Below are 112,667 nucleotides of genomic sequence, written 5' to 3'. Positions count from 1 at the left end.
CTCCTGGGACGAACTGGACGACGGCCACGTGCCGCACGCCCACCCCGACTGGACCGCGGCCCACGGCGTCGCCGCCCTCGCGCCCTTCGCCGCCCTGCGCGCCCGCGTCCAGGCACTGCTCGCCGAACCCGAACTGCCGCGGATCACGCCGTACTACACGCTGCGCACCGCCCCCGGTTACCTCCCCGGTGTCCTCGCCCGCCACGGCCTCGACCCCAAGGGCGAACCCGTCGGCGGCCTCGCCCCGCGCGACCCCGGCCCCGTCCGCCGCGCGGTCCGCGACTTCGTCCGCAACTCCGCCCGCACCGCCTACCGCCAGGGCGTCCAGCGCGTCGCCCCCACCATCCGCCGCTGGGGCCAGCTGTGACGGCCCGCACGCGATTCCCGGCCGAGCGCGCGGTTCCCCGCGCCCCTGGAGCGGCCGTCCTCCGCATACGCGGCGAAAGCACAGAGCCCCTCGCGGGAGCGGGGCGCCGGGGCCGCCGGGCCCGAAAGACGACAGGAGTCACCCGATGAGCGACCGATCCACCACCCCGGCCGGAAGCGTCCTTGCCGTCATCCCCGCGCGCGGGGGGTCCAAGGGGGTGCCCGGCAAGAACCTGGCGCCGGTGGGCGGGGTGCCGCTGGTGGCGCGGGCGGTGGCGGCCTGCGTCGAGGCCGGGCGGGTGACCGCGGTCGTCGTCTCCACCGACGACCCCTCCATCGCCGAGGTCGCGCGCGCCGCGGGCGCCGAAGTCGTCCTGCGCCCGGCGGCGATCGCGGGCGACACCGCGACCAGCGAGGCCGCGGTGCTGCACGCGATGGACGCCCACGAGGCGATGAGCGGCGCGGCCACCGACGTCGTCCTGCTCGTCCAGTGCACCAGCCCGTTCATCACCGCGGAGGAGGTCGACGGCGTCGCCGCCGCGGTGCTGGACGGCGGCGCGGACACCGCCCACACCGTCGCCCCCTTCCACGGCTTCATATGGCGCGAGGCCGGGGACGCGGCGGCGGCCGACACGTCGCACGAGCCGGCGAACGGGACCGCGGAAGCCCCATCGGGCAGGACGGCCGACGTCACCGCGCCCGCCTCCGCCGTCACCGCACCTGCCGTCACCGCGCCCGCCTCCGCCGTCACCGCGCCCGCCGCCGGGGGCGCCGTCGGCGTCAACCACGACAAGTCCACCCGGCCGCGCCGCCAGGACCGGCCGCAGGACCTGCTGGAGACCGGCACCGCGTACGCGATGCGCGCCGACGGCTTCCGCGCCGCGAACCACCGCTTCTTCGGCAGGACCGCGCTGGTGCGCACCGACCCGGCCCGCGTGCTGGAGATCGACGAACCCGCCGACCTCGAACGGGCCCGTGCCCTCGCCCCGCTGCTCGACCCGCGCACGACGACCCCCGGCTGGGGCGACGTCGACGCGGTCGTCCTCGACTTCGACGGCACCCAGACCGACGACCGGGTGCTGATCGACGCCGACGGGCACGAGTCGGTCACCGTGCACCGCGGTGACGGCCTCGGCGTCGCGGCCCTGCGCCGCGCCGGAATGCCTGTCCTCATCCTGTCCACCGAGACCAACCCGGTCGTCGCCGCACGGGCCCGCAAGCTCAAGGTCCCCGTGCTGCACGGCATCGACCGCAAGGACCTCGCCCTCAAGCAGTGGTGCGAGGAGAACGGCATCGCGCCCGAGCGGGTGCTCTACGCGGGCAACGACGTCAACGACCTGCCGTGCTTCGGCCTGGTCGGCTGGCCCGTCGCCGTCGCCGGTGCCCACGACGTGGTGCGCGCCTCGGCCCGCGCCATCACCACCGCCCAGGGCGGTCACGGCGCGATCAGAGAGATCGCCGCCTGGCTGCTGGGCCCCACTCTCGCCCGCTGACAAGCAGCCGCCGGCGACCGCCGACCCCGGCCGCGCCGGCGGCACACATCCATCCCCCCGACAGTCCCAACCCGTAAGGAACACCCTCGTGACCACATCCATCCCCGCAAACCTCCGCCGCGTCGGCTCCCGCCACATCGGCAACGGACAGCCCGTCTACGTCACCGGCGAGATCGGCATCAACCACAACGGCGACCTGGAGAACGCGTTCGCACTGATCGACGCGGCCGTCGCCGCGGGCTGCGACGCGGTCAAGTTCCAGAAGCGCACCCCGGAGATCTGCACCCCGCGCGACCAGTGGGAGATCGAGCGCGACACCCCCTGGGGCCGTATGACGTACATCGACTACCGGCACCGCGTCGAGTTCGACGAGGCCGGCTACCGGTCGATCGACGAGTACTGCCGCAAGCGCGGCATCGACTGGTTCGCCTCCCCGTGGGACGTCGAGTCCGTCGCCTTCCTGGAGAAGTTCGACGTGCCCGCCCACAAGGTGGCCTCCGCCTGCCTGACCGACGACGACCTGCTGCGCGCCCTGCGCGGCACCGGCCGCACCGTGATCCTGTCCACCGGCATGTCCACGCCGAAGCAGATCCGGCACGCGGTCGAGGTGCTCGGCAGCGACAACATCGTGCTGTGCCACGCCACGTCGACGTACCCGGCCAAGCACGAAGAGCTGAACCTGCGCATGATCAACACCCTCCAGTCCGAGTACCCGAACGTGCCCGTCGGCTACTCCGGCCACGAGGTCGGCCTCCAGACCACGCTCGCCGCGGTCGCGCTCGGCGCCGTCTTCGTCGAGCGGCACATCACCCTCGACCGCGCCATGTGGGGCTCCGACCAGGCCGCCTCGGTCGAGTCGACCGGCCTGGAGCGCCTGGTGCGCGACATCCGGATCATCGAGACCTCCCTCGGTGACGGCGTCAAGAAGGTCTACGAGGGCGAGCTCGGCCCGATGAAGAAGCTGCGCCGCGTCGCGGGCGTCGTCGCCGAGTCCGAGGCCGCGGGCGTCGAGGCACCCGCCGCCGTCTGACCCCGGAAGGGCGGCGGGGATCACTGACCAGGACCGGCGGGACCGCGGGACCTTCGGGTCTCCCGGTCCCGCGCACAACCGCAGAGGAAAAGGGGAACGGCCATGACCGGTAAGCCCGCAGTCGCGGCCGGGCAGGTGCCCGCACCGGGTATCGGCGCCGTCGCGCTCGTCGAGTCACCCGTCCAGCTCCTCAACGTCCTGGAGTGGGCGCACATCCATCCGCCCACCGTCCCCGCCGCCCGCACCACCGGTGAACCGGCCGTACCCGCCGAACCGGAACCGGTCGCGCGACCGCTCACCGTCGTCGTCCTGTCCCCGGTCGACCCCACCAGCCGCGGCCAACTGCGCCGCATGGCCGAACTCGCCCGCGACGAGGGCGCGGTGGTCCGCTGGTTCGAGGCCCGCGGCAGCCGCGGCGGCCTCCTGCGTACGGCGGTCTCGCTCGCGCCGCTGCTCTTCCGGGTCGAGCACCTCGTGATCGGCGACCCGTTCTCACGCCTCGTCCAGGTGCTGCTCCCGCTGTGCCGCGCCCGTGAGCTGACCGTCGTGGACGACGGCACCGCGACCATGGAGTTCACCGAAATCCTCTCCAGAGGCGGCCGGTTGGTGCGCTGGCACCGCTCGGGGCGGCGCCGTTCGCCCGTCGACGCGGCCTTCGGGATCTTCTCCTCCGCGGCCCGCCGCCGCCTGACGCCCGGCAAGCGGCGCCATGTCGAACTCTTCAGCGCGATGCCCGCGACGCCGCCTCCGGGGATGGCGCTGCGCACCAACCGCTTCGCCTGGACCCGCAGCCGCTTCGGGCCGCCGCGCACGCTGGCGGGCACCGACCTGATCGGCACCTCCCTCGTCGAGACCGGCGTCGTCGACCCCGAGCGGTACCTCGCCGTCGTCCGCTCGCTCGCCGAACGGCACGGCGCCAAGCGGTACTTCGCCCACCGCCGCGAGGCCGTCGACAAGCTCCACCGGCTCGCCGCCGAGACCGGCCTGGAGATCGTCCGGCCCGACCTCCCGCTCGAACTCGTCGCCCGCCGCGGCCCGATCGGCCGGACCGTCCTGTCCTTCCCCTCCACGGTCGTGCACACGCTGCCGCTCGCGCTCGGCGGTACGGGAGTCCGTATCGTCGTCATCGACATCGACCAGGAGTGGCTGACGGCCGCCGCCTCGCCGCGCGCCCACACCTTCCTGACCGGCATCAACCACTCGGCCCGTGACCTGCACGGCCTGAACGGGGCCGAGTCCCCGAGCCCGGCCTGAGTCCCGGGTCCCGCCTGAGCCCCAGGGCCCCGGGTCGGGCTCAAGTCCCGGGTCCCGCCTGAGGCCCAGGGCCCCGGGTCCGGCTCAAGTCCCGCCGCCTCAGGGGACCTTGGTGACTTTGGTGACGGTGGTGTCGTCGGCGTCGAGCCGCCGCCCGTCCGCGGCGTGGACCTCCAGCGTGCGCAGGGGACGTCCCTGGCGGAGGTCGGTCAGCTCCGAGTGCGGCTCGTCGGGGGCGAAGAGATTGCGCTCGCCCCACTGCCGCAGCGCGACGACGACGGGGAACAGATCCTTGCCTTTCGGCGTCAGTACGTACTCGCGGTAGGCGCTGCCGTCCGAGGCGGGGACGGTGTCGAGCACCCCGGCGGCGACCAGCGAGCGCAGGCGCGCGGTGAGGATGTTCTTTGCGACGCCGAGACCGCGCTGGAACTCCCCGAAGCGGCGGCTGCCGTCGAAGGCGTCCCGCACGATCAGCAGGGACCACCAGTCCCCGATGGTGTCGACCGAGCGCGCGACGGGGCAGTCGCTGTCGTCGAAGCGGGTCCGCTCCACCATGTCGCCCTCCCTCTGTGACGTGTTCCATCCTGGTTGCATCATGCTACCGGATCGGCCTATGGTCCACCTGGTAGCAAGATGAAACCAGCGAGGGAGGGCGTGGCGTGGGAAGAGCGTGCGAGGTCGTGGGCGAGGCCGTTCCTGTCGATACGGCGCGGAGCGCGGGGCCCGGCGCGGCGAAACCCGGATTCACGCTGACCCGAGGCATCACCCTGCTCTTCGCGGTCGCCTGCGGCACCTCCGTGGCCAACGTCTACTTCGCGCAGCCCCTCCTGGTCACCCTGGGCCGCGACTTCTCGATCGGTACGGCGACGGTCGGCGCGATCGTGACGCTGACCCAGGTCGGTTACGGCCTCGGCCTCTTCTTCCTCGTACCGCTCGGCGACCTGCTCGACGGCAGACGCCTCGTCGTGGCACAACTCCTGCTCCTGGCAGGGGCGTTGACGGCGGTCGGCACCGCGGGCGACGCGGCGCTCCTGCTCGTGGGGCTCGCCGCCGTGGGACTGCTCGCGGTCGTCACCCAGACGCTCGTCGCCTTCGCCGCGTCGCTGGCTCCGCCCGGCGAACGCGGGCGCGTCGTCGGCCTGGTGACCAGCGGCGTGGTCACCGGCATCCTGCTCGCCCGTACCGCCTCCGGCGTCCTGGCCGACCTCGCGGGCTGGCGCTCGGTCTACCTCACCTCCGCCGTCCTGACCTGCGTGCTCGCCCTGGCCCTGCACCGCCTGCTGCCGTCCCGTCCCGGCGCTCCGCGAACGTCCGGGGGATACGGGCGGCTGCTGCGCTCCACCGTCACGCTGTTCGCGCGGGAACGCCTGCTCCGGATACGAGCCCTGCTCGCGCTCCTGGTCTTCGCCGCCTTCAGCGTCCTGTGGAGCAGCGTCGCGCTGCCGCTCAGCGAACCCCCGCTCTCCTTGTCCCACACCGCGATCGGCGCCTTCGGCCTGGCCGGGGCCGCCGGCGCCCTGGCAGCCACCGCGGCCGGCCGCCTCAACGACCGCGGCCTGTCCCAGCGCACCACCGGCATCGCCCTGACCCTGCTCACCGCCTCCTGGCTGCCCCTCGCCTTCACCCGCCAGTCCCTCTGGGCCCTCGCCGTCGGCGTCATCGTCCTCGACCTCGCCGTACAGGCCGTCCACGTCACCAACCAGACCCTCGTCCACGCCTTCCGCCCCGAAGCCGGCAGCCGCCTCATCGGCGGCTACATGGTCTTCTACTCCCTCGGCAGCGCCTCCGGCGCCTTCGCCGCCACCACCCTCTACGCCGCCGCGGGCTGGCCCGCCGTCTGCGCCCTCGGCGCCGCCCTGAGCCTGGCCGCTCTCCTCCTCTGGGCGGCCACAACTCCGCGCCGCCGCGAACCGCGCTGACGCTGTGGGGCGAGCCGATCTTTTTGGGGCGCTGGGGGCACCTCCCAGCGGTATCTGGGGGAGGAACTGCGCGGGCGGCCGAGACGTGGCTGCACGTCACCACCGGCCCCAGCGGGGCGATTCGGCTGTTGTCGGACCACCGGCCGGCGGGGCCAACGGGGCGGCGGTTCAGCCTCGTTCGCCTCACGTCAAGGCTGACGTAACCAAATGATCACCCCCGTGAGGTTGGCTTCGGGAATGACGGAGGGTTTAAGGGCCCCGGCCCACGTAGCGATCCTCGCCGGAGGCGACCCCGGTGGATTGGACGGCGACTCGCGTGCCCTGAGGGTGGCGGACGCGGCGCGGGCGGCGGGCTATCGGGTCACGCTGATCGGCAGGGCACCGGCGACGGTGACGCCGAAGGGCGTGGACGTACGGAAGGTCGCCGTGCGCGGCGTACTCGGCGCGCACCGGGTGCGGCGGCCGAGACCCGGGCTGCGCTGGCCGCTGGCGTACCGGAGCGCGGCGGCGTACGACCACCGCACGGCACTGGTGACGGCCGAGCGCGCGGTGCTCGTCACCCGCACCGCGGAACTGGACGTCGTGCACCGGGCGTTGCCGCTGCTGGCGGCGGCCCGCACGGGCCACGCGCTGGCGTGGCTGCGGCACGGACTGCGGGCCGGATGGACACGGCTGCGCGCGGCGCAGTACCTGGCGGCGGTCCGCCGCCGCAAAAGCCCGACGGCCCGGCTGGACAACTTCGTCACCGAGACGCTGCGGCTGCTGCTCGGCCGCCGCGCGTGGCGCCGCCTCGACCCCGGCCTGCTGGACGAGGAGGTCGCGTACGGCCCGGTGCTGGACGCCGTCCGCCCGCATCTGATCCACGCGCTCGGCCACCGGGCGCTCGGCGTCGCCACCCGCGCGGCGCTGCGGGCCGAAGGGGCGGGGCACCGTATCGAGGTCGTGTGGGACGCGCCGCCGCGCACCCCGGCCGCCTCCCGCCGCGCGGCCGTGGCGGGCGAGGCGTACGAACGGACCTTCGCGCCCGAGGCCGACGGCGTCGTCACCGTCGGCGAGGGCCTGGCAAGGGAGTTGCGCGCACGGCACCGGCTGGCGGCCACGCCCGCCGTGGTCCGCAACGCCCCGCCGCTGGCCGCCGCCTCCGTCGCCGCGCACCCCGCGGGCATCAGGGCGCGCTGCCATCTGGCGCCCGACATCCCGCTGTTGGTGCACACAGGACCCGTCACCCCGGACCGCGGCCCGGCCACCGTCGTGGAGGCGCTGCCCAAGCTGTACGACCTGCACGCCGCCTTCGTCGTGCCCGACCCCGGCCACCCGCACCTGCGCGAGCTGCGCGAGCGCGCCGCCCAACTCGGGGTCCACGGACGGCTGCACGTCCTCCCGTACGTCCCCGTCGCCGAGATCCCGCGCTTCCTCGCGTCCGCCGACATCGGCGTCCTGCCCGTCCATCAACTCCCGCACCACCAAACGGTGCTGGCCACCCGCTACTTCGAATACGCCCACGCCCGGCTGCCCGTGGTCGTCAGCGACGTCCGCGCCATGGCCGCCGCCACCCTCGAACTCGGCAACGGCGAGGTCTTCCGCGCCCGCGACACCGCCGACTTCGTCCGCGCGGTCGGCGCCGTCCTCACCAACCCGCGCCGCTACCGCAAGGCATACGACCGCACCGACATCCTCCGCCAATGGTCCTGGCAGACCGAGTCCGCCCCCCTCCTCGACCTCTACACCCGCCTCCTGGGCCCCCGCCCCTCCGACACCTGAGCCCCCTGAGCCCCCTGAGCCCCCGCCCGGTCCGCCAGCAACAGCGCGAGCGGCCCCGCGGGCAACAGAAACCGACCGTCCCCGGCGGCGCGCAAAGCCTCTCCCATGGACCACCACCCGAGCGCGAAGTCCGCTTCGCTTTCCGCGAGTTCCTGCGGACCACAACTCAGGCCGCGCGCTTCGTAGAGATACACGCGGGCGGGCGTGGCGACGGTGAGCGCGAACGACCCCAGCGATCGCCACACCGCCTACCAGACCGTGGCTGGCGACCGGAAAGCCGGAGTGGAGATCGCCGCGTTCCTGCCGAACCCTCACACCCGACGCCCCGGCCGGGGTGCGAGCCCTGCTCCACGAGCGGTTGGCGTGGGCCTGCGCCGTCGCGGGACTCGCCACGGAAGCGGAGAAGGCGCTCAGCCACGCCGAGGAAGCACTGGCCGACGTCGGCGCCGCGCCCCAACCCGACTGGGTGGCATGGGTCGACAGCAACGAACTCCAGATCATGTCCGGCCGCTGCTGGAGCGAACTGCGCCGTCCGCTGCGCGCCGTGCCCGTGCTGGAGGCAGCACTGGCCGGGTACGACGACAGCCACGCCCGCGACAAAGCGCTCTACCTGTCGTGGCTGGCCGCCTCCTACCTGACCGCCGGAGAGATCGAACAGGCCGCCAAGGTCACCGGCCGGGCGCTCGACCTCGCCAACGGGGTCGCATCCGTCCGTCCGAAGCAGCGCCTCGCACCGTTTGTGGAGCGGCTCGCGCGGCACCGTGATGTCGCCGCGGTGGCGGACGTGCTGGAGAAGGCAGCGGTCTGAGGGTTACGAAGCCGCTTCGGGCGTGGTGTTCGTCTCGATCCACCGGAAGGACGCCTCCGAACCGGCGACGACCGGCACCGCCGACACCTCGGGGTTGTCCCACGGATGGTGCCGCAACAGATGATCTTCGAGGGCCTGGTACCGCTCCGCCCGGGTGGTCAGCAGCAACCGCCACTCCTCCCCGGTACCGAACTTCCCCAGGTGCCAGAACACCGATGTCACCGGCCCGACGACCTGCGCCCCCGCGGCCAGCCGCTCACGCACCGCGGACGCGGCCAACTCCACCGCCTGGTCACGAGTTTCCGTAGCAGTGCTCACCTGAAGGAAGTCGCCCATGTCGCGAGAGTATCCGCCGCGTTGGGCGCGCAGCCGGGCGCGGTGGGCGGCGGAGGTGCGGGGCACGGGGGCGTGGGGCGCGGAACACTCGGGCGGCACACGTTGCCGTAACACGAGGGTCGTAAGGTAAGGGGTCTCACCCGTGAGGCGGGGGTCGTCGGAGACGGTCGCGTTGCCTCGCGTGGGACGGCTCGTTGAGCCAGTATGGGTGTAAGAGACCTAAAAAGTTTTCTTACCCCCGAGGGTGACTGGGTATGCGCCGATCGGGCGACTTCTTCTCCTCCCGCAGGACAAAAACTTTCCCGATCACGTAAGAGGAGCCGGTGATGGGCCCTACGCTGACTGAGGTGAACGATTCACCTACACCGCCGTCCGACGGGCTGACCGCGGCTGTGCTGTCCGGTCTCGCCGAGACCGTCGTGGACGACGCACTGCGCGCCGAGCTGATCGCCTTCCGCCGTGACCTGCACAGGAACCCCGAACTGGGGCGGCAGGAGTTCCGGACGACCGAGCAGATCAGGGCCCGGCTGGAGCGCGCGGGGCTGAGCCCGCGGGTGCTGCCCGGCGGGACCGGACTGGTGTGCGACATCGGCGACACGGACGACAGCGGCAGCGGCAGCGGCGAAGACACCGGCGCGGCACGCCCCCAGCGCCCCCGCCTCGCCCTGCGCGCCGACCTGGACGCGCTGCCGGTGCCCGACACCAAGACCGTGGAGTACCGATCGACGGTCGAGGGCCGGGCGCACGCGTGCGGCCACGACGTGCACACCACGATCGTGCTCGGCGCCGGCCTGGTCCTCGCGGAGCTGGACAAGCGGGGCGCGCTCCCGCGCCCGGTGCGGCTGGTGTTCCAGGCGGCCGAGGAGATCATGCCCGGCGGCGCGCTGGACGCGATCAAGGCGAACGTGCTCGACGGCGTCGACCGTATCCTCGCGGTGCACTGCGACCCCAAGGTGGAGGTCGGCAGGATCGGGCTGCGCCAGGGGCCGATCACCTCGGCCGCCGACCGGCTGACCCTGACGCTGGAGGGCCCCGGCGGACACAGCGCCCGCCCGCATCTGACCACCGACCTGGTGATGGCCACCGCGAAGCTCGCCGCCGAACTGCCCGCCGTACTGGCCAGGCGCGTGGACCCCAGGTCCGGGCTGAGCATCGTGTGGGGCCGCATCCAGGCCGGGCACGCGGCCAACGTCATCCCGCAGTACGCGGAGCTGGAGGGCACCGTCCGCTGCCTGGACCTGACGGCCTGGCACGACGCACCCGACCTGGTGCACGAGGTGATCGACCAGATCACGGCGATGTACCGGGCGAAGTGCGAGATCACCTACCAGCGCGGTGTGCCGCCGGTGGTCAACGAAGCGGTCTCGGTGGAGCTGCTGCGGGACGCGATGACCGCGCGCTACGGCCTGCACGCGGTCGAGGACACCGAGCAGAGCCTGGGCGGCGAGGACTTCTCCTGGTATCTGGAGCGGGTGCCGGGCGCGCTGGCCCGGCTCGGCGTGCGGCCGGTCGGCGACACCGCCAAGCGCGATCTGCACCAGGGCGATTTCGACGTGGACGAGGGGGCGATCGCGGTCGGCGTGGAGCTTTTCACGGCGGCTGTCCTGCTGTCCTGACACCGGGTGAACCCCCCGCTACCGGTCCGTCACCTGGCTGAAATGCGTCGATCCGATAACGGGCCGTCATTCGGTCTTTACCTGACATCTACGCGCGTTAAGCTCCCGCTTAGCCAGCGCCGGACGGGGCGCTTCAGACTGAAGGGGACCCTCTTGCGCCGGGTATCCAAGATCATCGTCGCGGGTATGGTGTCCGCGACTCTGGGGCTCACTGCCACCGCGTGCGGCAGCAGCAGCTCCTCGGACAGCGGCAAGGACAAGGGCGTCGGTCTCGCCTTCGACGTCGGCGGCCGTGGCGACCACTCCTTCAACGACTCCGCGGCCCGCGGCATGGACAAGGCCGTCAAGGAGTTCAAGATCGGGTCGAAGGACCAGACCGCCAGCAACGGCGAGACGGAGTCCGACCGCGAGCAGCGCCTCGACCTCCTCGCGGGCGGCGGCTACAACCCCGTCGTGGCGGTCGGCTTCACCTACGGCGACTCGGTCACGAAGATCGCCAAGAAGTACCCCAAGGTGACCTTCGGCATCGTCGACTCGGTCGTGGACCTGCCCAACGTCGACTCCATGGTCTTCGCCACCGAGCAGAGCTCGTACCTCGCCGGTGTGGCCGCGGCCCTGAAGACCAAGACCAACAAGGTCGGCTTCATCGGCGGTGTGCACAACACCCTGATCGGCACCTTCGACGCGGGCTTCGCCCAGGGCGTCAAGGACACCAAGCCGTCGGTCCAGCTCACCCGCCAGTACCTGTACGAGACCGACACCAAGGGCTTCAACGACCCGACGTCGGCGCAGGGCAAGGCGCAGGGCATGCTCGACAGCGGCGTGGACGTGATCTACACCGCCGCCGGTCTGTCCGGTGACGGCGCGATCCAGGCGGTGGCGGGCAAGGCCGGCGCCTGGGCGATCGGCGTGGACTCCGACCAGTACGAGGACCCGGCCCTGGCCAAGTACAAGGACCACATCCTGACCTCGGCGGTCAAGAACGTCGACGTGGCCACGTACGACCTGATCAAGTCGGTGCACGAGGGCAAGGCCAAGACCGGCACCAACACGTACGACCTGGCCAACGACGGTGTGTCGCTGGCGACGTCCGGCGGTTTCATCGCCGACATCCAGTCGCAGCTCGACACGGCCAAGCAGAAGATCGTCTCGGGCGCGATCAAGGTGAGCTCGAAGCCGTGACGTAAGCCGGGGACCCGGCCACGGGTCCCCGCTGGACCGGCGGTACGACAACCGGTTCGCGAGGCTCGGCGGGGGGATGCTGCGGCGCCCCCCGCCGAGCCTCGATCACTGTGCGGAACCATGTGGGAACACCCGGAAATCCCAGGAACCGTCCTGTCGGAATCCCGTGGTCCCCAGCCTGTGGAATGAACACAACTACGCGCGTAGAGTGCCATTTCCGCGATACGTTCACGCGATACCTTCACCCCACCCGCCCTGCCGCTCCGAGCCTTTCCCCCCAGGAGAGTGCGTCATCAACGCGTCCACGAGTCCACCCGCCGCCCCGGCCCCCGGCCGGTCCGCCGCGCCGCCCGCCGTCGAACTGCGCGGCATCACCAAGCGGTTCCCCGGCGTCGTCGCCAACCACGACATCGACATCACTGTGCGCAGCGGCACCGTGCACGCCCTCGTGGGCGAGAACGGCGCCGGCAAGTCCACCCTGATGAAGATCCTCTACGGCATGCAGAAGCCCGACGAGGGCACCATCGCCATCGACGGCGAGGTGGTGACGCTCGGCGACCCCGGCGACGCCATCGCCCGCGGGATCGGCATGGTGCACCAGCACTTCATGCTCGCCGACAACCTCACCGTGCTGGAGAACACCGTCCTCGGCAGCGAGGGCCTGCACGGCATCGGCGGCAAGGCCCGCGCCCGGATCAAGGAGCTGTCCGACGCCTACGGCCTCGGCGTACGCCCCGACGTCCTGGTCGAGGACCTGGGCGTCGCCGACCGGCAGCGGGTGGAGATCCTCAAGGTCCTCTACCGCGGCGCCCGCACGCTGATCCTGGACGAGCCGACCGCAGTCCTGGTGCCGCAGGAGGTCGACGCGCTCTTCGAGAACCTGCGCGGACTGAAGGCCGAGGGCCTGACCGTCATCTTCATCTCGCACAAGCTCGGCGAGGTGCTGTCGGTCGCCGACGTCATCACCGTCATCCGGCGCGGCACCACCGTCGGCGAGGCGGACCCGGGGACCACCACGGCCAAGCAGCTCGCCGAGCTGATGGTCGGCAGCGAACTGCCCTCGCCCGAGACCCGCGAGTCGACCGTCACCACCGAGCCGATGCTCACCGTGGACGGGCTGCGGCTGGGCACCGTCGACCTCGACGGCATCGAGCGCAAGGTGCTCGACGACATCTCCTTCACCATCCACAAGGGCGAGATCCTCGGTATCGCGGGCGTCGAGGGCAACGGCCAGGCCGAACTGGTCGAGGCCATCATGGGCATGCGGGAGCTGGACTCCGGCGGCCTCGTGCTCGACGGCAGCGACATCGCCCACGTGCCGACCCGCAAGCGGCGCGAGGACGGCATCGGCTACATCCCCGAGGACCGGCACCGGCACGGCCTGCTGCTGGAAGCGCCGCTGTGGGAGAACCGCATCCTCGGCCATGTCACCGAGCGCCCCAACAGCCGCGGCTTCCTGATCGACTCCGGCGCCGCCCGCCGCGACACCGAGCGGATCGTCAAGGAGTACGACGTCCGTACCCCCGGCATCGAGGTCACCGCGGCCTCGCTGTCCGGCGGCAACCAGCAGAAGCTGATCGTCGGCCGCGAGATGAGCCACCTGCCCAAGCTGCTGATCGCCGCGCACCCCACCCGGGGCGTGGACGTCGGCGCGCAGGCGCAGATCTGGGACCAGATCCGTGAGGCCCGCCGCGAGGGTCTGGCGGTGCTGCTGATCTCCGCCGACCTCGACGAGCTGATCGGCCTGTCCGACACTCTGCGCGTCATGTACCGGGGACGGCTCGTCGCCGACGCCGACCCCGCCACCATCACCCCGGAAGAGCTGGGATCCGCGATGACCGGTGCCGCCAGCGGCCATCTCGAACACGGGGCCGGGACCGACACCTCGGCCGTCTCAGAGGACCGGCCCAAGAAGCTCGGGGGAGAGGACCGATGAAGAAGTTCGACAAGGACCGGCTGGCCCTGGGCGTCGCCGCCCCCGTGCTCGCCGTCGTCGGCGCGCTGGTGGTCACCGCCCTGGTGCTGCTGGCCACCGGCAAGGAGCCGTTCCACGCGTTCGACGTGATGGTGAACTACGGCAGCAAGACCGACAGCCAGGTCTACATCCTCAACAAGGCGACCACGTACTACCTCGCGGGTCTCGCGGTGGCGGTCGGCTTCCGGATGAACCTGTTCAACATCGGTGTGGACGGCCAGTACCGGCTCGCGGCCTTCTTCGCCGCCGCCGCGGGCGGCGCGATGTCGATCCCCGGCATCATCCAGATCCCGGTCATCATCCTCACCGCCATGGTCGTCGGCGCGCTGTGGGCGGCCATCGCGGGTGTCCTCAAGGTGACCCGGGGGGTCAGCGAGGTCATCTCCACGATCATGCTGAACTCCCTCGCGGGCATCGTGATCGGCTACTTCCTGCGCGACGGACGGCTCGGCGTCACCGACAAAGCGGCGAACATGATCTCCACCAAGCCGCTGCCGTCCTCCAGCCACCTGTTCAACTTCACCACCTCCACCGACCCGGTCTTCGGCTTCATCGTCTTCGCGGTGCTGGCCGGTGTCATCTACTGGTTCGTGCTCTCGCGCACCCGCTTCGGCTTCGACCTGCGCGCGGTCGGCCGCTCGGAGTCCGCCGCCGAGGCCAGCGGCGTCAGCGTCAAGAAGATGGTCGTCACCAGCATGCTGATCTCCGGCGCGATGGCCGGACTCGTCGGCATGCCGACCCTGCTCAACCAGTCGTACGAGTACGGCACGGACTTCCCGACCGGTATCGGCTTCACCGGTATCGCGGTCGCCCTGCTCGGCCGCAACAACCCGATCGGCATCGGCATCGGCGCCCTGCTCTGGGCCTTCCTGGAGCGGGCCTCCAACGGCCTGGAGTTCGAGGGGTACGACAAGGAGATCGTCGGCGTCATCCAGGGCGTCATCGTCCTGGCCGTCGTCATCGCCTACGAACTGGTCCGCCGCTACGGCATCACCCGCCAGCAGCGCCAGGTGGGCGCGGAACTCGCCGCGGCGTCCGGTCCGGGCAACGGAACAGGCCCCGGCGCCGGCAACGGTTCAGGCACCGGCAACGGCACCGGCAACGGCAATGGCCCCGACTCCGGCCCCGACGACAAGCAGGAGGTGACGGCGTGACTGCCACCGCTACCCAGACCCCGCCGCCGGCCGCGCCGCGCGTGACCAACGGCGGCAAGGCGCCCCGGCTCAAGCTCACCTTCCCGGTGATCCTGCTGATGATCGCCGCCGCGCTGATCGTCGTCTCCCTGGTCCGGATCATCACCGGCGCCAACGACATCACCTCCGACGGCCAGATCGCCGGAGCGCTCGCCGGCGCCGTACCGATCGGCCTGGCAGGACTCGCCGGCCTGTGGTCCGAGCGGGCCGGTGTGGTCAACATCGGCCTCGAGGGCATGATGATCCTCGGCGCCTTCTTCGGCGCGGCGGTGGGCTGGCAGACCGACCCGTGGCTCGCCGTCCTGGCCGGTGTGCTCGGCGGCGCGGCGGGCGGCCTCGTGCACGCGATCGTCACCGTCACCTTCGGCGTCGACCACATCATCGCCGGTGTCGCCATGAACATCCTCGCCACCGGCGTCACCGCGTACCTCGCCAAGCGCTGGTTCACCGTCGGCGAGGCGGCCTCCAAGGGCGGCAGCCCCAAGCAGTCCCCGCCGATGGACTCCATCAAGTCCTTCACCGTGCCCGGACTCTCGCACTGGCTGGCCACCGTCGAGAACCACCACTGGTTCCTGATCTCCGACGTGGCGGGCATCCTCGGCGGCCTGGTCACGCACATCTCGTCGCTGACCATCCTCACGCTGGTGCTCTTCGTCGCCACCTTCTTCGTGCTGTGGCGCACCGCCTTCGGCCTGCGGCTGCGGTCCTGCGGCGAGAACCCGGTCGCCGCCGAATCCCTCGGCGTCAACGTGTACTTCTACAAGTACATGGCCGTCATCGTCTCCGGCGGCCTCGCCGGACTCGGCGGCGTCTTCCTCGCCATCGGCACGCACTTCTACCTCGCGGGCCAGACCGGCGGACGCGGCTACATCGGTCTCGCCGCCATGATCTTCGGCAACTGGCGCCCCGGCGGACTCGCCATGGGCGCGGGCCTGTTCGGGTACGCCGACAGCCTCCAGCTCCGCAACGGCAGCTCCTCCGTGCACGCCCTGCTGCTCCTGCTCGCGCTGCTGCTGCTGGCCATGGCCGCCTGGAAGTTCTTCCGCAAGTCCTACGTGCCCGCCGCCGTCGCCTTGGGCTTCGCCGTCCTGCTCGCCGTCTGGTACGCGCTGACCGACTCCGTCCCCGACGAGGTCGTCCAGGCCACGCCGTACGTCGCCACGCTGCTCGTCATGGGCCTGTCCGCACAGCGGCTGCGCATGCCGAAGGCGGACGGGGTCCCGTACCGGAAGGGGGAGGGCGGATGACGCCTCCCGTCACCGACCCGGCCGCCGTCGACTGGGACCGCCTGCGGTCCGCCGCCCGGGAGATCATGGAGAAGGCGTACGCGCCCTACTCCGGTTTCCCGGTCGGCGCCGCGGCGCTGGCCGTCGCCGACGACGGCACGGTCCGTACGGTCGTCGGCTGCAACGTCGAGAACGCCGCGTACGGGGTCGCGCTGTGCGCCGAGTGCGGGCTGGTCTCGGCGCTGCACGCCTCGGGCGGCGGCAGACTGACCGCCTTCACCTGCTCCGACCTGCGCGGCAACCTGTTGATGCCGTGCGGGCGGTGCCGCCAACTGCTGTGGGAGAACGGCGGGCCCGGCCTGCTGGTCGACACCGCGGGCGGCATCCGGCCGATGAGTGAGATCCTGCCGGACGCGTTCGGCCCGGAAGACCTGAACCGCTGACGCGGTTGAACCGCTACACCGCTAGGACTATTCGTGGACGTCATTTCCGTCATCCGTACCAAGCGGGACCGCCAGAGGCTGAGCGACGACCAGATCGACTGGGTCATCGACGCCTACACGCGCGGTGCCGTCGCCGACGAGCAGATGTCGGCGCTCGCCATGGCCATCCTGCTCAACGGCATGGACCGCGCCGAGATCGCCCGCTGGACCGCCGCGATGATCGACTCCGGTGAGCGGATGGACTTCTCGGCGCTCACCCGCCCCACCGCGGACAAGCACTCCACCGGCGGCGTCGGCGACAAGATCACGCTGCCGCTGGCCCCGCTGGTCGCCGCGTGCGGCGCCGCTGTCCCGCAGCTCTCCGGGCGCGGCCTCGGCCACACCGGGGGCACCCTCGACAAGCTCGAATCCATCCCCGGCTGGCGCGCCTCGATCTCCAACGAGGAGATGCTGGCCGTCCTGGACGACGTCGGCGCCGTCATCTGCGCCGCCGGGGACGGGCTCGCGCCCGCCGACAAGAAGCTGTACGCGCTGCGCGACGTGACCGGGACGGTCGAGGCCATCCCGCTGATCGCCTCCTCGATCATGTCCAAGAAGATCGCCGAGGGCACCGGGTCGCTCGTGCTCGACGTCAAGGTCGGCTCCGGCGCCTTCATGAAGTCCCTTGAGGACGCACGGGAGTTGGCGTCCACCATGGTCGGGCTCGGCACCGACCACGGCGTCCGCACGGTCGCCCTGCTCACCGACATGTCCGTACCCCTCGGGCTCACCGCGGGTAACGCGCTCGAAGTCCGCGAATCCGTCGAGGTGCTGGCCGGTGGCGGCCCCGCCGATGTCGTCGAGCTGACCCTGGCGCTCGCCCGCGAGATGCTGGCCGCCGCCGGGCTTCCCGACGCCGACCCCGCCAAGGCGCTCGCCGACGGCTCCGCCATGGACGTCTGGCGCCGCATGATCCGCGCCCAGGGCGGTGACCCTTCCGCTCCGCTCCCGGTGGCCCGCGAAACCCTCGTCGTCCCCGCGCCCGCCTCCGGCGTCCTCACCTCCCTCGACGCCTACGCCGTCGGTGTCGCCGCCTGGCGGCTCGGCGCCGGCCGCGCCCGCAAGGAGGACTCCGTCCAGGCGGGGGCCGGGGTCGAGCTGCACGCCAAACCGGGCGACTCCGTCGTAGCGGGCCAGCCCCTCCTGACCCTCCACACCGACACGCCGGAAAAGTTTCCGTACGCGGAGGAAGCCCTCGACGGCTCCTTCTCCGTTGCCCCGGAGGGTGCCGCCTTCTCCCCCCGCCCGATCATCCTCGACCGCATCGTCTAGGCCCCCGCGCCGGGCCCGCTGCCTTTGCGCAGGGCCTGGCCTTTAGGGGCGCGGGGAGGCACGGTGCCCGTGCGCAGGGCCTGGTTTTTAGGGGCGCGGGGAACTGCGCGCTCAGCCACGATGCTCCCGCAGGTCACCACCCGCCCCGGCGGGGCAGTTCGGTTGTCTCCGGACCACCGGCCGGTGGGGGCGGGCCGCGCAGTTCCTCCCCCAGCTACCGCTGGGAGGTGCCCCCAGCGCATTACAGGATCGGCCCACCGCCCTGGGTGGAAGGGGCGTCGGGGCCGCGCCCCGTAGAAGATCGGCTCACCGCCCCGGAGGGGCTCCCCGGGGATGTGTCAGGATCGGCGGATGGTGGGGATGAGGACGTGGGCGGTGGCGGCGGCGGCCGCAACGGTGTTGGCGGTGGGCGGGTGCGGGACGGACGCGGGGTCCGAGGCGGCCGTGGGGCTGCCGACGGACGCGGCACCCCCCGCGCCGGCGCCGGTGGTGACGGAACCGCCGTGTCCGGAGGGCGGCCTGGCCGTCACCGGTGAGGAACCGGACGCCGCGATGGGCCTGCGGGCGATGGCCGTCTACGTGACGAACTGCGGGAAGTCGCCGCGCACCGTGGAGGGTTACCCGCGGACGTATGTTCTGGACAAGGCGCGCGAGCGCCTGAAGGTGACGGTCCATCAGGGCTTGTCGATCACGACCGGCATCGACGACCCGGCCCCGACACGTATCGAACTGCGGCCGGGACAGCGGGCGTTGACAGTGCTGGTGTGGCGCAACACGGTGACGGACAGCACGGTGGCGGCGAGCACGGGCGAATACCTGGAGATCACGCCGGTCAAGGACGCCCCGCCCCAACGCGTGACGATGATGGTCGACTTGGGCACCACCGGAAAGCTGGACGTCACGGCGTGGCGGCGCCCGGCCGCCTGAGCGCGAGGCCCGCGACGAGCCCGACGGCGCCGACGGTCGCCAGCGCGAGCGACACCGTCGCGCCCCACCCCCCGGCGTGGAACGCGCCGGCGCCGAGCGTGCCGCCGAGGCTGTTGCCGATGTAGTACGCGGTCAGGTAGAGCGCGGACGCCTGCGCGCGGCCCGTGAGGGCCGTCCGGCTGACCGCGCCGGAGGCGGCCGAGTGGCCGGTGAAGAAACCGGCCGTGACCAGGACGAGCCCGAGCAGGATCAGGGCCAGGGACCCGGACAGGGTGAGCAGCAGCCCGGCGGCGCACAGTACGGCGGCGACGGTGAAGGCGCCGCGCAGGCCCGTACGGGCGAGGAGCGCGCCGGACGCGGCGGAGGCGGCCGTACCGACGAGGTAGACGAGGAAGATCGCGCCGACGGCGGTCTGGGAGAGGCCGAAGGGCGCGGCGGTCAGCCGGTAGCCGAGGACGGTGTAGACGGCGCCGAAGACCGCCATGAAGAGCAGGCCGATCGCGTAGAGGCCGCGCAGCAGCGGGTCGCCGAGGTGCCCGGTGACCGTGCGCCACAGCGCGGCCGGACGCACGGGTCCCGGCGTGAAGTGCCGGGCGGGCGGCACGAGCAGCCGGAAGGCGACCGCGCAGGCCAGCGCCGACAGGCCGACGGCGAAGAGCGCGGCGCGCCAGCCGAACGCCTCGGAGAGGACCCCGCCGACGACGCGCGAGCTCATGCCGCCGATGGAGTTGCCCGCCACGTACAGGCCGATCGCGGAGGGGACGGCGGCCGGGTGGACTTCCTCGGCGAGATACGCCATCGCGGTCGCGGGCAGCCCGGCGAGCGCCACGCCCTGCACGGCGCGCAGCGCGACGAGGACGGCCGGGTTGGGCGCGAAGGGCACGGCGAGGGCGAGCAGCGAGGCGGCGAAGACGGAGGCCGTCATCACCGGCGTACGGCCGTACTTCTCGCTGAAGGCGCTGACCGGCAGGAGCGCGACGGCCAGCGCGGCCGTCGTCGCCGAGACGGTGAGGCTGGCCCGCGCGGGGCTCAGCGACAGGCCGGAGGACAGGGCGGGCAGCAGCGCCTGCGTGGAGTAGAGCAGGGCGAAGGTGGCCAGTCCCGCGGCGAACAGCGCGAGGTTGGCGCGGCGGTAGCCGGGGGAGCCGGGGCGGAGCCGGTCATCGGCCGTGGTGGCGGCCTGCGTTCGGGCTCGGGCGTTCGCGCGGGTCGCGGCGACCGCCCCGGTGTCGGCGGGTGACATGTCACGACCGTAGGGGCGTCCACATTTATGCGTCCAATGCACAGATCGTGCATGATTGATGCACTGGTGCATGAGCGCAGGTGGAGGGGGCATATACGGTGGCCGACACAGCCGGTTCGGGGCCGGGCCCGGAGTCCTGGGGCGCGCTGCTGGCACCGCGCCTCGCGCAGTTCGCGGCCGTGGCGCGGCACGAGCATGTGACGCGCGCCGCCCAGGAGTTGGGCATGCCGCAGTCGACGCTCAGCCGCGCGCTGGCCCGTCTCGAAGCCGATCTCGGTGTCGCCCTCTTCGCCCGCCACGGCCGCGCCGTCCGCCTCACCCGCGCCGGGGTCACCTTCCGCGCCGCCGCCGAGCGGGCGCTCGCCGAGGTGGAACGGTCCGCCGAGTCCGTACGCCTCGACGCCGATCCCGACAGCGGGCGGGTCGCCTTCGGGTTCCTCCACACGCTCGGGCCCGAGACCGTCCCCTCCCTCCTGCGCGCCTTCCGCGCCGAGTATCCGCGCGTCCGCTTCCAGCTCGTGCAGACGTACGGCGAGGCCATGCTGGAACGCCTGCGGCTGGGCGAACTCGACCTCTGCCTGACGTCCCCGCCGCCGGACGAGGCGGGTCTCGTCGTCCGCAAACTCGACGAGCAGCGGCTGCGGCTCGTCGTCCCCGCCGGGCACCGGCTCGCCGGCCGTAAGCGCGTGCGGCTCGCCGAGGCCGCCGCCGAGGCGTTCGTCACGCTCGAACCGGGCTACGGGCTGCGGCGCATCACCGACGCCTTGTGCGCCGAGGCCGGGTTCACGCCGAGGGTCGCCTTCGAGGGCGAGGAGGCCGAGACGCTTCGGGGGCTGGTCGCCGCCGGGCTCGGCGTCGCCGTCCTTCCCCCGCCGGCCGTGCCCCGGCCCGGCGTCGTCGAACTCGACCTCACCGGGCGACGTGCCGTCCGCGAGATCGGTCTCGCCTGGCTCGACGGCGCCCCGGCCCCGCCCCCGGTCGCCGCTTTCCGTGCTTTCCTGCTCGCCCAGACGGGCACCCTTCTGCCGGCCTGAGCCGGTCTCCTGCGGAGGGCGAAGCCCGTCGTCTTTGGGGCGCGGCCCCTGTACGGTTCCTTGGCGTGGGACGCCAGCCCATGTTTTTAGGGGCGCGGGGAACTGCGCGCTCAGCCACGACGGCGGCGCGGGTAAAAAACCGCCCCAGTGGGGCAGACGCTGTGTGTTTCGCGACCACCGGCCGGTGGTGGGCTGGCCGCGCAGTTCCCCGCGCCCCTGCGGGGCACGTACCTCCGCCAGGCGCGGGAACAGGGGCCTCGCCCCTGACGGGGCCGTAAGGGGTCGGGTCAGACGCGGAGGGACTTGCCGAAGCCGGAGGCCAGGGGCATGCGGAGGCCGAGGGGCGGCGGAGCCGCGAGGGCGTCGGCGATGGGCCGGGCGTGGGGCCGGTCGAGAAGCGAGCCGAGGACGAAATCGGAGGTGAGGGCGAAGACCTCGCTGCGGTGCTGGTGGAGGCCGTGGCCGTCGGAGTGCACCTCGAAGCGGCAGGTGTCGCGGTTGACCTTCTTGAGGCGTTCGGCGAAGCCGTAGGAGATGTCGGGCGCGGTGGACTCGTCCTCGGTGCCGTGGACGAGCAGCACGCGCCGCCCGATGAGCTGCTTGACCGGCTCGGGCTCGGCACCGCGCGGCAGCCACGGAGAGAGCGCGACGACGGAGGTCACGGCGGGGTGACCGGCGGCGTGGAGGGCGGCCCGCGCGCCCATGTCCATGCCGACGAGGCAGACGGGCACGTCACCGTAGCGCCGTACGGCCTCGCCGACCGCCCACTCGGCGTCCTCCGCCGGATGCGCGTGCCCGCCGTTCCAGCCGCGGAAGCGGTAGTGCACGACGTGCGCGGCCACCCCGTCGGCGGCCCCCTCGCGGACGAGATGGCGGGCCAGCGGCCACATGACGGCCGCCGCCACCGGGGAGCGGCGCCGGGTGCTCAGCGCGTCACCGCCGGGCAGGGCGAGCACGACGGCGCGCACCGTGGCGCCGGTATCGTGTTCGCGCTGCCTCGGCGCGGGCACCAGCCCGGACGGCACCGGGCGGCCCAGTCGTGCGCCACGCGCCGGTAATGCTTGGGAAGCCATGGCGCAACGATGGCAGACGCAGGGGTGTGCACTGTATGGCCGGGCGGAAAATTGTTGGGCGCAGCGCGATATCTACGCGCGTAGGGGCTATCGTTTGAGCATGCAGAACCCCAAACCGAGCACTCCCACCCCGGAACAGATCCGCCGCGCCCCCAAGGCGCTGCTCCACGACCACCTCGACGGCGGCCTGCGCCCCGGCACGATCGTGGACATCGCGCGCGCGACCGGTTACGACGCGCTGCCCGAGACCGATCCGGACAAGCTCGGCGCGTGGTTCCGCGAGGCCGCCGACTCCGGTTCGCTGGAGCGGTATCTGGAGACGTTCGCGCACACCTGCGCCGTGATGCAGACGCGGGACGCGCTGGTGCGGGTCGCCGCCGAGTGCGCGCAGGACCTGGCGGCCGACGGCGTGGTCTACGCCGAGATCCGGTACGCGCCCGAGCAGCACCTGGAGCGCGGCCTGACCCTCGAAGAGGTCGTCGAGGCGGTCAACGAGGGCTTCAGGGAAGGCGAGCGCCGGGCGCGCGAGGACGGCCACCGCATTCGCGTCGGCGCGCTGCTGACCGCGATGCGGCACGCCGCCCGCTCCCAGGAGATCGCCGAACTGGCCAACCGCTACCGGGACCTGGGCGTCGTCGGCTTCGACATCGCGGGCGCCGAGGCCGGTTACCCGCCCACCCGGCACCTGGACGCCTTCGAGTACCTGAAGCGCGAGAACAACCACTTCACGATCCACGCGGGCGAGGCGTTCGGCCTGCCGTCCATCTGGCAGGCGCTCCAGTGGTGCGGCGCCGACCGGCTCGGGCACGGCGTGCGGATCATCGACGACATCTCCTCCGACGGGCGCGGCGACCAGGTCAAGCTCGGCCGCCTGGCGTCGTACGTGCGCGACAAGCGCGTGCCGCTGGAGATGTGCCCCACCTCCAACCTCCAGACCGGCGCGGCCAGCTCGTACGCCGAGCACCCGATCGGTCTGCTGCGGCGGCTGCACTTCCGGGTCACCGTCAACACCGACAACCGGCTGATGTCCGGCACCAGCATGAGTCAGGAGTTCGAGCACCTCGTGGAGGCGTTCGACTACACCCTCGATGACATGCAGTGGTTTACCGTCAATGCGATGAAATCAGCGTTCATCCCTTTCGATGAACGTCTGGCCATGATCAATGAGGTGATCAAGCCGGGGTACGCGGAGCTGAAGGCCGAGTGGCTGTTCCGGCAGTCGGCCGCCGCACCGACCCTGGCCAGCGATTCCGTGCCCGACGAGGGCTGACGGAACACCTTCACGGCGCGGCCGGCCCGAGGGGTGACGGCCGCGCCACGCCGTTTGCACGGCCGGTCAACATCTGACTACGTTCCGAAGTCATGCAGACCCGTACCCAGAAGACCCTCGCCACCACCGTGCTCGGCCTCGCCTTCGCCGCCGCCGCGGCGGGCACCGCCTCCGCTGCCTCCCTCCCGGCCCTGCCGATCACCGACCAGGCCGGTTCGCTGCTCGGCCACGCCGGTTCGCCCACCGTGCTCGACGGGACTCCGGTCGGCACCGCCGCCAAGCTCCTGCCCGGCGCCGCCGACAGCGCCAACGGCGCGCAGCAGGCGCTGACCAACGGCACCTCCGCGCTCCCCGGCAACCCGGGCAAGCTGCTGCCCTCCGGCAACCAGGTCAGCCCGGCGAACGGCCTCCTCGGCGGCCTCCCGGTCGGCGGCCTCACCGGCAAGTAGGCCGCGGACACGTAGGCACGTCTCCACGTCGGCACGGAGCAAGCAGGCAGGCACCGGCCGGAGTACGTACCGCCTCGGCGCGTACCGCCTCCGCGCGTACCGCCTCGGTACGTCGGCCGACCGGTCAGACCCCCACGGGCCGCGCCCCCGCCGAGCGATCCTCGGCAGGGGGCGCGGCCCGCTTGCGTGCCTCGCGCCTGCGCAGCGCGCGCCGCGCGGGCGGCACCACCAGGAGGTGCGCCAGCGCCACGCCCGCCGTGTTGAGCAGCAGCGCGTCCACGTCGAAGAGCTGGCCCGGCACCATCGTCTGAAGGAATTCCAGGGTCAGCGACACCATCAGCGAGGCGAAGACCGTCCGCGCGAAGGACGCGAAGCCCGAGGTGCGGACCCGGCCGCCCGCCATCGGCAGCAGCACGCCCAGCGGCGCGAGCAGACCCAGGCCCTCGGCGATCCGCCGGGCCGCCTCGCCCGCGCTCATCGCCAGGTCGGCGCGGATCGTGCCGAACGGCCGCAGATTCGGCGCGGGCACCCACGCCACGTAATGCGGACGCAGCAGCAGCCAGGCGACGAAAGCGAGGTACGCGGCGGTGAGCAGCAGCCCGGCCGCGCGCACCCTGAAACTGGAGCCTTCGTGCCGCACGCCCTCCAAGACGCGGCTTCACCCCACCGCGGTTCCCGCGCTGTCCGCGGCGTCCGGGCGGGTCCGCAGGTCGGGCGTGCAGGCGTAGCGGCGCGGCTTGCTGTCGGGGTCGTCGCCGCCGAGCACCACACCGCCGTCGCCGGTGACCGACGGGTCGTCGACGAGCGTGCAGACGATCTGCGCGAGCGCGAACGACGGCAGCTCGTCCACCGGCTGGTTCAGCCGCAGCGCGTTCTCGGGATCGCCCTTGAACGGCCCCAGGATTTCCAGGCTGGCCGGCACCTCGGTGGAGAAACCGGCCTGCGCCTCGGCCGACAGCGGGCTGCGCTGCAACTGCGCGACCAGCTCCCTGACCTGCGTCAGCCGGTCGATCCTGCCCGGCCGCAGCGTCACGTTCCGCTTGACCGGCGTGGTCTGCATGCTGCACACCAGATACACCTGGCGTACGACGGTGTCCGTCTCCGGCGCCTTGCCGTCGCGCGGCACCGCGCACGACACCCGCGACGGCGCGGGCCCCGCGTCCACCGGGACCGTGGTCGACCGGATGCCGCAGCCGCCGATCAGCGGCAGCGCGGCGAGCAGGACGACGGCCAGCACCTTGCGTGGCGCATGTCTCATCCGGCCGAGGCTCATCGGGCGGCGTCTCATCGAGCGGTGGTTCATCAGGCCGTATCTCGTCGGGCCGTATCTCGTCGGGCGGTGTCTCGTCGGGCCGTGTCTCATCGCGCGTCACCGCCGGGCCCCTGCGACGTGCCCGTGGCGCCCGAGCCGTTCGCGCCCCCGTCGCCGTCCGCGTCGTCCTCGTCCTCGTCGGTGCGCGGCCTGACCGGCAGCCGCAGCGTGAAGACCGCGCCGCCGTCGGGGGAGTTGGCCGCCGTGATGTCGCCGCCGTGGATGTGCGCGTTCTCCATCGCGATCGACAGGCCGAGACCGCTGCCCTCGGAGCGGGCGCGCGAGGCGTCGGCCTTGTAGAAGCGGTCGAAGACATGCGGGAGGACGTCCTCGGGGATGCCGGGGCCGTGGTCGGAGACCGCGATGACGACGTCGCCGTCCGCGCCCCCCTCCCTGCGCAGGCTGACCCGGACCGGGGAACCGCCGTGCTTGAGCGCGTTCCCGATCAGATTCGCCATGATCACATCCAGCCGTCGCGGGTCCAGGGTGGCCAGCAGGCCGCGCGGCGCGTCCAGTTCGACCGAGTCGACCCACGCCCTGGCGTCCATGCAGGCCATCACCATGTCCGCGACGTCGACCTCGTCGACCCGCAGCTTCGCGGTGCCCGCGTCGAAGCGGGTGACCTCCATCAACGTCTCCACCAACTCGTTCAGCCGCCGCGTCTCGCTGACCACCAGCCGTACCGCCGGGGCGATCATCGGGTCCAGCGCCTCCGCCTCGTCCTCCAGCACATCGGTGACCGCCGTGATGGCCGTCAGCGGGGTGCGCAACTCGTGCGACATGTCGGCCACGAAGCGGCGGCTGGCCGCCTCCCGCGCGCTCAACTCCTCGACGCGGCTCTCCAGCGCCTCGGCCGCGCTGTTGAACGTCCGTGACATCTCGGCGAGTTCGTCGGTGCCCGACACCTTCAGCCGGGTGTCCAGGTGGCCTTCGCCGAGCCGCTGCGCCGCCTCACCGAGCCGCCGCACCGGACGCAGGACGGTCGAGCCCGCAGCCTGGGCGAGCAGCGCGGCGCCCACCAGAGCGAGCAGGGTCGCGATCCCCAGCGACCAGGCGAGGGAGTTGAGGTCCTTGCGCTCCGCGTCCAGCGACTTGAGCATGTAGCCGGTCGCGCCGTCGTCGTTGATCCGCGCGCCCGCCACCAGATACGGGCGGCCCTGCAACGAGATCCGCATCCACCGCAGGTGGTAGCGGTTGTGGTCCTTGGCATCCGGGGTGTTGACCGCCCGCTGCAACTGCGCGGGCACGTCGTCCAGCGTGAACACGTCCCGGTTGGAGGGCGCGGCGCACGGCGCGTTGTCCCGCGTCGTGTCGATCAGCACCACCTGGTACGTGTCGGGTCCGCCGATCCGGCCCGCCGCCGTGTTCAGCGACTCGCAGGTCGGCGAGACCGGCAGCGAGGCCGCGTTGCGCTGCAAGGAGTCACGGAAGTCGTTCAGCGCGCTGTTCTGCGCGCGGGTCAGCACCGCGTCGCGGTTGAGCCAGTACGCGATGCCGGAGACGGAGACGGCGGCCGTGAGCGCGACGGCCGCGAAGACCGCGACCAGGCGCAGCCGCAGACTCGTCCAACGCACCATGCCGGGCGACCAGTTCCAGCCCCGGTCGCGTTCCTGGCCGGTGGCGGAGCCGGTGCCGGTGCCGGTGCCGGAGCCGGTGCCGTCGGAACCGCCGTCGTCCGAAGGGCCGTTGTCGGTCGGGCCGCTCTCGGAGGGGTTGTCGTGCCGATCCTGCCGGTCGTGCCGATCCTGCCCGCCGTGCCCGCCGTGCCCGTCGCCGAACCGCGATGTCACTGGGGCGTGTCCAGGCGGTAGCCCACGCCTCTGACCGTACGGATCAGGGTCGGTGACGACGGCACGTCCTCGATCTTGGCGCGCAGCCGCTGCACACACGCGTCGACGAGACGCGAGTCACCGAGGTAGTCGTGCTCCCACACCAGACGCAGCAACTGCTGCCGGGACAGCGCCTGTCCCGGCCTGCGGCTCAGTTCGAGCAGCAGGCGCAGCTCGGTCGGTGTGAGCTGAAGGTCCTCGCCGTCCTTCGTCACCGTCATGGCACTGCGGTCGATGACGATCGCACCGAAGGCCGCGGAGTCGGTGCTGTCCCGCTCGCCGCGCCGCAGCACCGCCCGGATGCGGGCGTCGAGCACCCGCGGCTGCACCGGCTTGATCACGTAGTCGTCGGCCCCGGACTCCAGCCCCACCACCACGTCGATGTCGTCGCTGCGCGCGGTGAGAAGGATGATCGGGAGCTGGTCGGTACGGCGGATGCGCCGGCACACCTCGAACCCGTCGATCCCCGGCAGCATCACGTCCAGCACGATCAGGTCGGGGCGCTGCTCCTTGAGCAGCTTCAGGCCGTCCTCGCCCGTCGCAGCGGCCACCACGCGGTGACCCTGACGGGACAGGCCGAGTTCGAGGCCCGTGCGGATGGCGTCGTCATCCTCGATAAGCAACAGGAAAGGCACGCCGGTCATTGTTGCCTAACGACGGCGTCCGCATGAAGTGCGGGGACCTTCCGCCCTGACATGACCCTGTCCGCGTGACCTGCTCGTGACCTGCTGACCGGCGGTGCCGCACCCGGGCCGACCGGCCGGTCACGCGGCGCGCGGCCTCTGTGACGGGCCTGTGACACTCGGCGGACAGCGTCATGAAACTGGCCCGGCAGTCTGTTGTCACATCGGAAGAGCGCACGCCGTACCGGATGCGACGCCGAAGACCACGCATCAGGTTCCAACGACGGGGGCGGGACATGAACACACTGCACATCACCACCGACACCGCGGTTCATGCGACGCACACGCACTCGGCGCACTCCACGGGGACCTGCGCCGTCCGCACCACGGAGAAGTCCGGCGCCGCGAACGGACGGGGGTACGTCCGCGGCGCCGTACGCGGCACCTCGTACCCGACGAGCGCCCGGCACCGCCCGCCGTTCATGGCGGCGGTCGACAGCGGCGCCGAGCACCAGGCGAAGCCCGTACCGTCCGCGACCACCGCCGACCAGCCGTCCGGCACCTTCGACGGCGCCGCCGCCCGCACCCCGGCGCGGGCCGAGGCCGAAGCGGCCTTCACCGCCTACGTCCAGGAGCGCCGCGCGTCGCTCTACGCGACCGCGTACCACCTCACCGGGGACCGCTTCGCGGCCGAGGACCTGCTCCAGAGCGCCCTGTTCTCCACCTACCGGGCCTGGGACCGGATCAGCGACAAGGCGGCCGTCGGCGGCTACCTGCGGCGCACCATGACCAATCTGCACATCAGCGCCTGGCGGCGGCGCAAGCTCAGCGAGTACCCGACGGAGGAGCTGCCCGAGACGGTCGGCGACACCGACGAGATGGGCGGCACCGAACTGCGCGCCGTCCTGTGGCAGGCGCTCGCCCGGCTGCCCGAGCAGCAGCGCACCATGCTCGTGCTCCGCTACTACGAGGGCCGCACCGACCCCGAGATCGCCGACATCCTCGGGATCAGCGTCGGCACCGTCAAGAGCAGCATCTGGCGCTCCCTGCGCCGCATGCGCGACGACGAGGCCCTGAGCTTCGGCCGCGACGAGGAGGACGCCTTCGGCGAACTGGTCGCCTGAGGGCCGTCCGAGGCCCAGCTCAAGGCCAAGGATTTCCACACGCCGGTACGGGGGCCGGTCGGGGGGACACGGGGGAGCAGGGGGGAAACGGGGGGGGTACGGGGGAGCAGGGTCGGACGGCCAGGGGAATGCCGTCCGGCCCTGTCGTACGTCCGCTGCCGTACAGCTCTACAGCTTTGCGGCTTTATAGCTCTACGGCGTCACGCCTCGGCCGGGACGCGGGGCAGCGGGGGCGCGGGGGTGACGGCCGCGGCGATACGTTCCAGCGCCTCGTCACGGCCGCAGGGGTGGCAGCCGAGAGCGGTCTGACGGGCCACGATCGCGCGTTCCGCGCGCATGAGGTTCCAGCCCCTGCGGACCAGGAACGGCACCGACTTCCGCGCCTCGCGCAGATCCCGTACGAAACGCCGGCGCGCGGTCGTCGTCGGGCGTCCGCGCAGGCACAGCGCGTCCGCGAGCAGCCCCAGCTCCCGGCAGCGCCCGGCGATCTCGGCGGCGAAGATGCCTTCGGCGACGAAGACGGGCGCTCCGTCGAGGTCGAGGCGGGTACGGCCGGTGACCGAACTCGTCGCGATGTCGTAGACCGGGGTGTCGGCGGCGCCGTCCGCGCAGAGCGCGGCCACGGCCGCGAGCGCCGCGTCCGCGTTCCACGAACCCGGGGCGTCCCAGTCGGTGCCCGCGCCGCTGGGCAGGGCGGGCAGCGTCGGGTCGTCGCACGCCTTGTAGAAGTCGTCGAGGGCCAGCACCGGCAGTCCGGCACGGGTGGCGAGGGACGATTTGCCGGACCCCGAGGGGCCGGTCAGCAGGATCACACGGGAGCGAAGCGACACCGGGGATGAACTCACGGAGAACAATTGTCCCGTATCCCCGGCCGGGGGACGACCCGCCGTAGGACAACTACCCTGCGCGGTCATTGCGTTACGCTGCGCCAGGAAGACCCCCGTCGACAGGAACCGGTCCATGCCTTCGCTCCGTACCGCCCTCGCCCTGACCCTCACCGCCGCCGCCGTCGTCGTACCGGCCGGTGTCGCCGCCGCCGATCCCCTCGCGGCGGCCCAGAGCGCCACCGACGCCCTCCCGACGTCCGACGTCACCTCCGCGCTCCCCACCCAGTACGTCACCGGCGCACTCGGCGCGGGCGTCGCCCCCGTCCGCGACCTCACGATCGATCCGTTGAGCAACACCGGTGTCGACCCGCTCGACAACGCCGTCGGCTCCCAGGTCGCCGATTTCCACCCCGTCTCCACCTCCGCCGTGACCGCTCCGATCACCAACGGGGGCTCCCTCGGCACGCTTCCCCTGGTGGGACCTGTCACGGGACTCCTCCCGCACTGAGCGGTTCCTTTGCCGGGGACGGCAGGCCGATTTTTCAGGGGCGCGGGGAACTGCGCGGCCCGCCCCCACCGGCCCGGTGGTCCGGAGACCACCGATCTGCCCCTCTGGGGCGGGTGGTGACGTGCACGCACGTCGTGGCTTGTCGCGCAGTTCCTCGCGCCCCTACGGGGGAGCCGTCAGGCGCCGATGGGGTGCCAGACGGTTTTGGTCTCGAGCCACGCGGTGAGGCGGGAGAGGCCGGGGTCCGTACCCCAGTCCTCCGGCGCCGGACGGCGCACCCGCTTCAGGTTGTCGGCCGCGCTCCGCTCCAACTCGGCGGCGAGGTCCGCGTCGGCGCCGGTGAGGTCGAGGCCGTTGACGTCCTGGTGGGCGGCGAGGGGCGCGGCGATCTCGGAGGTGCGGCCGGAGAGGATGTTGACGACGCCGCCCGGCACGTCGGAGGTGGCGAGGACTTCGCCGAGGGAGAGCGCGGGCAGTGGCGAGCGCTCGGAGGCGACGACCACGGCGGTGTTGCCGGTGGCGATCACCGGGGCGAGGACCGAGACGAGGCCGAGGAAGGACGAGTCCTGGGGAGCCAGGACGGCGACCACACCGGTCGGCTCGGGCGTCGAGAGGTTGAAGTAAGGACCGGCCACCTGGTTGGCGCCCCCTACCACCTGGGCGATCTTGTCGGTCCAGCCCGCGTACCAGACCCAGCGGTCGACGGCGGCGTCGACGGCGGCCCCGGCCTTCGTCTTGGAGAGCCCCTCGGCCTCCGCGACCTCGCGGACGAACTGCTCGCGCCGCCCCTCCAGCATCTCCGCGACGCGGTACAGCACCTGCCCGCGGTTGTACGCGGTCGCGCCGGACCAGCCGGACACGGCCTTGCGGGCGGCGACCACCGCGTCCCGCGCGTCCTTGCGGGACGCCTGCGGCGCGTTGGCCAGCCAGGCGCCGCCCTTGGAGTCCGTCACCTCGTACACCCGACCGCTCTCACTGCGGGGGAACTTGCCCCCGACGTACAGCTTGTAGGTCTTGAACACGCTCAGCCGAGCGTCGCGGACGTCAGACATCGAGGTACCCCTCCAGGCCGTGCCGACCGCCCTCGCGGCCGTAACCGGACTCCTTGTAGCCGCCGAAGGGGGAGGCCGGATCGAACTTGTTGAACGTGTTCGCCCACACCACACCGGCCCGGAGCTTGTTCGCCATCGACAGGATGCGCGAGCCCTTCTCGGTCCAGATGCCCGCGGACAGGCCGTACGGGGTGTTGTTGGCCTTCTCGACCGCCTCGGCCGGGGTGCGGAAGGTCAGCACCGACAGGACCGGGCCGAAGATCTCCTCGCGGGCGATGCGGTGCGCCTGGGTGACGCCGGTGAACAGCGTCGGGGCGAACCAGTAACCGGCGTCGGGCAGTTCGCACGCCGGGGCCCAGCGCTCGGCGCCCTCCTCCTCGCCGGCCTGCGCCAGCGCGGTGATCCGGGCCAACTGCTCGGCCGAGTTGATCGCGCCGATGTCGGTGTTCTTGTCCAGCGGGTCGCCGACCCGCAGCGTCGCCATCCGCCGCTTGAGCGCGTCGAGCACCTCGTCCTGCACCGACTCCTGGACCAGCAGCCGGGAGCCCGCGCAGCAGACATGGCCCTGGTTGAAGAAGATGCCGTTGACGATGCCCTCGACGGCCTGGTCGACCGGGGCGTCGTCGAAGACGATGTTCGCCGCCTTGCCGCCCAACTCCAGCGTGACCTTCTTGTCCGTGCCCGCGACCGTACGGGCGATGGCCTTGCCGACCCCGGTGGAGCCGGTGAAGGCGACCTTGTCCACGCCCTCGTGCGCGACCAGGGCCGCGCCCGCGTCCCCGTACCCCGTCAGGATGTTGACGACACCGCGCGGGAGGCCCGCCTGGCGGCAGACGTCGGCGAAGAACAGCGCGGACAGCGGGGTGGTCTCGGCGGGCTTGAGCACCACCGTGTTGCCCGCGGCCAGCGCCGGGGCGATCTTCCAGGCCAGCATCAGCAGCGGGAAGTTCCACGGGATGACCTGGCCGGCCACGCCGAGCGGGCGCGGGTCGGGGCCGTAGCCCGCGTACGCCAGCTTGTCGGCCCAGCCCGCGTAGTAGAAGAAGTGCGCGGCGACCAGCGGGAGGTCGACGTCGCGGGTCTCGCGGATCGGCTTGCCGTTGTCCAGCGACTCCAGCACCGCCAGTTCGCGGGAGCGCTCCTGGATGATGCGGGCGATCCTGAAGAGGTACTTGCCGCGCTCGGCGCCCGGCAGCGCGGACCACTTCTCGAACGCCTTGCGGGCCGCCTTCACCGCGCGGTCCACGTCCGCCTCGCCCGCGCGCGCGACCTCGGCGAGGACTTCCTCGCTGGACGGCGAGACGGACTTGAAGACGGCGCCGTCGGCGGCGGCGGTGAACTCGCCGTCGATGAACAGGCCGTAGGAAGGCGCGATGTCGACGACGGACCGCGACTCGGGCGCGGGCGCGTACGCGAATTTCTGGCCGGGTCGCTGGCCGGGATTCCGGCCGGGCCGCACGCCGGGCTGGCCGGTGCTCTGGTCGGTGCTCTGGTCGGTCATGGTTTTCAGTCCACCGTCACGTAATCGGGACCGGAGTACCGGCCGGTGCTGAGCTTTTGACGCTGCATCAGCAGATCGTTGAGCAGGCTGGAGGCGCCGAAGCGGAACCAGTCGGGGGACAGCCAGTCGTCGCCGAGCGTCTCGTTGACCATCACCAGGTACTTCACGGCGTCCTTGGAGGTCCTGATGCCGCCCGCGGGCTTCACTCCGACCTGTACGCCGACGGCCGCGCGGAAGTCGCGGACCGCTTCCAGCATGAGCAGGGTGTTCGCGGGGGTCGCGTTGACCGCGACCTTGCCCGTCGAGGTCTTGATGAAGTCCGCGCCCGCCAGCATCGCCAGCCAGGAGCAGCGGCGGATGTTGTCGTACGTCGCCAGCTCGCCGTTCTCGAAGATCACCTTCAGGTGGGCGGCGCTCTCGCCGTCGGGGCGGGCGCACGCCTCCTTGACGGCGCGGATCTCCTCGAACACGTCCATGTAGCGGCCGGACAGGAACGCGCCGCGGTCGATCACCATGTCGATCTCGTCCGCGCCGGCCGCGACCGCGTCGGCGGTGTCGGCCAGTTTCACGTCGCGCGCGACCCGGCCGGCCGGGAAGGCCGTCGCCACCGAGGCGACGTGCACGCCGGAGTCGCCCAGGGCCTCTTTGGCCGTCGCCACCATGTCGGGGTACACGCAGATCGCCGCGACCTTCGGGGTCGTGCGGTCGGTCGGGTCAGGACGCACGCCCTTCGCGCACAGCGCCCGGACCTTGCCGTGCGTGTCCGCGCCCTCCAGCGTCGTCAGGTCGATCATCGAGATCGCCAGGTCGATGGCGTACGCCTTCGCCGTCGTCTTGATCGACCGTGTGCCGAGCGACGCCGCCCGCCCTTCCAGGCCCACCGCGTCCACCCCCGGCAGTCCGTGCAGGAAGCGGCGCAGGGCGCTGTCCGAAGCGGTCACATCCGACATCGTCGCCGTACGGCGCGCGGCATCGGGATCATAGGCGGGGACTACCGGCGTAGGCGGCGGCGAAGACATGGTCACCACCTCAGCATATCTACGCGCGTAGCAACCCGCCACCCCCCTCCGGGCGAGGGTTCCCCCACCCTCGACGGCCCCCGATCTTTCCCGGGGCTCCCCTCTGAACGCTTCTCCGCCTTGGGCGGCGGGCCGATCTTTTGGGGGGCGCGGGGAACTGCGCGGCCAGCCATGGCGCTCCGCGCAGGTCGCCACCGGTCCCGGCGGGGCACCCCGGTTGTTCCCGGGCCACCGGCCAGTGGTGGGTTGCTCGCGCAGTTCCCCGCGCCCCTGACGGGGCGGGGCCCCTTTCGCATGGGGGGCGGGCCGATCGTTTGAGGGGCGCGGGGAACTGCGCGGTCAGCCATGGCGCTCCCGCAGGTCGCCACCGGGCCCGGCGGGGCAGCCCGGTTGTTTTCCGGTCACCGGCCGGTGGTGGGTTGCTCGCGCGGTTCCCCGCGCGAGCGGCGGGAAGTGCGGGTTTGGGGGAAAGATGCGGGAACGCAACAGGGCTGGGGGCGAGGGCGGCGGCTCGGTGGGGCAGAATCGGGGATTATGACGAGCCACCACAACCGCCCGGCCGCGCAGGCCACCACGCCCGACCCGGCAGGCGGGACACCGCAGTACCCCGACCGGGTCTACCGCTCGGTGGCCGGACTGTGCGCCGGTGTGCTGCTGCTGGTGCTCGCGCTGTGGCTGGGCGGCGACGCCGTGGTGCACGGCAAGGGACACGCGCCGTGGCTGGCGCTGGCCTCACTGCTGCTGGCGATCCCGCTGATCGTGGCGTTCACCTTGCGGCCCGCCGTCTACGCGGGCGAGCAGCGGCTCAAGGTCCGCAACCCGTTCAGGACGATCTCGGTGGCGTGGGCCGGCGTCGAGTCGCTGCGCGCGTCGTTCTCGAACGAGCTGTTCGCGGGCGGCAAGAAGTACCAGATCTGGGCGATCCCGGTTTCGCTGCGCGCGCGCAAGCGCGCGACCAAGCAGCAGATGCGCGCCAAGGCGGCGGGCGACGACCCCTTCGGCGCGCCCCCGCGCCGCAAGCCGCGCCCCGGCCTCCCGGTCGACGACGACGGCGCCTACCGTTCGCCCTCCGACCAGGCCATCCACGAGCTGCGCGAGCTCAAGGAGCGGCACGGCGCCGACGACGGCTCCGAGCCCCCGAAGCCCGAGATCCGCTGGGCCTACGAGGTCGTCGCCCCGGCCGTCGCCGGCTTCGTCGTCCTCGTCGTCCTCCTCGCCATCGGCGGCTGACTGACCTTTCCCCCTGAGGCCCCCTGAGCCCTGCGGAGGCCCCCCGAGGCCCCCGCGCCGCCCGGCGCGCCCTGCGAACGTCACCCCTAGCGACCGTCCGTGAACAAGGGGCAACTTCGCGGTGAAGGATGCCGTGGGCAACCTGTGAGACAACCCTCAATTATCTGAGGCCACATACATTGCCCGTGCCGCACGATCTACCGCGCGTGCGGCCTTCCTCGACGTGGGGCGACAAAGAGGTCATCAGGGGTGGGGTTGCGGCAGATGGCAGGAGAGATCGGTGGGGCCAGTGTGGTGGGGACACGGTGTCAGATCGACATCGACGAGAACGGGTGGCACTCGTGGCGACTGACGGCGAACAACGGCCGGGTGATCGCTCTCGGGGCGAACGCGTATCCGGACGACGCCGCGTGCAGGGCGTCCTTCGAGGGGCTGTGCGAGAGCGCGGAGGGACTGGCGGGCGGAGTACAGCACGCCGCCGAGTCCAATGGATGGATCTGGCGGTTACGGGACAGTGAGGGTCGTGTGCAGGCCGTGTCGGCGCGGGCGTACGAGCGGCACTCGACGTGCCAGGCCGCGTACGACCGGTTCCGTCTGACACTGCTCGGGCTCGGCGCCGCCGAATCCGTGCCCTGGGACGACGCGAGCTGACCGAAGAACCTCAACGGCCACGTTCCGTGCCGCGCCGACGCGCGGCGGGACGTGGCCGCCGTGTTTCCCCGCCCGCCCGGCCGGCCCCCGCGCCCCGCGCCCCGCGTCCGCCCCGCGCCCCGACCCGACCCGACCCGCCCGCCGCCCCCCGGCCCGTACGGCTGTACGGCCCACGTGATTCCGTACGGAAACCGAAGTTGCCCCTACGGGTGCTGTCGTTCACATCGGCTTGCGAATGCGGCCATCGCGGACCATGAGCGTCAATGCGTGACGATGCGAACACTGGCGAGAACCGGCGAGCCGGACCAGGGTGACGGGCCCGGAGCCGACAGCGCCCGGCGGCTGCACGCCGACTCGGGGCTGCCCGACCGGGTGTTCAGGGCAGTGGCGCGCGGCGGCGGCAGCCTGGTGCTCGTCGTGATGCTGCTGGTCGGCGGATTCCTGCTGTACCGGGCGTGGCAGGCGCTGCGCAAGGTGGGCGTTCCGGCGTTCCTGACCACCGCCGAATGGGACCCGGACGCCGGGCACTTCGGCATCGCGGCGGTCATCATCGGCACGGTGCTGATCGCGGCGGTCGCGATCGTCATCGCGGTGCCGATGGCGATCGGCACGGCGCTGTACATCTCGGAGTACGCCCCCGCCAGGCTGCGCCGCACGCTGGTCAGCACCGTGGACCTGATGGCCGCCGTGCCGTCGGTGGTCTACGGCCTGTGGGGGCTGTTCTTCCTCCAGGGCAAGGTGATCGGCCTGGCCCGCTGGCTGTCGACGTACTTCGGCTGGATCCCGCTCTTCCACGTGGACGGCGCCGACCCGCACGACCCGCTCGCCACCGCGACCGTCTACACCGCGTCCACCTTCGTCGCCGGAATCGTCGTGGCCATGATGGTCACCCCGATCATCTGCTCGATCATCCGCGAGGTGTTCTCGCAGGCCCCGGTGGGGGAGCGGGAGGGCGCGTACGCGCTGGGCGCGACCCGCTGGGGCATGATCCGCTCGGTCGTCCTGCCGTACGGCATGGGCGGCATGATCGGCGGCACCATGCTCGGCCTGGGCCGCGCGCTCGGCGAGACCATCGGCGTCTACCTGGTCATCTCGCCGATCTTCGTCATCCAGCCGCACATCCTCCAGAGCGGCACCAGCTCCGTCTCGTCGCTGATCGCGCTGCGGTACGGCGAGGCCAGCCCGCTGGGCATGTCCGCGCTGATGGCCGCGGGTCTGGCCCTCTTCCTCATGACGCTGGTGGTCAACTTCGCCGCTTCGTCGATCGTCGCCCGCAGCCGGTCCGGCGCCACCGCCGAGTAGCCGCCCAGTAGCCGACAGCCGAGCCGCCCAGTAGCCGAGCCGCCGAGCCGCCGCCCCACCGTCAGCCCGCATCCGTCAGCCGCACGCACGCCGTAGGCCGAGCGATCGGCGGAACCAGGAGACCCCCTCGTATGACCACGGACGCACCGGACTCCGTCACCACGGCGCCGGAATCCGCCGGGACCGCCACTACCGGGACCGCCACTACCGGGACCGCCACTACCGGAGCCGGGACGGGTACGGCCGGGCCGGACACCGTAGAGCTGGACGCCGTCGATCCCACGACGCCCGCCACCGCTCCGGCGCACCCGGCCCCGGCGCACCCGGCCAGGAAGGCCCCCGGCACCGGCACCGTCATCCCCGGCCCGCCCCCCGCGGCAGCGGAACGCCGGCGCTCCACCTCCACCGTCCGCCAGACCGACCTGCTCGGACTGCTCGGCTCGGCAGCCGCCTCCCTCTCCCTCACCTGGCTGTTCTTCGCCAGGATCGCCCCCTTCAGCGGGGCCCTCGGCTTCGTCGTCTTCTGGTACGCGCTGTTCATCGCGTTGTACGCGCTGCTGGTCTCCTTCGACGAGGACGGCCCGGTGGTGCGCGACAAGATCGCCTCCGCCGTGGTCCACAGCATCGCGGTGCTGCTGCTGGTCGCCCTGCTGTTCGTCGTCGTCTACACGCTGTGGTCCGGCCGCAGGGCGATACCGCACCTGAACTTCTTCACCCGGGACATGTCCGTCACCGGGCCGCTCGACCCGCTGAGCGCGGGCGGCATCAAGCACGCCGTGGTCGGCACGCTGATCGAGATCGGCATCGCCCTGGTCCTCACCGTCCCGGCGGGACTGCTGTGCGCGGTGTTCCTCAACGAGGTGCCCGGACGCTACGCGCGTTTCGTCCGTACGGTCGTCGAGGCGATGACCGCGCTGCCGTCGATCGTGGCCGGTCTGTTCATCTACGCCACCGTGATCCTCGCGCTGAACGTCCCCAAGTCGGGCTTCGCGGCGTCGCTGGCCATCTCCGTGATGATGCTGCCGATCATCATCCGCGCCTCCGACGTGGTGATCCGGCTGGTGCCCGGCACCCTGCGCGAGGCGTCGTACGCGCTGGGGTCGCCGCGCTGGCGGACCGTATGGCATGTGGTGCTGCCCACCGCCCGGTCGGGGCTGACCACCGCCGTCATCCTCGGCACCGCCCGCGGCATCGGCGAGACCTCTCCCGTCCTGCTGACGGCGGGCTTCGGCGCGAGCACCAACTACGACCCCTCGCAGAACCCGATGGTGTCGCTGCCGCTCGCGACCTTCGAGTTCGTGAAGTCCCCCCAACCCACCATGATCGCGCGCGGGTTCGGCGCGGCGTCGGTGCTGCTGGTGCTCGTCCTGGTGCTCTTCGCGCTCGCCCGGGTCCTCGGCGGGCGCGACGCGGGCCAGTTGAGCAGGCGCGGCACCCACCGCAGGGTCGTCGCCTCCCGCCGGGACACGCGCCGCTTCACCGAGCGCGCCGCGGCGCGCGACGGCTACTCGTCGGCGTCGGCCGCCCCGGCCTTCCGCACGACAACAATCCAACCTGCACAGGGAGTTGACGGATCGTGAAGAGGATCGGCTGGACGGGCCTCAGGGCGGCGAGGGCGGCGAGGGCGGCAGCGGGGGCGATGGCCGCGCTGCTGATCTCGCTGCTGTTCCTCGGCCAGGCACCGCCGGCCAAGGCCGACTCGTACGCGAGGATCAGCGGCGCCGGCTCGACCTGGAGCCAGAACGCCGTCGACCAGTGGCGGGCGAGCGTCAAGAAGTACGGCATGACCGTCGACTACACGGGCAGCGGCTCGTCCGACGGCCGCCAGCAGTTCACCAACGGCACCGTCGACTTCGCCGTGTCCGAAATCCCTTACGGCATGACCGAGTTCGGGGTGCGCGAACCTCCGCCCAAGCGCGGCTACGCGTACATGCCGATCGTCGCGGGCGGCACGGCCTTCATGTACAACCTGAAGATCGGCGGCAAGCGGGTCACCAATCTGCGTCTGAGCGGCGGCACGGTCGCCAAGATCTTCACCGGCCGGATCACCAACTGGTCCGACCGGCAGATCGCCGCCGACAACCCCGGCCTCACCCTCCCGGCCCGCAAGATCATCCCGGTGGTGCGCTCCGACGGCTCGGGCACCACCGCCCAGTTCACGCTGTGGATGTCCAAGCAGCAGGGCGCGGTGTGGAACGACTACTGCAAGCGCGCCAACAAGCCCACCCCGTGCGGCCTGACGTCGTACTACCCGGTGATCCCCGGCTCCGGCTTCATCGCCCAGTCCGGCTCGCTCGGCGTGTCCGGCTACACCCGGCAGAACTACGCCGAGGGCGCCATCACCTACGTCGAGTACTCCTACGCGGTCACCACCGGCTTCCCGGTCGCCAAGGTGCTCAACGCCAAGGGCTACTACACCGAGCCCACCGCCTCCAACGTCGCCGTGGCGCTGACCCAGGCGCAGATCAACCAGGACGAGAACTCCTCGCAGTATCTGACGCAGATCCTCGACAAGGTCTACGCGTACCAGGACGCGCGGACGTATCCGCTGTCCAGCTACAGCTACATGATCCTGCCGACCTCGCTGGACTCGCCGCTGACCGAGGACAAGGGCAGAACGCTCGGCGCGTTCGGCTACTACTTCCTGTGCCAAGGCCAGTCGCAGGCACAGCCGTTGGGCTTCTCGCCGCTGCCGAAGAACCTCGTGCAGGCCGGATTCGACCAGCTCAAACGCGTCCCCGGTGTGCAGGCCCAGACCATCAATCTGGCGGGCTGCCACAATCCGACCTTCTCCAGCGACGGCACCAACACCCTGGCCAAGAACGCGCCGTTCCCCAAGGCGTGCGACCGGCAGGGCACGCAGCAGTGCTCCGACGGCACGGGCGGCGCGTCCAGGCAGCCCACCTCGGTCAAGCCGCAGGCCAACGCCGCCTCCGGCGGCGGCTCCAACGGCGGCAACTCCGGTGGGAGCAAGGGCGGTTCCGGCGGTACGGGCGGCGGCTCGTCCGGCACCACGGCGGGCGCGAGCGGCGGTACGGGCACCACGTCCGGCGGCACCACGGCCGGTACGAGCGGCGCCGCCACCGGCGGTACGACCGCCACGGGCGGCACCGGCCAGAGCGTCGACCCCGACACCGGACTGCCCGCGGGCGATTCCGGCGGCACCGGCGGCAACCAGGACATCGTCGCCTCCAGCGTCGGCGTCGGCAACGAGACCTTCTGGGGCATGCGGACCTGGCTCATGGGGCTCTCCGCCCTGGCGCTGCTGCTGGTCGTCCTCGCCCCGCCCACCCTCGCCAGGCGGCTGACCAGGAACGGGAGGCGTGATGGCCGCGCGTAACCACCCCGGAGCCGCCCGAGGCCGCGTCCTGTCGGTCCGCCTCGGCGCGCTCCTCACCTCGGTGCTCGCCGCCGTCGGCCTGACCCTGCTGCCGCCGTCGGCGGGCGGCGGACAGGCCCACGCGGACACCGGCACGGACACCGGCTCCGCCGTCACCAAGCCCGGCACCAAGGGTCCCTACGACGACTTCTCGCACCTGAGGGTGACGGTCGAGCAGACGAGGAATCTGCGGACGCAGGGACTGAAGGTCTCATGGGCGGGCGGGGTGAAGAGCTCGCCCAACAACGCGGGCAACTACCTCCAGCTCATGCAGTGCTGGGGTGACGCGGCGACCGGCCCGACCCCGGAGCAGTGCGAGTACGGGAACCCGCCGCCGAACACGGGCGTGCTCAACGTCGGGCGGAGCGTGGGCAATCTGGACCCGCTGGAGCCGGCGCAGCACACCGTGCCCTTCACCACGGTGAAGGGCGCCAGCTCGACCGACGTCAACCAGTTCTTCACGCAGTACGCGACCAATGAGCAGGACCTCGCCACGACCGGCGTCGACGGCAGCGGCCAGACGATCTTCCAGGCGGAGGACGCGGACACCTCGCCGATCCTGGGGTGCGGCACGGTGGCGAGGACCGGTCAGGCGCCCGAGCCGTGCTGGCTCGTGGTCGTGCCCCGCGGCACCCACGAACCCGACGGCTCCGAAGCGCCGCCGCCCAACGGACTGATCAGCTCCCCGCTGTCCGCGGGGAACTGGGCCCAACGCATCGTGTTCCGCCTCGACTTCGCCCCGACCGACTCGCCCTGCCCGATCGGCCAGGACGAACAGCCCACCATCGGCTCCGAGATGATCTTCGAGGCGATGAGCTCCTGGGCGCCGACCCTGTGCACCTCGCAGAAGGTCACCTACGGATACGTTCCGCAGCTCGAGGACTTCTCCCGTACGCAGGTCACCAGCCCCGGTACGGGCTCGGCCGGACTCGCCTTCATCGAGAACCCGGTGCTGCCCCAGCCGGACGTGGCACCGGTCGTCCACGCGCCGGTCGCGGTCTCCGGACTCGTCATCGGCTACAGCGTCCAGGTGGCCGGGTCGTCCCAACAGGTGCCCCGGATACGGCTGAACGCGCGGCTCGTGGCGAAGATGCTCACCGAGTCCTACCAGTGCGACCTGCCGGGCAACGACTTCCCGCGCGGCAGACTTCCGGCGAAGAACCCGTTCGGTATCGAGCGCGATCCCGAATTCGCGCGGCTCAACGCCGGTGTGCCCTACCCCGTGGGCAGTTCCTGCGGATTCGGTATCGGGGTCCCGCAGGGCGCGAGCGATTCGGCGGGGCAGCTGTGGAAATGGCTGCTCTCCGACCCCGACGCGCGCAGCTTCCTTTCCGGAAAACCCGACCCGTGGGGCACGGTCATCAATCCGTATTTCCTGGAACTGGCACCGGTCAGCACCCCGCCGTCCGGCTTCGACAAGCCGGACCCGACGGTGTGGGCGCCCGACAGCCGCTTCCCCGACATCCGGCTGACGGCCGTCGGCGTGAACCCGTACGGCAGCGGTCTGAGCGACGACGCCAGGACGGTCCGCAAGGCCAACAACGGCGGCATCACCGGCTTCAACCCCACGTCCACGCCCCCGGCGCTGACGAAGGCCGAGACGCAGCCCGCGGGTTCGAACTTCATCATGGGCCTGACGGACGCGGCCAGCGCCGCCCGCTACCGGCTCGGCACCGCCGAACTCCTCAACGCCGACGGCCAGTTCGTCGCCCCGACGGTCGACTCGATGACCAGGGCGGTGAACGGGATGAAGGCGGGCAAGGCCCCGGGCGTCCTGGACGCGGACCCCTCCGCGAAGACACCGGGCGCCTACCCGCTCACCACCGTCACCTACGCCGCCGCCTCCACCTCGCTGGACGCCGCCGACCGCAAGACCTACGCCGCGCTGATCCGGTACGCGGCGGGCTCCGGCCAGCGACAGGGCATCGGCTTCGGCCTGTTGCCGCTCGGCTACGCACCCCTGACCGCCACCCTGCGCGAACAGGCCCTCACGGCCGCGTCCGCCCTGATCGCCGGTGTGCCCCCGGCCACGGGACCGGGTGACACGTCCTCCAACGGCGGTTCCGGCTCCGGCCCCGGCGGTACGGGAACGACCGGCGGCGGTACGGGCGGCGACGCCGGCCACGGAGCGACCGGCGGGGGACCGGGTCCGGGCGGCGCACCGCCCGCGTCCCCGTCGTCGTCGGCCCCCGCCGCCGGCACGACCAAGGGCTCCACCGGCGGACCCGCCGCCTCGCCCCCCGTCAGCAACGTCGCCCAGACCGGCGGCACCACCCCCCAGGCGATTCTCGGCGCCGTCCGCTGGGTGCTGCTGATCGTCCTCATCGCGGGCATCGCGGGCTCCCTGGCCGGACCCCTGCTGATGCGCGCGGGCGTCGTCCGCGGCAGGAAACCGGTGTGACGGGTACTTGGGCGCCCCTTGGAAGGAAAATAAAAGAGAATTTGGAATACCCGTTGTTCACTTTTGCGGGGCGGTAATTTTGGTTGCCACTTCTTGAGGAGATCGGCAGGATCATTCATGGCCGGACCGACAGGTCAGGTCTTCTGGGGGGAATTATCAATTCTCCTTGCGTGTCACACGTCTGGAAATTCCATCCGCATCGACTCGGAGGAAATACAGTGAACGTGAAATTCGCCAAGCGGGCGGCGATCGTGGTCGGTACCGCGACCCTCGGTGTCACCATCGTGGCCGGTACGGCTCAGGCCGACCCGGCGGCCGGTGTCCACCGCACGCTCGTCGCGGTCGGCTCCGACACCACGCAGGACGTGCTCAACGGCCTCGGCAACAAGATCGCCGACCCGAACCCGACCGGTTCCTCGGACGGCAACCTGATCGCGTCCTACGACGCCACCGGTTCCTCCACGATCTCGACGCGGGACACCACCTGTGCGTCGGTCACCCGCCCCGACGGCTCGGGCGCCGGTGTCAACGCGCTGCGCGCCGACATCGCGGCCGGCAGCCACTGCATCGACTTCGCCCGGTCCTCCTCCACCCCCAACGCCACGGGCCAGTTCACCTTCATCCCGTTCGCCGTGGACGCGGTGACGGCGGCGACGGCGACCACCACCAACCTGCCCGCCAACTTCACGTACCTGGCCGGTGGTTCCTCCCTGACGAACGCCCAGAAGGCCACCTCCGACCTGACCCGGGTCTACAACTGCCTGGACACGGCGGGCAACCCGCTGCCGGCCGGCACGTACCCGACCATCGGCGGCGTCACCGTCCACCCGCTGGTGCCGCAGGCCGGTTCCGGCACCCGCAAGTTCTGGGCCTCGACGCTGGGCTTCAACGCCACCACCCTGCCGTCCTGCGTCAAGGACACCGCCGCGAATGGCGCCGCCGTCCAGGAGCACAACGGCAGCGCCCTCCAGGGCCCGAACGACCTCATGCCGTTCTCGATCGCGCAGCACATCGCGCAGGGCCGCTCCCTGCCGGGCGTGACCGACCGTCGCAACGGCGCGGTGCTCAAGACCGTCAACTCCACCGCGCCGCTGAACGCGAGCGGGAACCTCAACACCGCGTTCCCGGTCACGCGTGAGGTCTACAACGTCATCCCGGACAGCCGGGTGACCGGCGAGACGCTCATCAAGAACACCTTCGTCGGCAGCGCCTCCAAGGTGTGCACCGCCAAGTACGACTCCACCACCACGGTGATCAACAAGTACGGCTTCGGCACCGACACCAACTGCGGCAACGCGACCACCCTGGTCAGCCGCGACCTCGTCTGACCCGTCGTCTGACCCGTCACAGCGGCGGACCACCGTCCGCCGGGCCGGGCGTCCCTCGGGGGCGCCCGGCCGCTCCCGGCACCGCGACGCGGTGCCACGTACACACCGGACTCCTTCAGGGGGAGAGAAGACAATGACGAGACGAAGACTGCGCGGCGTTCTGGTCGGCGCGCTCGCACTGGCCATGGGCACGGGCGCGCTGCTCGCGGGGGCGGCCACCGCAGACGCCACCACCGGTACCCCGACGGCGACTTCGGGTACGGTCACCCTCACCGCCCGCGGCACCGGCATCGACGACGACTCGCCGTTCGCGCGGGTGTCGGTCGACAAGGCGTGCCCGGCGAACTACCAGGACGCCCTCACGGTGTCGCTCGTGGTGCCGGACGGCCGGGAGTCGCTCCTGGCCTCCCACCTGACCGGCGGCGCCCCGTACACCAAGGCCCCGGTCACGGCGCAGGTCCCGGAGGCGTCGGGCAACGGCACCATCGTCCGGTCGATCGCCACCGCCTTCGACGTCGCCAGTGTCCCGGTGGCGGACGGCACCTACCCGATCCACGTGACCTGCGCGAACGCCGACCGGGCGAACTTCCCCGAGCACCCGACGTTCACCGGCTTCATCGACGTGACCGGTGACACCTGGCAGGTCTCCAGTCACGCCGCCCCGGTCGCCACCAGCGTCAGGCTCAGCGCCGACCCGGCCCACCACGTCCAGGTCGGCAAGCCCTTCACGCTCACCGCGAAGGTCGCGGGCGGCGTGCCCGGAGCCGTCCAGTTCGAGGCGGACAACGGCGTCACCGTGTACGACACCCCGGTGCCGGTCGTGAACGGCGTGGCCACCTTCCAGCCGCCGGCCAACACCGCGCCGAACGTCCGCAGTTACATCGCGGTCTTCATCCCCGCCGACCAACTCGCCTACGCGCAGGACTACTCGGTCCTCAGCTACTCGTTCGTCAACGCGCCGTCCGTCACGGTGACCGACGCGGACGGCAACGCCCTCGGGGACAGCCCGGAGTTGACCCCCGGACAGCACATCAAGGTCTCCGCGCAGGGCTTCCTGCCGCAGAGCCAGGAGCAGGTGCTGCCGTTCGTGTCCAACGCCCTCGCGCTCTTCGCCCCGGTGGCGACCGACGCGCGGGGCTCGGTCACCGGCTACGACCTGACGGTGCCGAAGCTGATCGCCCGCGGCTCCCACACCCTGACCCTCACCGGTCTGTGCAGCTTCGTCCAGGTCTCCTTCACCTTCACCACGAAGTGACCGCGAAACAGCGCTGACCAGCACAGACGTACCACCGGCCGGGCATCGTCCAGATGCCCGGCTGCCGCCGTGACACGGCGGAAACGGCACCGCCACCGCACGACCCGCACGTGATCACCGCACGACCCGCACGACTCGTACGACCGACGCATATCCCCGAGGGGACGAGGAGACATGAAACGAAGAATGCACGCGGCGCTGCTGAGCGTGCTCGCACTGGTCCTGGGCACCGGGGCCCTGGTCCTCACCACCGCGGGGACCGCGAACGCGGATCTGGCCGGGAACGTGACGCTGTCGCCCGCCGCCGGCACCGTCGACGACTCCCCGGCCTTCACGTCGGTCTCGGTCGACCAGGCATGCCCCGCGAACTACCAGGACGCCGTGAGCGTGTACATCGTCCTCGACGGCGCGGAGTCGCTCCTGGCGACCCACTTGACCAACGGCGCCCCGTTCTCGACCGCCCCCATCACCGCGCGGCTCCCGGCCTCGGGGGGCAACGGCACGATCCTCCGGTCGATCAGCTCCGCGTTCGACGCGTCAAGCGTGGAACTCGCCGACGGCACGTATCCGATCGACGTGGTCTGCAAGTCCGCCGACCCGTCCGCCGGGGACCTGCCGACCTTCACCACGTTCATCGAGATCACCGGCTCCGACTGGGCGGTGAAGACGGTCACCCCGCCGACGTCGACCTCCGTCGTTCTCACCGTCGACCCGGCGGGCCGGGCCGTGGCGGACAAGAAGATCACCCTCAAGGCCACCGTCACGCCGGACACCGCCGAAGGCACCGTGACCTTCAAGCAGGGCGCCGTGCCCGTCACCGGCGGGAACATGATTCCGCTGGTCAACGGCGTGGCGACGGCGAGCATTCCAGGGATCGGCAACCCCGGCGTCATCACGCTCTCGGCGCAGTTCACGCCCAGCGACCCGCTCAAGTTCGCCGCCGGCCAGAACGGGGTGTCGTATCCCGTGGTGGCCGAGCCCGACCTGACCGTGCTCGACGACTCCGGGACCGAACTGCACGACACCCCGGCGCTCACCAAGGGCCAGAAGATCAAGGTCACCGCGGAGGGGTTCCTGCCGGGCCCCACGGGCGGGAACGGCGAGAAGATCACCTTCGCGCTGGACGGGTCCCCGGCCGCCGACGACGCGACCGCCGACAACAGCGGCAAGATCGCCAACTACGCGGTGACCCTGCCCGCCGACCTCGCCGACGGCAGCCACTCCCTGGTGCTGACCGGCGCGACCAGCGGCATCAAGCAGACGTTCGCGTTCACGGCGGGCGCGGGCACCTCGCCGACCGACGATCCGACCGGCACGCCGACCGACGAGCCCACGGACACCCCGACCGACACCCCCACGGACACGCCCACCGACACCGGCGGCGCGGACGGCGGAGGCACGTCGACCGACGGCGGCGCGGCCAACGGCGGTCTGTCCAGCGGCGGTTCGTCGGGGACGTCGGGCGGCTCCGGCGGCAGCAACGGCCCGCTGGCGGCCACCGGAGCCACCGGTGTCGTCCCGCTGAGCGTGCTGGCGTTCCTGATGGTGACCGGTGGCGGCTATGCCGCCTACCGGGTGCGCAGGGACGGCAAGTTGCTCACCTTCGGTCCCACGCCGCGCGACTGACCGTACGCGGTACGCGGTACGCGGTACGCCGGGCGGCGGGCGGTTCCGACCGTCCGCCGCCCGGCGACCGGCCGTACTGCCGCCGTACGACCGGCCGTTACGACCGACCGCTACGACCGACCGCTACGACCGGTCCGTACGACCGCTGTCGGGGCCGCGTACGAGACCGCGGCGCCGACCCCCCGTCCGAGCACGTCAGCGAAACGCACGCACGCGAAGGAGCGCCACCCGTGGCCGTACTGTCACCGTCCCGCGAGGCCGCCGGGCCGCCGCCGGAACCGGCCGAGCCGCAGAAAGGTCGGGCGGCCGAACAGCCGCCCGCCGCCTGGTTCGTCATCCCGGGCGCGGCACTGACCCTGCTGGCCGCGCTGCTGCTCGGATTCGTCGTCAATCTCACGCTGCTCGGCCACGTCGAGCACGCCCGCGCCCAGCAGACCGGTTACGCCGACCTGCGCGCCCAACTCGCCAAGGGCACGGCCCCGGTGGGCCGCCTGGACGACAAGGGCGAGCCCGTGCCGCTGGGTTCGCCGGTCGCGGTGCTGCACATCAAGGCGATCGGCCTCAAGGAGGTCGTCTTCCAGGGCACGACGTCCGGTGTGCTCAGGTCGGGTCCTGGGCACCGCAGGGACACCCCGCTGCCGGGCCAGCCGGGCACCAGCATCGTGATGGGCCGTCAGTGGGGCTACGGCAGCCCGTTCAACCACATCGACGAGCTGAAGGCCGGGGACCCGATCACCGTCACGACGGGCCAGGGCCAGCAGCGGTACCAGGTGACCGGAGTGCGGCACGCGGGCGACCCGGCGCCCGCGCTGCCCGGCACCGGACAGGGCCGGCTGATCCTGATGACCGCGACCGGCGGCCTCTACACCCCGCACGGTGTGCTGCGGGTGGACGCGGAACTGGTCAGCGACGTCCAGCCGGGCCCGGCGGCGGGCGGCGGCATCTCGGCGGCCGAGCAGCCGCTGGCCGGTGACCCGGCCGCCTGGCTGCCGATCCTGCTGTGGACGCAGGGGCTGCTGCTCGTCGCGGTCGCCGTCACCTGGACCTACCGGCGCTGGGGGCGCTGGCAGACGTGGATCTGCGCGGTCCCGGTGCTCGCCGCCGTCGTGGTCGCCCTGTCCGGTGAGGCCACCCGCCTGCTGCCCAACCTGCTGTGAGACCGGCGTACTTGGGACCGGTGTGCTGGACCGGCGTGCTGGAGGCCGGACCTCCCGGGACCGGACCGCCTGGTACCGGACCGCCTGGGACCTGACCGCTTGAGCCGCTTTCGGACCGAGCCCGCCACGAACCGCCCCGACGCATACCCGACGCATATGAGGAACACGATGTCAGCGACTGACGAGACCGTCGTACTGCCGCCCGTCCCCGGCGACCCGCCGACCGGCGGCGACCCCCGCTCCGACCCCCGCTCCGACCCCCGTTCCGCCTCCCGTTCCGCGACCCTCGACGCCCGTGAGGTGTCGGCCTGGTTCGGCGACCACAAGGTGCTCGACCGGGTGTCGCTCACCATGCCCGCGCAGCGCGTCACCGCACTGATCGGCCCCTCCGGCTGCGGCAAGTCCACCTTCCTGCGCATCCTCAACCGCATGCACGAACTGATCGGCACCGCCTCGCTCGCCGGGCAGGTCCTGCTCGACGGCGAGGACATCTACGACCGGGGCCGCCGGATCACCCACGCCCGCCGCGAGATCGGCATGGTCTTCCAGAAGCCGAACCCGTTCCCCGCGATGTCGATCTACGACAACGTGCTGGCCGGACTGAAGATGAACGGCGTCAAGGCCGGGCGCGGCGAGCGCGACGACCTGGTCGAGGAGTGCCTGACCAAGGCCGGGCTGTGGAAGGAAGTACGCGACCGGCTGCGGCAGCCCGGCGGCGCGCTCTCCGGCGGCCAGCAGCAACGCCTGTGCATCGCACGGTCGTTGGCGGTACGGCCGCGCGTGCTGCTGATGGACGAGCCGTGCTCCGCGCTCGACCCGACCTCCACGCGGCGCATCGAGCAGACCATCGGCGAGCTGTCCGACGACGTGACCATCGTCATCGTCACCCACAACATGCAGCAGGCCGCCCGTGTCTCGGACTCCTGCGCCTTCTTCCTCGCCGAACAGGGCACGCCCGGCGTGATCGTGGAGCACGGCCCGACCGACGACATGTTCAACCGCCCGCAGGACCCACGCACGTCGGACTACGTCAACGGCCGGTTCGGCTGAGCGGCGGCGCCCCGTGCGACCTCCGCGCAGCCCACGGTGCCGCCCGTACGCACCCGCGCTGCTGACCGCGTCCGTGGCCACCGCGCTGGCCGCGGCCCTGACCTCGTGCGCCCACCCGGCGGCGCACACCCCACCGGCCGCCGCGGACCGTACGCGCGTCCCCGTACAGCGGCCGTCCGCCCCCGCCGTGCCCACCGCGCCCACCGCGCCCACCGCGCCCGCCGTGCCCAGCGCGCCTACCGTGCCCGACCCGTCCGCCGCGTCACCGGCCGGGGACGCCAACCGGCCGCATCCGTACGCCGATCCGGCCGCGAGCACCCCACCGGCCTTCCCGCCGCCGACCGGGAAGGCCGAGGCCGCGAAGGGCACGAAGGGAGCCGGGGCATCCGCCGCCCCCTCCCGGACGAGCGCGCCGCCGCCCGCCACGACGGCGGGTCGGCCGGGGCCGAACCCGTCCCGCGGCGCACCCGCCGCGCCGAAGAAGGCCGCCGCCGAGCGTCAATACCCGCCCGGCACCACGGTGTTGCGGATCGGCGACTGGTCACGGCCCGTCGTGCGCGGCGACCAGGCCACCATCGACGCGTGCGGGGCGGCCGTGCTGTTCTCGGGACCCGATCCGGCGCTCTCCGACGGCTACAAGATGCGGACCTCCGTCATCGTCGGCCACGACTACTGCGGCTACGACAAGCTCGCCCCGCTGCCGGTCGGCACCCGCGTCACCCTGGACACCCCGAAGGGCACGCTGTCCTTCCACGTCTACGCCACCTACGTCAACCCCGGCAGGGGCGGCCCCGACAACGGCCTCTACTGGGGCGACCTCACCCTCCAGACCTGCGTGGGCCCGGACACCGGCTTCAGCTATCTGACCCGCGACTGAACGGGCCCGACTCGCACGCGATGTGACGCGCCGTCAAATACCCGCCGCCGACGCCACATCCGCCTTCAGCGCGGCCATCACCTCGTCGGCCGTCCGCCGCGCCGCGCCCAGATCGGCGGCCGAGGCGACCGGCACCACGACCTCCAGGTAGCACTTCAGCTTCGGCTCGGTCCCGCTCGGCCGGACGACCACCCGCGCCGACTCGACGGTCCCGGCGCCCGCCAGGCGGTAGCGCAGCCCGTCCGTCGGCGGCAACTGCTCGCTGCCCGCGGCCAGATCGTCGGCCGACGTCACCGCGAGGCCCGCGAGCGCGGCCGGCGGCCGATCGCGCAGCCGGGCCATCGCGTCCGCGATCAGCGAGAGGTCGGCGACCCGCGCCGAGAGCTGGTCGGTGGCGTGCAGACCGTGGTCGAGCGCGATGTCGTCCAGCAGGTCGGTGAGCGTGCGCGAGTGCTGCTTGAGGGTCGCGGCCAGTTCGGCGATCAGCAGCGCCGCCGTGATGCCGTCCTTGTCGCGTACGCCCTCCGGGTCGACGCAGTAGCCCAGCGCCTCCTCGTACCCGTACCGCAGGCCCTCGACGCGGGCGATCCACTTGAAGCCGGTCAGCGTGTCCCGGTACGCCAGGCCCGCGCCCGCCGCGATCCTCGACAGCAGCGACGACGAGACGATGCTCGCCGCGAACGTGTCGCGCCCGGCCACCGCCGCGCCCGTACGCACCAGGTGCACCGCGAGCAGCGCGCCCAACTCGTCGCCGCGCAGCGTCCGCCAGCCCGCGGGGGAGTCGCGGTCGGGTACGGCGACGGCGCAGCGGTCGGCGTCCGGGTCGTTGGCGATCACGACGTCGGGGCCGACGGACTGGGCGCACTTGAACGCCAGGTCCATCGCCCCCGGCTCCTCCGGGTTCGGGAAGGCCACGGTGGGGAAGTCCGGGTCGGGCTCGGCCTGTTCGGACACGGGCGTCGGCGCGGGGAAACCGGCGCGGGAGAAGGCCGCCATCAGCGTCCGCAGGCCCACCCCGTGCATCGGCGTGTAGACCACCGACACATCGCGCGCGCCGCCCTCGGCGACCACGCCCGCCGCGCGGGCCAGATACGCCTCCACCACGTCGGGGCCGAGCACCCGCCAACCGCCCGCCGCCAGCGGCACATCGGCCAGCGCGCCCACCGCGGCGATCCGTTCGGCGATCTCCGCGTCGGCCGGGGGCACGATCTGCGAGCCGTCGCCCAGATAGACCTTGTAGCCGTTGTCCTGCGGCGGATTGTGGCTCGCGGTCACCATCACCCCGGCCGCGGCGCCCAAGTGCCTGATGGCGTAGGCCAGTACGGGCGTCGGCAGCGGCGAGGGCAGCAGCGCGGCGCGCAGCCCGGCGCCGACCATCACGGCCACGGTGTCGCGCGCGAAGTCGTACGACTTGTGCCGGGCGTCGTAGCCGACCACGACCAGGGCGTCCTCGGCGCGCTCCCCGAGATACGCGGCCAGGCCCGCGGCGGCCCTGATCACCACCGCGCGGTTCATCCGCATCGGCCCGGCGCCCAGCTCGCCGCGCAGGCCCGCGGTGCCGAACTGGAGCGTGCCGCTGAAACGGTCCGCCAGATCCGCGAGCGCCTGCGCGCCGCCCGGGTCGTCCGGGCCCGCCTGCGCGGCCTCCAGGACGCCCGCCAGCTCCGCGCGGGTGTCCGGGTCCGGGTCCTCCGCCAGCCACTGGCGCGCGCGCTCCACCAGCTCACGCCCGCCGTTTCCGCCCGCCATGCCGCTCTCCGTTCCACGTGGGTCGGGCCGCCAGGGCCCGCCCCTCCAGCCGATGCCGCCGCGCGGGGCGGCAGGGCCGGTTTCCACCGGCAGGGTCAGTTTTACGTACTACCCCGCCCGTCCACCCGGCTTTACGCGCCCGCGGGCTCCACGTGCCTACAGACGTCCGAGGACGCGCCCGAGCAGCGAACCCATCCGGGTCGCGGACTCGCGGCCCGCCTCCAGCACTTCCTCGTGGTTGAGCGGCGCGCCCGTCATGCCCGCGGCCAGGTTCGTGACCAGCGAGATGCCCAGCACCTCGGCGCCGGCCTCGCGGGCCGCGATGGCCTCCAGCGTGGTCGACATCCCGACCAGGTCGCCGCCGATCGCCCGCACCATCCCGATCTCGGCCGGGGTCTCGTAGTGCGGCCCGGGAAGCTGGACGTAGACGCCCTCCTCCAGGGTCGGGTCGATCTCGCGGCACAGCGTCCGCAGCCGCGGCGAGTACAGGTCGGTGAGGTCGACGAAATTCGCGCCCACTATCGGCGAGGTCGCCGTCATGTTGATGTGGTCGCTGATCAGCACCGGCTGGCCCGGCAGGTAACCGGGGCGCAGGCCGCCGCAGCCGTTGGTGAGCACCACCGTCTTGCAGCCGGCCGCCACCGCCGTGCGCACTCCGTGCACGACGCTGGAGACGCCCCGGCCCTCGTACAGGTGCGTACGGCCCAGGAAGATCAGGGCGCGCACTCCGCCGATCCGCACGGAGCGGAGTTTGCCCGAGTGGCCCTCCACCGCCGGGGCCGGGAAGCCCGGCAGGTCGGTGATCGACAGCTCATAGTCCGCCACGCCCAGCTCGTCGGCCGCGGGCACCCAGCCCGAGCCCATCACCAGGGCGACGTCGTGGGTCTCGGCGCCGGTCAGCTCGCGCAGGCGGGCGGCGGCGGCGTCGGCCGCGGCGTAGGGGTCGGCATTCACAGAAGCGTTCACGCGCATGAGGGTAACCTGTCTCGGCCTACGCGCGTAGACGGTGCCCTGGGCTTACGAAGTGCGGCTCCCCCGGCAGGGCCCCGTTTTTGCCCGCCCGCCCACCCGTGCGGGTGCTTTTTCGTCTGCGGGTGCCGCTTGTGCCTGGTCGGTGCCGGGCCGGGGCACCTCCTCGAAATCCGTATCACCTGGCCTTCGCGAATCCGGCACCCGGCCGTCAACGTATTTCTGCGGGGGCACCCCGCCCCGTCCCCTCCCGGTACGTCGGCGTCCGCCTGTCCGGTGGGGGTTACCGGGAGGGGGGTGGATGGGGGCTCGGCCCCTGCGCCCCCCGACCCGCCCGCGGCGGCGGGAGGGGGATGGATGGGCTCGGGCACGTCGGCGTCTGACGGTCGGCTGTGGTGGTGGAGGGGGTGCGGTGCGGGTCCTGCGCCGCCGTCGACCCGCCGGGGTGGGCGCGAGGGCTCCAGTACGCCGGCGTGTGCCTGTGCGCTGTGGCTGAGGGAGGTGTCAAAGACCGGTGGGGGCGCCCGGCTGTTCCTCCACCGTGGGAAATCGGCGGAGACTGCCTGTCTCTGACACCTGTCCGCCTGCGGACCGTGTGAGGGGCCGTGCAGCCCCTTGGGTGGAGGACGCTCGGGGTGCCCTCACGGTCTTTGACACCCACCCCGGCCACCCCCACCGGACCGTCGGACGCCGACGTACCGGGAGGGGACGGGCCGGGGTGCCCCCGCAGAAATGCGGTGACAGGGAGGGTGCCGGATGAGCAAAGAGCAGGTAGCCGCATTTCGAGGAGGTGCCCCGGACCGGCACCGACCAGGCACAAGCGGCACCCGCAGACGAAGAATGCACCCGCACGGGTGGGCGGGCGGGAAAAAAAGACACGGGCGGGAAAGGCCCAGGCGCTAGCAGGGCCTCTTGCGGAGGGACATGACGTAGTCATGCGGGGCCCCGGCAGACTCGGCGGCGTCAGCCAACTCACCGAGGTAGCGGGCAGAGGGCAGCCCGCCCTCGTAATCGTTGAGCACGTAGAGCCACGAGGCGACCTCCCCGTCGAGCGTGTGAACGCGGACGGTGGCGCGCCGGTAGAGACCGAGCGGCACACCCTCCCAGCGATCGAGCGACTCCTCGTCGACGGGCGCGATGTCGTACAGCCCGACGAAGACCTGGCTGTCCTCGTCCTCCACGAGCGTGGCGAGCGCCCCCTCCCACCCCATCTGCTCGCCGCCGAAGGTGAGCCGCCAGCCGTCGAGCCAGCCGGTGCCGCGCAGGGGGGAGTGCGGGGCGCGGCGGGTCATCAGCCGCGCGTCGAGGTTGCTGGCGTAGGCGGCGTAGAGCGACATGACCACGAGAGTACGGGAGCACGCGCGGCGGACGGCCGCACGCCGTTTCGGGGTGTCCGCACGGCGGGCGGCGGCACCCGGATCGGACAAGCGTGCCCCCTGGCGGAGAACACTTGGCGCGTGCGGGACAATGGGGTACGTGACAAGGATCGTGATCATCGGAGGCGGACCCGGCGGCTACGAAGCTGCCCTGGTGGCGGCGCAGCTCGGCGCGGAGGTGACCGTCGTGGACTGCGACGGCCTGGGCGGGGCGTCGGTGCTGACCGACTGCGTACCGTCCAAGACCCTCATCGCCACCGCCGAGGTGATGACGACGTTCGATTCGTCGTACGAGGAACTCGGCATCATCGTCGCCGACGACACCCCGCCGCTGGAGCGCGCGGCGCGCGTCGTCGGGGTGGATCTGGGCAAGGTCAACCGACGCGTGAAGCGCCTGGCGCTCGCGCAGTCGCACGACATCACCGCGTCCGTGACGCGGGCCGGCGCCCGGGTGATGCGCGGGCGGGGGCGGCTCGACGGCTGTCAGACCGCCGCCGACGGCAGCCGCTGCGTGGTGGTCGAGGCCGCGGACGGCACGACCGAGCGGCTGACCGCAGACGCGGTGCTCGTGGCGACCGGCGCGCGCCCGCGCGAGCTGGAGGACGCGCTCCCGGACGGCGAGCGCATCCTCAACTGGACGCAGGTCTACGACCTGGACGAGCTGCCCGAGGAACTGATCGTGGTCGGCTCCGGCGTGACCGGCGCGGAGTTCGCGGGCGCGTACCAGGCGCTCGGCTCCACGGTGACGCTCGTGTCGTCCCGCGACCGGGTGCTGCCCGGCGAGGACCCGGACGCCGCCGCCGTACTGGAGGACGTCTTCCGGCGCCGCGGCATGAACGTGATGGCCCGCTCCCGCGCCCAGTCCGTCAAGCGGATCGGCGACCGGGTCGAGGTCGCGCTGGCCGACGGCCGGGTGATCACGGGCACGCACTGCCTGATGGCGGTCGGCGCGATCCCGAACACCTCGGGCATGGGGCTGGAGGAGTCGGGTGTGAAGCTGACCGACTCCGGTCACATCTGGACCGACAAGGTGTCGCGGACGAGCGCGCCCGGCGTGTACGCGGCCGGTGACGTGACCGGGATCTTCGCGCTCGCGTCGGTCGCGGCCATGCAGGGCCGGATCGCGATGTACCACTTCCTCGGCGACGCGGTGGCCCCGCTCAACCTCAAGACGGTCTCCTCGAACGTCTTCACCGACCCGGAGATCGCCACCGTCGGCTACACGCAGGCCGACGTGGACAACAAGCGGATCGTGGCCAATGTCGTCAAGCTGCCGCTGCTGCGCAATCCTCGGGCCAAGATGCAGGGCATCAGGGACGGCTTCGTGAAGCTGTTCTGCCGTCCCGGCACGGGCATCGTGGTCGGGGGAGTGGTGGTCGCGCCCAAGGCCAGCGAGCTGATCCACCCCATCTCGATCGCCGTCGACAACAATCTGACGGTCGAGCAGATCGCCAGCGCCTTCACCGTGTACCCGTCGCTGTCCGGCTCGGTGGCCGAGGTGGCACGGCAGTTGCACACCCGCAAGGCGGCCGAGGCGGATCTGGGCTGACGGCCCCTCGCGTCATCCGGAAAGGCGTCGTTTGCGAACGCACGGTCGGCGTATAGCACTCGCCGGTCTCTTTTGTGCACGACTTCCGTCATCTGGTGCAAAGTGCTGAAAGCCGACGGACGTTGGCGTTACTGTCGGTTCCGTGTTCGCTGCAGAACGTCGCCAATTGATCCTCGAAATGGTGCGGGCGAACGGGGCGGTCTCGCTCCGTGAACTCGCCCGTGTCGTCCAGACCTCAGAAGTGACCGTGCGCCGGGACGTGCGGGCGTTGGAGGCCGAAGGACTGCTGGACCGCCGGCACGGCGGTGCGGTCCTGCCCGGTGGCTTCACCAGGGAGTCCGGTTTCCCGCAGAAATCCCATCTAGCGACCGCGGAGAAGTCGGCCATCGCCGAACTCGCCGCCGATCTCGTGGACGAGGGCGAGGCCATCGTCGTCGGCGCGGGGACCACCACGCAGGAGCTGGCCCGTCGGCTCGCGCGGGTGCCGGGACTGACCGTGGTCACCAACTCCCTGCTGGTGGCACAGGCGTTGGCGCACGCCAACCGGGTCGAGGTGGTGATGACCGGCGGCACGCTGCGCGGGTCGAACTACGGCCTGGTGGGCAGCGGCGCCGAGCAGTCCCTCCAGGGGCTGCGGGTCTCGCGCGCCTTCCTGTCCGGCGCGGGCCTGACCGCCGAACGCGGCCTGTCCACGTCCAACATGCTCTCCGCGAGCGTGGACCGGGCGCTGGTGCAGTCCGCCGCCGAGGTCGTCGTCCTCGCCGACCACACCAAGCTCGGCACCGACACGATGTTCCAGACCGTGCCCACCGACCTCATCACCCACCTGGTCACCGACGAGCCGCCCGGCGGCGACGAGCGGGCCGGTACCGAACTCCAGGCGCTCGCCGACCGCGGCGTGCAGATCACCGTGGCGCCGCTGACCGGCGCGGACGCCATCGCCGCCGGACGTCCGCGCCACGACCAGCCTTTGCCAGGACCCCGGCGGCCCCAGCCCCTGCGCAGCGCCCAGCCGCTGCCCGGCGGCGGCCCGTCGCTGGCCGGAGGCGGCGGCACCGAGCCCACCCCGCGGCTGGCGGACGTCCGCCGCCGCTAGGGCACCCCGCCCACCGGAGCTCCCCGCTGCCCGAGCTTCCTAGACCGGCTCCGCGGCCGTCTCCCTCACGGCCCTGCGGCCGGTGTCCTCCACGGCCCCGCGGCCGGTGTCCTGCCGGGTCCGCAGGCCGTCCAGGGTCAGCGTCATCAGGCGAACGAACAGCCCCGTGTCCTCCCGGTTGTTCTCCGCGGTCAGCACGATCGCGTTGATCAGCTTGAGCAGGTCGGACATGGTGGCGTCCGGCCTGATCTCGCCCGCGTCCTGCGCGCGCCGCAGCAGCGCCTCGCCCGACGAGCGCAGCAGCGCCTTGCACGCGGGCATCTTCGCGTCCGGCGCGGACATGATGGCCTTGGCGAGGCCCCGGTACGCGGTGGAGTGCACGGCGACCGCGTAGAGCCACTTGGTGAGCGCGTCGACCGGGTCCGGCTCCTCCAGCAGTTCTTGCGCGCGCGCGTTGAGCTTGACCAGCTCCCGCTCGAAGACGGCGTTCATCAGGGTGTAGCGGTCGGGGAAGTGGCGGTACAGCGTGCCGATGCCCACCCCGGCCTGCCGCGCGATGTCCTCCAGGGCGACGTCGGTGCCGTGCACGAAGAAGGCCTGGGCGGCCTCTTCCAGCAGCCGGTCGTAATTGCGCTGCGCGTCTGCCCGCATGGCGTCATGCCTCCTGAAGTGCCGGTCCTCACGGCTCGCCCGTACCCGCGGCGCGCCCACGTCCACGGCTGACCACGCCCACGCCACCCGTGCCCGCGGCTCGCCGGAACCCATCGTTCGTCAAAGTCCGCCCAAAAGCGATTGTAGAACCGGAGGCTGTCTCCGTATAGTTAACGGAGGAACCCTCCGTTTATTGCTCTCCGCTGGAGGCTTACTCAGCATGTCCACACCCGCAGTGCGCGCGCTCTCCACCGCATCCCGCACTCCGTCCCCCGCCCGTGGGCGCCCGTTCATCGCCCTCGTGGCCATCGTCGGCACGCAGCTCATGCTGCTGCTCGACGCCACCGTGGTGAATGTCGCCCTGCCGGGCATCGGCACCCATCTCGGCTTCTCGCCCACCGGCATGTCCTGGGTGCTGAACGTCTACACGCTCGCCTTCGGCGGCCTGCTGCTGCTCGGCAGCCGGATAGGCGACCTGATCGGCCGCCGCAGGGCGCTGATGTGGGGCGTCGGCGCCTTCACCCTCGCCTCCGTGGCCGGCGGCGTCGCCAACGACTCCACCACCCTGCTCATCGCCCGCGGCCTGCAAGGCGCCGCCGCCGCGCTGGCCGCGCCCAGCACCCTGGCGCTGATCGCCACCTCGTTCTCCGAGGGCTCGGAACGCAACCGCGCGCTGAGCGTCTTCTCCGCGATCTCCGGCGCCGGTTCCGCGATCGGCCTCACCGTCGGCGGCATGCTCACCGACTGGGGCTCCTGGCGCTGGGTCTTCTTCGTCAACGTCCCCGTGGGCCTGGCCATCGTGCTGCTCGCCCCGCGCTACATCAAGGAGACCGAGCGCCACCCCGGCGGCCGGTTCGACATCGCCGGCGCCCTGACCGGCACCCTCGGCATGGCCTCGCTGGTCTACGCCTTCATCCGCGTCGGCGAGAGCCACTGGACCGACTCCCGCGCCCTGACCAGCTTCGTCATCGCCGCCGCCCTGCTCGTGTCGTTCCTGATCAACGAGACCCGCGTCGAGCGCCCGCTGGTCGTGCTGCGGCTCTTCCTCGACCGCAACCGCGCGCTGGCGTACGGGATCATGCTGCTCGTCCCCGCCGGGATGTTCGGCGTGTTCTACTTCTCCACCCAGTACCTTCAGACGTATCTGCACTACAGCCCGCTGCGGACCGGCTTCGCCTTCCTGCCGCTGGCAGGACCGCTGTTCGTCGCCGCCCGCCTCGCCCCGCGCGCCCTCGCCCGCTTCGGCGCCAAGCGCGTCGCCGCCACCGGCGGTCTGTTCAACGTCGGCGGCACGGTCTGGCTCTCCACGCTCAACGCGTCCGACGGGTACGCGGGCGGCATCCTCGGCCCGCTGATCCTGATCGGTGTCGGCGTCGGCTTCACGATGATGCCGCTCAACACCTTCATCCTCTCCGGCGTCGAGCCGAAGGAGGCGGGCTCCGCGTCCGGGCTGCTCCAGACGATGCAGCAGGTCGGCGGCAGCCTCGGACTGTCCATCCTGGTCACGGTGTTCGGCACCGTCTCGCGCCACGCGCACAGCGAGCCGTTCATCCACGGCGCCACCGCCGCCTTCACCGCCGCCGCGGTCTTCACCGCCCTGTCCGTCGCCCTGGTCCTGGCGCTGCGCAGCCCGAAACCGGTGTCCCTGCGCTGACGGCGACCCGTTGACGGGGCTCTGTTGACCGTGTTGACGGTACGGAGCCGCGTGCGTGGACCAACGCGCGAACGCCGGTGGGGCCGGTCGTCGTGACCGGCCCCACCGGCGTTTCGTACGTACGGCCGCTGCCGTACCGCCTTCGTGCGTGCTGTGGCGTCAGTCCTTGATTTCGCAGATGACGGCGCCGGAGGAGACGGAGGTGCCGACTTCGGCCTTGAGGCCGATGACGGTGCCCGACCGGTGGGCGTTCAGGGGCTGTTCCATCTTCATGGCCTCCAGGACCACGATCAGATCACCCGCGGTGACCTGCTGGCCCTCCTCGACCGCGACCTTCACGATGGTGCCCTGCATCGGCGAGGGCAGCGCGTCACCCGAGACCGCCGCACCCGCCTTCGCCGCCGTCCGCCGCTTGGGCTTGGCACCCCCCGCGGCCGCCGTCCGCGCCAGCGTCATCCCCAGCGACGCGGGCAGGGACACCTCCAGACGCTTCCCGCCGACCTCCACCACCACGGTCTCCCGGCCCGGCGCGTCGTCCTCGTCCACGACCGCACCCGCGAACGGCGGGATCGTGTTGTCGAACTCCGTCTCGATCCACCGCGTGTGCACCGTGAACGGACTGCCGTCGGCGGGTGCGAACGCCGGGTCGGTGACGACCGCACGGTGGAAGGGGATCGCGGTCGCCATCCCCTCCACCGTGAACTCGCCCAGCGCCCGCGCCGCACGCTGCAACGCCTGCTCACGCGTGGCACCGGTCACGACCAGCTTGGCCAGCAGCGAATCCCACGCCGGACCGATCACACTGCCGGACTCCACACCCGCGTCCAGCCGCACCCCCGGACCCGTCGGCGCGTCGAAACGCGTCACCGTGCCCGGCGCGGGCAGGAAACCCCGCCCCGGATCCTCACCGTTGATCCGGAACTCCACCGAATGCCCCCGCAGCACCGGGTCGTCATACCCCAGCGCCTCACCGTCGGCGATCCGGAACATCTCCCGCACCAGATCGATCCCCGAGACCTCCTCGGTCACCGGGTGCTCCACCTGCAGCCGGGTGTTGACCTCCAGGAACGAGATCGTGCCGTCCTGGCCCACCAGGAACTCACACGTGCCCGCACCCACATACCCCGCCTCACGCAGGATCGCCTTCGACGCGCTGTAGAGCTGGTCGACCTGCGCCTGCGACAAGTACGGGGCAGGGGCCTCCTCCACCAGCTTCTGATGACGCCGCTGCAACGAGCAGTCACGCGTGGAGACCACCACCACATTGCCGTGCGTGTCGGCCAGGCACTGCGTCTCCACATGCCGCGGACGGTCCAGGTAGCGCTCCACGAAGCACTCCCCGCGGCCGAACGCCGCGACCGCCTCACGCACCGCGGAGTCGTACAGCTCCGGCACCTCCTCCAGCGTCCGGGCCACCTTCAGACCCCGCCCGCCACCGCCGAACGCCGCCTTGATCGCGATCGGCAGCCCGTGCTCCTCAGCGAACGCCACGACCTCATCCGACCCCGACACCGGATCAGCGGTCCCCGCGACCAGCGGCGCACCCGCACGCTGCGCGATATGCCGCGCCGCGACCTTGTCACCCAGATCCCGGATCGCCTGCGGCGGCGGACCGATCCACGTCAGACCCGCGTCCAGGACCGCCTGCGCGAACTCCGCGTTCTCCGACAGGAATCCGTACCCCGGATGCACCGCGTCCGCACCCGACTCCGCCGCGGCGGCCAGCACCCTGGCGACATCCAGATAACTGGTCGCCGGAGTGTCACCGCCCAGCGCGTACGCCTCATCCGCCACCCGGACATGCACCGCGTCCCGGTCCGGATCGGCGTACACCGCCACACTCGCGATCCCCGCATCCCGGCAGGCACGGGCAACGCGGACAGCAATTTCACCGCGGTTCGCGATGAGCACCTTGCGCACGATGGCTCCCTCCTTGAAACAAGCCGAGTTTAGGTACTGGCCACACTTGGTGCCGAGGCACCCCTGCACGTGAGCTTCCCCACACGGAGGGTGATCCATGGGCCTGAAGAACCCGTGAACGCCTGCTCAGTCCACGGTACGGCCCCGCTCGGGCCGATGTCCCGCACTCATCGGTGTGGGGGAGATCTCCCTGTAAGTCTGCGAAGAGACCTGACGTTCTTTTGTGGAAACCCTACGAATAGCGAGCGGAATCTTTGCCGTCGGTGTTTCCCGACCGGCCGCCGGTGTCCCCGAACGAGTGGGGTGACGTTCCGGATCGCGCGCGCCGGACTCCCCGTACGGGTGGAACGACCGGCGTGGCCAGACCCCTTGCCGCCGGTTGTACCGGTGAGTAGCCTGCGACAGGCGGGGGTACCAGCGGTAACCGGGCCCCGGACGACGGCCGAAGGGGACAGTGTGCGCAGAGGTATAGCCGTCGGCACCGCCGTGGTCCTTGTTCTCGAAGCCCTCACCATCGCCTTCGTGAACTGGATACTCGGCCTCGCCGTACGCCATCAGTCCATGTCGCTCGCCGGTCTCGACTCCGACGCCATGGCCATCGGATCGTGGGTGGGCGGCGCGCTGTTCGGCCTCTTCCTCATCCTGTGCGCGGTGCTCGTCGTGCGGATAGTGCGCCGCGACGAGATGACCGGCCGGGTCGCCAGGATCGTGCTCATCGTCTGCGCGGTGGTGCACGGCGTGGTCGGCGCGCTGGTCGTCGGCCTGATCGGCTGGTACGCGTTCGTGCTGATGATGGTGATACTGGGCGGCCTCGTCGCCACGCTGCTGATGTACGCGCCCGAGGACCGGCCGCGGGAGGCCGCCGAGAGCGGGACCGCGAACGGCAACGGCGGCGAACTCCCGCCGCCCGCCACGGCCTGAGCGCCCCCGGAACCGACCCCGGACCCGGAACCGACCCCGGAACCGGCCCAGGACCGACCCCGGACCCCGCCTCCCGCGCCCGCTGACGGCGGCTCAGACCCACAGGTCGGTGATCCGTACCCCCAGCTCGGCCAGCAGCCGCCGCAGCAGCGGCAGGGACAGGCCGATCACGTTGCCCGCGTCGCCTTCGATGCCCTCCACGAAGGGCGCGGAGCGGCCGTCGAGGGTGAACGCGCCCGCCACGTACAGCGGTTCACCGCTCGCCACATACGCGGCGACCTCGTCGTCGTCCGGCGTCCCGAACCGTACGGTCGTGGACGCGGTCTCGGCGACCTGCTTGCCGCTCGCGGTGTCGATCACGCAGTGCCCGGTCCGCAGCACCCCGCTGCGCCCGCGCATCGCCTGCCAGCGCGCCACCGCCTCGGCCGCGTCCGCGGGCTTGCCCAGCGCCTGGCCGTCGAGTTCGAGTACGGAGTCGCAGCCGATCACCAGCTCGCCGCCGTCGAGCGCGCCGCTCCCGGCCACCGCGTTGGCCTTCGCCTCGGCCAGTACGCGGGCCAGTTCGGCGGGCGTGGCGGCCGTGATCGCGTCCTCGTCGACACCGCTGACGATCACGCGCGGGTCGAGGCCCGCCTGTTTCAGCAGCCCGAGCCGGGCGGGCGAGGCGGACGCGAGGACAAGGGTTCTGGAGCTGCTCATCGGCCCATCGTAGGCACCGACACCCGTACGGGGGACGCCGGTTCAGGACGCGGGTTCACGGCCGCGTCCGGGGCGGCTGGCGGCGCCGGTGCCGCTCTCCGGGCCGGTCCTGGCCGGTGCGGGCCGTTCTCCGGGCCGGTCCTGGCCGGGACGCGCGGGTTCACGACCTCCAGGTCGCCACCAGCATGACCACGGCGGCTGCCAGCGCGATCACCAGCATCGCGCGGCGCAGCATCGCCTGCGCCTTGCGCATCTCCTCCGGCGGTTCGTCCCGCGGGTCCGACCACAACATGTCTCCAGGGTTGCGCCCCGGCGAACCGGAGCGCCTGAGTACGGATACTCAGGATCACCCTGTTACTGGTGTGACATCCGCCGCCGACCCGACATTCCGCTCACGCGGGCCACGCCGACGCCCGCCACGCGCCGGGCCCCGGCGCCGGAACGCCGCGCGGCACATTGCGCGCCGGGTCGGCCCAGCCGTCCAGCGGGGCCGGGCCGTCGGCGCTCTTCCCGGCCGCCGCGGCCCGCGCCTGGACGAGGGCGACGACGGCCGCCAGTTCCTCGGGGGTCGGGCTGCCCCGCTCCACCTTGATCACCATGAGCGCTCTCCTCCTCGGCTCGCGGGTCCCTGCCCGGCGGGTCCCGCGGGTCCTCGCCCCCGGGCCCCGCGCGGTCCGTCTACAGCGGGATGTTGCCGTGCTTCTTCGGCGGCAGGCTCTCCCGCTTGTTGCGCAGCGTCCGCAGCGCCTTCACGAGCTGCGCGCGGGTCTGGGAGGGCGCGATGACCGCGTCCACGTAGCCGCGCTCCGCGGCGATGTACGGATTCAGCAGCGTGTCCTCGTAGTCCGCGATGAGCCGCGCCCGCAGCTCCTCCGCCTCCTGCGGGGTGGCCGCCTCCGCCAGCGTGCGGCGGTGCAGGATGTTGACGGCGCCCTGCGCGCCCATCACCGCGATCTGGGCCGTGGGCCAGGCCAGGTTCAGGTCCGCGCCCAGGTGCTTGGAGCCCATCACGTCGTACGCGCCGCCGTACGCCTTTCGAGTGATGATCGTGATCAGCGGAACCGTGGCCTCGGCGTACGCGTAGATCAATTTGGCACCGCGGCGGATGATGCCGTCCCACTCCTGACTGGTGCCGGGGAGAAATCCGGGAACGTCGACGAAAGTGACCACGGGGATGTTGAAGCTGTCGCAGGTCCGCACGAAACGCGCCGCCTTCTCGGAGGCGTTGATGTCGAGACAGCCCGCGAATTGGAGCGGCTGGTTGGCGACCACACCGACGGGACGGCCTTCGACACGGCCGAGACCGGTGAGGATGTTCGGCGCGAACAGCGCCTGGGTCTCCAGGAATTCGCCGTCGTCCAGGACGTGCTCGATCACCTTGTGCATGTCGTACGGCTGATTCGCCGAGTCCGGGATCAGCGTGTCCAGTTCGAGGTCCTCGTCCGTGACCGCCAGATCCGTCTCGGCGGCGAAGGACGGCGCCTCCTGGAGGTTGTTGCTCGGCAGGTACGACAGCAGCGCCTTGACGTACTCGAAGGCGTCCTTCTCGTCACCGGCCAGGTGATGCGCGTTCCCCGACGTCGAGTTGTGGGTACGGGCGCCGCCCAGCTCCTCCATGCCGACGTCCTCGCCGGTCACCGTCTTGATCACATCGGGACCCGTGATGAACATGTGCGAGGTCTGGTCGACCATCACCACGAAGTCGGTGATCGCGGGGGAGTACACCGCGCCGCCCGCGCACGGGCCCATGATCAGGCTGATCTGCGGGATCACCCCGGAGGCGTGGGTGTTGCGGCGGAAGATCTCGCCGTACATGCCGAGCGAGGTGACGCCCTCCTGGATGCGGGCGCCGCCGGAGTCGTTGATGCCGATCACCGGGCAGCCGGTCTTCAGCGCGAAGTCCATCACCTTGACGATCTTCTCGCCGTAGACCTCGCCGAGCGCGCCGCCGAAGACCGTGAAGTCCTGCGAGAACACCGCGACCGGGCGGCCCTCGACCGTGCCGTAGCCGGTGACGACACCGTCGCCGTACGGCCGGTTGCTCTCCAGGCCGAAGTTGGTCGAGCGGTGCCGAGCCAGCTCGTCCAGCTCGGTGAACGACCCCTCGTCCAGGAGCAGTTCGATCCGCTCGCGGGCCGTGCCCTTCCCCTTGGCGTGCTGCTTGTCCACCGCGCGCCCGGAGCCCGCGTGCGTCGCCTCCTCGATACGGCGGCGCAGGTCCGCGAGCTTGCCCGCGGTGGTGTGGATGTCGTGTTCCTGCTCGGACATGGAGGCGGCTCTCCTGCTCTCGGCGGGACTTGCTGACTGGCCGGTAACGCTGTTCCGTAGCGTAGTGGCGACTCTGGGGTACGAGCAGTGCGGCGTTGGACACACTCCGGTACCCGCCTCATAGGGTGAGGACATGACGCCCAGCCGCTGGTCCGACCTGGAACGACCGCCGCTCAACGCCGCCGCGCTGCGGCGCGCCGTGGTCACCCCCGACGCGCTGTGGACCGCGCTGGACGTGGTGGACGCCACCGGCTCCACCAACAGCGACCTGGCCGCCCGCGCCGCGCGGGGCGCCCCCGAGGGGGCGGTCCTCGTGGCCGAGGAGCAGACCGCGGGCCGCGGACGGCTGGACCGCCGCTGGTCGGCGCCGCCGCGCTCCGGGCTCTTCTTCTCGGTACTGCTCCGACCGGGTGGCGCCATGGCCGCCCGTACCGCGCCCGACGGCACGCCGCTCCCGGCGCACGCCCCGGTGCCGGTGCACCGCTGGGGCTGGCTGCCGCTGCTCGCCGGGGTCGCCACCGCCACCGCCCTGTCGCGTGCCGCGGGCGTCGACACGGCACTCAAGTGGCCCAACGACCTGCTGGTCACCGTGGACGGCGAGGAACGCAAGGCGGGCGGCATCCTCGCCGAGCGCGCGGGCGACGACGGCGTCGTCATCGGCATCGGCCTCAATGTGTCGCTGCGCGCCGCCGAGCTGCCCGTCCCCACCGCCGCGTCCCTCGCCCTGGCCGGGGCCAAGGGCACCGACCGCGACCCGCTGCTGCGGGCGGTCCTGCGCTCGCTGGCCGACTGGTACGGCGCCTGGCGCGCGGAGGACGGTGACCCCGCCGCGTCCCGGCTCCAGCAGACCTACGCGGCGGGCTGCGCCACCCTGGGCCGGGAGGTCCGCGCAGAGCTGCCGGGCGACAAGGAACTGGCCGGTACCGCGGTCGGGATCGACGGCGACGGCCGCCTGGTGATCGCCACCTCGGACGGCGCCGAGCAGCCGGTCGCCGCGGGCGACGTCGTCCACCTCAGGCCCGCGCGCTGACGCGGCGGGACACCGCCGCGGAGACCGGCTCGCGCGCCGTTCCGTCGCGCGTCACGGGTGTCTCACCGGCGCCCTGGTGAGAGTGAGCCACGGCACACCTGCCGTATCGTTGAGGGGCTGCGTCGTCTCGATGATCGGAAGGGCTGTGCGCAGGGATTCCTCAAGGGCTGGGCGGTGAGCGTGGAGAACGCGGGCACCCCGCCAGACGAGCCGCACGACTCGGATCCGGGTGCCGCCCCGGAGCCGGACGGCGTCGATCCCGCCGACCCTCCGATCGCACCGGACGCCGCGAACGTACCCGACCCCGTGAACGTGCCGGATCCGGCCGATTCCGTCGACGGCACGGACGCGTCAGATCCGGCCGACCCGGCCGATCCAGTGGATCCGGTCGATCTTGAGGAGCCGGGAGAGCCGGGCGAGTCGGGGGAGCACCCACTGGCGCTGCGCCTGGAACAGCTCATCCTCGGCGCGCCCCGCCGCTACACCCCCTTCCAGGCCGCCCGCACCGCGGGCGTCTCCATGGACCTGGCCTCCCGCTTCTGGCGGGCCATGGGCTTCGCCGACATCGGCCAGGCGCGCGCGCTCACCGAGGCGGACGTCCTCGCCCTGCGGCGGCTGGCCGGCCTGGTCGAGGCGGGGCTGCTCAGCGAGTCGATGGCCATCCAGGTCGCCCGCTCCACCGGCCAGACCACGGCCCGGCTCGCCGACTGGCAGACCGACTCCTTCCTCGAAGGTCTCACCGAGCCGCCCGAGCCGGGGATGACCCGCGCGGAAGTCGCGTATCCGCTGGTCGAACTCCTCCTGCCGGAACTGGAGGAGTTCCTCATCTACGTCTGGCGCCGCCAGGTCGCCGCCGCCACCAGCCGGGTCGTGCAGTCCGACGACGAGGAGGCCGTCGACCGGCGGCTGGCCGTCGGCTTCGCCGACCTCGTCGGCTTCACCCGGCTCACCCGGCGCCTGGAGGAGGAGGAACTGGGCGAGCTGGTCGAGGCGTTCGAGACCACGGCCGCCGACCAGGTCGCCGCGTACGGCGGACGGCTGATCAAGACCCTCGGCGACGAAGTCCTCTTCGTCGCCGACGACCCCGGCACCGCCGCCGAGATCGGCATACGCCTCATCGAGACCATGACCGGCGACGACAGCATGCCCGCCCTGCGCGTCGGCATGGCCTTCGGCACCGTCACCACCCGCATGGGCGACGTCTTCGGCACCACCGTGAACCTCGCCTCCCGGCTCACCTCGATAGCGCCGCGCGACGCCGTCCTCGTCGACGGCGACTTCGCCGAGGCGCTGGGCGAGGCCGGTGACGCGCCGCTGTCCGAGGCGGACGTGGACGCCACCGAGGCGGAGAAGTACCGCTTCGCCCTCCAGCCGATGTGGCGCCGCCCCGTGCGCGGCCTCGGCGTCGTCGAGCCCTGGCTGCTCTCCCGCCGGGACTGAGGTCCGCTCCGCCCCGACCGCGCCACGGGCGCGCGCTCCGGCCTGCCCGCGCGCCGCGTCCCTGACGCCGTGTCCCGCTTCCGCCGGATCACCCGACACCCCTTCGCCTCTTTTGGCGTGCCCTCTTGCCCACCCTGTTGGTTCCTTAGTACGGTAGGGAACCACCAGAGCAACGGAGGCACGATGTCACTCCTGGAAGAGGGCGGGCCGATCTTCGCCCAGATCGCAGCCGAGCTGGCGAATCAGATCGCCGACGGGACGGTGGGCGAGGGCGAGCGCGTCGCGTCGAGCAACGAGCTCGCGGTCTTCTACCGGGTCAACCCGGCCACCGCGGCCCGCGCGCTCACCGTCCTGTCGGACGAGGATCTGGTGGAGAAGCGGCGCGGCGTCGGCATGTTCGTCGCCCAGGGCGCGCGGGACCGGCTGGTGCGGGGCAGGCGGCGGCGCTTCGCGGACCGGTACGTACGGCCGCTGGCGGTCGAGGCGGCGCGGCTCGGGATCGGGCAGGACGAACTGTTCGGCCTGCTGCGCGACGAGCTGGCCTCGGTCGCGGTGACGTCGCAGGCGGCGGGCGCCACCGCGCCGCACTCCGCGCCGTCCGCCGGAACACCGGCCGCCACGACCGCTAGCACGACCGCCCCGCCTGGTACCACGACCGCCACCACGACCACGGCGGCGACGGTCGGGGGCGACGTATGAGCCCGGTCGTCTCGCTGACCGGCGTCGGACGCGCCTTCCGCGACCACCAGGCGCTCACCGACGTCAGCTTCGAGCTGGACACGCCGTGCATCGCCGGACTGGTGGGCCGCAACGGCGCGGGGAAGACGACGCTGCTGCGCATCCTGGCGGGCCAGGAGATCGCCACCTCCGGGACCGTGCACGCCTTCGGCGCCCGGCCGTTGGAGAACGACGCGGTGCTGCGCCGGATGATCCTCGTCCGCGAGGACCAGACGTACCCCGACCTGAAGGTGCGGCACGCCGTCGCGGCGGCCTCGCTGCTCTACCCGAACTGGGACAAGGAGCTGGCGGGCACGCTGCTGGACGCGTACGAGCTGCCGCCGACCCGGCCGATCAAGAAGCTCTCGCGCGGCATGCGGACCGCCCTCGGCATCATCATCGGGCTGGCCGCCCGCGCCGAACTCACGCTGTTCGACGAGCCGTACGCGGGCCTCGACGCGGTCGCCCGCTCGCTCTTCTACGACCAGCTCCTCGCCGACTACGCCGCCCACCCCCGGTGCGTCGTGCTCTCGACCCACCTCATCGACGAGGCCGCCGAACTCCTCGACCGCGTCCTGGTCCTGGACCGCGGCCGGCTGGTCCTCGACGCGCCGACCGAGGAACTGCGCGGCACCGCCACGACCGTCACCGGCCCGGCCACCGCCGTGGACCGCTTCATCGCCGCCCGTGCGACGCTGAGCCGCCGCACGATGGGCGCGCAGACCAGGGCGGTGATGGTAGGCCGCCTGGACGACCGCGACCGCGAACTGGCCGCACACCTGCGCCTGCGCCTGGAGGAGTGCACCCTCCAGCAGCTCGCGGTCCACGCGGCCGAGCGTCACGGCGCGCCCGGCGCCGGACCCCACGACCCGTCCGGCCTCACGACTGCGAGGGCATCCTGATGCGTCCCACCCCGGTGCTCTCCGTCGTCCGGTATCTGCTGCTGGACCGCTTCACCTACCTCGTCCTGCCCTGGGAGTGGGCCGCCTTCGGCTTCGTTCTGGACGTGGTGATCCTGCGGCTCACCCCGGCGGCCCACGCCGACCACCGCTGGGTCGGCGGCCTGGCCGCGGCCTTCCTCGTGATGTTCGCCGTGGGCCTCCAGACCGTCGCCCGCGCGCTGCCGTTCGCCCTCACCCTCGGTGTCAGCAGGCGCACCTACCTGCGCGGTGTCACCGCCCTGGCCGGGGCCCTCGCCGTGACCTTCGGGCTGGTCGTCGCGGTCGGCCAGGTCCTCGAACGCGCGACCGGCGGCTGGGGCATGCGCATGGCCTACTTCCGCGTCCCGTTCCTGCTGGACGGCGCCTGGTACGTCTCGTGGCTCACCGCCGCCGTCGTCTTCTTCCTGCTGTTCGTCTACGGGATGTGGTACGGCCTGGTCTTCCGCCGAGCCGGGTTGCCCGGCACCACCGCCTTCGGCGGGGCGCAGCTCGGGGTGCTGGCCCTGGTCGCGCTGATCGCCACATGGGCGCACGGCTGGAAGGGCATAGGCCACTTCTTCGCCGGGCTCACCGCCCTGGGGGTCACCGGGGTCCTCGCGGCCGTCGTCGCCGTGCTGCTGGCCGGGGGGTTCGCGACCGTCCACCGTATGACCGTATGAATCCGACGTGAGGCGAGCGCCGTCCGGCCCGGTGCGGTGCGAGCGCCGTCCGGCCCTGTGCGACCGTGCCGTCCCCCGCGGGGAGGGGGATGGCAGGATGGGGGTTCACGGTCGTTAACCGGAGGGCGGGCGAATGGAAGCGCAGGGGACGGCGGAACGACGGTTCGGGGAGTGGGTGGCGGTCCGCCGGCACGGCGAGCGCGTCGCGGAACTGGTGCTCGACCGGCCGAAGGCGATGAACGCCGTCTCCACGCGGATGGCCGTCGCGATCGGCGACGCCTGCGCGGCGCTGGCGGCCGACCCCGGCGTCAGCGTCACGGTCCTGACGTCCACCCACGACAAGGCGTTCTGCGTCGGCGCCGACCTCAAGGAGCGCAACGCGTTCACCGACGCCGACCTCGTACGCCAGCGCCCGCACACCAGGGCCGCGTACACCGGCGTCCTGGAACTGCCGATGCCCGCCGTCGCGGCGGTGCACGGCTACGCGCTCGGCGGCGGCTTCGAGCTGGCGCTCGCCTGTGACGTGATCGTGGCCGACGAGACGGCCGTCGTCGGCCTGCCCGAGGTCTCGGTCGGCGTCATCCCGGGCGGCGGCGGTACCCAACTGCTGCCCCGCAGGGTCGGCGCCGCCCGCGCGGCGGAACTGGTCTTCACCGCCCGCCGCGTACCGGCCGCCGAGGCGCTCGCCCTCGGCCTGGTGGACCAGCTCGCGGCCGGGAACGACGCCCGCGCCGAGGCGCTGGCGCTGGCCGACCGGATCGCCGCGAATTCGCCGGTCGGCCTGCGCTCGGCCAAGCGCGCGCTGCGCCTGGGCCAGGGCCTCGACCTGCGCGCCGGGCTGGAGATCGAGGACGCCGCCTGGCGCGCCACCGCCTTCTCCGCCGACCGCGCGGAAGGCGTGGCCGCCTTCAACGACAAGCGGCCCCCGCGGTGGCCCGGCGCGTGATCGCCGCGCGCGGCCACTGTGCGTAGTCGCCGACGGGCGGGCGCAGCGCCGAACGGGCTCCGTTCGGCGCAGCCAGCGCTCCAAACCGGACAAACCTCCCTAGCCTGGACAGATGGTGGACGGGACGGCCGATCTCCGGCTTCGAGCGGTCGTCGAGCTGGCACAGGCACTGGCGACCGAACAGACGCCGCTGGCCGCGGTACGGGCCGGGGCGCGGCGGGCGCGGCTCGCGATGGACGCGTCCTTCGCGGCGATCTCGACGTGGGAGCGGGAGACCGGGCGGCTGCGGGTCCTGGTCAACGACGGGGAGCTGGCGCCCGGCGAGGAGCCGGAGCCGGACGACGAGTCGTACTCGGTGCACGACTTCCCGGAGATCGTGGAGTTCCTGCACGGTGAGTGGGCGCGCGGCGGCGAGCCGCACGCCTGGGTCGAGACCGCCGAAGGAACCGGCGCGTCGCCCGGCGGCAGCAGTTGGGGCCGGGCCGCGGCGCTGCGGCGGCGCGGACGCGGCTCCTGCGTGGTCGCGCCGATCGTGCTGCACGGCAGGGCGTGGGGCGAGCTGTACGTGGCCAGGCGCGCCGGGGTGTCCGGCTTCGACCGCGGGGACGCCGACTTCGCGACGGTGCTGGCCGCCGTCATCGCCTCCGGGATCGCCCAGACCGAACGGCTCGCCGAGGTGCAGCGGCTGGCCTTCACCGACCCGCTGACCGGGCTCGGCAACCGCCGGGCCGTGGACGTACGCCTCGACGAGGCGCTGGAACGGCACCGGGCGGACGGAGCCGTGGTCAGCCTGGTGGTGTGCGACCTCAACGGTCTGAAGAAGGTCAACGACCGGCTCGGGCACGCCGTCGGCGACCGGCTGCTGGAACGATTCGGCTCGCTGCTCTCGCTGTGCGGCGCCATGCTTCCCGGCAGCCTGGCCGCCCGCCTCGGCGGTGACGAATTCTGCGTCGTGGCCGTCGGGCAGGAGCCGGACGAGGTGGTCGCGGCGGCCGACGAGCTGTGCGGGCGGGCCGCGCAGCTCGAAGTCGGCGAGGGCGTGGCCTGCGGTGTGGCGTCCACAGGCGATCCGATCGGGCCCGTGCGCTCGGCGCGGCGGCTGTTCCGGCTGGCCGACGCGGCGCAGTACCAGGCCAAGGCGCTGCGCGCGGCGCACCCCGTCGTCGCGGGGCGCGCCGGGCCCGAGGACCCCGTCGTGCGGCTCGCCGACTCGCCGCCGGCCCGCGAGGGCGAGCGCCGCCGCATCCGCGGCAACCGTCCTTAGGGGGTGTCCGCGACGTCCCGTCCGGCCGGGACCCGCGGGGGCGGGGCCGGAGAGTGCTGGTCGCAGGGGGGAGTGACAGGGCGGCTTTCAGTGCTTAGGGTGCGTGAATATGAATATGCATAACGTGGTCATCGGTGCGCACGGCGCCCCCGCCGACGACGTACTCGCCGTGGCGCGCGACGGCGCGCGGGTGGAGCTGGCGCCGGAAGCGCTGGCGGGGATCGCCAGGGCGCGTGAGGTGATCGAGGCGCTGGCGGCGAAGCCCGAGCCGGTCTACGGGGTGTCGACGGGCTTCGGGGCCCTGGCGGTACGGCACATCAGCCCGGAGCTGCGGGCCCAGTTGCAGCGCAGCCTCGTACGGTCGCACGCGGCGGGGATGGGCCCGGCGGTGGAGCGCGAGGTGGTCCGCGGGCTGATGTTCCTGCGGCTGAAGACGCTGGCGTCCGGCCGTACCGGGGTGCGCCCGGTGGTCGCGGAGACGATGGCGGCGCTGCTGAACGCCGGGATCACGCCCGTCGTCCACGAATACGGCTCGCTCGGCTGCTCGGGCGACCTCGCCCCGCTGGCGCACTGCGCGCAGGTGCTGATGGGCGAGGGCGAGGCGGAGGGCCCGGACGGTACGGTGCGCCCCGCCGCGGAACTCCTCGCGGAGCACGGCATCGAGCCGGTCGTCCTGCGGGAGAAGGAGGGCCTGGCCCTCATCAACGGCACCGACGGCATGCTCGGCATGCTGGTGATGGCCTGCGCCGACCTGGCCCGGCTCTTCACCGCGGCCGACATCACCGCCGCGCTGACCCTGGAGGCCCTGCTCGGCACCGAGAAGGTCCTCGCCCCCGAGCTGCACGCGATCCGCCCGCACCCCGGCCAGGCGGCCAGCGCCGAGAACATGCGCCGGGTGCTGGAGGGTTCCGGGCTCACCGGCCACCACCAGGACGACGCGCCGCGCGTGCAGGACGCATATTCCATCCGCTGCGCCCCGCAGGTCGCGGGCGCGGGCCGCGACACCCTCGCGCACGCCCGCCTGGTCGCCGAGCGCGAACTGGCCGCCGCCGTCGACAACCCGGTGGTCCTTGAGGACGGCCGGGTCGAGTCCAACGGCAACTTCCACGGCGCGCCGGTCGCGTACGTCCTGGACTTCCTCGCCATCGCCGCCGCCGACCTCGGCTCCATCGCGGAGCGCCGCACCGACCGGCTGCTGGACAAGAACCGCTCGCACGGCCTGCCGCCGTTCCTGGCCGACGACCCCGGCCTCGACTCCGGTCTGATGATCGCCCAGTACACGCAGGCCGCGCTGGTCAGCGACATGAAGCGGCTCGCGGTGCCCGCGTCGGTGGACTCGATCCCGTCCTCCGCGATGCAGGAGGACCACGTCTCCATGGGCTGGTCGGCGGCGCGCAAGCTCCGTACGGCCGTCGACAACCTCACCCGGATCATCGCCGTCGAGATGTACGCGGCCACCCGCGCGCTGGAGATCAGGACCACGACGGGCGAGCAGCGCCCGGCGCCCGCTTCGGCCGCGGTCCTGGCGGCGGTACGCGCCGCGGGCGTGCTGGGCGCGGGCCCCGACCGCTTCCTGTCACCGGACCTGGAGGCGGCCTACCGCTTCGTACGGGCCGGAGAGCTGGCGCGCGCGGCGGAGTCGGTCACCGGCCCGCTCGCGTGAATCCGTGAGCGGAACGGCGACCGTGTGAGCGACGCCGTCAGAAGCTCTGGCGGGTGCGGCGGCCGGCGTTGACGATCAGCCCCGCGCCCGCCACCAGGAACGCGGCACCGCCGATGAGATACGGCTTGGTGTCGATGCTGCCGGTGTCGGCGAGGCCGATCTGCTCCGCGGCGGAGCGCGTGGTGGCCGTACTGGCCGTACTGGCCGTACTGGCCGTGCTTGTCGTACGGGTGTGGGCCGCGGTCTTCGTGTGCGCGGAGGTCGCGGCGTCGTCGGGACTCGCGCTCGCGGACGGGACGAAGAACAGCGCCGCGAGCGCGGCGGCCGCTGCTGCGGCGACATAGGGACGGGGCGAGGTCAACGGATCCCCCAGCTGGTGCGGCGAATTGACCGTAGGGGCAGATGGTAGTGACTTGGTGTGGCTCGTGGGAAGCCGCGGCGAAGGCGCTTACGCTCCGTGGCATGAGCGCTACTGAGATTCCCCGCGGCGAGAGCGGTCCGCGGTACGTACGACTCCAGGTGGAACTCGTCCTGGAGGTCTCCGGGCCCGACGAGCTGCGCGGCGCGGCCCTGGACCACATCGGCGCCGACGAGTTCATGCCGCCGCAGGAACGCCTGCACGCACGCGACGCCGTCGGCAAGGACGAGTCGGAGGCGCTGGCGTACCTCGTCGACCCGGCCGACCTGCTCTCGGCCGTGCCGGGCGTCGACCTCGTCCAGGCGTCGTGGTCGTGCGCGCACACCGAGTACGACCCGGACTCCGACGAGTGGGACCTCGACGAGGAGGACGCGGACGGGGACGCCGAGGACTAGGGCCTGTCCGGGGGTCCGGCGGCGCCGGAAGCGGAGCCGGACGCTCCGCGCCGACCGGCCCGGAGGCGGCGCCCGGACAACCCCTCCCACCTGCGCGAACGCGCCGCCTCCCGTCGCGTGCGGCCGGAACCGGCCCGCGTGCGTTACCCCACAATTCCGGCACTCGGGGCACGGTTACCGGTGTCGGCCTGTTTTCATGGCATGTGGACGAAGCTCGTCATTCACCCGCGAGCGACCCCAGCCCATTGGAGACACGCGTGACGCCGCCCGACAACGCACATGCCCCCGCCAAGCGCTCGCCCTTCACCCGCCGCCGCGCACTCGCGGCCGCCGCGGTGCTGATCGGCGGTGCCGTCACGCTGACGGCGTGCGGCGGCGGAGGCGGCGGTGGCGACAAGGCCGCGGGCGGCGACAAACCGACCAGCTCCGCCAGCTCGTCCCCGTCTGCCGGGCAGTCCCCGTCGGCCGCCGCCCAGTCCAAGGAGGACGCCGCGGCGGCGAAGCAGGCGTCCGACGCGAAGATCACCATCACGCCCAAGGACGGCAGCACCGGCGCGAGCATCCACAACGACGCCAAGGTCACGGTGGCGGGCGGCACCCTGACCTCGGTCACCATGACGTCCAAGGCCACCGGCAACAAGATCGCGGGCACCATATCCGCCGACCGCACGAGCTGGACCCCGGACGTCGCGCTGGCCCGCGGCACGCAGTACGCGATATCGGCCGCCGCCACCGACTCCCAGGGCCGTACGGCCGCGGCGAACGGCACCTTCTCGACCGTCTCCGCCGCCAGCAGCTTCATCGGCTACTTCACGCCGGAGGACGGCTCCACCGTCGGCGTCGGCATGCCGGTCTCGATCAACTTCGACAAGGCGATCACCAACCGCGCCGCCGTCGAGGCCGCGGTCTCGGTGACCTCCAGCAGCGGCCAGCGGGTCGAGGGCCACTGGTTCAGCTCCACCCGGCTCGACTTCCGCCCCCAGCAGTACTGGCAGGCGGGCTCGCACGTCTCCCTCAAGCTCAAGCTCGACGGCGTCAAGGGCGGCGCGGGTATCTACGGCGTCCAGGACAAGACGGTGAACTTCACCGTCGGCCGCTCCCAGGTCTCCACCGTCGACGCCGCGACCCACCAGATGACCGTCGTCCGCGACGGCAAGGTCCTCAAGACCATCCCGATCTCGGCGGGCGCCCCGGACCACAGCACGTACAACGGCCAGATGGTCATCTCCGAGAAGTACCAGACCACGCGGATGAACGGCGCGACGGTCGGCTTCACCGAGGACGACGGGAAGGGCGAGTACGACATCCCCGACGTCCCGCACGCCATGCGGCTCAGCAACTCCGGGACCTTCATCCACGGCAACTACTGGGGCAGCAAGTCGATCTTCGGCGCCACCAACACCAGCCACGGCTGCGTGGGCCTGAGCGACACCAAGGGCGGCAAGGACCCCAACACCCCGGCCGCCTGGTTCTACAACAACTCCATGGTCGGTGACGTCGTCATCGTCAAGGACTCCGCCGACAAGACGATCCAGCCGGACAACGGGCTCAACGGCTGGAACCTGTCCTGGGCGGCGTGGACGGCTCCGCAGGCGTAAGGCTTTCACGCCTCCTGCTGGAGGGCCCAGCTCGCCGGGTCCTCCAGCACCGTGCGGACGGAGCTGTACGCCGCGCCCCGCAGCACCCCGTCGCGGCCCAGCCTGGACGTCACCACGTCCTCAGGGCGCCACTGCCGGTCGGTGACGCGGGCCGCCAGCTCCCGCCGGACGCCCGGCAGCAGCCACGGCGCCAGTTCGGCCAGCGGGCCGCCGACCACCACCGCCTGCGGGTCCAGCAGGTTCACCGCGCCGCTCAGCGCGATGCCGAGCGCCGCGCCCGCCTCCTCCAGCGCCTTCAGCGCCGCCGGGTCGCCGTCGGCCGCCGCCGCCCGCAGTGCCGGGCCGCCGCCCGCGCCCACCCCCGCCGCCCGCAGCAGCGCCTCCTCGCCCGCGTACGTCTCCAGGCAGCCGTGCGCGCCGCACGAGCACAAGGGGCCGTCCGGGTGCACCGGTACGTGGCCCAGCTCGCCCGCGAAGCCGCGGGCGCCGCGGAACAGGCGGCCCTCCACGACGAGGGCGGCGCCGATGCCGATCTCCGCGGAGACGTGCACGAAGTCCGCGAGCCTCTCGTGGCCGCCGAGCCACAATTCGGCGAGCGCGCCGAGATTCGCCTCGTTCTCCACGACCGTGCCCTCGCCGAGGGGGGCCGCGACGGCCACGTCCTCCCAGCCCAGGTTCGGGGCGCGCAGGACCGTGCCGCGGTCCTTTCCGACCAGGCCGGGGACCGCCACTGTCGTGGCGACCGGGCGCAGGCCGCTCCCGGCCGCCTCCCTGGTCACCTTCGCCGTCAACTCGGCCAGTTCCGCCAGTACTTCGGCGGCCGGGCGGCCGCGGTTCGCCGCCTTCGCCTCGGCGTGGCAGCGGACGGTGCCGCGCAGGTCCACCACGCAGGCGGCCAGGTGGTCGACGCCGACCTCGGCGCCGAGGCCGGCGGGGCCGCGCTCGCTCAGGGCCAGGGCGGTGCCGGGGCGGCCGACGGTGCCGGGGCGCTGCGCGCCGCGCTCTTCCACCAGGCCGGCCGCCAGTAGTTCGTCCACCAGCGTCGAGACGGTCGCCCTCGTCAGGCCGACCTCTGCCGCGACGGCGGCGCGCGTGACGTTCTCGCCTGCGGCGAGGGCACGCATGACCAGTGCCATGTTGCGGCGCCTCAGGCCCGCTTGCGCGCCCATTCCCTTACCCACGCCGTCCTCCATCCCATCCCCCCAAGTATGTGCGGCTGCGCCGCGGCGGTGTTCTCTGCCCGCCCGCCCACCCGTGCGGGTGTTTTCTTCGTCTGCGGGTGCCGCTTGTGCCTGGTCGGTGCCGGTCCGGGGTACCTCCTCGAAATGCGGCTACCTGGCCTTGCTCATCCGGCACCCTTCTTGTCACCGCATTTCTGCGGGGGCACCCCGGCCCGTCCCCTCCCGGTACGTCGGCGTCCGCCCGTCCGGTGGGGGTTGCCGGGGGAGGGGGTTCTTTCGGCGGGCCGCCTTGCGCCGGTGCCCCCTCCCGATGAGTCGGAATGCTCGGGCCCTTCCTCCAACAGCCCAACGAAGCCCCTGCCAACCCCCCCCAGCACCCGCACCCCCCGCCCACCCGACTGGACGTCAGGTGGCGCAGGGGCCGGGCTCCCCCCCACCCCCTTGCGCCCACCCCGCCGGAGGGTTGGGCGTCGCAGGGCCCGCACCCCCTCCCACCCCCTCCCCCCCAGCCACAGCGGACAGGCGGACGCCGACGGACCGGAGGGGTCGGTGCGGGGTGCCCCCGCAGGGGGACGAACGGGCAAGGGCTGGACGTCATGGAAGTGGCCGCAGGTTCGTCGCCCGAGGAGGTGCCCCGGGCCGGGACCGACCGGGCACAAGCGGCACCCGCAGACGAAGAAAGCACTCGCACGGGTGGGCGGGTGGGAAAGAAACGGGCGCCGCCCCCAGAAAGGCGGCGGGGTCAGCGGCCGGCCGCCAGCGGGAGCGCGGAGGAGAGGCGGGCGAGCGCAGCGTCATCGCGGGGAAGGGGCGGGTGGAGAGCCCCTGCCGCGGTACCCCAGCGGAGCGCGACGGCGGAGGGAGACTCCTTGGTGAGGAGAGCCGCGGCCTGCGCGGCGGCGCCCAGCGCGACCAGCTCCGCGGCACGCGGCACCTGAACGGCCCGCCCCGAAAGGCGGCGGACGGTGTCGAGCCAGGCCGCGCCCCGGGCGCCGCCGCCGATGAGGAGAAGGGGCTGGTCGGAGGGGGCGGAGTCCACGGCGAGCACCTGGTCGAGGGCGGAGAGAAGCGCGTAGACGGCCCCGTCGTAGGCGGCCTGGAGCACCTGTCCGGCGGACGTGTCGTGGCGCAGGCCGGTCAGCAGCCCCGAGGCGTACGGCAGGTTGGGAGTGCGCTCACCGTCGAGGAAGGGGAGGAAGGCGACGGAGCCGCCGGGCTCCACCTCCTCCCGGTCGAGCCGCAGGAGCGCGGCCACCTTGTCGACGGCCAGCGTGCAGTTGAGGGTGCAGGCCAGCGGCAGCCAGCCCCCGTCGGCGGCGGCGAACCCCGCCACGGTCCCGGACGCGTCGGTGGGCCGCCGCCGCGAAACGGCGTAGACCGTACCGGAGGTACCGAGGCTGAGGACGGCGCGTCCGGGTTCGAGGCCGAGGCCCAGCGCGGCGGCGGCGTTGTCGCCGGTGCCGGAGGCGACAAGGGTGCCGGGCCGCAGGGGCAGACCGGCGGAGACGGCGCCCGCCTCCTCGCCGGGCCCGAGGACGGTCGGGAGCAGCGCGGGGTCGAGCCCGATCTCGGCGAGCAGCCCGTCGTCGTAGGTCTCGGTGCCCGAGGCCCACCAGCCGGTGCCGGAGACGTCGCCGCGGTCGGTGACGGCGGCGCCGCCGAGCCGCTCGGTGAGGAAGTCGTGGGGGAGGCGTACGGCCGCGGCGGCTGCCGCGACCTCGGGCTCGTGCTCGGTGAGCCATGCCCATTTGGCGGCGGTGAAGCTGGCCGCGGGGACGGAGCCGAAGCGCTCGGCCCACCACTGCGCGCCGTGCCGTTCGACGAGCGCGGCGGCCTGCGGCGCGGACCGTACGTCGTTCCAGAGCAGCGCGGGCCGCAGCGGGCGTCCGGCGGCGTCGAGGACGACCAGCCCGTGCTGCTGCCCGCCGACCGATATCGCCTCGGCGCGTGCCGCGTACTCCCCGGTCTGCCCGATCGCGTCGCGCAGCGCCGTCCACCACACCTCGGGGTCGGTCTCGCGTCCGGCCCCCGAGCTGACCGTGTGCGGCGCCTGCCCGGCGGCCAGGACGGCGCCGCTGTCCACGTCGACGGCCAGCACTTTCGTGGACTGCGTGGAGCTGTCCACCCCGAGTACGACCCGTCCCGTCCCTGCTTTCGACCCCATGCGATTCCCGATCCCTTCGCGAGCGCCACTTCCCATCGCTGGTCTCGCATACTAATTTGTTTAACAGTCTGACGAATAGGAGCCAGTCGCAATGACTTCCGAGAGTCTTACCCCGGCCCCCGAGCACAAGTTCACCTTCGGCCTGTGGACCGTCGGCTGGCAGGGCCGCGACCCGTTCGGCGACGCCACCCGCGCCCCGCTGGACCCGGTCGAGTCCGTCAACCGGCTCTCCGAGCTGGGCGCGTACGGCGTCACCTTCCACGACGACGACCTGATCCCGTTCGGCTCGACGGACGCGGAGCGCGACGCGCTGGTCAAGCGGTTCCGGCAGGCGCTGGACACCACCGGGATGACCACCCCGATGCTGACCACGAACCTCTTCACGCACCCGGTCTTCAAGGACGGCGCCTTCACCGCCAACGACCGCGACGTCCGCCGCTTCGCCCTCCGCAAGACCCTCCGCAACATCGACCTCGCCGCCGAGCTGGGCGCGGAGACGTATGTGGCGTGGGGCGGCCGGGAGGGCGCGGAGTCCGGCGGCGCCAAGGACGTACGGCTGGCGCTCGACCGGATGAAGGAGGCGTTCGACCTGCTCGGCGAGTACGTCACCGAGCAGGGCTACAACCTGCGGTTCGCGGTCGAGCCGAAGCCGAACGAGCCGCGCGGCGACATCCTGCTGCCGACCGTCGGCCACGCGCTGGCCTTCATCAACTCGCTGGAGCGCCCCGACATCGTCGGCGTCAACCCCGAGGTCGGCCACGAGCAGATGGCCGGGCTCAACTTCCCGCACGGCATCGCCCAGGCGCTGTGGCACGGCAAGCTCTTCCACATCGACCTCAACGGCCAGACCGGCATCAAGTACGACCAGGACCTCCGCTTCGGCGCGGGCGACCTGCGCTCCGCCTTCTGGCTGGTCGACCTGCTGGAGACCGCCGGATACCAGGGGCCGCGGCACTTCGACTTCAAGCCGCCGCGTACCGAGGACTACGACGGGGTGTGGGCGTCGGCCGCGGGCTGCATGCGCAACTACCTGATCCTCAAGGAGCGCGCCGCCGCCTTCCGCGCCGACCCCGAGGTGCAGGCCGCGCTGCGGGCCTCGCGCCTGGACGAGCTGGCCCTGCCGACGCTCGGCGCGGAGGACACGCTGGGCGGACGGCTGGCCGGACTGCTCGCCGACCGCGGCGCGTACGAGGACTTCGACGTCACGGCGGCGGCCGAGCGGGGCATGGCCTTCGAAGCGCTCGACCAGCTCGCCATGGACCACCTGCTGGGTGTCCGCTGACCGGGGGCAGGCGGCCCGGCCCGCGGTGACTCCCGCGGGGTGCGGGTCGCACCCCGCGTCAGATTTCCCGAGCGAACTGTCACGGGCCTGTGCAGGGCCCGTGGGAGAGCTGTTCAAGGAACTCCTCACCCGGGCTTTATCCCCGGCTCATCGCGGCACCCTGTTTCTCAGCACTCCCTCACACCCGCCTCACCGGAACGTCACCGCTGATTCCTAGCGTTCGCGGCAGCGGGAGCGGAGTGGACGCACCCCCTCCTCGCGTCCACTCCACTCCCGGCTCCACCCACTGCCACCCACGAGGAATCGGATGTTCTTCACGTATCTCCGGCGCGAGCTGCGCCGCCGACGCAAGGCGGCACTCGTCGTCGCCCTGGGCCTCGCGCTCGGCATCGGGCTGGTCATCACCGTCAACTCCGTCTCGTCCGGCATGGGCCAGGCGCAGGACAAGGTCCTCCAGTCGCTGTACGGCCTCGGTACGGACATGACCGTCACCAAGGCCGCGCCCGCCGCCACCGCGAGCGGCGGTACGACCCGCCCCAAGTTCGACTTCGACGCGAACAGCGACGGAAAGACGCAGAGCAGCGACCGCGTCATGGTCCAGGGCTTCCAGACGCTGGCGTCCTCGGTCGTCGGCAAGGTGAGCGGCCAGCAGCACGTCGCGGGCGCGGTCGGCGGCCTCAGCCTCCAAGTGCTCAAGATCGACGGCTCGTTCACACAAGGACAGTTCCAGCAGAAGCAGGGCACCTCCGGCGGCGGCGGGCGCGGCGGCGGCAACACCCCGCCGCAGGGCGAAGTCCGGGGCGGTGGCGCGCAGTTCGACGCCAACAGCTACACGCTGTACGGCGTCGATGTCTCCAACCTCGCGCTCGGACCGCTGACTTCGTCGAAGATCACCTCGGGCACCACCTTCACCGCCGCCCAGGCGGACGCCGAGGTCGCCGTCGCCGACTCCGCGTACGCCAAGGAGAACAAGCTCTCGGTCGGCTCGACGGTCACCGTAAAGGACACGAAGTACAAGGTCATCGGCATCGCGACCGCCGACAGCGGCCAGGCGGCGGCCAACCTCTACCTGCCGCTGAAGCAGGCGCAGACGCTCTCGGACTCCGCGGACAAGATCACCACGGTGTACGTCAAGGCGTCCGGCTCGCAGCAGATCGACAGCGTCAAGTCGGCCATCCAGAAGAACATTTCGGGGACCACGGTCACCACCTCGGCCGACCTGGCCTCCACCGTCTCCGGCTCGCTGTCGACGGCGTCCTCGCTCGCCACCAACGTCGGCAAGTGGCTGTCGATCGCCGTCCTCGTCGCGGCCTTCCTGGTCGCGGGGCTGCTCACCTCCTCCGCCGTCAGCAGGCGGGTACGGGAATTCGGCACGCTCAAGGCGCTCGGCTGGAAGAGCGGCCGGGTCACCCGGCAGGTGATGGGCGAAGCGCTGGTCAACGGGCTGCTCGGCGGTGTCCTCGGCATCGCGCTCGGCCTGGCGGGGGCGTACGCGGTCACCGCGATCAGCCCGACGCTCAGCGCTCAACTCGGCTCCAGCGGAGGCGGTGGCGGTGGCGGTGGCGGCGCAGGCGGCGGTGGCGGCGGCTTCGGCGGCCCGGCCCGTTCCGCCGCCAAGACCGTCGACATCGCGCTGAGCGCCCCGGTCAGCGTCCACACCATCGCCCTCGCCGTCGGCCTGGCCGTCGCGGGCGGCCTGATCGCGGGCGCCTTCGGCGGCTGGCGCGCCTCCCGGCTGCGCCCCGCCGACGCCCTGCGCCGCGTCGAATAGCCCCTCGTCCAGAAGGAATTGACCATGTATCAGTTGACTGGCGTGACCAAGCGCTACCGGCGCGGCAAGGCCACCGTGGACGCCCTCAAGGGCATCGACCTGGCCATCGCCGACGGCGACCAGCTCGTCATCCAGGGCCCCACCGGCGGCGGCAAGTCCACGCTCCTCCAGATGCTCGGCGGCCTCGACCGCCCGACATCGGGCGCCGTGGAACTGGACGGCGTCGACCTCGCCCAGCTCGGCGAGGCCAAGCTCACCAAGGTGCGGTCGGAGAACATCGGCTTCATCTTCCAGAGCTTCAACCTCATCCCGACCCTCACCGCGCAGGAGAACGTCGAGACCGCCCTCGTACCCATGGGGGTCAAGGGCGCGGCCCGCCGCGAACGCGCCGCGCGGGCACTGGAGTCGGTGGGCCTCGGCGAACGGCTGACCCACCTGCCGTCCGAGCTCTCCGGCGGCCAGCAGCAGCGCGTCGCCATCGCCCGCGCCCTGGTCAAGGAGCCCAAGGTGCTGCTCGCCGACGAGCCCACCGGCAACCTCGACGAGGGCACCCGCGACGACATCATGGACCTGCTCGAAGGGCTCTGGCGCGACCGCGGCCTCACCTTCATCCTCGTCACCCACGACTCGGGCATCGCCAAGCGGGCGCCGCGGCTGGCGACGATCAGGAAGGGGACGCTGACGCTGCGCGAGCGCACAGCCGCCTGAGTCGGGAGCGCGGCGGGCCCCCCGCCTCCCCTCCGCCGGTCGATCCGTCCGGCGGCGGAGAGGCGGCGCCGCGTTGTCGGTGCCCGGTGCCACGCTGGACCGCGGACGGGCCGCACGCCCGAGAGCCGGGCCGCCGTGCCCGGCCCGCCGCGACCAGGGGAGACCGATGTCAGAGCCGACCGCACCACTGCGTACGACCTTCACCGCCGTCGTCCTCGACGCGCCCGACGCGACGGCGCTCGCCGACTTCTACCGGCGGCTGCTCGGCTGGGAGGTCACCGCGCGGGAGCCCGACTGGGTGAAGCTCAACCCGCCCGGCGGCGGCACGGGCCTGTCCTTCCAGACCGAGCCCCTCTACACCCCGCCGACCTGGCCCTCCGCCCCCGCCGCGCAGCAGATGATGCTGCATCTCGACTTCGAGGTCACCGACCTCCCGGCGGGCACCGCCACCGCCCTGGCCTGCGGCGCCACCCTCGCCGCGTACCAGCCGGAGGACGACACGCGGATCTTCCTCGACCCGGCCGGTCACCCCTTCTGCCTCTGGGTGCGCACCGACGTCTGAGCCCCGCCGGGACCGGGGCCGCGGAGCCTCAGGACCCGGGCCGGGCCCGCTCCCGCCGACCCGCGCGGGAATCTCTTCGAGAAGATCCCGGATTCGCGCGTGAGGTCTCCGGATCAGGGGTGTCTTAAGAATGTCAGGGCCCATGAGGCCGCCACATGCACCGTAGGGTCGGCGTATTCGTACGATCCACCGTCGTGCGATCCGCGTCAGTGGATCCGCGCGACCCGGCCGGTGCACTTGCGAACACCAGGAGACCCGGTATGACCACGACGAAGGCCGAAGCGCCGGTTTCGCCCCAGCACACCAGCACGGACCGCGACGACGACGGCAGCAAGGGGCAGGGCCTGGAGAAGCGGGCCGACGGCGCCTTCCGCGTGCCCGCCGAGCGCGGCCGTACGTCCATCGCCAATTCCGTCGTGGAGAAGATCGCGGGCATGGCGGCACGTGAGGTGCTCGGCGTCCACGACTTCGGCGGCAGCCTCGCCCGCAGCATGGGCGCCATCCGCGACCGCGTCCCCGGTGGCCGCCCCAACGTGACCCGCGGCGTCAAGGTCGAGGTCGGCGAGCGGCAGACGGCCGTGGACCTGGAGCTGGTGGTCGAGTACGGCGTCGCCATCACCGATGTGTCCGCCGACGTACGGGAGAACGTGATCTCCGCCGTCGAGCGCATGACCGGCCTCGAGGTCGTCGAAGTCAACGTCTCGATCGTCGACGTGCACCTGCCCGACGAGGACGACGACACCCCCGCCGAGGGACGAGTGCAGTAGCCGTTCTCCGGGGGCGCCGGGGCTGTCCCACCCCGGCGCCCCCGCACGCCGCTGCCGCTCGCACGAACCCGGTGCCGTACGGCACACCCCCGTGGACCGCGATCACCTGTTGGACGGACGACGTTGACCTGCTTGTACGTGCCTCTGCTCGCCGCCGAGGACCCGGCGCGGTGCCGTGTCCGGTGAGGCGTCCGACGGGGCGCCGTCGCATGTGCCCCCGCCCGAGCCGGAGCCGCCGGCGTCCGGGCGGGAGGAAGACCTGCTGGTCGCCCGCGCGAGCGAGGGCGACGACGAGGCGTTCGAGATCCTGGTACGGCGGCACAGCGGCGAACTGCTGCGCCTGGCACGCCGGTTGCTCGGCAACGACGCCGAGGCGGAGGACGCGGTGCAGGACGCGTATGTCAGCGCGTGGCGGCGGCTGCCGGAGTTCCGCAGGAACGCGGCCTTCGGCACGTGGATGTACCGCATCGTGACCAACCGCTGCCTCAACGTCCTCAGGGGCCGCCGCCCCACCCAGCCGCTGGACTCGATCGTCGAACCCGCCGCGCCCGAGTACCAGTCCTCGCCCGTCCGCGCCGCGGAGTCCGCCGCGTCGGCCGAGGCGCTGCACGGCGCGCTGGCCGGGCTCACCCCCGAGCAGCGCGCGTGCTGGGTGCTGCGCGAATTCCACGGCCTGTCGTACGACGAGATCGCCGCCGCCGTGGGGATCGGCGAACCGGCCGTCCGGGGACGGATCTTCCGCGCCCGCCGCTATCTGACGGAGGCGATGGACACATGGCGCTAGACGACGAACTCCTGCCCTGCGACGCCTCGTTGGCCGATCTGTGGGAGGGCGGCGAGCCCGCCCCCGGCCACGAGGACTGCCCGCACTGCCGGGACTCGCTCGCCGAACTGGCCCAGCTCGACCAGGCCGTGCACCAGGCGCTGGCGGTACGCGACCTGCCCGCGCCCGATCTGGCCGCCCGCGTGATGGACCTGGTGCGGACCGAACTGCGGCCCGGCCGCCTCGTACCGCTCGGCGACCCCGCGGCCGACGACTGGATCACCGAGACCGCCGCCGCCCGGCTCTTCCGGCAGGCCGCGGACGCGGTTCCCGGTGTCGTGGCCGGGAGCTGCCGGATCACCGCGGCCCGCGAGCCCGCGCGCTACGTACTGCCCGGCCTGCCGCTGCCGCGCGTGCCGCTGCGGGTCCGCCTGGAAGTGGCCGTCGTCCTCAGCCGTACCGTCCCCGAGGCCGCCGCGGCGGTCCGCGAACGCGTCATGAACGCGGCGCACGCGGTGATCGGCCTGGACGTCGCCGCGGTGGACGTGTCGGTGGTGGACGTCCTGGACGACGGGGCGGCGGCCGACCGCCCGCTCAACGACGCGACCTCCGGGGAGGGCTGACCCGATGAACCCGCTGACCCGCACACCGGAAGAGCGCGAGACCGCGACCGCGGCGGGCGCCGCCGCGGTCGACGTCCCCGGCGTCGCCTACCTCAGCCCGCGCCTGACCGACCGGCTGCGCTCGCGTACCGCCCCCGGTGTCACCGTGCGGTGGCGGACCGACCCCGCGCAGTGCGCGGTCACGGTCTCGCTGGCCGTACGCACCGGCTACCAGGCGGCCCGGGTCGCCCAGCACGTGCGGGAGGCGGTCGTCGAGGCGGTCTACACGACGTATCCGCAGACGCTGACCACGCCGGTCACGGTGTCGGTGACGGTCACCGCGATCGTCTGAGACCGCCCGTTTTCACCGGGTACGTCCCCGCGCGTGATGTCCGTCCGCCCACGGTGTCCAAGGGTGCAGACCCTTCGAGATTCGAGAGAGGACACAGACCGCCATGGACGCCACGGCTCCCTTCACCTGTCCGACCGCGCTGGACGACGACGGGATACTCACCCTCCGGCCGTGCGGGGACATCGACCTCGAAGCGCGCCCGGCCCTGACCCAGGCCCAACTGGCGCTGCGCCCCGGCCTGCGGGGGGTCCACCTCGACTTCGACGCCGTCCCCTTCATGGACACGACGGCGCTGCGCTTCCTGAGCAGCCTGCACGCCCGCTGCACCGCCTTCGCGCTCCCGCTCCACATCACGGGTCTGCGCCCCCAGCACCGCCGCATGCTCTCCCTGTCCGACTACCGCCTCCCCACCTCCCCGACCTCCCCCACCACAACCGCCTGACCCTCCGGCGGCGCCCCGAAGCGGGCCACGCAGTGCCAGACGCGCTTGAGCGACTGCGGGTCGCGGCGGCCGGTGCGGGCGGCCTCGCCGATGACGCGCGGGTCGAGGAATCCGCCCTCCGCGATCTCGGCGCCCAGCGCGACGAATTCCGGCCCCCGGTAGTCCGGGTGGCGGCGCAACTCCGTGACGGCGAGGCGGAAACCGGCGTGCCACTCCAGCGGGCACGGCAGCAGGCGCGCGGCGTCCTCCACGGCGGTGCCGCGGTGGCTCGGGTCGAGCACCAGTGCCTCCACGTCCTCGGCGAGCACCACGGGACCGTGCACCTGCGCCTCCACATAGCCGTCGAGCGCGTCCCCCCGCCCGGCCGCGGTGTCCGCGCGGGCCAGCTCCACCAGGGCCGACACCGTCCCTTCGACCCCGAAGTCGGACGGTTCCCAGGCGCTGTCCGGATAGCAGAAGGTCGCCCGCGCCAGCGTCCCGGCGCGCAGCCGGAAGTGCGCGGACCCGAAGCGCGGGGCCGCGCCGACCCGCTCGCGCCGGAAGTTCAACGCCCCGTACACCGGCCGTGCCCGCCCGTCCGCCCGGTCGTACGCGCCCCCGAAGATCCGGCTCTCCCACCGCCACCGGTCTCCGCCCGGATACGCGGTCAGGCCCCCGTTGCTCGTGCCGGTCACGAACTGCGACCGGTACACGCCCTCCCGTCCCAGCGCCTCCAGCATCCCCCCGCGGTCCGGATGGAAATTCACGCTCACCCGCACCCCGGCGGCAACCGGCGTCCCGGCCCGCGCCAGCCCGGTCACGTGGCGCAACGCCTCATCCGCCGCGAGCGACGGTTCCCCGGTCACGTCATCCACCTCTTGCCCCCTGTCTCCTGTGCGGGCCGAGCCGTCGGCCGTCAGCGCGGGGCCGGGGCCGGGGTCGGGGCCAGGCCGTCGGCGACGAGGCCGGCGAGGACGGCTTCGCCGAGGGTCTGGACGGCGGACTGGGGGCGGACCATGACGGTGATCTCCTTGATCAGCCCGGCCGGGTCGAACTGGAGCATGTCGATGCCGTGGATCTCCTTGCCGTTGACGGTGGCGCGGAAGAGCAGGATCGCGGACGGGGCGTCGGTGCCGTCACCGGTGGTCCGGGCGGAGCCGTCGAACCGGCCGATGTAGCGGAAGTCCTCGAAGGTGCGCACCAGGACGTGGAAGAGGCCGACGACGAGCGGCTTGCCCTCGAACGGGGTGAACTTCACCGGGCTGTAGAGCCGGATGTCGTCGGTGAACAGGCGGCTGAGGGCCTCGACGTCGCCCGACTCGACGGCGGCGCGGAAGGCGGAGGGGTCTGCGGTCACGGCGTCCGTCGCGGTCACGGCGGCTGCTCCTTCGGTTCTGGAGGGCTGCCCTGGGCGGACCCCCTAGTCGTGCATCTGATTAGTCACTTTCTTGAGTACCATGTCGAGCGTACAACGGACCGGGCGGACGGGAGGAGGCCGAGCGATGGCTTTGCGCCACGCGGTCCTCGCGGCGCTGCTGGACGAGGAGCTGAGCGGCTACCAGCTGGCCAAGGCGTTCAACGTCGGCGTGGCCAACTTCTGGCACGCGCTGCCCCAGCAGCTCTACGCGGAACTGACCAGGCTGGAGAGCGACGGCCTGGTCACCGGCCGGGAGGTCGTCCAGGACACGCGGCCGAACAAGCGCCTCTTCCAGGTGACCGACGCCGGCCTCGCCGAACTGGAACGCTTCGCGGCGGCGCCCGCGAAACCGTCCTTCATCCGTGATGAACTCCTTGTGAAGGTTCAGACCGCCGACCGCCTCGGCACCGAGGCCGTCATCGCCCAGCTCATGGAGCGCGCCGCCTTCGCGGCGGCGAAGGCCGAGCTGTTCACGACCCTGCTCGGCAAGCTCCGCGGCGACCGGGACGAGGAGGACTTCCTGCGCCACGGCACCCGCATCGGCCCGTATCTGACGTGCCTGCGCGGCCTCGCCTTCGAGCGGGGAAACGCCGAGTGGTGCGAGCGCAGCGCGGCCGTGCTGCGCGCGAGGCTGTCGGCGCGGGCCTGACGGCGGCACTACGCTCGGGGCCATGAGCGACAAGCACATCGGGCACCAGGACATCGGCCACCAGCACTTCGAGACCCTCGCGATCCACGCCGGCCAGGCCGCGGACGCGCAGACCGGGGCCGTGGTGACGCCGATTTACCAGGTGTCGACGTACAAGCAGGACGGTGTCGGCGGCCTGCGCGGCGGCTACGAGTACAGCCGGTCGGCCAACCCGACCAGGACCGCCCTCGAAGAGAACCTGGCGGCGCTGGAGGGCGGCAGCCGCGGCCTCGCCTTCGCCTCGGGGCTCGCGGCCGAGGACTGCCTGCTGCGTACGATGCTCGCGCCGGGCGACCACGTGGTGATCCCGAACGACGCGTACGGCGGCACCTTCCGGCTCTTCGCGAAGGTCGTGGAGCGCTGGGGCGTGCGCTGGTCGGTGGCCGACACCTCCGACGTCCAGGCGGTACGGGACGCGCTCCGGCCGGAGACCAAGCTGATCTGGGTCGAGACGCCCTCGAACCCGCTGCTCGGCATCACCGACATCGCGGCGGTCGCCGGGGTCGCCCGGCAGGCCGGGGTGCGGCTGGTGGTCGACAACACCTTCGCGAGCCCTTACCTCCAGCAGCCGTTGGCGCTCGGCGCGGACGTCGTCGTGCACTCCACGACCAAGTACATGGGCGGGCACTCCGACGTGGTCGGCGGCGCGCTGGTCACCTCGGACGCGGGCCTGGGCGAGGAGTTGGCGTACCACCAGAACGCGATGGGCGCGGTCGCCGGGCCGTTCGACGCGTGGCTGGTGATGCGCGGCGTCAAGACGCTCGCGGTACGGATGGACCGGCACAGCGCCAACGCGACGCGGGTGGCCGGCATGCTGGCCGCGCACCCGAAGGTGGCGCAGGTGTACTACCCCGGTCTGCCGGAGCACGCGGGGCACGAGGTGGCCGCCAAGCAGATGAAGGCGTTCGGCGGCATGGTGTCCTTCCGCGTCGTGGGCGGCGAGGATGCGGCGGTCGCCGTCTGCGACCGCGCGGAGCTCTTCACGCTCGGCGAATCCCTCGGCGGCGTCGAGTCGTTGATCGAGCACCCGGGCCGTATGACGCACGCCTCGGTGGCCGGTTCCGCGCTGGAGGTGCCCGCCGATCTGGTACGCCTGTCGGTCGGCATCGAGGCCGCGGACGACCTGCTGGCCGACCTGGCGCAGGCCCTCGGCTGAGGTTGTGACACGGTCGTGAGAGCGTGAACTCCCGGGCCCGTACGGTCGCGCGCGCCGCGTACCGTACGGGCCCGGCGCCTTTCCCACGAAAGGCGTCAGCCCGTCGCCGACCACCAACTGCCGTCCGTCGGCGTCGTAGGGGCCGAGTGGTCGGGCCACGCCACCGCGGCCAGTACCAGACCGGCCACGACGGCCGCGAACAGCACCAGCCACAGGGCGAGTCGGACGACCCGGCGGCGGCGTACGATCCGGCGTCCGCGGGCGGCGGCGCGGGCGGTGAGATCGAGCGGGACCACCGGGTGCGGGGTGTCCAGCAGGCGGCGCACCTCGTCGTCGCGGCGGTTGGGCAGGCGGCTCACGGCGCCACCGCGCTGGACTCGGCCAACTCCGCTGCCTCGGAAGCCGGTTCGGTCTCCCCGGGGGCTCTGCGGGCCCGCGCCGCGGCGGCGGCCACGGCCCTGGCCGCCGCGGCGGCGGCCGGATCGTCCTCTTCGGGCCTGCTGCGCAACGTGGCCGTCCCGCGGGCGCAGATGGCGCGCACCCGCTCGACGGGCAGGCCGAGTTGGGCCGCGGTCTGCTCCTCCGCGACGCCCTCGAAGTGCCGCATCACGACGATCAGCCGCTCCTGGCCGCTGAGCCGGTCGAGGGTGCCGCCGCGGGGCCGCCGCCACCACGGGCGGTAGGCGAACCGCCGTACCAGCTCGCTCCTGGCCCGTTCGTACGGGTCCTCCGCGCGCATCGTGAGCCAGTTGGCGTAGACGTGCGCGAGCGTCGCGGTCAGGAGGCGGTCGGCGGCCTCAGGGTCGCCCGCCAGCAGTGTGGCGGCGTGCAGCAGACGGCCCGCCGCGCCCGCGGTGAACGCCGCGAATTCGGCGTCCCGTCGGTTTTCCGCTGCCGCCCGGCGCTTCCCCACGCGGCCATGGGACGGCAACCGGGCGTTCCGGGTCAAGCCCCTTGCGTGTCTCCCCGCGACCCCGTCGCGCCGCCGGTCCCCTCGGTCCCACCGGCCTCGTCGGACTCCGGCTCCTCGCGCTGTCCCGCCCCGGTGTGCCAGTCGGCGAGCGAGGTGTTGAAGCGGGCCAGCAGCTCGGTGAAGATCTCCCGCTCCCGCGGGGTCCACTCGTCGGTGACCTCGGCCATCAGCCGGCGGCGGGAGTCGCGTACCGCGTCGAGCCGGGACCGGCCGCGCGGCGACAGGGCGAGGACGACCGCGCGGCCGTCCTCCGGGTGCGAGGTGCGCTTGACCAGGCCGGTGTCGACGAGCGGGGCGACCTGACGGGTGACCGTGGAGGAGTCGATGCCCATGGCCTCGGCGAGCGCCTTGACGCCCATCGGGCCTTCGCGGTCGAGCCGGTTGAGCAGCAGGTAGGCGGCGCGGTCCATGGAGTTGCGGGCCTTGCCGACTCCGCCGAGCCGCGTCTGTTCCGCGCGACGGGCGAAAAGTGCGACCTGGTGCTGGAGGCGCTCAAGGAGTTCGGTCGAGGTCTCCGTGGGGTTGGACATGACCTTGAAGCTCGCGTTCTGTCGGTCCTGTGAAGGGGAACGGGAAGGCGGAAGTTGTGGAGAAGAGTACGCGGCGCGGAAGGCCCCGTGACCCTTCACCGGCAATACGCCGCCCGCCGCGGCCCCGGCCCTGACACGTATTCCGGCCGCCGGTGACACCCTTGGCCCCCGGCGGTGGCGGTCCGCCGGAGCTGGGAGACTGGGCCCATGGACAGTTCGGTGCCCGCAGCGTCCCCTTCGATCACCCTCGATGACGTGCGAGGAGCGCACAAAATGCTCTCCGGGGTGGCCCGTATCACCGCGATGGAAGGCAGCCGCCATCTGTCGTCGCTGGTCGGAGCACCTGTGCACCTCAAATGCGAGAATCTTCAACGCACAGGTTCGTTCAAAATTCGCGGCGCGTACGTCCGCATCGCGGGCCTCGGCCCGGAGGAGCGCGCGGCCGGGGTGGTGGCGGCCAGCGCCGGGAACCACGCCCAGGGCGTGGCCCTCGCGGCCTCCCTGCTCGGCGTCCGCTCGACCGTCTTCATGCCCGTCGGCGCCCCGCTGCCCAAGGTGGCCGCGACCCGTGACTACGGCGCCGAGGTACGGCTGCACGGCGCGGTCGTCGACGAGACGCTGCGGGCGGCCATCGAGTACGCCGAGCAGACCGGGGCGGTCTTCATCCACCCCTTCGACCACCCGGACATCATCGCCGGGCAGGGCACGGTGGGCCTGGAGATCCTTGAGCAGTGCCCCGAGGTCGGCACCATCGTGGTCGGCATCGGCGGCGGCGGTCTCGCCGCCGGTCTCGCGGTCGCCGTCAAGGCGCTGCGGCCCGATGTGAAGATCGTCGGCGTGCAGGCCGCGGGCGCCGCCGCGTATCCGCCCTCGCTCGCCGTCGGCCGCCCGGTGGCGCTCGGCACGGTCGCCACGATGGCCGACGGAATCATGGTCGGCCGTCCGGGCGACATACCGTTCGCCCTGGTCAGGGACCTGGTGGACGAGGTCGTGACGGTGACGGAGGACCAGCTCTCCTCCGCGCTGCTGCTCTGCCTGGAACGCGCGAAGCTGGTCGTGGAACCGGCCGGGGCCAGTCCGGTCGCGGCGCTGCTGGCCGCGCCCGAGGCGCTGCGGGGGCCCGTCGTCGCGGTGCTCTCCGGCGGCAATGTCGACCCGCTGCTGATGCAGCGCATCCTGCGGCACGGCATGTCGGCCGCCGGCCGTTACCTGTCCCTGCGGCTGCGTCTCACCGACCGGCCCGGCGCGCTCGCCACGCTCCTGGGGGTGTTGTCAGTGGTCGACGCTAACGTCCTCGATGTCAGCCATGTGCGCACCGACCCGCGGCTCGGCCTCACCGAGGCCGAGGTCGAGGTGCACCTGGAAACCAAGGGACCTGAGCACTGTGTCGCCGTGGGCGAGGCACTGGAGAACGCGGGTTACACCGTCATCCGGTGACCGCCCCGGCGGGCGGAGCTCGCCGTCGTACGACCCGCCGCCGCGGGGGAATCGCCCGCCGAGCCCCCGCGGCGGCGCGCCGTGTACCAGGTTCCGTGGCGGACGCGAAATTGGCTTGACGCGATATATCGCGTCTGTCATTCTCGCGTTCCATCGCGGTTCGCCGCGCGGTCCGCCGCGCGCTGAGCGATGAGTTTCGGCCGTTCGGGCGGTCGAAGTCATGAAGCCGCACACCGCACCAGTCGTGAGAGCTGCACACCGCACCAACGGACGGAGTGACAAAATGCCGGGCGCCATCTATGCAGAGGGTCTTGTGAAGACCTTCGGCGATGTCAAGGCACTGGGGGGAGTGGACCTCGACGTGCCGGAGGGCACGGTCCTCGGGCTGCTCGGGCCGAACGGCGCGGGAAAGACCACCGCCGTCCGGGTCCTGACCACACTCCTGCAACCCGACAGCGGCAGAGCCGTCGTCGCGGGCATCGACGTACTGAAGCACCCCAACGAGGTCCGCAGGCACATCGGCCTGTCGGGACAGTTCGCCGCGGTCGACGAGTATCTGACCGGCCGGGAGAACATCCAAATGGTCGGCCAGCTCTACCAGATGAGCGCCAAGGCGGCCCGCGCGCGGGCCGACGAACTGCTGGAGCGCTTCAATCTGGCGGACGCCGCGAACCGGCCCTCCAAGACCTACTCCGGCGGTATGCGCCGCCGCCTCGACCTCGCCGCCGCGCTCGTCGTGAGCCCGCCGGTGATGTTCATGGACGAGCCGACCACCGGACTCGACCCGCGCAACCGCCAGCAGCTCTGGGAGGTCATCCAGGAACTGGTCGCGGGCGGCACCACCTTGCTGCTCACCACCCAGTATCTGGAAGAGGCCGACCACCTCGCGCACGACATCTGCGTGATCGACCACGGCAAGGTCATCGCGCGCGGCACCTCCGACCAGCTCAAGGCGCAGACCGGCGGCGAACGCGTCGAGGTCGTCGTGCACGAGCGGGACCGCATCTCCGACGCCGCCCGCGCGCTCGCCGGATTCGGCAAGGGCGACGCGAAGATCGAGGAACACCAGCGGAAGATCACCGTCCCGGTGACCGGCGGCGCCAAGCTGCTCGCCGAGGTGATCCGCGACCTGGACGCGCAGGGCATCGAGATCGACGACATCGGCCTGCGCCGACCCACCCTGGACGACGTGTTCATCTCCCTGACCGGCCACGCGGCCGAGCAGGACAACGCCGCCGACGAGGAGACCGAGGACCCGGGCGCCCGCAAGGCCGACGCGTCCCGCAAGGAGGCAGTCAAGTGAGCGCCACGACCGACATCGTGACCACCGCCGCGCCCAAGGGCGCGGGCGGCGTCGTCCAGTCCGTCAGGGACTCGCTGGTCGTCGCCAAGCGCAATCTGATCCGGATGCTGCGCATCCCCGAGATGATCATCTTCGGGCTGATCCAGCCGATCATGTTCGTGGTGCTGTTCAGCTACGTCTTCGGCGGCTCGGTCGCCGTCGGCGGCTCCCTCAGCGCCTCGGACTACCGCAACTTCCTGATGGCGGGCATCTTCGCCCAGACGGTCACCTTCGCCACCGCCGGCGCGGGCGCGGGCATCGCCGACGACATGAACAAGGGCCTGATCGACCGCTTCCGGTCGCTGCCCATGGCGCGCGGCGCGGTGCTCACCGGCCGCACCCTCGCCGACCTCGTCCAGACGACGCTCACCGTCGTCGTCCTCGCGGTGGTCGGCGTGCTCGTCGGCTGGCGCATCCACAACGGCGTGCCGAAGATGATCGGCGCGTTTCTGCTGCTGCTCCTGCTGGGCTACGCCTTCTCCTGGATCGGCGCGCTGATCGGCCTGTCGGTCCGCACCCCGGAGGCGGCCACCTCGGGCGGCCTGATCTGGCTCTTCCCGGTGACGTTCGTGTCGAATGCCTTCGTGGACTCGTCCAACATGCCGGGCTGGCTCCGGGCGGTCGCCGACTGGAACCCGTTCAGCGCCACCGTGCAGGCGTGCCGTGTGCTCTTCGGCAACCCGGGCGTCTCGCAGTCCGGCGCCTGGCCGATGCAGCACCCGGTGTGGGCGTCGCTGATCTGGTCCGTGCTCATCATCGTGGTCTTCCGTACGCTCGCGGTCCGCAAGTACCGCTCGGCGACCGCTTAACAGCCGGTCACCGCGGAGAGCCGGACGACCGCCTCACGCTCGACGATCGCGTCACGCCCGACGCCTTCGCGGAGAGCCGCGTCACACATGTGCCGCCCGTGCCACGGGGACGGGCGGCACACCGCTGTCCGCTCAGCCCTGGTACGGCTTCACGTCGAGGACCTTCACCGACGCGCTCTTGCCGTTGGGCAGTTCGTACGTGGCGTCCTCGCCCGGCTTCTTGCCCGCCACACCGCGGCCGAGCGGCGACTGCGGCGAGTACGTGTCCAGGTCGCTGGAGACGCCCTCGCGGGAGCCGAGCAGGAAGGTCATGGTGTCGTCGGGGTCGCCGTCGAAGGCGATGGTCACCACCATGCCGGGCGCCACCACACCGTCGTCCGCCGGGGCCTCGCCGACCTTCGCGGACTCCAGGATCTGGTTGAGCTGGCGGATGCGCAGCTCCAGCTTGCCCTGGTCCTCACGCGCCGCGTGATAGCCGGCGTTCTCCTTGAGATCGCCTTCCTGGCGGGCTTCCTCGATCTTGGCGACGATCTCGGCGCGCGCCGGACCAGACAGATGCTCCAGCTCGGCCTTGAGCTGGTCATACGCCGCCTGGGTCAGCCAGGTGACGTTCTCGCTGGTCTGGGTCACAGGTGCTCCTCGTCGGTACTGGTCATGCCGTGTGCCTGTCCCGCGGACTCCCCGCGGGGCGGTGTGTGCCGTCGCACCCGTGGGGCCGACGGCTCGTCCCCACGGCCGGTGCCGGGGTGCGCCCCGATGAACAAGTCCATTGCCACCGGTCGCCGGGACGAAACCACGAGCCTAACAATTACTCGTCGGTCAAGGGGACGAGAAACGAACGCGGGTGCCGGGGTCCGGGGTCAGCCGCGCGGGGCGGTCTGGCAGCTGACCAGCTCACCGGTCTCACCGCGCGAGGTCGTCCGCACCGTGACGACGGTGTCGACCTGCCGGGCGTGCTGCGCGAGGCGGACGTCCTTGCGGCCCACCTCGTTGTGGTCGACGTCCACCGAGCGCAGGGTGCAGACGGCGACGGTCCCCGGGTCCTTGTGGACCTCCAGGTGGATCTCCACGGCCTGGTCCGACACGGCCTTGAAGGCGATGACCTGACCGCTGACCTTGGTGCCGGTGAGGGCGTGCCAGCCGTACCAGCCGACGCCGACGACCATCAGCGCGCCCAGCACGACGGCGGCGATCCGCAGCTTGCGGTCCGCCCGCGCGTCGGCGCCCGGACCGTACCTGCCGTCGGGCAGGGCGGGGCGGGCGCCCGGCTCACCGGGCCGCACGGCGGTCATAGGCTTTTCCTCCCGAGCGCGGGAACGGCGGAATTAATCGTCCCCTCACTCGGTCACTATAGGAGGCGCCCTCTCGGCCGACGGAGGGGGCTTAGAAGACGGGGGCTCGGCGCCGCTCGGACCCCGAAGACCTGAGGACCCAGCCTTGACTGAGCAGCTTCGACTGATGGCCGTTCACGCCCACCCCGACGACGAGTCGAGCAAGGGCGCGGCCACCATGGCCAAGTACGTGTCCGAGGGGGTGGACGTACTGGTGGCGACCTGCACCGGAGGCGAGCGTGGCTCGGTGCTCAACCCCAAACTCCAGGGCGACCCCTACATCGAGGAGAACATCCACGAGGTACGTGCCAAGGAGATGGACGAGGCGCGCCAGATCCTGGGCGTCCGCCAGTCCTGGCTCGGCTACGTCGACTCGGGACTGCCCGAGGGCGACCCGCTGCCGCCGCTGCCCGAGGGCTGCTTCGCCCTCCAGGACGTGGACGTGGCCGCGGGCACCCTGGTGAAGCTGATCCGCGAGTTCCGGCCGCACGTCATCACCACGTACGACGAGAACGGCGGCTATCCGCACCCGGACCACATCATGACGCACAAGATCTCGGCGGTGGCCTTCGACGCCGCGGGCGACCCCGAGCGCTACCCCGAGGCCGGGGAGCCGTGGACGCCGCTGAAGCTCTACTACAACCAGGGCTTCAACAAGGAGCGCACCCTCGCGCTGCACGAGGCGCTGCTCGCGCGCGGCATGGAGTCCCCGTACGGCGAGTGGCTCAAGCGCTGGGAGGAGTTCGACCGCCCGGAGCGGCAGCTCACCACCCACGTGCCCTGCGCGGACTTCTTCGAGATCCGTGACAAGGCGCTGCTCGCGCACGCCACGCAGATCGACCCGGACGGCGGCTGGTTCCGTATCCCGATGGACCTCCAGCGGGAGGTCTGGCCGACCGAGGACTACGAGCTGGCGCAGTCCCGCGTGGACACCTCGATCCCTGAGGACGACCTCTTTGCGGGGATCGAGAGGGCCTAGGCGACAATGGGCGGGTGAACGCCTCCCACGGATTCAATACGCTGGTCCCGCTCGCCTCGAACGCCGCCGGTGAGCTGAACCAGGACAAGGTGACGCCGGGGCTCCTCGGTTTCGTGATCTTCGCCGCCATCGCCATCGGGCTGTGGCTGCTGATGAAGAACATGGGCAAGCAGATGAAGAAGATCGATTTCACCGAGGAGCCTGCGGCTCGCCCGCCGCATGAGGCCCCCGCGGCCTCTCCCTCCGCTTCTCCCGCTGCCTCCGCCTCCTCCGCCCCGGAGCCGCCACGCCCCTGACGGGGGGCGGCCCTTGCGCGGGGCGTGCTTTTCAGGGGCGCGGGGAACTGCGCGGCCCGCCGCCACCGGCCGGTGGTCCGGAGACAACCGATCTGCCCCGCCGGGGCGGGTGGGAGCGTCGTCGCCGGCCGCGCGGTTCCCCGCGCCCCCGACGGGGCACGTCGTGTGCAAAGGGTCAGACGGGGACGGCCATGACCATGCGGGCGGAGCGGCCGGGGGTCATGCCGAGGCGCCAGGTGTCCCAGGGTCCGCCGGGGGCGACGGTGCCGCGCTCCAGGAAGAGGGCGTACGCCTCGACGTACTCCTCGAGGTCCGGGTCCCGCCCCGGATAGGCGTCGGCGAGGAGCCCGGCGAGGGCTGAGCGGGCCAGGGGCAGGCCGTCCTCGGAGAGCAGCGGCTGGACGGTGGCGCGCAGGAAGACGGCCCAGTCGTGGCCGCGCCGGTCGCCGAGCCCCCGGAAGAGCTCGACGGCCTCGTCGAGGAGGGCGAGGGCCTCGGGCAGCCGCCCGTTCCCGGCGTCGATGACGGACAGCTCGACGCACGACCACGCCTCGCCGTGCTCGACGCCGATCCGGCGGAAGTCCTGGCGGGCGTCCTGGAGGAGCTGCCGGGCGAAGCCGCTGTTGCGCAGATTGCCGGTACGGGCCGCCCGCTGGTCGCGGGTGACCCGCGCGGAGTGGTGCCGGGCGCAGGCCAGCCCGTAGACGTCCCGCATGCGGGAGAACATCGTGCGGGCGCGTTCCAGGGTGCGCAGCGCCGAGTCGGTGTCGCCGGACTCCTCCAGCGCGTGCCCGAGGTAGTACAGCGTCCACGCCTCGCCGCGCGCGTCCTCGCAGGCGCGGTGCCGCTGCACCGCCTCGTCCAGGTCCTGGGCGGCCTGCCGGGCCTCGCCGCGCAGCAGCAGGGCCCGGGCGAGCTGCGTCGCGGTCCACGCGCCGCCGCGCGGGTCGCGGGCCAGCGCGTACGACTGTCCGGCGGCGCGCAGTTCGGCCTCGCCGAGGTCGAGCCGCCCGAGCCGCAGGTACACCTGGCCGAGCTGGAGGTGCGCCCACGCCTCGCCCTGCACGCTCTCGTTCTCGCGGTGCAGCGCCAGCGACTCGCGCAGCAGCTCCAGCGCCGTGCCGACCTGGCCCATGTCGCGCAGCACGGCGGCCAGCGCGTGCAGCGTCCAGGCCCGGTCCTCGTCCAGCTCGGGGGCGGACTGGATCTCCAGCGCCTCGCGCAGCCTGCGCTCGGCCTCCTTGAGGTTGCCCTGGTGGTGCAGGGTGATGCCGAGGCTGTCCAGCGCGCGGGCCGCGCCCGACGGGTGCCGCGCCTCGAAGTACAGGTCGACCACCGACGTCAGCGTCGACCGCGCCTTGTCCAGCTCGCCGAGCTGCCGGGCCGCGATGCCCGTACGCCACTGCACCGACCGCACCAGCACCGAGCGGTCCTCGTCGGGGCCCGACTTCTGCTGCCCGGCGGCCTGTTGGGCCTGCGCCATCTCGCTGATCTCGCCGAGCCGGTAGAGGTCGCCGCGCAGCAGGCAGTAGTCGCACAGCGCGCCGAGCAGCGCCTGTACGGCGGCCCGGTCGACGCCCTCGGTGTCGCGCAGCGCGGCGGTGATGAAGCTGGACTCCTCGTCCAGCCAGCGCAGCGCCAGCTCCAGTGAGGCGAAGCCGTGCTGGCCGAAGCGCCCGGCGCGGGTGGAGGTCTTGCCCTCGACCAGCCGGATGACGGTGTTCGCGAGGTCCGCGTACGAGCGGATCAGCCGCTCGTGGGCGGCGCCGCGCTCCACCGGGTCCTCCTCGTCCAGCAGCCGTTCGCCCGCGAAGGCGCGGACGAGGTCGTGCGGGCGGTAGCGGCTGCCGCGGACGTTCTCGATCAGCCCCGCGGCGGCGAGTTCGTCGAGCCTGCGGGCGGCCTCGCGTTCGTCGGTGGCCATCAGGGCCGCCGCGGCGGCGGCGCCGAAGCTGGCGCGCCCGGCGAGCGCGAGGCGGCGCAGCAGGCGGCGGTTGGGCTCCGGCTGGTCGTGGTAGCGCAGTGCGAGGACGCGGTCGACCGGGTCGCGCGGGCCGAACACCTCCAGGTCTGCGGCGAGTTCGGTGGCGCCGTGGTGGTCGGGGAGCGCGGCTCCGGCGATCCGCAGGGCTATCGGCAGACCCGCGCACAGGTCGCGCAGCCGCTCGGCCTCCGCCCGCAGCGGGGCGGCGCCGCCGCCCGCCGCGGCCAGTTCGCCCAGCAGCTCGAAGGTGTCGTCCGCGTCGAGCGCGCCGACGTCCAGGCTGTGCACGAAGGCGCCGGGCAGTGCCAGTTCCTCCGGGTCGAACGGCGCGCGGCTGGTGACCAGCACCAGGCTCTCGGACCGCTCGGGGACCAGCGTCCTGATCTGCGCCGCGTCGGTGGCGTCGTCCAGCACGATCACCACGGGCACGTCCCTGAGGTGCTGCTGGTACTGCTCGCTGAGCCGTCGCAGGTGCTGTTCCTGATTCTGCCGCTCGCGGAAGAGGAGTTGGTCGCGGGGCGCGCCGAGCCGGTTGAGCAGGTGCAGCAGCGCCTCCCTGGTGGGCAGCGGCGTCCTGCCGTCGCTCGCGCCGCGCAGGTCCACCACGCACGCGCCGCGGAACTGGTCCTTCAACTGCCGTGCGGTACGCACCGCCAGCGTCGTACGGCCGCTGCCCGCCGGGCCGTGCAGGACGACCACGGTGGGCCGTACCGCCGTGGACACCCGGGCCTGGTGCACCCACTGGGCGATCCGCGCGACATGGGCGCGGCGCCCGGCGAACGGGCCTTCCGCGTCCGGGAGATGGCCGAACGACTGCTCCAGTACGGCGCGTGTGCGGGCCGCCGCGCTGCGGTCGTTGCCCGAACGGCGCGGCGGGGAGGGCTGGTTGGGCACCTTGGCGGACTGCTTGCGGGGCGGCGCGGGGACGACCGCGCGCTGCGCCTCGATGAACGGCCGTACGCCGCGGCGGTCGAGCGCGGCCAGCCACAGCAGCCGCAGTTGTTCCGGACCGCCCGGTAAGCCCTGGCCGGCGCCCGCGCGCCGCGCCTTTACCTGCTTGCCCGCTCCGGTCAGCGTCACCGCTCCCGCCGCGCCGACCGCGAGGCCGGTCACCAGCGCGGGTCCCGCCGCGAGGCCGTAGCCGAGGTCGACTCCGAAGGCCACCGCGGCCGTTACGCCCGCGACCAGGCCCTGCACCGCGGCGGTGGCGCGCCCCGAGCGCTCCTGCGGTCCGGCCGCCTGACCGGCCTCCAGCGCCCTGACGTACGCCCCGTACTCCTCGTCCGCCGCGGCCGCGATCTCCTCCAGCCGCTCCAACCCCCGCGCCAGCAGCGCCTTCCCGTCCACGCCCTGCCCCTGCTGGGCCACCGCCCGCTCCAGCAGGCGCACCACCTCGGCCCGGTGCGGTGCGCGCAGCGCGGCCCGTGACTCCGGCACATGTCCTCCCGCGTACGGCTTCGACAACTTCGACGTGCGGACAACCCATGAGTGGGTTTGGTGCCCACCCAGCGCCCGCGTCAAGCCCCCGCGGCCCTGTGGATCCCACAGCGCCGTCCCCGCGCGCCCCTCCCGGGCGCGGAGCCGCCGTCGCCGCCGCGCGCACGCGCGCGGTTCAGGCCCGCGCGGGGGAGGCGGGTTCCGGTGGTGCGGCACCGGTGAACAGGCCGATCAGGCCGTAGGGCGCCTTGTCGCCGAGGCAGAGGTCGAGCATCTCGTGCGCCTCGGCGTCGGCCCCCTGCTCTCCCGCGCGCCGTGGCAGTCCGCGATGCCGCGCGTCTTCGACGGCGTCGGCGCTACGGCTTGTGAACCGCCCGGCTCACGGGGAGTGGTTCCAGACCAGCAGCAGATAGCCGCCGAAGTACCCGGACACCAGCGTCAGCGTCGTCACGACCGTGACGGCCGTACCGGTCCTGGCCTTGGCCAGTGCCACGGCGGGCGGGATGAGCAGCGGGAAGGCCGCGACGAGGAAGCGCGCCTTGGAGTGGTAGTAGCCGGAGCCGCCGATCGAGGTGGCCAGCAGCAGGAAGCTGAAGAGCAGCAGCGGCCAGGGCTGCCGGTCGAGCACGCCGAGGACGAAGAGCGCCACGGCCAGCAGCAGGACGACGGTCACCGCGTACAGGTCGAGCGCCGACGGCGTGCTGAGGATGTGCCGGGCGCTGTCGACGGTGAACCGGCCGCCGTCCCACGACGATCCCCAGCCGTCCTTCTGGATGTGGAACCAGCCGTCCAGCCGGTGCACCCGCAGGCCCACCCACACCAGATAGCCGATCCAGCCGGCGGGCGCGATCAGCAGCGCCGCCCACGCGCGCCAGGCGCGCGGCGCGCGGACGATCGCGAACAGCGCGGCCAGGCAGACCACCGGCACCAGCGCGGAGGCGGTCGGCCGGGTCAGCCCGGCGAGCAGGCACAGGAAGGCACTGGTCAGCCATTTTTCGCAGAGCAGCGCGTACAGCGTCCAGGCGGCCAGCGCCGTGAACAGGCTCTCGGTGTACGCCATCGACTCGACGACGGCGTGCGGGACCACGCCCCACAGCACGGCGAGCACCACCCCGGCGCGCTGGCCGTACAGCTTCGCGCCGACCGCGTAGATGCCCCAGGCGGCGGCCAGCGCGAAGAGCCAGCCGAGGACGACGCCGGTGGTCGCGGGCCCGGTGGGGGACAGCGCGGCGGTGCCGCGCACCAGTTGGGGGTAGAGCGGGAAGAACGCGAGGTTGCTCTGCGCCGGGGTGCCGTGGTCGTAGCCGTGCTCGATGATGCCCAGGAACCACAGCGAGTCCCATTTGCGGCCCAGCAGCCCCAGCAGGCTCTTGTGTTCCGACCGCGCCCACATCCAGAGCATCGCGGTCGCCGCGAGCCGCACCAGCAGATAGCCGAGGACCGCGGGCGCCGCCGCGCGGGCCGCGCGCCGCAGCGCGTCTCCCCGGCCGGTGGGCTCCGCCGCGGGCGCCGGCCGGGTGTGGTCGAGCAGCGCCACGACGCTCCCTCTTTGGCGTGAAAAACGGTGCATACGGGTGAGGTGCAGAATTGCGGCAGTCTATCCGGTCGGTGTACGGCGGTTGTCCCGCACCTGTCCGCCAGCTGTCCGGCCCCTCGCCGAAGCCCCCGCCACGCGCCCCGCCGACTTCCAGGCCATGTCGCCGCCTGTTCCGTACCCAGCAGGCCCGGTGGCGGTGGCGGGTACCGCCGGGTGACGGGGCGGATCTGGGCGTGCGGTGGCGGCCACCGCCGGGTGCGGATCGAGGCGGGCGGTGGGGGCTACCGGCGGGTGACCGAGCGGATCCAGGCGAGCTGCTGACCGACGTCCCCGGCCTCGGCGACCTTCTCCCGGTCGGAGCCGTCGAAGACGCCGAGGAGGGTTTCCGCGCCGTGCGGGGCGACGCTCATCACCGGTCCGCCGGAGTCCCCGCCCGCGGGGATCCCGGACACCTTCACCATGCAGAAGTCCGAGCCGCCCGGCGCGGTGGCGCCGTCGCACCGCGGGTCGTCCGGCCGGACGACCCGCAGCCGCGACTGCTTGAGCACCGGCGACTGGCAGGAGTTCTCGTCCCCGGCGCACGTCGCGCCCCACCCGTACACCCGCACGGTCCGGCCGGGGCGGACGGGCGCGGTGGACAGGCGCGCCGTGCGGACGTTCATGGCCGGCACCTCGACCAGCATCATGTCGGCGACGGCGCTTCCCACGCGCCCGCCGGGCACCGGCCGGACCGTCGTGCCCTTGCGGACGTCGAGGCTGCCCACCCGGAACGTGATCCGCTTGTCCGCGACCGGCCGCGCCTGCTCGAAGAAGCAGTGCGAGGCGGTCAGAATCCACCGGCGCGTCACGGCCGTCCCGGTGCACACCGGCTTCCCGTCGACGAACATCCGCACCGCCCACGGCCCGTACGTGCTCTTCGACCCGCCGATCACCGCGGAGGCCGGTGCCGACGCCGTCACGATCCCCGTCACGGCCACCAGTACGGCCGTCAGCAGCACCCGAATCCGCCCCGCCATCCGCGACCACCCCTCACGCTCACCCGGCACCGCTCCCGCTGGCGCCACTGGTGCCATTGGCACCACTTCCGCCACTTCCGGAACTTCCGCCCATGAGCGTACGCGCCGACCCCCGGCTTTCCGGACCGGACGCGCACCGGGCGTCACGTCCGTCAGCCGCCACCCGGCGCATCCGGCCGGGAGTTCGTCGGCGGTGACACCGGAGACGGGGGGATCACCCAGTCGGGGCGCCAGGTCCCGGCGGCGTCGTGGGCGGTCGCCGCGGCGGCGAGGTGGGCGCGCAGAACGGCCAGCGCCGGGTGGGGGTTGTCGCGGTGCCACAGGAGGGCGTGCGGGTAGACGGGGGTGGGATCGGTCACCGGGATACGGCGCAGGCCGTGGCCCGCGGGCCAGATGAGACGGGTGGGCTCGCCCATGAAGGTGGCCAGCGCCGGGGTCTCGGCGAGGGTGTCGAGGAGCGCGTCGGAGCCGAAGTTGGGGCCGGTCGCCTCGATGGTGAGGCCGAACTCGTCGACGAGGTCGTCGTAGTAGGCGCCCCACTCGGAGCCGGGGACGATGCCGGGCATCCAGATCCGGTGCCCCACGAGCCGCTCGACGGTCACCGACCGGGCGCCCGCCAGCGCGTGGGCCGGGCCGGTGAGGAGCTGGAGCGGCTCGTCGAGCACCCGTACGGACGCGACGTCCTCGGGAAGCGGCAGGCCGGGCGCGGCGACGGCGCGGAAGGTCGCGTCGATCGCACCGGACCTGACGGCGCCGACGGCCGTGCCGAATTCCAGCAGCATCACCACGTCGAGGTCGATCTCGGGGTGCGCGCGGTGGAAGCCGCGCATCAGGCCCGCCTGCGCGCCGCGCGAGGCCATCACGTCGACGCGCAGCGGACGGCGGCCGGGGCGTACGGACGCGACCGCGCGTTCGGCGACGCGCAGCAGTTCGCGCGCGTGGGGCAGGAACGCCTGGCCGTCGATGGTGAGTTCGGCGCCGCGCGGGGCGCGGGCGAACAGCCGCATGCCCAGGGCGCGTTCCAGCGCGGCGACCCGCTTGGAGACCGCCTGCTGGGTGATCGACAGGTCGGCGGCGGCCTTCTGGAACTGGCCCGCGTCCGCGACGGCGACGAAGGTGCGTACGGCTTCGAGGTCCACGTCGATTCACCTTAGTGAACAACGAATGGTTGTGGATCGCGGGCGGTGCGGTTGTTTGACCTGCGGTTGTGCCGCTCGCTTAGCTCTCACCGGTCCACGTCGGCCCGTCGAAGGGGGAGCGCCGCGCATGAGGGGCAGGAGAGCGCTGGGCCGGCCGTTCGGCTGGCTGTGGGCGGCGTACGCGGTGAGCGCCTACGGGTCGGGGCTGGGCTTCGGCGCGCTGCCGCTGATCGCGGTGCTGGCCCTGCACGCGGGCCCCGCCGAGGTGTCCGCGCTGTCCGCCGTGGGGCCCGCGGTGGGAGCGCTGATCGCGCTGCCGCTCGCGCCGTGGGTGGAGTTCCGGCGCAAGCGCCCGGTCATGGTCGCGATGGACCTGACCCGGTTCGCGGTCATGGCGACGGTCCCGGCCGCGTACGCCCTCGGCTGGCTCAGCTTCGTCCACCTGCTCGTGGTCTCCGCCGTGTCCGCCGCGGCCAAGATCGCCTTCAACGCCTCCAGCGGCGCTTACCTCAAGATGCTCGTCCTGCCGGACGACCTGCTCGTGGCCAACGCCCGCTTCGAGTCCACGAACTGGAGCTCCATCGCGGTCGGGCCGCCGCTCGGCGGAGCGGCCATCGGCCTGTTCGGGCCGGTCGTCACCGTCGTGGCCGACGCGCTCAGCTACCTGTGCTCCGCGCTGTGCGTCACCGCGATCCGCGGCCGGGAGGACGCGCCGCGGCCCACCGGCACACCGACGACCCGGGCGGGCGCGCTGCTCGACGGCTGGCGGCATCTCCTGGGCCACCCCGGACTGCGGGCGCTCTACCTCAACCAGCTGCTCGTCGGCGGTCTGATCATGGCCACGGAACCGCTGCTCGCCGTGCTCCTGCTGCGCCAACTCGGCTTCCCGCCCTGGCAGTACGGCCTCGCCTTCGCCGCGCCCTGCGTCGGCGGGCTCATCGGCTCGCGGCTGGCCCGCCGGGCGGTCGCCCGCCACGGGCAGCAGTGGGTCTTCCGGACCGTCGGCACCCTGCGCGCCGTCTGGCTGATCGGGCTGGCCTTCGTCCGGCCCGGCGTCGTCGGCCTGCTCACCGTGATCGCCGTCGAGCTGGCGATCATCGTCAACATGAGCCTGTACACACCGGTGCTCGCCACCTACCGGCTCGAACACACCCCCCGGCACCTCGTCGCCCGGACCCTGTCGGCCTGGTCGATCGGCCAGCAGACGGCCATCGCCGTCCTCACCGCGCTCGCCGGGCTGCTCGCCGACGTCACCGGCCCGCGCACCGCCCTCACGGTCGTGGGCCTGCTCATCCTGACCACCCCGCTCCTGCTGCCCCGCCGCGACCTCACCCCGAGCCCCGAGCCGGCCGTGGCCCCCGGCCGGCCGTGACCGACCGGGCCCGGGCGGGGGTATCGGCGGATCGCGGCACCGCCGCTGCGCCGTTGCGGACCGGAACTGACCGCAATCGCGCCTAGCGTCGCTGTCGACAACCGATGTCAGCGAAAGGACCGCGATGCCCGAGAAGACCAATGCCGCGCCCGAGGGCTACACCACGGTGGCGCCCTGGGTGGTCACCGACGACACGGGGGCGTTCCTCGACTTCGTGGCCGCGGCGTTCGGGGGTGAGGAACTCGGGCGGGTGGCGACGGAGGACGGCCTGATCGGACACGGCGAGATCCGTATCGGCGACACCGTGGTGCTGGCCTTCGACCGGCACGCGGACTGGCCTGTCGTGCCGAGCCTGCTGCGGGTGTTCGTCGCCGACGCCGACGAGGCGTTCGCGCGGGCCGTCGCGGCCGGCGGCCGTATCGTCACGGAGCTGGCCGACGACGCCTTCGGACAGCGCGGCGGCCGGATCAAGGACCCCTTCGGCAACATCTGGTGGGTGGTCAGCCGCGTGGAGGACGTCTCCGCGGACGACATGTGGAAGCGGCTGGAGGACCCCGTGTACGCCGAGGCCATGCGCGTGGCCCAGGAGACCCTCGACGCCGAGCTGAGCGGCCGGGCCGGCCGCAGCAGCGCCCCCGTCAGGACCTGGCCCCGCGGCCAGGACGCGTAAGGCGTAGGTCAATCAGCGTCAATCAGCCGTCGTCAGCGCGTCGGCGGTGAACCTCCGGCGCCAGGCGAGCGCGACGTGGACGAGGCCGATCAGGACCGGGACCTCGATCAGCGGGCCGACGACCCCGGCCAGCGCCTGGCCGGAGGTGACCCCGAAGGTGGCGACGGCGACCGCGATGGCCAGCTCGAAGTTGTTGCCCGCCGCGGTGAACGCGAGGGTCGCGGTGCGGTCGTAGGCCAGACCGACACCCTTGCCGAGGAGGAAGGCGCCGAAGAACATGACCGCGAAGTAGACCAGCAGCGGAGCCGCGATCCGTACGACGTCCAGCGGGCGCGAGGTGATCGTCCCGCCCTGGAGCGCGAAGAGGACGACGATCGTGAACAGCAGCCCGTACAGCGCCCACGGGCCGATCCTCGGCAGGAACGCGCTCTCGTACCGCTCGCGCCCCACGCGCCGCTCGCCGACGCGGCGCGTGAGGAACCCCGCGAGCAGGGGCACGCCGAGGAAGACGACGACGTTCAGCGCGATGTGCCAGGCGGAGACGTCCAGGCCCTGGCCGTCGCCGAGGTTGAGCAGACGCGGCAGCAGGTCGAGGTAGAACCAGCCCAGCAGCGCGAACGCGAGCACCTGGAACACCGAGTTGAGCGCGACCAGGACGGCGGCGGCCTCGCGGTCGCCGCACGCGAGGTCGTTCCAGATGATGACCATGGCGATGCAGCGGGCGAGTCCCACGATGATCAGACCGGTGCGGTACTCGGGCAGGTCCGGCAGGAAGAGCCAGGCCAGCGCGAACATGATGGCGGGGCCGACGACCCAGTTGAGGAGCAGGGAGGACGCCATCAGCTTCCGGTCGCCGGTGACGCGGTCGAGCCGGTCGTAGCGGACCTTGGCCAGCACCGGGTACATCATCACGAGCAGACCGAGCGCGATCGGCAGCGAGATCCCGCCGATCGCGGTCTTCGCGAGCGCGTCGTTCAGCCCCGGGACGGCGCGGCCCAGCCCCAGACCGGCCCCCATCGCGGCCAGAATCCAGACCGCGAGGTAGCGGTCCAGGGCGGAGAGCTTCGCGACGACCGAGTCGCGCGCGGCCGGACCGCCGTCCGGTGGGCGGGCGGCGGCGGGCTGCGCGGAGGGCGCGGGCCGGGGTTCCGCGGAGGGCGCGGGCCGGGGTTCCGCGGAGGGCGCGGGTCGGGGCTGCGCGGAGGGCGCGGGCCGGGGTTCCGCCGAGGTCACGGGCACGCCCGCTTGTACTCGGCGGCGGTACGCGCGGACTCCGCGAGCGCGGCGAACCGCTCGGACAGTCCGGCCAGCACCTCGGGGCGCAGCTTGTAGTAGACGAACCGGCCGCAGGGCTCGGTGTCCACCACGCCCGCCTCGCGCAGGACCTTCATGTGGTTGGAGAGATTGGTCTGCCTGGCTCCGGTCTCCTCGACCAGGTGCGTGGTGCACAGGGTCTCGCGAGCGAGCAGGGTCACGATCCGGAGCCTGAGCGGGTCGGCCAGCACCCGCATCAGATCAGTGTCGACTGATGTCAGCATGGAGACTGATACTGTCACACATCAGTCGCCGCTGATATCAGCGCGGGCTGAATCGTTCGTTCGCCTCGCCACGTCGCCGCAGCGAATCCGTCCCGTCAAGCCGTCGCACCACGCCCGTGGCACCACGCCGGTCCCATCACGCCGGTCCCATCACGCCGTTCAACCGAGGAAGGAACAGGGAAGTCCCATGTCCGACAAGCCTTCCGTCCTGTTCGTCTGCGTCCACAACGCCGGCCGCTCGCAGATGGCCGCCGCGTGGCTCACCCACCTGGCCGGGGACCGCGTCGAGGTCCGCTCCGCCGGGTCCGACCCGGGCGCCGCCGTCAACCCGGCCGCCGTCCGGGCCATGGCCGAGGTCGGCATCGACATCTCCGCCGAGGCCCCGAAGATCCTCACCGTGGACGCGGTACGCGAGTCCGACGTGTGCGTCACGATGGGCTGCGGCGACACCTGCCCGGTCTTCCCCGGCAAGCGCTACCTCGACTGGAAGCTCGACGACCCGGCCGGCCAGGGCGTCGAAGCCGTGCGACCGATCCGCGACGAGATCAAGTCCCTGGTCGGGACCCTCCTCCAGGAGATCGCCCCACCCCCGGCCCCTTGACCGCCCCGCCCCCCGTCGGACCCCGTCCCCACCGGTCCCGCTCCCGCTCCCGCCCGGTGCGTCGAGATGCCCGAACGACAGCCTCCCGCCGCCGCGCGCGATCGTCTCGCGGGCCTTGCTTTGTGAGAGGCTAGGCCGCGTGAACCGGTTGGCTGACGCGACCTCGCCCTATCTTCTCCAGCACGCCGCGAATCCCGTGGACTGGTGGCCGTGGGGGGCGGAGGCGTTCGCGGAGGCGCGCAAGCGCGGTGTGCCGGTGCTGCTGAGCGTGGGGTACAGCGCGTGCCACTGGTGCCATGTGATGGCGCACGAGTCCTTCGAGGACGAGGTGACGGCCGCGTATCTCAATGAGCACTTCGTGTCGGTGAAGGTGGACCGCGAGGAGCGGCCGGACGTCGACGCCGTGTACATGGAGGCCGTGCAGGCGGCCACCGGCCAGGGCGGCTGGCCGATGACGGTGTTTCTGACGCCGGAGGGTGAGCCGTTCTACTTCGGTACGTACTTTCCGCCGGCCGCGCGGCAGGGGATGCCCGGCTTCCGGGACGTGCTGGAGGGCGTCGTCGCGGCGTGGCGGGACCGGCGCGAGGAGGTCGCGGATGTCGCGACGCGGATCGTCCGGGACCTGGCCGAGCGGGCCGACGCGTACGGCGCGGCCGTCCATCCGGGTGAAGGCGAACTGTCGGCGGCGCTGCTCGGGCTGACCCGTGAATACGACGCGCGGCGCGGCGGGTTCGGCGGGGCGCCGAAGTTCCCGCCGTCCATGGCGCTGGAGTTCCTGCTGCGGCACCACGCGCGGACCGGCGCCGAGGGCGCGTTGCAGATGGCCCGCGACACCTGCGAGGCGATGGCGCGCGGCGGGATCTACGACCAACTCGGCGGCGGCTTCGCCCGGTACGCGGTCGACCGCACGTGGAGCGTGCCGCACTTCGAAAAAATGCTTTATGATAATGCGCTGCTCACCCGCGTGTACGCGCACCTGTGGCGGGCCACCGGCTCCGACTTCGCGCGCCGCGTCGCACTGGAGACCGCGGACTTCATGATCGCCGAACTGGCCACGGACGAGGGCGGGTTCGCGTCCGCGCTGGACGCCGACAGCGACGACGGCACCGGCAAGCACGCCGAGGGCGCCTACTACGCGTGGACGCCCGCGCAGCTCACCGAGGTACTGGGCGCGGCCGACGGGGAGTTCGCGGCGGGCTACTTCGGCGTCACCGAGGAGGGCACCTTCGAGGAGGGCGCCTCCGTACTCCAACTCCCGCAGGGCAACGGTGTGGTGGACGCCGACCGGGTCGCCTCCGTACGCGAACGGCTGCTCACCGCCCGCGCGTCGCGCCCCCGTCCGGGGCGTGACGACAAGGTGGTCGCCGCCTGGAACGGCCTGGCCATCGCCGCGCTCGCCGAGACCGGCGCCTACTTCGACAGGCCCGACCTCGTACAGGCCGCGGTCGACGCCGCCGACCTGCTCGTACGCGTCCACATGGACGAGCGCGGACGGCTCTCGCGCACCTCGCGCGACGGCGTCGCCGGGGCCAACGACGGTGTGCTGGAGGACTACGGCGACGTCGCCGAGGGCTTCCTGGCGCTCGCGTCGGTGACCGGCGAGGGCGTCTGGCTGGACTTCGCCGGGCTGCTGCTCGACTCCGTCATCGTCCACTTCACCGCGGACGACGGCGGGCTGTACGACACCGCCGACGACGCCGAGACCCTGATCCGCCGCCCGCAGGACCCCACCGACAACGCGACGCCGTCCGGCTGGACGGCCGCCGCAGGTGCGCTGCTCACGTACGCCGCCCACACCGGCTCCGACGCCCACCGCACCGCCGCGGAAAGGGCGTTGGGTGTCGTCGGCGCGCTCGCCTCCCGCGCGCCGCGGTTCGTCGGCTGGGGTCTGGCCGTCGCCGAGGCCGCGCTCGACGGGCCGCGCGAGGTCGCCGTAGTCGGCGCGGTCGGCGATCCCCTGACCGACGAACTCCACCTCACCGCGCTGCTCGGCGCCGCGCCCGGCGCCGTGGTCGCGGTCGGCGAGGAGGGCAGTACGGAATTCCCGCTGCTGCACGCCCGGCCGACGCGCGCCGGGCAGGCCGCCGCGTACGTCTGCCGCAACTTCGTCTGCGACGCGCCGACGTCCGACGCCCGCACCCTGCGCTCGCAGCTCCGCTCCGACGTGTGGACCGGACCCCGCCCGAGCTAGCCGGTCCCCCTGCGGGGGGTGCGCGCTCAGCCACGACGCTCCCGCAGGTCACCGGCCGTCCCGGCGGGGCGGATCGGTTGTTCCCGGACCACCGGCCGGTGGTGGGTTGCTCGCGCAGTTCCTCCCCCAGCCTTCGGCCGGGAGGTGCCCCCAGCGCCCCTGACGGGGCGCACTGTCTTTCGTCCGGGCGGCGAGCGGTCACCGCCCCGTCCCGGCGGGGCGGTTCGGTTGTTCCGGGACCACCGGCCGGTGGTGGGTTGCTCGCGCAGTTCCTCCCCCAGCCTTCGGCCGGGAGGTGCCCCCAGCGCCCCTGACGGGGCGCACCGTCTTTCGCCCGGGCGGCGAGCCGATCTTTTTAGGGGCGCGGGACTGTGTTTGATCTGCGGCTGCTGCCGCGTGGGCGCGCTCAGCCACGACGCTCCCGCGGGTCACCGGCCGTCCCGGCGGGGCGGATCGGGGGTGGCCGGGTCACCGGGGGTGGGGGCTGGGGGCTTGGTGCCGGGGGAGGCGCGCGGGGTCAGAACTCCAGGCCACCGCGCAGCAGGCCGAGGGCTCGGTCGAGGAGGGGGAGGAGGTCTTCGGTGCGGCCCTGTTCGACCCAGTACATCGTCGTCTCGTGGATGACGCTGAAGACGGCGGCGGTGAAGACGCGTACTTCGAGGTCGTCGGCCGAGCGGCCGGACCGCTCGGCGATGATGCCGCCGAGCAGCCGACCGGTCTCCGACATGGTTTCGTGGGAGCGGGAGCGGATGGCGGGGACGTCGCGGACCAGTTCCTCGCGCTGAACCATCTCGGCCTGGCCCTCGGGGTCCTGGAGCAGCAGGCTGAGCGATTCGTGCATGACCATTTCCAGCGCCGTCAGCGGTGACTCCTCGGCGGGCCGGGACCGCAGCATCTCGGCCATGCCCGCGTCGTACTCGTCCGTGAGGACGATGTCCTCCTTGGTGGGGAAGTACCGGAAGACGGTGCTCGGCGAGACGTCCGCCTCGGCCGCGATCTGGTCGACGGGGGTGGCGTCGTACCCCTGCTCGGCGAAGAGCCGGTAGGCGGCGGCGCGGATGGCCTGGCGGGTCTGGGCCTTCTTGCGTTCGCGCAGACCGGTCTTCGCCGGGATGATGCCGCTGGAGCGAGGGGACATGGCCTCATTGTCCGGCATCCGTGGTGCGTTCTGCCACGGGCAGCGATGCCCCGGCGCGGGTGTCGGAGGCGGTCACGGAGCCGGTCACGATGCCGGGCGCGGTGTCGCTCCCGGCTCCGGACCCGGACCCGGACCCGGACCCGGACTCGGACCCCTTCGCGCCCCGGTCGGCCGCGCCCCCGTCCGTCGCTTTCCCGGTGCGCGGATTCGGCAGGAAGGCCGCCACCAGCGCGGCGGCCACCAGGGACGCGACACCGCAGACGGTGAGGACGACGCTCATGCCGTGCAGGTACGCGGCGTCGGCTGCGGTGGCCAGCGCGCGGTCGCCCAGGGAGGCGGCGACGGCGTGGGCGCCGACGACGGAGTCCTTGGCGGTGTGCGCGGCGGCCGAGGACAGGCCGCTGGTGTCCAGCCGTCCGGTGTACCCGGCGGCGAGAACGCTGCCGAGGATGGCGACGCCGATCGCGCCGCCGGTCTGCCGCAGCGTCTGGAGCAGTCCCGAGCCGCTGCCCGCGCGCTCGCGGGGGAGCGCGCCGAGCGCGCTGTCCATGGCGGGCACGATGGCGAGGCCGAAGCCGAGCCCGGCGATCGACAGCCACAGGGCGGTGACGCCGTAACCGTCACCGACGC

At 72.5% G+C, this 112,667-nt stretch carries 105 protein-coding genes (2 of these 105 only partly in view); 66 read left to right on the top strand and 39 right to left on the bottom strand.

What is annotated here, in order from left to right; all coding sequences use genetic code 11:
* From ACIQCJ_RS10250 to ACIQCJ_RS10235, 4 genes are all read left to right on the top strand, one after another.
* On the top strand, positions 1 to 367 hold the 3' end of the coding sequence (locus ACIQCJ_RS10250) for a DUF6716 putative glycosyltransferase (protein WP_391163316.1). 932 nt of this gene lie to the left of the window's left edge; the window shows 367 of its 1,299 coding nt (coding positions 933–1,299); the start codon falls outside the window, past its left edge; its stop codon occupies positions 365 to 367.
* A gap of 145 nt (positions 368 to 512) precedes the next feature.
* Entirely contained in the window at positions 513 to 1,859 is a 1,347-nt protein-coding gene (locus ACIQCJ_RS10245) for a cytidylyltransferase domain-containing protein (protein WP_402711150.1), read from the top strand.
* A gap of 88 nt (positions 1,860 to 1,947) precedes the next feature.
* Positions 1,948 to 2,889, top strand: coding sequence for an N-acetylneuraminate synthase family protein (locus ACIQCJ_RS10240; RefSeq protein ID WP_355336885.1), 942 nt, complete (start codon positions 1,948 to 1,950; stop codon positions 2,887 to 2,889).
* A 102-nt stretch (positions 2,890 to 2,991) separates the two neighbouring features.
* On the top strand, positions 2,992 to 4,143 hold the full coding sequence (locus tag ACIQCJ_RS10235) for a hypothetical protein (protein ID WP_402711149.1): 1,152 nt from the start codon (positions 2,992 to 2,994) through the stop codon (positions 4,141 to 4,143).
* A gap of 99 nt (positions 4,144 to 4,242) precedes the next feature.
* Here ACIQCJ_RS10235 and ACIQCJ_RS10230 read toward each other — a convergent pair whose 3' ends face one another.
* Complete coding sequence (locus ACIQCJ_RS10230; RefSeq protein WP_402711148.1) at positions 4,243 to 4,698, bottom strand: winged helix-turn-helix transcriptional regulator; 456 nt, start codon at positions 4,696 to 4,698, stop codon at positions 4,243 to 4,245.
* 194 nt (positions 4,699 to 4,892) lie between these two features.
* Between ACIQCJ_RS10230 and ACIQCJ_RS10225 the strand changes: the two genes are divergently transcribed.
* The 3 genes from ACIQCJ_RS10225 to ACIQCJ_RS10215 all read left to right on the top strand — a co-directional run bounded on the left by ACIQCJ_RS10225 (position 4,893) and on the right by ACIQCJ_RS10215 (position 8,631).
* The gene (locus ACIQCJ_RS10225) at positions 4,893 to 6,062 is read left to right on the top strand and encodes an MFS transporter (protein ID WP_402711285.1); all 1,170 of its coding nucleotides are present in this window, start codon (positions 4,893 to 4,895) and stop codon (positions 6,060 to 6,062) included.
* Positions 6,063 to 6,362: 300 nt separating this feature from the next.
* Positions 6,363 to 7,823 carry a glycosyltransferase gene (locus ACIQCJ_RS10220; protein ID WP_391163313.1) on the top strand — a complete coding sequence of 487 codons (1,461 nt, stop codon included), beginning with the start codon at positions 6,363 to 6,365 and terminating at the stop codon, positions 7,821 to 7,823.
* 334 nt (positions 7,824 to 8,157) lie between these two features.
* Positions 8,158 to 8,631 (top strand): hypothetical protein, encoded by a 474-nt coding sequence (locus ACIQCJ_RS10215; RefSeq protein ID WP_402711147.1) that lies wholly within the window; start codon positions 8,158 to 8,160, stop codon positions 8,629 to 8,631.
* Between the two features lie 3 nt (positions 8,632 to 8,634).
* Here ACIQCJ_RS10215 and cutA read toward each other — a convergent pair whose 3' ends face one another.
* Complete coding sequence (cutA, locus tag ACIQCJ_RS10210; protein WP_401855704.1) at positions 8,635 to 8,967, bottom strand: divalent-cation tolerance protein CutA; 333 nt, start codon at positions 8,965 to 8,967, stop codon at positions 8,635 to 8,637.
* Positions 8,968 to 9,293: 326 nt separating this feature from the next.
* Between cutA and ACIQCJ_RS10205 the strand changes: the two genes are divergently transcribed.
* The 8 genes from ACIQCJ_RS10205 to ACIQCJ_RS10170 all read left to right on the top strand — a co-directional run bounded on the left by ACIQCJ_RS10205 (position 9,294) and on the right by ACIQCJ_RS10170 (position 18,840).
* The gene (locus ACIQCJ_RS10205) at positions 9,294 to 10,583 is read left to right on the top strand and encodes an amidohydrolase (RefSeq protein WP_402711145.1); all 1,290 of its coding nucleotides are present in this window, start codon (positions 9,294 to 9,296) and stop codon (positions 10,581 to 10,583) included.
* 153 nt (positions 10,584 to 10,736) lie between these two features.
* Positions 10,737 to 11,765: a BMP family ABC transporter substrate-binding protein gene (locus tag ACIQCJ_RS10200; protein WP_355336891.1), complete on the top strand. Its 1,029-nt coding sequence runs from the start codon at positions 10,737 to 10,739 to the stop codon at positions 11,763 to 11,765.
* Between the two features lie 235 nt (positions 11,766 to 12,000).
* Positions 12,001 to 13,701, top strand: coding sequence for an ATP-binding cassette domain-containing protein (locus tag ACIQCJ_RS10195; RefSeq protein ID WP_391050579.1), 1,701 nt, complete (start codon positions 12,001 to 12,003; stop codon positions 13,699 to 13,701).
* On the top strand, positions 13,698 to 14,894 hold the full coding sequence (locus ACIQCJ_RS10190) for an ABC transporter permease (protein WP_402711144.1): 1,197 nt from the start codon (positions 13,698 to 13,700) through the stop codon (positions 14,892 to 14,894). Before ACIQCJ_RS10195 ends, ACIQCJ_RS10190 begins: the two co-directional genes overlap by 4 nt.
* Positions 14,891 to 16,180, top strand: coding sequence for an ABC transporter permease (locus ACIQCJ_RS10185; RefSeq protein ID WP_355336893.1), 1,290 nt, complete (start codon positions 14,891 to 14,893; stop codon positions 16,178 to 16,180). The genes ACIQCJ_RS10190 and ACIQCJ_RS10185 overlap by 4 nt, the downstream gene beginning before the upstream one ends.
* On the top strand, positions 16,177 to 16,602 hold the full coding sequence (locus ACIQCJ_RS10180) for a cytidine deaminase (protein ID WP_355336894.1): 426 nt from the start codon (positions 16,177 to 16,179) through the stop codon (positions 16,600 to 16,602). The genes ACIQCJ_RS10185 and ACIQCJ_RS10180 overlap by 4 nt, the downstream gene beginning before the upstream one ends.
* Positions 16,603 to 16,635: 33 nt before the next feature.
* Positions 16,636 to 17,913, top strand: coding sequence for a thymidine phosphorylase (locus tag ACIQCJ_RS10175; protein ID WP_402711143.1), 1,278 nt, complete (start codon positions 16,636 to 16,638; stop codon positions 17,911 to 17,913).
* A gap of 489 nt (positions 17,914 to 18,402) precedes the next feature.
* Positions 18,403 to 18,840, top strand: coding sequence for a DUF4232 domain-containing protein (locus tag ACIQCJ_RS10170; protein WP_355336896.1), 438 nt, complete (start codon positions 18,403 to 18,405; stop codon positions 18,838 to 18,840).
* Here ACIQCJ_RS10170 and ACIQCJ_RS10165 read toward each other — a convergent pair.
* Positions 18,812 to 20,083 carry an MFS transporter gene (locus ACIQCJ_RS10165; protein ID WP_402711142.1) on the bottom strand — a complete coding sequence of 424 codons (1,272 nt, stop codon included), beginning with the start codon at positions 20,081 to 20,083 and terminating at the stop codon, positions 18,812 to 18,814. The genes ACIQCJ_RS10170 and ACIQCJ_RS10165 overlap by 29 nt on opposite strands.
* Positions 20,084 to 20,181: 98 nt before the next feature.
* Between ACIQCJ_RS10165 and ACIQCJ_RS10160 the strand changes: the two genes are divergently transcribed.
* Positions 20,182 to 21,117: a LysR family transcriptional regulator gene (locus ACIQCJ_RS10160; protein ID WP_402711141.1), complete on the top strand. Its 936-nt coding sequence runs from the start codon at positions 20,182 to 20,184 to the stop codon at positions 21,115 to 21,117.
* Positions 21,118 to 21,404: 287 nt separating this feature from the next.
* Here the strand turns inward: ACIQCJ_RS10160 and ACIQCJ_RS10155 are convergent, their stop codons facing one another.
* The gene (locus ACIQCJ_RS10155) at positions 21,405 to 22,190 is read right to left on the bottom strand and encodes an alpha/beta hydrolase (RefSeq protein WP_391050530.1); all 786 of its coding nucleotides are present in this window, start codon (positions 22,188 to 22,190) and stop codon (positions 21,405 to 21,407) included.
* A 100-nt stretch (positions 22,191 to 22,290) separates the two neighbouring features.
* Between ACIQCJ_RS10155 and ACIQCJ_RS10150 the strand changes: the two genes are divergently transcribed.
* Entirely contained in the window at positions 22,291 to 23,460 is a 1,170-nt protein-coding gene (locus ACIQCJ_RS10150) for an adenosine deaminase (protein WP_355336900.1), read from the top strand.
* A gap of 92 nt (positions 23,461 to 23,552) precedes the next feature.
* Entirely contained in the window at positions 23,553 to 23,909 is a 357-nt protein-coding gene (locus tag ACIQCJ_RS10145; RefSeq protein WP_355336901.1) for an ATP-binding protein, read from the top strand.
* Between the two features lie 124 nt (positions 23,910 to 24,033).
* On the opposite strand, the gene ACIQCJ_RS10140 is transcribed toward ACIQCJ_RS10145, so the two are convergent.
* The 4 genes from ACIQCJ_RS10140 to ACIQCJ_RS10125 form a co-directional block, all read right to left on the bottom strand.
* Complete coding sequence (locus ACIQCJ_RS10140) at positions 24,034 to 24,522, bottom strand: VanZ family protein (protein ID WP_355336902.1); 489 nt, start codon at positions 24,520 to 24,522, stop codon at positions 24,034 to 24,036.
* A 45-nt stretch (positions 24,523 to 24,567) separates the two neighbouring features.
* Complete coding sequence (locus ACIQCJ_RS10135) at positions 24,568 to 25,167, bottom strand: hypothetical protein (protein ID WP_402711140.1); 600 nt, start codon at positions 25,165 to 25,167, stop codon at positions 24,568 to 24,570.
* Between the two features lie 101 nt (positions 25,168 to 25,268).
* Positions 25,269 to 27,011: an ATP-binding protein gene (locus tag ACIQCJ_RS10130; protein WP_402711139.1), complete on the bottom strand. Its 1,743-nt coding sequence runs from the start codon at positions 27,009 to 27,011 to the stop codon at positions 25,269 to 25,271.
* Positions 27,008 to 27,685 (bottom strand): response regulator, encoded by a 678-nt coding sequence (locus tag ACIQCJ_RS10125; RefSeq protein WP_188279231.1) that lies wholly within the window; start codon positions 27,683 to 27,685, stop codon positions 27,008 to 27,010. The genes ACIQCJ_RS10130 and ACIQCJ_RS10125 overlap by 4 nt, the downstream gene beginning before the upstream one ends.
* A gap of 284 nt (positions 27,686 to 27,969) precedes the next feature.
* Between ACIQCJ_RS10125 and ACIQCJ_RS10120 the strand changes: the two genes are divergently transcribed.
* Positions 27,970 to 28,797, top strand: coding sequence for a SigE family RNA polymerase sigma factor (locus ACIQCJ_RS10120; RefSeq protein WP_391163304.1), 828 nt, complete (start codon positions 27,970 to 27,972; stop codon positions 28,795 to 28,797).
* Positions 28,798 to 28,997: 200 nt separating this feature from the next.
* Here the strand turns inward: ACIQCJ_RS10120 and ACIQCJ_RS10115 are convergent, their stop codons facing one another.
* Positions 28,998 to 29,642, bottom strand: a complete 645-nt coding sequence (locus tag ACIQCJ_RS10115) for an ATP-binding protein (RefSeq protein WP_402711138.1) — start codon at positions 29,640 to 29,642, stop codon at positions 28,998 to 29,000.
* 115 nt (positions 29,643 to 29,757) lie between these two features.
* On the opposite strand from ACIQCJ_RS10115, the gene ACIQCJ_RS10110 reads away from it, so the two are divergent.
* Positions 29,758 to 30,132 carry a hypothetical protein gene (locus tag ACIQCJ_RS10110; RefSeq protein WP_402711137.1) on the top strand — a complete coding sequence of 125 codons (375 nt, stop codon included), beginning with the start codon at positions 29,758 to 29,760 and terminating at the stop codon, positions 30,130 to 30,132.
* A 176-nt stretch (positions 30,133 to 30,308) separates the two neighbouring features.
* Here ACIQCJ_RS10110 and ACIQCJ_RS10105 read toward each other — a convergent pair whose 3' ends face one another.
* The 3 genes from ACIQCJ_RS10105 to deoC are packed head-to-tail and all read right to left on the bottom strand — an operon-like array spanning position 30,309 to position 33,635.
* Complete coding sequence (locus ACIQCJ_RS10105) at positions 30,309 to 31,184, bottom strand: aldehyde dehydrogenase family protein (protein WP_402711136.1); 876 nt, start codon at positions 31,182 to 31,184, stop codon at positions 30,309 to 30,311.
* On the bottom strand, positions 31,177 to 32,685 hold the full coding sequence (locus ACIQCJ_RS10100; protein WP_402711135.1) for an aldehyde dehydrogenase family protein: 1,509 nt from the start codon (positions 32,683 to 32,685) through the stop codon (positions 31,177 to 31,179). Before ACIQCJ_RS10100 ends, ACIQCJ_RS10105 begins: the two co-directional genes overlap by 8 nt.
* 5 nt (positions 32,686 to 32,690) lie before the next feature.
* Positions 32,691 to 33,635, bottom strand: coding sequence for a deoxyribose-phosphate aldolase (gene deoC, locus ACIQCJ_RS10095; RefSeq protein ID WP_355336909.1), 945 nt, complete (start codon positions 33,633 to 33,635; stop codon positions 32,691 to 32,693).
* Positions 33,636 to 34,238: 603 nt separating this feature from the next.
* Between deoC and ACIQCJ_RS10090 the strand changes: the two genes are divergently transcribed.
* From ACIQCJ_RS10090 to ACIQCJ_RS10035, 12 genes are all read left to right on the top strand, one after another.
* Positions 34,239 to 34,934 carry a PH domain-containing protein gene (locus tag ACIQCJ_RS10090; RefSeq protein WP_402711134.1) on the top strand — a complete coding sequence of 232 codons (696 nt, stop codon included), beginning with the start codon at positions 34,239 to 34,241 and terminating at the stop codon, positions 34,932 to 34,934.
* Positions 34,935 to 35,198: 264 nt separating this feature from the next.
* Positions 35,199 to 35,585: a hypothetical protein gene (locus ACIQCJ_RS10085; RefSeq protein ID WP_355336911.1), complete on the top strand. Its 387-nt coding sequence runs from the start codon at positions 35,199 to 35,201 to the stop codon at positions 35,583 to 35,585.
* A 273-nt stretch (positions 35,586 to 35,858) separates the two neighbouring features.
* Positions 35,859 to 36,887: a phosphate ABC transporter permease subunit PstC gene (gene pstC, locus ACIQCJ_RS10080; protein ID WP_355337214.1), complete on the top strand. Its 1,029-nt coding sequence runs from the start codon at positions 35,859 to 35,861 to the stop codon at positions 36,885 to 36,887.
* 131 nt (positions 36,888 to 37,018) lie between these two features.
* The gene (gene pstA / locus ACIQCJ_RS10075) at positions 37,019 to 38,467 is read left to right on the top strand and encodes a phosphate ABC transporter permease PstA (RefSeq protein WP_402711133.1); all 1,449 of its coding nucleotides are present in this window, start codon (positions 37,019 to 37,021) and stop codon (positions 38,465 to 38,467) included.
* Positions 38,464 to 40,227, top strand: a complete 1,764-nt coding sequence (locus ACIQCJ_RS10070; protein ID WP_402711132.1) for a phosphate ABC transporter substrate-binding protein PstS — start codon at positions 38,464 to 38,466, stop codon at positions 40,225 to 40,227. Before pstA ends, ACIQCJ_RS10070 begins: the two co-directional genes overlap by 4 nt.
* Positions 40,214 to 42,667: a hypothetical protein gene (locus ACIQCJ_RS10065; RefSeq protein WP_402711131.1), complete on the top strand. Its 2,454-nt coding sequence runs from the start codon at positions 40,214 to 40,216 to the stop codon at positions 42,665 to 42,667. The genes ACIQCJ_RS10070 and ACIQCJ_RS10065 overlap by 14 nt, the downstream gene beginning before the upstream one ends.
* Positions 42,668 to 42,885: 218 nt before the next feature.
* Positions 42,886 to 43,995 (top strand): hypothetical protein, encoded by a 1,110-nt coding sequence (locus ACIQCJ_RS10060; RefSeq protein ID WP_355336915.1) that lies wholly within the window; start codon positions 42,886 to 42,888, stop codon positions 43,993 to 43,995.
* Between the two features lie 133 nt (positions 43,996 to 44,128).
* Positions 44,129 to 45,250: a hypothetical protein gene (locus tag ACIQCJ_RS10055; RefSeq protein ID WP_402711130.1), complete on the top strand. Its 1,122-nt coding sequence runs from the start codon at positions 44,129 to 44,131 to the stop codon at positions 45,248 to 45,250.
* A gap of 174 nt (positions 45,251 to 45,424) precedes the next feature.
* Positions 45,425 to 46,876, top strand: coding sequence for a hypothetical protein (locus tag ACIQCJ_RS10050; RefSeq protein ID WP_402711129.1), 1,452 nt, complete (start codon positions 45,425 to 45,427; stop codon positions 46,874 to 46,876).
* A gap of 230 nt (positions 46,877 to 47,106) precedes the next feature.
* The gene (locus tag ACIQCJ_RS10045; protein ID WP_355336918.1) at positions 47,107 to 48,033 is read left to right on the top strand and encodes a class E sortase; all 927 of its coding nucleotides are present in this window, start codon (positions 47,107 to 47,109) and stop codon (positions 48,031 to 48,033) included.
* 168 nt (positions 48,034 to 48,201) lie between these two features.
* The gene (locus ACIQCJ_RS10040) at positions 48,202 to 49,083 is read left to right on the top strand and encodes an ATP-binding cassette domain-containing protein (RefSeq protein ID WP_391050553.1); all 882 of its coding nucleotides are present in this window, start codon (positions 48,202 to 48,204) and stop codon (positions 49,081 to 49,083) included.
* A gap of 13 nt (positions 49,084 to 49,096) precedes the next feature.
* The gene (locus ACIQCJ_RS10035; protein WP_402711128.1) at positions 49,097 to 49,960 is read left to right on the top strand and encodes a hypothetical protein; all 864 of its coding nucleotides are present in this window, start codon (positions 49,097 to 49,099) and stop codon (positions 49,958 to 49,960) included.
* Between the two features lie 33 nt (positions 49,961 to 49,993).
* Here ACIQCJ_RS10035 and ACIQCJ_RS10030 read toward each other — a convergent pair whose 3' ends face one another.
* The 3 genes from ACIQCJ_RS10030 to ACIQCJ_RS10020 form a co-directional block, all read right to left on the bottom strand.
* Positions 49,994 to 51,709: a phospho-sugar mutase gene (locus ACIQCJ_RS10030; RefSeq protein WP_402711127.1), complete on the bottom strand. Its 1,716-nt coding sequence runs from the start codon at positions 51,707 to 51,709 to the stop codon at positions 49,994 to 49,996.
* 156 nt (positions 51,710 to 51,865) lie between these two features.
* Complete coding sequence (locus ACIQCJ_RS10025; RefSeq protein WP_391050561.1) at positions 51,866 to 52,681, bottom strand: purine-nucleoside phosphorylase; 816 nt, start codon at positions 52,679 to 52,681, stop codon at positions 51,866 to 51,868.
* 896 nt (positions 52,682 to 53,577) lie between these two features.
* A complete protein-coding gene (locus ACIQCJ_RS10020) occupies positions 53,578 to 54,015 on the bottom strand; it encodes a gamma-glutamylcyclotransferase (protein WP_355350335.1) in 438 nt (145 codons plus the stop codon).
* A 130-nt stretch (positions 54,016 to 54,145) separates the two neighbouring features.
* Here ACIQCJ_RS10020 and ACIQCJ_RS10015 point away from each other — a divergent pair, with 130 nt between their 5' ends.
* Together ACIQCJ_RS10015 and ACIQCJ_RS10010 are read left to right on the top strand one after the other, a co-directional pair.
* Positions 54,146 to 55,603: an NAD(P)H-quinone dehydrogenase gene (locus ACIQCJ_RS10015; protein ID WP_355350338.1), complete on the top strand. Its 1,458-nt coding sequence runs from the start codon at positions 54,146 to 54,148 to the stop codon at positions 55,601 to 55,603.
* Positions 55,604 to 55,745: 142 nt separating this feature from the next.
* Positions 55,746 to 56,699 (top strand): DeoR family transcriptional regulator, encoded by a 954-nt coding sequence (locus ACIQCJ_RS10010; RefSeq protein WP_391050564.1) that lies wholly within the window; start codon positions 55,746 to 55,748, stop codon positions 56,697 to 56,699.
* Positions 56,700 to 56,738: 39 nt separating this feature from the next.
* Here ACIQCJ_RS10010 and ACIQCJ_RS10005 read toward each other — a convergent pair whose 3' ends face one another.
* Positions 56,739 to 57,350 (bottom strand): helix-turn-helix domain-containing protein, encoded by a 612-nt coding sequence (locus ACIQCJ_RS10005; protein ID WP_355350344.1) that lies wholly within the window; start codon positions 57,348 to 57,350, stop codon positions 56,739 to 56,741.
* Positions 57,351 to 57,570: 220 nt separating this feature from the next.
* Between ACIQCJ_RS10005 and ACIQCJ_RS10000 the strand changes: the two genes are divergently transcribed.
* Positions 57,571 to 59,004: a DHA2 family efflux MFS transporter permease subunit gene (locus tag ACIQCJ_RS10000; RefSeq protein WP_391050566.1), complete on the top strand. Its 1,434-nt coding sequence runs from the start codon at positions 57,571 to 57,573 to the stop codon at positions 59,002 to 59,004.
* A gap of 159 nt (positions 59,005 to 59,163) precedes the next feature.
* On the opposite strand, the gene ACIQCJ_RS09995 is transcribed toward ACIQCJ_RS10000, so the two are convergent.
* A complete protein-coding gene (locus ACIQCJ_RS09995) occupies positions 59,164 to 60,924 on the bottom strand; it encodes an acetyl/propionyl/methylcrotonyl-CoA carboxylase subunit alpha (protein ID WP_402711284.1) in 1,761 nt (586 codons plus the stop codon).
* 456 nt (positions 60,925 to 61,380) lie between these two features.
* Here ACIQCJ_RS09995 and ACIQCJ_RS09990 point away from each other — a divergent pair, with 456 nt between their 5' ends.
* Complete coding sequence (locus ACIQCJ_RS09990; protein WP_355349849.1) at positions 61,381 to 61,845, top strand: hypothetical protein; 465 nt, start codon at positions 61,381 to 61,383, stop codon at positions 61,843 to 61,845.
* 93 nt (positions 61,846 to 61,938) lie between these two features.
* Here ACIQCJ_RS09990 and ACIQCJ_RS09985 read toward each other — a convergent pair whose 3' ends face one another.
* The 4 genes from ACIQCJ_RS09985 to ACIQCJ_RS09970 all read right to left on the bottom strand — a co-directional run bounded on the left by ACIQCJ_RS09985 (position 61,939) and on the right by ACIQCJ_RS09970 (position 64,812).
* Positions 61,939 to 62,544, bottom strand: coding sequence for a nucleoside triphosphate pyrophosphatase (locus ACIQCJ_RS09985; RefSeq protein ID WP_355349852.1), 606 nt, complete (start codon positions 62,542 to 62,544; stop codon positions 61,939 to 61,941).
* A 160-nt stretch (positions 62,545 to 62,704) separates the two neighbouring features.
* Entirely contained in the window at positions 62,705 to 62,836 is a 132-nt protein-coding gene (mmpB, locus tag ACIQCJ_RS09980; RefSeq protein WP_262928358.1) for a morphogenic membrane protein MmpB, read from the bottom strand.
* 100 nt (positions 62,837 to 62,936) lie between these two features.
* The gene (locus tag ACIQCJ_RS09975; RefSeq protein ID WP_355349856.1) at positions 62,937 to 63,143 is read right to left on the bottom strand and encodes an acyl-CoA carboxylase subunit epsilon; all 207 of its coding nucleotides are present in this window, start codon (positions 63,141 to 63,143) and stop codon (positions 62,937 to 62,939) included.
* A gap of 79 nt (positions 63,144 to 63,222) precedes the next feature.
* Complete coding sequence (locus ACIQCJ_RS09970) at positions 63,223 to 64,812, bottom strand: acyl-CoA carboxylase subunit beta (RefSeq protein ID WP_355349859.1); 1,590 nt, start codon at positions 64,810 to 64,812, stop codon at positions 63,223 to 63,225.
* A gap of 133 nt (positions 64,813 to 64,945) precedes the next feature.
* Between ACIQCJ_RS09970 and ACIQCJ_RS09965 the strand changes: the two genes are divergently transcribed.
* The 8 genes from ACIQCJ_RS09965 (at position 64,946) to hutH (ending at position 73,472) form a co-directional block, all read left to right on the top strand.
* Positions 64,946 to 65,842 carry a biotin--[acetyl-CoA-carboxylase] ligase gene (locus tag ACIQCJ_RS09965; protein WP_402711126.1) on the top strand — a complete coding sequence of 299 codons (897 nt, stop codon included), beginning with the start codon at positions 64,946 to 64,948 and terminating at the stop codon, positions 65,840 to 65,842.
* A 378-nt stretch (positions 65,843 to 66,220) separates the two neighbouring features.
* A complete protein-coding gene (locus tag ACIQCJ_RS09960) occupies positions 66,221 to 67,282 on the top strand; it encodes an adenylate/guanylate cyclase domain-containing protein (RefSeq protein ID WP_355349935.1) in 1,062 nt (353 codons plus the stop codon).
* 183 nt (positions 67,283 to 67,465) lie between these two features.
* Positions 67,466 to 67,981 carry a GntR family transcriptional regulator gene (locus tag ACIQCJ_RS09955; RefSeq protein ID WP_402711125.1) on the top strand — a complete coding sequence of 172 codons (516 nt, stop codon included), beginning with the start codon at positions 67,466 to 67,468 and terminating at the stop codon, positions 67,979 to 67,981.
* Positions 67,978 to 68,901, top strand: coding sequence for an ABC transporter ATP-binding protein (locus tag ACIQCJ_RS09950; RefSeq protein WP_355349868.1), 924 nt, complete (start codon positions 67,978 to 67,980; stop codon positions 68,899 to 68,901). Before ACIQCJ_RS09955 ends, ACIQCJ_RS09950 begins: the two co-directional genes overlap by 4 nt.
* Positions 68,901 to 69,599, top strand: coding sequence for a hypothetical protein (locus ACIQCJ_RS09945; RefSeq protein WP_402711124.1), 699 nt, complete (start codon positions 68,901 to 68,903; stop codon positions 69,597 to 69,599). Before ACIQCJ_RS09950 ends, ACIQCJ_RS09945 begins: the two co-directional genes overlap by 1 nt.
* A gap of 133 nt (positions 69,600 to 69,732) precedes the next feature.
* Positions 69,733 to 70,545, top strand: a complete 813-nt coding sequence (locus ACIQCJ_RS09940) for an enoyl-CoA hydratase-related protein (protein ID WP_391049069.1) — start codon at positions 69,733 to 69,735, stop codon at positions 70,543 to 70,545.
* Between the two features lie 112 nt (positions 70,546 to 70,657).
* Positions 70,658 to 71,809: a sensor domain-containing diguanylate cyclase gene (locus ACIQCJ_RS09935; protein WP_355349877.1), complete on the top strand. Its 1,152-nt coding sequence runs from the start codon at positions 70,658 to 70,660 to the stop codon at positions 71,807 to 71,809.
* Positions 71,810 to 71,918: 109 nt separating this feature from the next.
* Positions 71,919 to 73,472: a histidine ammonia-lyase gene (hutH, locus tag ACIQCJ_RS09930; protein WP_355349880.1), complete on the top strand. Its 1,554-nt coding sequence runs from the start codon at positions 71,919 to 71,921 to the stop codon at positions 73,470 to 73,472.
* A gap of 37 nt (positions 73,473 to 73,509) precedes the next feature.
* On the opposite strand, the gene ACIQCJ_RS09925 is transcribed toward hutH, so the two are convergent.
* Positions 73,510 to 73,833, bottom strand: a complete 324-nt coding sequence (locus ACIQCJ_RS09925) for a hypothetical protein (RefSeq protein WP_391161725.1) — start codon at positions 73,831 to 73,833, stop codon at positions 73,510 to 73,512.
* Positions 73,834 to 73,934: 101 nt separating this feature from the next.
* Here ACIQCJ_RS09925 and ACIQCJ_RS09920 point away from each other — a divergent pair, with 101 nt between their 5' ends.
* Positions 73,935 to 74,285 carry a hypothetical protein gene (locus tag ACIQCJ_RS09920; protein WP_391049076.1) on the top strand — a complete coding sequence of 117 codons (351 nt, stop codon included), beginning with the start codon at positions 73,935 to 73,937 and terminating at the stop codon, positions 74,283 to 74,285.
* A 257-nt stretch (positions 74,286 to 74,542) separates the two neighbouring features.
* A complete protein-coding gene (locus ACIQCJ_RS09915; protein WP_401312824.1) occupies positions 74,543 to 75,883 on the top strand; it encodes an Ig-like domain-containing protein in 1,341 nt (446 codons plus the stop codon).
* A gap of 5 nt (positions 75,884 to 75,888) precedes the next feature.
* Here the strand turns inward: ACIQCJ_RS09915 and ACIQCJ_RS09910 are convergent, their stop codons facing one another.
* The gene (locus ACIQCJ_RS09910; protein WP_355349892.1) at positions 75,889 to 77,019 is read right to left on the bottom strand and encodes an ROK family transcriptional regulator; all 1,131 of its coding nucleotides are present in this window, start codon (positions 77,017 to 77,019) and stop codon (positions 75,889 to 75,891) included.
* 787 nt (positions 77,020 to 77,806) lie between these two features.
* Positions 77,807 to 79,228: a xylulokinase gene (gene xylB, locus ACIQCJ_RS09905; RefSeq protein WP_402711123.1), complete on the bottom strand. Its 1,422-nt coding sequence runs from the start codon at positions 79,226 to 79,228 to the stop codon at positions 77,807 to 77,809.
* Between the two features lie 91 nt (positions 79,229 to 79,319).
* On the opposite strand from xylB, the gene xylA reads away from it, so the two are divergent.
* The 9 genes from xylA (at position 79,320) to ACIQCJ_RS09860 (ending at position 86,477) form a co-directional block, all read left to right on the top strand.
* Positions 79,320 to 80,510: a xylose isomerase gene (xylA, locus tag ACIQCJ_RS09900; protein ID WP_355349898.1), complete on the top strand. Its 1,191-nt coding sequence runs from the start codon at positions 79,320 to 79,322 to the stop codon at positions 80,508 to 80,510.
* A gap of 307 nt (positions 80,511 to 80,817) precedes the next feature.
* Entirely contained in the window at positions 80,818 to 82,281 is a 1,464-nt protein-coding gene (locus tag ACIQCJ_RS09895) for an ABC transporter permease (RefSeq protein WP_402711122.1), read from the top strand.
* 24 nt (positions 82,282 to 82,305) lie between these two features.
* On the top strand, positions 82,306 to 82,989 hold the full coding sequence (locus tag ACIQCJ_RS09890) for an ABC transporter ATP-binding protein (protein WP_402711121.1): 684 nt from the start codon (positions 82,306 to 82,308) through the stop codon (positions 82,987 to 82,989).
* A 166-nt stretch (positions 82,990 to 83,155) separates the two neighbouring features.
* Positions 83,156 to 83,551, top strand: a complete 396-nt coding sequence (locus ACIQCJ_RS09885; protein WP_391049091.1) for a VOC family protein — start codon at positions 83,156 to 83,158, stop codon at positions 83,549 to 83,551.
* A 260-nt stretch (positions 83,552 to 83,811) separates the two neighbouring features.
* A complete protein-coding gene (locus ACIQCJ_RS09880; RefSeq protein WP_402711120.1) occupies positions 83,812 to 84,318 on the top strand; it encodes an Asp23/Gls24 family envelope stress response protein in 507 nt (168 codons plus the stop codon).
* A gap of 211 nt (positions 84,319 to 84,529) precedes the next feature.
* The gene (locus tag ACIQCJ_RS09875; RefSeq protein ID WP_402711283.1) at positions 84,530 to 85,102 is read left to right on the top strand and encodes an RNA polymerase sigma factor; all 573 of its coding nucleotides are present in this window, start codon (positions 84,530 to 84,532) and stop codon (positions 85,100 to 85,102) included.
* Positions 85,093 to 85,704, top strand: a complete 612-nt coding sequence (locus ACIQCJ_RS09870; RefSeq protein WP_355349913.1) for a hypothetical protein — start codon at positions 85,093 to 85,095, stop codon at positions 85,702 to 85,704. The genes ACIQCJ_RS09875 and ACIQCJ_RS09870 overlap by 10 nt, the downstream gene beginning before the upstream one ends.
* Before the next feature lie 4 nt (positions 85,705 to 85,708).
* On the top strand, positions 85,709 to 86,035 hold the full coding sequence (locus ACIQCJ_RS09865) for an Asp23/Gls24 family envelope stress response protein (RefSeq protein WP_391161720.1): 327 nt from the start codon (positions 85,709 to 85,711) through the stop codon (positions 86,033 to 86,035).
* Between the two features lie 103 nt (positions 86,036 to 86,138).
* Complete coding sequence (locus ACIQCJ_RS09860; RefSeq protein WP_355349918.1) at positions 86,139 to 86,477, top strand: STAS domain-containing protein; 339 nt, start codon at positions 86,139 to 86,141, stop codon at positions 86,475 to 86,477.
* Here the strand turns inward: ACIQCJ_RS09860 and ACIQCJ_RS09855 are convergent.
* Positions 86,432 to 87,322 (bottom strand): DUF3626 domain-containing protein, encoded by an 891-nt coding sequence (locus ACIQCJ_RS09855; protein WP_402711119.1) that lies wholly within the window; start codon positions 87,320 to 87,322, stop codon positions 86,432 to 86,434. The two genes, ACIQCJ_RS09860 and ACIQCJ_RS09855, sit on opposite strands and share 46 nt — an antisense overlap.
* 50 nt (positions 87,323 to 87,372) lie before the next feature.
* Positions 87,373 to 87,831, bottom strand: a complete 459-nt coding sequence (locus tag ACIQCJ_RS09850; RefSeq protein ID WP_402711118.1) for a nuclear transport factor 2 family protein — start codon at positions 87,829 to 87,831, stop codon at positions 87,373 to 87,375.
* A gap of 127 nt (positions 87,832 to 87,958) precedes the next feature.
* Here ACIQCJ_RS09850 and ACIQCJ_RS09845 point away from each other — a divergent pair, with 127 nt between their 5' ends.
* Positions 87,959 to 88,522, top strand: a complete 564-nt coding sequence (locus ACIQCJ_RS09845) for a PadR family transcriptional regulator (RefSeq protein WP_355349927.1) — start codon at positions 87,959 to 87,961, stop codon at positions 88,520 to 88,522.
* A 22-nt stretch (positions 88,523 to 88,544) separates the two neighbouring features.
* On the top strand, positions 88,545 to 89,717 hold the full coding sequence (locus tag ACIQCJ_RS09840; RefSeq protein WP_355349930.1) for a cystathionine gamma-synthase: 1,173 nt from the start codon (positions 88,545 to 88,547) through the stop codon (positions 89,715 to 89,717).
* Positions 89,718 to 89,812: 95 nt separating this feature from the next.
* Here the strand turns inward: ACIQCJ_RS09840 and ACIQCJ_RS09835 are convergent, their stop codons facing one another.
* Genes ACIQCJ_RS09835 through ACIQCJ_RS09825 form a run of 3 tightly spaced genes read right to left on the bottom strand, consistent with a single transcriptional unit; the run spans position 89,813 to position 91,220 of the window.
* The gene (locus ACIQCJ_RS09835) at positions 89,813 to 90,076 is read right to left on the bottom strand and encodes a hypothetical protein (RefSeq protein ID WP_391049106.1); all 264 of its coding nucleotides are present in this window, start codon (positions 90,074 to 90,076) and stop codon (positions 89,813 to 89,815) included.
* Positions 90,073 to 90,630 (bottom strand): sigma factor-like helix-turn-helix DNA-binding protein, encoded by a 558-nt coding sequence (locus tag ACIQCJ_RS09830; RefSeq protein WP_401312843.1) that lies wholly within the window; start codon positions 90,628 to 90,630, stop codon positions 90,073 to 90,075. Before ACIQCJ_RS09830 ends, ACIQCJ_RS09835 begins: the two co-directional genes overlap by 4 nt.
* Before the next feature lie 32 nt (positions 90,631 to 90,662).
* On the bottom strand, positions 90,663 to 91,220 hold the full coding sequence (locus ACIQCJ_RS09825; protein ID WP_355350139.1) for a MarR family transcriptional regulator: 558 nt from the start codon (positions 91,218 to 91,220) through the stop codon (positions 90,663 to 90,665).
* 207 nt (positions 91,221 to 91,427) lie between these two features.
* Here ACIQCJ_RS09825 and ilvA point away from each other — a divergent pair, with 207 nt between their 5' ends.
* The 3 genes from ilvA to ACIQCJ_RS09810 all read left to right on the top strand — a co-directional run bounded on the left by ilvA (position 91,428) and on the right by ACIQCJ_RS09810 (position 94,808).
* The gene (gene ilvA, locus ACIQCJ_RS09820) at positions 91,428 to 92,657 is read left to right on the top strand and encodes a threonine ammonia-lyase (RefSeq protein ID WP_355350136.1); all 1,230 of its coding nucleotides are present in this window, start codon (positions 91,428 to 91,430) and stop codon (positions 92,655 to 92,657) included.
* 283 nt (positions 92,658 to 92,940) lie between these two features.
* Positions 92,941 to 93,960, top strand: a complete 1,020-nt coding sequence (locus tag ACIQCJ_RS09815; protein ID WP_391049111.1) for an ATP-binding cassette domain-containing protein — start codon at positions 92,941 to 92,943, stop codon at positions 93,958 to 93,960.
* Positions 93,957 to 94,808 (top strand): ABC transporter permease, encoded by an 852-nt coding sequence (locus ACIQCJ_RS09810; protein ID WP_401312847.1) that lies wholly within the window; start codon positions 93,957 to 93,959, stop codon positions 94,806 to 94,808. Before ACIQCJ_RS09815 ends, ACIQCJ_RS09810 begins: the two co-directional genes overlap by 4 nt.
* A 132-nt stretch (positions 94,809 to 94,940) precedes the next feature.
* On the opposite strand, the gene greA is transcribed toward ACIQCJ_RS09810, so the two are convergent.
* Complete coding sequence (gene greA / locus ACIQCJ_RS09805; RefSeq protein ID WP_188280881.1) at positions 94,941 to 95,438, bottom strand: transcription elongation factor GreA; 498 nt, start codon at positions 95,436 to 95,438, stop codon at positions 94,941 to 94,943.
* A gap of 230 nt (positions 95,439 to 95,668) precedes the next feature.
* The gene (locus tag ACIQCJ_RS09800) at positions 95,669 to 96,100 is read right to left on the bottom strand and encodes a DUF4307 domain-containing protein (protein ID WP_355350127.1); all 432 of its coding nucleotides are present in this window, start codon (positions 96,098 to 96,100) and stop codon (positions 95,669 to 95,671) included.
* Positions 96,101 to 96,245: 145 nt separating this feature from the next.
* Between ACIQCJ_RS09800 and mca the strand changes: the two genes are divergently transcribed.
* Both mca and ACIQCJ_RS09790 read left to right on the top strand, forming a co-directional pair.
* Positions 96,246 to 97,118: a mycothiol conjugate amidase Mca gene (gene mca, locus ACIQCJ_RS09795; RefSeq protein WP_391127072.1), complete on the top strand. Its 873-nt coding sequence runs from the start codon at positions 96,246 to 96,248 to the stop codon at positions 97,116 to 97,118.
* Positions 97,119 to 97,132: 14 nt separating this feature from the next.
* The gene (locus ACIQCJ_RS09790; RefSeq protein WP_401312854.1) at positions 97,133 to 97,414 is read left to right on the top strand and encodes a hypothetical protein; all 282 of its coding nucleotides are present in this window, start codon (positions 97,133 to 97,135) and stop codon (positions 97,412 to 97,414) included.
* A 175-nt stretch (positions 97,415 to 97,589) separates the two neighbouring features.
* Here the strand turns inward: ACIQCJ_RS09790 and ACIQCJ_RS09785 are convergent, their stop codons facing one another.
* The 4 genes from ACIQCJ_RS09785 to ACIQCJ_RS09770 form a co-directional block, all read right to left on the bottom strand.
* Complete coding sequence (locus ACIQCJ_RS09785) at positions 97,590 to 100,835, bottom strand: tetratricopeptide repeat protein (protein WP_402711117.1); 3,246 nt, start codon at positions 100,833 to 100,835, stop codon at positions 97,590 to 97,592.
* Between the two features lie 379 nt (positions 100,836 to 101,214).
* Positions 101,215 to 102,372 (bottom strand): hypothetical protein, encoded by a 1,158-nt coding sequence (locus ACIQCJ_RS09780; protein ID WP_402711116.1) that lies wholly within the window; start codon positions 102,370 to 102,372, stop codon positions 101,215 to 101,217.
* 281 nt (positions 102,373 to 102,653) lie between these two features.
* Positions 102,654 to 103,388, bottom strand: coding sequence for a trypsin-like serine protease (locus ACIQCJ_RS09775; protein WP_391049122.1), 735 nt, complete (start codon positions 103,386 to 103,388; stop codon positions 102,654 to 102,656).
* A gap of 152 nt (positions 103,389 to 103,540) precedes the next feature.
* Positions 103,541 to 104,527, bottom strand: a complete 987-nt coding sequence (locus ACIQCJ_RS09770) for a LysR family transcriptional regulator (protein WP_402711115.1) — start codon at positions 104,525 to 104,527, stop codon at positions 103,541 to 103,543.
* A gap of 127 nt (positions 104,528 to 104,654) precedes the next feature.
* Between ACIQCJ_RS09770 and ACIQCJ_RS09765 the strand changes: the two genes are divergently transcribed.
* Positions 104,655 to 105,899 carry an MFS transporter gene (locus ACIQCJ_RS09765; RefSeq protein ID WP_402711114.1) on the top strand — a complete coding sequence of 415 codons (1,245 nt, stop codon included), beginning with the start codon at positions 104,655 to 104,657 and terminating at the stop codon, positions 105,897 to 105,899.
* Positions 105,900 to 106,023: 124 nt separating this feature from the next.
* On the top strand, positions 106,024 to 106,569 hold the full coding sequence (locus ACIQCJ_RS09760; protein ID WP_391049126.1) for a VOC family protein: 546 nt from the start codon (positions 106,024 to 106,026) through the stop codon (positions 106,567 to 106,569).
* Between the two features lie 18 nt (positions 106,570 to 106,587).
* On the opposite strand, the gene arsB is transcribed toward ACIQCJ_RS09760, so the two are convergent.
* Entirely contained in the window at positions 106,588 to 107,808 is a 1,221-nt protein-coding gene (arsB, locus tag ACIQCJ_RS09755) for an ACR3 family arsenite efflux transporter (RefSeq protein ID WP_402711113.1), read from the bottom strand.
* A complete protein-coding gene (locus tag ACIQCJ_RS09750; protein WP_402711112.1) occupies positions 107,799 to 108,107 on the bottom strand; it encodes an ArsR/SmtB family transcription factor in 309 nt (102 codons plus the stop codon). The genes arsB and ACIQCJ_RS09750 overlap by 10 nt, the downstream gene beginning before the upstream one ends.
* A 187-nt stretch (positions 108,108 to 108,294) precedes the next feature.
* Between ACIQCJ_RS09750 and ACIQCJ_RS09745 the strand changes: the two genes are divergently transcribed.
* The gene (locus tag ACIQCJ_RS09745; protein ID WP_402711111.1) at positions 108,295 to 108,708 is read left to right on the top strand and encodes an arsenate reductase ArsC; all 414 of its coding nucleotides are present in this window, start codon (positions 108,295 to 108,297) and stop codon (positions 108,706 to 108,708) included.
* Positions 108,709 to 108,847: 139 nt separating this feature from the next.
* Positions 108,848 to 110,899: a thioredoxin domain-containing protein gene (locus ACIQCJ_RS09740; protein ID WP_402711110.1), complete on the top strand. Its 2,052-nt coding sequence runs from the start codon at positions 108,848 to 108,850 to the stop codon at positions 110,897 to 110,899.
* Between the two features lie 517 nt (positions 110,900 to 111,416).
* Here ACIQCJ_RS09740 and ACIQCJ_RS09735 read toward each other — a convergent pair.
* On the bottom strand, positions 111,417 to 112,037 hold the full coding sequence (locus ACIQCJ_RS09735) for a TetR/AcrR family transcriptional regulator (RefSeq protein WP_401312881.1): 621 nt from the start codon (positions 112,035 to 112,037) through the stop codon (positions 111,417 to 111,419).
* A 4-nt stretch (positions 112,038 to 112,041) separates the two neighbouring features.
* A protein-coding gene (locus tag ACIQCJ_RS09730; protein ID WP_402711109.1) for an MFS transporter crosses the window boundary here: on the bottom strand, positions 112,042 to 112,667 show its 3' portion. The gene runs 1,093 nt beyond the window's last position; the window shows 626 of its 1,719 coding nt (coding positions 1,094–1,719); the start codon falls outside the window, past its right edge; the stop codon is at positions 112,042 to 112,044.

It is taken from the genome of Streptomyces sp. NPDC093221 (assembly GCF_044753885.1).
Lineage (GTDB): Bacteria > Actinomycetota > Actinomycetes > Streptomycetales > Streptomycetaceae > Actinacidiphila.
The sequence above is the reverse complement of the archived record's forward strand: the minus strand, read 5'-3'. Positions and strand labels throughout refer to the sequence as shown.

What these genes read in the sequence shown, in the direction of transcription:
- ACIQCJ_RS10245 (WP_402711150.1), top strand. Translation starts at nt 513, where the DNA reads ATGAGCGACCGATCCACCACCCCGGCCGGAAGCGTCCTTGCCGTCATC.
- ACIQCJ_RS10235 (WP_402711149.1), top strand. Translation starts at nt 2,992, where the DNA reads ATGACCGGTAAGCCCGCAGTCGCGGCCGGGCAGGTGCCCGCACCGGGT.
- ACIQCJ_RS10230 (WP_402711148.1), bottom strand. Translation starts at nt 4,698, where the DNA reads ATGGTGGAGCGGACCCGCTTCGACGACAGCGACTGCCCCGTCGCGCGC.
- cutA (WP_401855704.1), bottom strand. Translation starts at nt 8,967, where the DNA reads ATGGGCGACTTCCTTCAGGTGAGCACTGCTACGGAAACTCGTGACCAG.
- ACIQCJ_RS10205 (WP_402711145.1), top strand. Translation starts at nt 9,294, where the DNA reads ATGGGCCCTACGCTGACTGAGGTGAACGATTCACCTACACCGCCGTCC.
- ACIQCJ_RS10190 (WP_402711144.1), top strand. Translation starts at nt 13,698, where the DNA reads ATGAAGAAGTTCGACAAGGACCGGCTGGCCCTGGGCGTCGCCGCCCCC.
- ACIQCJ_RS10180 (WP_355336894.1), top strand. Translation starts at nt 16,177, where the DNA reads ATGACGCCTCCCGTCACCGACCCGGCCGCCGTCGACTGGGACCGCCTG.
- ACIQCJ_RS10165 (WP_402711142.1), bottom strand. Translation starts at nt 20,083, where the DNA reads ATGTCACCCGCCGACACCGGGGCGGTCGCCGCGACCCGCGCGAACGCC.
- ACIQCJ_RS10155 (WP_391050530.1), bottom strand. Translation starts at nt 22,190, where the DNA reads ATGGCTTCCCAAGCATTACCGGCGCGTGGCGCACGACTGGGCCGCCCG.
- ACIQCJ_RS10150 (WP_355336900.1), top strand. Translation starts at nt 22,291, where the DNA reads ATGCAGAACCCCAAACCGAGCACTCCCACCCCGGAACAGATCCGCCGC.
- ACIQCJ_RS10145 (WP_355336901.1), top strand. Translation starts at nt 23,553, where the DNA reads ATGCAGACCCGTACCCAGAAGACCCTCGCCACCACCGTGCTCGGCCTC.
- ACIQCJ_RS10135 (WP_402711140.1), bottom strand. Translation starts at nt 25,167, where the DNA reads ATGAGACATGCGCCACGCAAGGTGCTGGCCGTCGTCCTGCTCGCCGCG.
- ACIQCJ_RS10120 (WP_391163304.1), top strand. Translation starts at nt 27,970, where the DNA reads ATGAACACACTGCACATCACCACCGACACCGCGGTTCATGCGACGCAC.
- ACIQCJ_RS10110 (WP_402711137.1), top strand. Translation starts at nt 29,758, where the DNA reads ATGCCTTCGCTCCGTACCGCCCTCGCCCTGACCCTCACCGCCGCCGCC.
- ACIQCJ_RS10105 (WP_402711136.1), bottom strand. Translation starts at nt 31,184, where the DNA reads ATGTCTGACGTCCGCGACGCTCGGCTGAGCGTGTTCAAGACCTACAAG.
- ACIQCJ_RS10100 (WP_402711135.1), bottom strand. Translation starts at nt 32,685, where the DNA reads ATGACCGACCAGAGCACCGACCAGAGCACCGGCCAGCCCGGCGTGCGG.
- deoC (WP_355336909.1), bottom strand. Translation starts at nt 33,635, where the DNA reads ATGTCGGATGTGACCGCTTCGGACAGCGCCCTGCGCCGCTTCCTGCAC.
- ACIQCJ_RS10090 (WP_402711134.1), top strand. Translation starts at nt 34,239, where the DNA reads ATGACGAGCCACCACAACCGCCCGGCCGCGCAGGCCACCACGCCCGAC.
- ACIQCJ_RS10085 (WP_355336911.1), top strand. Translation starts at nt 35,199, where the DNA reads ATGGCAGGAGAGATCGGTGGGGCCAGTGTGGTGGGGACACGGTGTCAG.
- pstC (WP_355337214.1), top strand. Translation starts at nt 35,859, where the DNA reads ATGCGAACACTGGCGAGAACCGGCGAGCCGGACCAGGGTGACGGGCCC.
- pstA (WP_402711133.1), top strand. Translation starts at nt 37,019, where the DNA reads ATGACCACGGACGCACCGGACTCCGTCACCACGGCGCCGGAATCCGCC.
- ACIQCJ_RS10065 (WP_402711131.1), top strand. Translation starts at nt 40,214, where the DNA reads ATGGCCGCGCGTAACCACCCCGGAGCCGCCCGAGGCCGCGTCCTGTCG.
- ACIQCJ_RS10055 (WP_402711130.1), top strand. Translation starts at nt 44,129, where the DNA reads ATGACGAGACGAAGACTGCGCGGCGTTCTGGTCGGCGCGCTCGCACTG.
- ACIQCJ_RS10050 (WP_402711129.1), top strand. Translation starts at nt 45,425, where the DNA reads ATGAAACGAAGAATGCACGCGGCGCTGCTGAGCGTGCTCGCACTGGTC.
- ACIQCJ_RS10040 (WP_391050553.1), top strand. Translation starts at nt 48,202, where the DNA reads ATGTCAGCGACTGACGAGACCGTCGTACTGCCGCCCGTCCCCGGCGAC.
- ACIQCJ_RS10030 (WP_402711127.1), bottom strand. Translation starts at nt 51,709, where the DNA reads ATGGCGGGCGGAAACGGCGGGCGTGAGCTGGTGGAGCGCGCGCGCCAG.
- ACIQCJ_RS10025 (WP_391050561.1), bottom strand. Translation starts at nt 52,681, where the DNA reads ATGCGCGTGAACGCTTCTGTGAATGCCGACCCCTACGCCGCGGCCGAC.
- ACIQCJ_RS10020 (WP_355350335.1), bottom strand. Translation starts at nt 54,015, where the DNA reads ATGTCGCTCTACGCCGCCTACGCCAGCAACCTCGACGCGCGGCTGATG.
- ACIQCJ_RS10015 (WP_355350338.1), top strand. Translation starts at nt 54,146, where the DNA reads ATGGGGTACGTGACAAGGATCGTGATCATCGGAGGCGGACCCGGCGGC.
- ACIQCJ_RS10005 (WP_355350344.1), bottom strand. Translation starts at nt 57,350, where the DNA reads ATGCGGGCAGACGCGCAGCGCAATTACGACCGGCTGCTGGAAGAGGCC.
- ACIQCJ_RS10000 (WP_391050566.1), top strand. Translation starts at nt 57,571, where the DNA reads ATGTCCACACCCGCAGTGCGCGCGCTCTCCACCGCATCCCGCACTCCG.
- ACIQCJ_RS09985 (WP_355349852.1), bottom strand. Translation starts at nt 62,544, where the DNA reads ATGAGCAGCTCCAGAACCCTTGTCCTCGCGTCCGCCTCGCCCGCCCGG.
- mmpB (WP_262928358.1), bottom strand. Translation starts at nt 62,836, where the DNA reads ATGTTGTGGTCGGACCCGCGGGACGAACCGCCGGAGGAGATGCGCAAG.
- ACIQCJ_RS09975 (WP_355349856.1), bottom strand. Translation starts at nt 63,143, where the DNA reads ATGGTGATCAAGGTGGAGCGGGGCAGCCCGACCCCCGAGGAACTGGCG.
- ACIQCJ_RS09970 (WP_355349859.1), bottom strand. Translation starts at nt 64,812, where the DNA reads ATGTCCGAGCAGGAACACGACATCCACACCACCGCGGGCAAGCTCGCG.
- ACIQCJ_RS09965 (WP_402711126.1), top strand. Translation starts at nt 64,946, where the DNA reads ATGACGCCCAGCCGCTGGTCCGACCTGGAACGACCGCCGCTCAACGCC.
- ACIQCJ_RS09955 (WP_402711125.1), top strand. Translation starts at nt 67,466, where the DNA reads ATGTCACTCCTGGAAGAGGGCGGGCCGATCTTCGCCCAGATCGCAGCC.
- ACIQCJ_RS09950 (WP_355349868.1), top strand. Translation starts at nt 67,978, where the DNA reads ATGAGCCCGGTCGTCTCGCTGACCGGCGTCGGACGCGCCTTCCGCGAC.
- ACIQCJ_RS09945 (WP_402711124.1), top strand. Translation starts at nt 68,901, where the DNA reads ATGCGTCCCACCCCGGTGCTCTCCGTCGTCCGGTATCTGCTGCTGGAC.
- ACIQCJ_RS09940 (WP_391049069.1), top strand. Translation starts at nt 69,733, where the DNA reads ATGGAAGCGCAGGGGACGGCGGAACGACGGTTCGGGGAGTGGGTGGCG.
- ACIQCJ_RS09935 (WP_355349877.1), top strand. Translation starts at nt 70,658, where the DNA reads ATGGTGGACGGGACGGCCGATCTCCGGCTTCGAGCGGTCGTCGAGCTG.
- hutH (WP_355349880.1), top strand. Translation starts at nt 71,919, where the DNA reads ATGAATATGCATAACGTGGTCATCGGTGCGCACGGCGCCCCCGCCGAC.
- ACIQCJ_RS09920 (WP_391049076.1), top strand. Translation starts at nt 73,935, where the DNA reads ATGAGCGCTACTGAGATTCCCCGCGGCGAGAGCGGTCCGCGGTACGTA.
- ACIQCJ_RS09910 (WP_355349892.1), bottom strand. Translation starts at nt 77,019, where the DNA reads ATGGCACTGGTCATGCGTGCCCTCGCCGCAGGCGAGAACGTCACGCGC.
- xylB (WP_402711123.1), bottom strand. Translation starts at nt 79,228, where the DNA reads ATGGGGTCGAAAGCAGGGACGGGACGGGTCGTACTCGGGGTGGACAGC.
- xylA (WP_355349898.1), top strand. Translation starts at nt 79,320, where the DNA reads ATGACTTCCGAGAGTCTTACCCCGGCCCCCGAGCACAAGTTCACCTTC.
- ACIQCJ_RS09895 (WP_402711122.1), top strand. Translation starts at nt 80,818, where the DNA reads ATGTTCTTCACGTATCTCCGGCGCGAGCTGCGCCGCCGACGCAAGGCG.
- ACIQCJ_RS09890 (WP_402711121.1), top strand. Translation starts at nt 82,306, where the DNA reads ATGTATCAGTTGACTGGCGTGACCAAGCGCTACCGGCGCGGCAAGGCC.
- ACIQCJ_RS09885 (WP_391049091.1), top strand. Translation starts at nt 83,156, where the DNA reads ATGTCAGAGCCGACCGCACCACTGCGTACGACCTTCACCGCCGTCGTC.
- ACIQCJ_RS09880 (WP_402711120.1), top strand. Translation starts at nt 83,812, where the DNA reads ATGACCACGACGAAGGCCGAAGCGCCGGTTTCGCCCCAGCACACCAGC.
- ACIQCJ_RS09870 (WP_355349913.1), top strand. Translation starts at nt 85,093, where the DNA reads ATGGCGCTAGACGACGAACTCCTGCCCTGCGACGCCTCGTTGGCCGAT.
- ACIQCJ_RS09865 (WP_391161720.1), top strand. Translation starts at nt 85,709, where the DNA reads ATGAACCCGCTGACCCGCACACCGGAAGAGCGCGAGACCGCGACCGCG.
- ACIQCJ_RS09860 (WP_355349918.1), top strand. Translation starts at nt 86,139, where the DNA reads ATGGACGCCACGGCTCCCTTCACCTGTCCGACCGCGCTGGACGACGAC.
- ACIQCJ_RS09845 (WP_355349927.1), top strand. Translation starts at nt 87,959, where the DNA reads ATGGCTTTGCGCCACGCGGTCCTCGCGGCGCTGCTGGACGAGGAGCTG.
- ACIQCJ_RS09840 (WP_355349930.1), top strand. Translation starts at nt 88,545, where the DNA reads ATGAGCGACAAGCACATCGGGCACCAGGACATCGGCCACCAGCACTTC.
- ACIQCJ_RS09825 (WP_355350139.1), bottom strand. Translation starts at nt 91,220, where the DNA reads ATGTCCAACCCCACGGAGACCTCGACCGAACTCCTTGAGCGCCTCCAG.
- ilvA (WP_355350136.1), top strand. Translation starts at nt 91,428, where the DNA reads ATGGACAGTTCGGTGCCCGCAGCGTCCCCTTCGATCACCCTCGATGAC.
- ACIQCJ_RS09815 (WP_391049111.1), top strand. Translation starts at nt 92,941, where the DNA reads ATGCCGGGCGCCATCTATGCAGAGGGTCTTGTGAAGACCTTCGGCGAT.
- ACIQCJ_RS09800 (WP_355350127.1), bottom strand. Translation starts at nt 96,100, where the DNA reads ATGACCGCCGTGCGGCCCGGTGAGCCGGGCGCCCGCCCCGCCCTGCCC.
- ACIQCJ_RS09775 (WP_391049122.1), bottom strand. Translation starts at nt 103,388, where the DNA reads ATGGCGGGGCGGATTCGGGTGCTGCTGACGGCCGTACTGGTGGCCGTG.
- ACIQCJ_RS09765 (WP_402711114.1), top strand. Translation starts at nt 104,655, where the DNA reads ATGAGGGGCAGGAGAGCGCTGGGCCGGCCGTTCGGCTGGCTGTGGGCG.
- ACIQCJ_RS09760 (WP_391049126.1), top strand. Translation starts at nt 106,024, where the DNA reads ATGCCCGAGAAGACCAATGCCGCGCCCGAGGGCTACACCACGGTGGCG.
- ACIQCJ_RS09750 (WP_402711112.1), bottom strand. Translation starts at nt 108,107, where the DNA reads ATGCTGACATCAGTCGACACTGATCTGATGCGGGTGCTGGCCGACCCG.
- ACIQCJ_RS09745 (WP_402711111.1), top strand. Translation starts at nt 108,295, where the DNA reads ATGTCCGACAAGCCTTCCGTCCTGTTCGTCTGCGTCCACAACGCCGGC.
- ACIQCJ_RS09735 (WP_401312881.1), bottom strand. Translation starts at nt 112,037, where the DNA reads ATGTCCCCTCGCTCCAGCGGCATCATCCCGGCGAAGACCGGTCTGCGC.